We start from the raw sequence: 115,343 nt of genomic DNA, 5'->3' as shown, positions 1-115,343 counted from the left end.
AAGCCGAGCCTTTCGGGTCGTCGGCCCTGCGCATGCATGGGCCGCCGTCTTTTACTGGCTGGCCAGCGTCATGCGCGCGTGGCGCACATGGCCCAGATCCAGAACTTCGATCTGGCTGCGGGTCGCCGGTACGTTTTCGTGGGCCGGATCGGCCGCGGCGACGTTCGCGTCGGCCCGGGCGCCATGGCGAAGCATGGCGGACTGCGAGGCCGACAACGGCGTGACGTTGTCCTGATGGCTCTGGACGTTGTCGGCAGCGACGGCCGGGCCGGCAAACCCGGCGAAGGCAAGCACCGCGACGACGAACGCATTCTTGCGGTTCAGATGATGCGTGGACATGAAAGTCTCCCTTTCAAGGCAAATGAAAAAACGAAAAAATGCTTGGAAAGAGAGATTGGACCTCGCGTGCGCTTTTCAATCGCTGCGCTGCAACAATTTTACGCATGTCTATGAATCAACCACTTGCGAGATGCATTGGGTCGATTAACGCCGTCGACGATAATGCCGACCTATGCCCCTATCGGTGCCTTCTATGGCGCACGCAAGATTTCCAGCAGCTAGCGCGCGACCGCCCGAACCGGTACCCCGGCCATGCTGCGGCGAAATGCCAGCCAGGCCATCGTACCGGCCAGTGCATTGCCCAGTGCGGCGCCAAGACCCACCCAGGCCATCTCGCCTGCGAGTACGCCGAGCGCGATACACGGCAGATAACACACAAACAACCGTGCGAAGGAGATCATCATCGCGCGCAACGGCCAGCCCAGCGCGTTCGATGCGGAAACCACGAGCATGCACAGGCCCAGAAACGCGTAGCTGGGCAGCATGGCGCGCATCAGCCAGGTCAGACCGGAGCGAACGGCCTCGTCGCTGGCAAGCGCCTGCGCGACCCACGGCGCCGCCAGCGCCATCACGACACCGAGCAGCAGCTGCCAGACGATGACCGCCTGAAAGGCAATCGACATGAGCGCGCGAATACGCGGCCAGTTGCCCGCCCCGTAGCAATGACCCAGCCAGGGCGGCAAGGACATGGTCAGCCCAAGCACCAGCATGAGCGACACGGTCTCGAGCCGACTGGCCAGGCCCCAGGCGGCCACCGCCTGTTCGCCCAGCGACGCGATCAGCGCCGTGGCGGTCATGGCAGACAGCGCCGGCATGAGCTGGCTGAGCATGGCGGGCCCGGCAATCACCGCAAACGCGCCGGTCGACCGGCGCGCCTCGCCGGGTAGGCCCGTCAGGCTGAGCCAGTTTCGCTGCGACAACCGCCAGCCCACCAGCATCAAGCCGATCGTGAAGGCCAGCGTGGTCGCCCACGCCGCGCCCGGCAGCCCGAGCCCCGTCCAACCGCCGACGCCGAAGATGAGCAGCGGATCGAAGACCAGATTGAGCGCGCTGGTCACGACCATCAGCAAACCCGGTAGCCGCGTGTTGTTGTGCGCGCGAAACAGCGTGTAGCCGAAATACAGCAGCGCGGCAAACCAGTTCGCGAGCAGCTGGACCGGCCAGTACTCGCCGATCAGCTCGAGTGCCTCGCCCTCGGCGCCCAGCTGGCGAAACAGCGGCACATGGAACAGCCACAGCAGGATCGCGAGCACGCCGATGGCCGCGGCACCGCCGAAAAGCACGAGGCTGCCCAACCGGCGCGCGCGCTGCTCTTCACCGGCACCGATCGCCCGCGAAATGAGCGCGGCGATGGCGATGCCCAGACCCACCTGCACGCCGATCATGAGAAACGTGATCGGAAACGTGAACGACTGCGCCGCGAGCGCTACCGTACCCAGGCGCGCCACGAACGCCGAGTCGACGAGCTGAAACCCGAGCAGCGACATGACGCCGATCGCCATCGGCCAGGTCTGGGCGAACAGCTGGCGGCGCAGGGCGCCGGTACTGGCATGGGTTGAAGCGGAATCGATCAAGACGGAAAACGGCGCTGCGAAATGCCGCGCGATTCTACGCCATGCGGGTACGCCCGGACGCGTTGCGACGGCCGATTGCGTGCAATCGAGCCCGCGTGACCGCTACGCTTGGGGGCGGACCGGTTTCAACTACGCCCAATGCGAGGCCTCATGCACGCTATCCGTCTTTTCTGCTCTGCGGTGTTCGTCACGCTGGTGCTCGGCGCCTGCGCGGGTACGCCCGACTTCGTCCGCCTGGCCGACACCGAATGGCAGCTGGTCGAGGTCGGCCAGCAGGCGGTCGATCGTGACGCCATGCGTCGCGATGCCTACCTGCTGATGCACGGCGACAGCCAGCGGGTCGAGGGGTTTGCCGGCTGCAACCGGCTCAACGGCGCCTACAGTGGTGGCGGCGAGAATCTGCGCTTCGATTCGCTTGCCAGCACACGCCGCTACTGTGCCAACGCCATGGCACAGGAAGAAGCGCTCATGCACGCCCTGGAGCGCACGACCACCGCACGGGTCGACGACGACATGCTCACGCTGTTCGACCGCCAGGGCGACCCGCTGGCGCGGTTCGAGGCACGCCCGCAGCGCTAGAGCCGGCGTCTAGCGCGCGCTGGCCTGCTCGCTGAGCAGGCTGTCGGCGATCCAGCCCAGTCGTCCCCGGTCGGCGAGATAGATCATCGTCCAGCCGTCGCGCGTGTGTCCGAGTACCGGAAGACGTTGCGGCGCATCCACCGTCGTGATGACCTCGGCGCTGGTGTTGCCCTCACCCCGCACCCGCGCGTTGCTCGCCGCCACCTGTTTGGTCGGCAGTCCGGGCAGAAGATCGTCCAGGGCCTGTCGGGCACGTGTATTGCCCGCCTGGGCCGCACTGGCAAACCAGTAAACCGCCGCGGCGTCGCTTTGTTTCGTGCCCACACCATCGGCGCTGGCGGCGCCCATGTTGTACTGGGCCGCGATCACGCCCTGTTCGGCCGCCTTGCGCCACCAGTCGACCGCCTGGGCCATGTCGCGGGTCACGCCGCGGCCCTGGGCATACAGGGTGCCAAGGTTGTATTGCGCGCCGGCATCGCCCTGTTGTGCGGCCGCGCGAAACCAGCGTGCAGCGGTGTCGGGCTGCATGCCGACGCCCTGGCCTTGCAGATAGGCCTGGCCGAGATTGTTCTGGGCTGCGGCGTTGCCCTGTTCCGCGGCTTCGCGATACCAGCGCGCCGCCTCCTGCAGGTTCGGCGCCGCCCCGCGTCCGGCGGCCAGCAGCACGCCGAGGTTGAGCTGTGCTTCGGGATCGCCGTCTTCGGCACGCTCGCGAAGCAGTGATCGCGCCTCGCCGTAGTCGCCCGCCTGCATGGCGCGCGCCACATCGGTGCTATAGGCCGGCGCCGCGGACGCATTGATGGAATAGACCATGCTCGTCACGCCGAGCGCGAGTACGGTAGCGCGAAAAATGGCAGTCATGGCGGGGCCGTCGGTTGAGATCGGTTTCGGGAGTAGACATCGCGGCAGCGCGCGAGTGCCCGGTCTTTCGATCTTACGACAGTCGTGTATGCCCGGCGCAACGCGGCGCCGGGCATATCGCTCAGGCTCGGTGCGCCGGCGCGTCCGGTTCGGCGAACCAGCGATAGACGCTGGGCAGCACGATGAGTGTGAGCAGCGTCGAAGTCATGAGCCCGCCGATCACCACCGCCGCGAGCGGCCGCTGCACGTTGGAGCCGATGCCGTCGGCAAGCAGCAGCGGAATCAGCCCGAGGACCGCGGTCAGCGCGGTCATCAGGACCGGGCGCAGGCGATGCTCGGCGCCGATACGCACCGCGTCGGCCATAGACGTGCCCTGCTGTCGCAGCTGGTTGATATAGGACACCATCACCACGCCGTTCTGTACCGCGACACCGAACACGGCAGTAAAGACCATCGCCGCTGTAGCCATACTTCGGTTGAATAATATTTTACGAAGAGTCCAAAGACTCGAATGGCCGTCTTTGCGGCCTTCCACGCGTAGTAGTTAGATGCGAAAAACGACTATTGACCAAAGATCGGTACGTTAGACGTTGCTCGGAATAGTGTCGTTCGACACGCTTTTGATTGACGACGTAGCCGGAGTGCTGACGGTTGAGATAGATCATCTTCCCGGTCGTCCTTAAGGTAGCGCCGTGGCAGGCGCGGAATTTCGGCACGTAATCGCGCGCGGTGATCAAAGCCTGCCGGTTTCGAAGCGCGCTTGCACTCGTTGCAACGACTCATCGCAACGACGGCCAGGGAACTTCGTTCGCAACGTCCACACAAGCGAATGCACCGCACCAGCTCGTGCGTACCTTCGGCCTCGAGCATCGACTCGGCCAACGGGTGCTTAAAACGAGTGTGCTCAGATAGAGCGCCTTCATGCGCTTAGGGTGTCTGAAACCACCGAACTTGGTTCGGCATGTGTAACAGCCCATCTTAAGAAATCCGTGGGGGCCCATCCCAGATTTTATCGGATTAAAAAATCAATTTTTTCCGCTCTCGCGCTATCGCTGGCTGTCAGCTTTGCCCTTTTTAGGCAACAGCGCTTCGAGCCCCGATATTGGTTCAGTGACCGGAAAACTACGCCGGCTTTCCAGCTGAAGGTCAAATTGAGCGTTGTCGGAATTAATCTTACTCCAACGTCGAACGCGCGCTTGTGCTCGGCTCAATTGTGAAGGTGATATCAAACTCCGGAGAAGCTCGCGTTCGCGAATCGCCGCACCAAGTCCTTGTTCGGCTGCCAACGATGTCCAGACATATGCCTCGATGATGTTACCCCGTGAACTCGCACGAGCCTGAGACAGTTTGCCGAGGTTATATTGTGCGATCGCAGAATTTTGTTGCGCTGCCCGCAAAAACCATCTCCGTGCTTGCGCTTGGCTTTTCTGGACCCCTCGACCGTCGATATAGTTTACGGCTAGATTCACTTGGGCATCGACCTGCCCCTTTTTCGCAGCTTTCAAGTACCACCGCGCCGCTTTCGACTCATTCTGAGTGACCCCAACACCCTTGTCGTAGCACCAGCCCAAATAAAATTGCGCAGACGCGTGACCTTGTTTAGCGGCCATGGCGTAATACATGGCCGCGCGCTCCCGCCGTTTTTTGTGCTTAACACGGCTTTGTCGGTAAAACTCTGCGAGACGAAATTGCGCTTGAAGGACACCTTGATTGGCGGCCCTTTGTAACCATTTGACTGGGGCTTCGAGCGTATTCTCCGAATCCCTCTTCTGAGTCGACAAGAGGAATAGATTGTATTGAGCCGCAGCGTGGCCTTGTTCTGCCGCTTTGCGCAACCAACGATACGCGGCCTCATCATCCTCTACGACACCGTCGCCCATGGCAAAGGCACCGCCAACGGAATTCTGGGCGTTCGCATCGCCCTCCTCGGCGCGCTGGAGCATGGTTTTGAACTGTCTCTTATAAGCTTTGCTACTGACCGTGATTTCAGGTTCTTGAGCGCGAGATAAAACTGGGGTCAACATAAATACAAAAAGTAAGAGCGTCGATGTAGTTCTTAAAGCTTGCCTGAGCATGATGAACCGTTCCCATCAACGTTCTTGCCGCGATTTTCAAGGATGCTGCGCGAGCCAGATTCCGGCTGTAACGTGCTGTGCTGAATGCCGAAGCGCCGACCCAGCAGGGCCTGTAGTCGCGGTAGGACCGCATCCCATTCACCTATCTCATCAAGTTTGATTTGTGCCGATAAGGCGTGACGACTCGACGATAGAGACCAGACGTGAATATGGTGCGCCTCAACGACACCACTAATCTCGCCCATGGACTGCTTCAACTCGTCAATATCCACATCGCTAGGTGAGCCCTCCATAAGGACTCGCATGACGTCGCGTAAAATATTTATGCTCGCAAAACCAATCAGAAGGCTGATTAATAACGAAAGCAACGGGTCTATCGGCAGCCAGCCGGTGAGGTAAACGATGAAGCCCGCCAGCAACGCCGCTACAGAACCCGCCAAGTCACCCATTACGTGCAACAACGCGGCCCGCACGTTCATGTTTTTTTCGCCCCGCATCAGAATCCACGCGACGGCGATATTTACGAGTAAGCCGATGAAAGCGACAACCATAACGGTCGTTCCGCCAACTTCCTCTGGATTCGCAAGTCGTTCAAATGCGGCAAAAACAATCCAGACCACAATACCCAGCATGAACAGAACGTTGACGAGCGCTCCTATAACCTCAGCGCGTGCATATCCATACGTAAGGGTTTTTGAAGCGCGACGCTGACTTAGCCATGCTGCAAAAGCGCCGATTCCGAGAGATAAGGAGTCGGTGATCATATGGCCCGCATCGGCAATCAGGGCCAGTGAGTTGGCCCAAATACCACCGACTACCTCGACGCCAGCGTATGCAGTCGTAAATATCAGCGATATGATAAGCAGTTTCGTGCTACCTGCATTGCCATGGCTATGACCGCCGTGCTCATGCTTACTCATCTGGGCCTCCCGATTTCGACGAAATTTGCACCGCCCCTTCGTTACGTTGCCCGTCGCTTATACGAATGGCCTCCCGCAAATCTGATATGAAGACTTTTCCATCACCGGGGTGGCCGTCGCCTGTACGTGCGCTTGCCAATATCGCGTCTACGACGGTCGTCGCAAGCGACTCCGGCACATCAATTTCGAGCTTGGCCATTTTGACCCGCCTCAAGCTGCCGTCCTGGACGTGGCCATATTCACGTAGATGCACCACCGCGATTCCGGGTATGTCGTCAATATCAGCCAGCGCCGAAATCACCTGTTCGAGCATGACTTCACGTACGTAAGCCTTGATTTCCTTCATCGTCTGTCTCCTTTTGGTAACTTTAGTTGACAGAGGTCAGCCGTCGTCGCGAATAGTGACCGTAATTGCTCTGTCATTCGGTCATCACGTTCCAGCTCACGCGACGTCTTCGCTCTGCGCTACCCAATTTTCATCATTCTTGTGTAAAACCAACCAAAGTAATCCCAGCCCCGCCAATGCGGCGATTAAGGAGCCAGCCAAAATGCCAACGCGTGCGGCCGATGCGATCGCCGGATCTGTAAACGCAAGGCTGGTCAAGAATAAAGCGATAGTGAAACCAACGCCGGCGAGAAGCCCCAGACCGGTCAGAGCTGACCAAGAGAGACCATCCGGGAGTTTTGTTCGGGACAAGAGGGTCGCCAGACGTACGGCCGTTACAATGCCAAGAGGCTTGCCAACCACCAGACCGACACCGCTCCCGACTAGAACCCAAAGGCTGGCATTATCAGCGAGACTAATTTCGCTCAGATCAACCCCTGCATTGGCGAGCGCGAAGGCCGGCATGATCAGGAATAACACCCACGGCTCTAGCCGATGTTGCAGGATATTCAGCGGCGATAATGCGCCTCGCCTAACGCGTTCCAGTTCTTCTAGGAGTCGACGTTTTGAGGATGGGGCTTCGCGTAATAGGTGTGGAATGCGTTCAGCGGCTTGTTCATTGTATGAATGCGTATGGCGTGGCGTGGAAAGCGGCGTCAAGAACCCGAGCAGGACGCCCGCGACGGTCGGATGAACGCCAGATTTCTCCATCGCGAGCCAGATTGCGGCGCCAACCAACCAATAAACTAAAAATGCATGGACCCCGGCACGACGCATCGCGTAAACGAGAGCTAGCCCGAAAGCCACCACGAGCAATGGGATAGTGGTGATCTTCGCCGAATAGAACAGGGCTATCACGGCAACCGTGCCGACGTCATCGATAACCGCAAGTGCCAGTAGGAATGCCCGCCAGCTCGCGGGCACCCGTTTGCCTAGTAGGGTGAGAAGCGCAATAGCAAACGCAACATCTGTCGCCATTGGTACGGCCCATCCCCCGGGATCCCCCGCCGGTAGGTTAAGAATCAGAAAAACTGCGACTGGCGCTAGCATGCCGCCTAGCGCCGCAACCACTGGCAGGACCGCTTTGTCTCGGGTGGACAGAGCACCGCTGAGAAATTCGTACTTCACCTCGAGACTGACGTGAAAGAAGAACAGCGCCATCAATGCCTCATCGATCCATTCGTGGAGCGAAAGTGACAGCTCTACATCGCCCAGACGAAGAGAAAGTTCAGTGTTCCAAAAGTCTGCGTAGCCCGGTAATAACGATCCCGCAGAGTTGGCCCATAGCACCGCGAGCGCAGTAGCCATAACCAGAACAATGCCGCTGGATGGCCCATACGCCGCGAAGCGCCGTATGGGCCGTAACAGCCGCTCGGCCAGGGGATGCTGATCTGAAATCACATCAGACATGGGTGGCACTCCTAACAAACCTGCCGACCTGTCAAGGCGGTGGCGGACATGCTGCGAAGATGTCTTGTCCGGGCCGGTAGACCTGTGTCTGTACCGCGAACAGACCTAGAACCGTGTCGAACAAATTATCCTGGCTATACTCTTGATCATTCACTTGGCTCATGCACTTGCGCTCGAGTCCCCGCCCCTTCCTAAAATCAGACGAGGTCCAAACCATCAGCGGCACATGGGTTTGTTCATGCGGCGCTATTAAGTACGGTAGGCCGTGAAGGTAAATGCCGCTCTCGCCAAGCGACTCGCCATGGTCGGACATATAAATCATCGCGCTCGCATAGCGATCGGAGTTCCTTTTTAGAAACTTCACAACCCTAGAGAGCACGAAGTCGGTATATAAAATGGCGTTGTCGTAGGCGTTTATCAGCTCTTGGCGGCTACAATCCTGCGGGCGATTGCTACGGCATTCAGGCTGGAATTTGCGAAACTCAGGCGGGTACCGTTTGTAGTATTCAGGCCCGTGGTTGCCCTGTTGATGAAGCACAATGAAAGTGTCTCTCGAGGGCTCGTTTAGCGATTCATCCAGCCGATACAATAAAATTTCGTCAAAACAGCCATCTTCATTGCAATAATTAGGCACGTCCATCTGAGCTGTGTTTTGTGTTTTTACCCTGGCGCAAACGCCCTTGCAGCCGGAGTTGTTTTCACGCCATAGCACACGTACCCCGGCGTGTTTCAGGACATCTAATAAATTCTCGCTGTTATCCGACACGAACTCGTCATAACTGCTGCGGTTTTGGCGCGAGAACATACAGGGCAGAGACACTGCAGTAGCAGTGCCGCAGGAATATACGCTGTCAAACTTGACAATCTCTTCTTGGGCCATGAGCGGCATGGTCCTTCGCTCATAACCTTCCAAGGTAGCGTTATGAGCACGCACCGTTTCCCCTAGAACGAAAACCACGAGCCTTGGCTTGCCGCCGGGTGAGCTATGCTGTCGTTGGTAGGCGTCGCGGCCCAATGGCCGAAGTGCCGCCTCACCGGCACTTAACTCGGCAGCCAGCAACTTTCCAGCCGAGTAAATGGAATAACTCGGATTAATCAAATAACGTAAATTTCGATTTTCGCGCCCTACTAGTGAAAATTCTTTGTAATGGCTATAAAGTGCCGCCCCGGCTACTGCTAAAGCTAGCGCCATCGTCAATATTTGCCGACCCAATTGTCTAGGAAAAGTCGCATAGCGCACGGGAACCCACCACACAACCAACGCCGGCAAAACTCCGGCCCATAACACATGCCAAAACAAAACCGGGCTCAATAAACCGTCAACCTCCCTAGGGTCGGTTTGTATCGTGTTGCGCAGCATTCCGTCATCAATCACAACACCGTAGGTATCCATGAAATAGCTATTAACAGATGCCAGGACGAGTAACACGGAAATAAACGGCTTAAAAAGAAAACGTAAGCCAAATGGTGCGATAGCCAAAGTGAAAGCGGCGACAAGAAATACGAAGATTGCGGCGAAAAACCCAAAGTTCCCCCGCCAGGAAATATCTGCCGCACTTGCCGCCGCACTCCAAAATGAGTTATTGGCAGTAGTCACTAGAAACAGCGCCACGGCCAATGCGAGCACGGAGGTCGTCACACGCAGGCGCGAAACCCGATGGTCGAAGGATTTGGCCGCTACCATCGCGACCACCTCCAAACGTTTGCGACTTCGTTTTGTGGCTCACCCGCAAACTCTGGGTGCCTGCAGCGTGGAACACCCTGACTAACAAGTGACCTATACCCAATGGCCCCTATGATATTGGGCTTATATTTAGTTAGCGCATAGATCGCTAAACTATGCCTGTAGCTCCAAACGAGACCACCATTCACTCGGCCGATGTATTCGTGAGAATTCTTCGCAGTACTCCGCTGCGAATCAATCGAGGGCGCTTGCCCTGAAATCACCTGGTCGAGCGGGACTTGCGCCATATGGGTGGGTGTTACCTCCATGATCAGCCCCTCCTCACAGCTCGACTTCGCGCCGTGGTTCGGCGAACCAGTGGTACACGGCAGGCAATACCAATAACGTCAGGAGCGTTGAAGTCACGAGGCCGCCGATTACGACTGCGGCCAACGGCCGTTGCACGTTCGATCCGATACCGTTAGCCATGAGCAGCGGGATTAGTCCCAGGATCGCTGTCAGCGCGGTCATGAGTACGGGGCGCAGCCGATGTTCTGCGCCGGTGCTTACCGCCTCATCGAGCTCCATACCGTGATCACGCAACTGATTGATGTAGGAAACCAGCACGACCCCGTTTTGAACGGCTACGCCGAACACCGCGATAAAGCCAACAGCAGCGGGCACGGATAGATACAGTCCCGACAACCAGAGCGTGAAGATACCGCCGATGATTGCGAACGGAACGTTCAAAAAGATCAGCGCCGCATAGCGCAGACTCGAGAATGCGCTGTAGAGCAACAAAAAGATCAGCGCCATCGTGACGGGTACGACGAGATAAAGGCGCTTCATGGCCCTTTGTTGGTTCTCGAACTGGCCGCCGAAGTCAACGAAATAACCGGGCGGCATATCGATGTCGCGATCGATACCGGCACGCAGATCGTTTACGACGCCGCCCATGTCCCGCCCGCGAACGTTCATCTGCACATACAGACGTCGACTGGCGTTCGATCGTGATATCTGCTTGGGACCGGTATAGACGTCCACGTTCGCCACTCGTGACAGCGGAATCAACGCGCCGCCAGGTGTCCGAAGATTCAGGTCTCGAATCGCATCGATCCGCTCACGTTGGTTCGCCTGCAGCCGCAGGAAAATATCGAACCGCCGCACGCCGTCGAAGACCTGGCCGACGGAAGCTCCCCCGACCCCTACGGACACGGTGTTCAAAACGTCGTCCACGCTAATTCCATAACGCGACAAGGCTTCGCGGTCTGGCTTTATGACGATCTGCTGTTTGCCGCCCTGCTGCTGGACACGCACATCCACAGCACCGGTGGTATTACGCGCGAGTTCGGCGACCTGCTGGCCGACCTCAGCTAACTTGTCGAGGTCATCGCCGAAGATACTGACCACGAGCTGTGCTTGAACGCCTGAGAGCAATTCATCGGTTCTAAGCTGGATCGGCTGAGAAAAGTTATTCGCCAACCCGGGAACGCGCGCTTGAAGGCGCTCGGACATCGCGTTCTGAAGACCTTCGTAAGAACGCCCACTTCGCCAGGCATCAAGGGGTTTCAGGTTGATGGTCGTTGCGACCACATTGACCGGTTCGGGATCGCCGCCGACTTCAGCACGACCGATACGTGAATAGGCGCCGGTAACTTCGTCGAATTCTCCGACGGTATCTTGTATCCGCTTGCCGTACGCAATCGCGGAATCCAAGCTCGCCCCGGGTGGCAGTGTGGAGCGAACCATGAATGTGCCTTCCCGTAGGGTCGGAATGAACTCAGTACCCAATTGCGGAAAAACAGCGAGACTCGCAATGAATAAGATTAGCGCTGTCCCTACTACAACGATCGGTGCTTTTAGCGCGGCGTCGCGCATCGGGCGGTAACCGGCCTTCATCCACGACACAAACCGCGGCTCCCGCATCGTGGTAACACGTCGGAATGCCAGTATTGCCAGCACGGGTACGAGTGTGAGGGATAGCAACAGAGCTGCGGCCAACGCGAAGCTAATCGTGTAAGCCATGGGCGAGAAGAGTTTTCCCTCGACGCCCTGCAGGGTGAACAACGGAAGGAAGACAATGATCACGATGGCGACCGCGAAAACGATCGGTCGCCCAACTTCTCGAGCCGCGGCACCAATCAAATCCGCCATGCTCGCGGTCTTGAGGTCCTGTTCCTCAAAATGCCGGAAGATGTTTTCGATCATGACGACCGAGCCGTCGACCATCATCCCAATGCCGATTGCCAACCCGCCGAGGCTCATCAAGTTCGCCGACAAGCCGGACACGCGCATAGCAATGAATGCTACAAGTAGCGACAGCGGTACGCTCGACACGACAATGAGTGTCGATCTCAAGTTGCCCAGGAACAAGTACAGCAATATCAGGACTAGTACGGCGCCAATTAAAAGCGCTTCGACGACCGTATTGATCGCCTTGTCTACTAGCTCGGCCTGAGAGTAGTAGACTTTGGCGACCATACCGTTAGGCAACGACTTATTGATTTCCTCGAGCTTTGCATTCGTATCCTCGAGGACGCGCTGGGTATCCGTTCCGATCAGCTTGAGAACGTAACCGCCAACAGATTCTTCGCCGTTGGCGAGTTCTGCACCACGTCGAATGGCTCGCCCGTAGCTGACTTCGGCGATATCTCGGATATAAACCGGCTGATCATTGCGCGTGTCTACTCGGGTGTTGCGCAGATCAGACAAACCCTGCTCGCCCGAAGAGACCCAACCATACCCGCGGATAATGTATTCCTCGCCGCCGCGCTCGATGAATGAAGCGCCGACGTTTCGGTTGTTGCGCTGTAGCGCTTCGCGAACGTCGGCCGGCGTCAAGCCGCGGGCCGTCATCGCACTCATGTCCAGGCGGACTTGATACTGCTTTTCGTAACCACCGATCGAGAGCACGCCAGTCACACCATCGACCGTACGCAGCTGTGGTTTGATCAGCCAGTCTTGGGCTGTACGTCTTTCTGTAAGCGAATAGTCCGCGCCTCCCTCATTCTCGACTGTATACATGAGAATCCGACCAAGTCCTGTCGTGATAGGACCGAGTTGTGGCTCACCTAGGCCACTTGGGATGTTGCGACGGGCTTCCGAAAGCCGCTCGTTCACGAGCCGTCGGGCAAAATAGATATCCGTGCCGTCTTCAAAGTAGACGTCAACCCGCGATAGCCCGAAAATGGACGTGGACTGTACTTTTTCGAGACCGGGCAATCCGTACATGCTGATCTCAATCGGATAGGAGACCAACGTTTCAATGTCCACCGGCGACAGCCCCTCGCTCGCGGTATATACCTGTACGAGAGCTGGCGTCGCGTCCGGGAAAGCATCCACTGGTAGTGCACGCAGCGAGAAATAGCCGCCGATTGCCAGCGCGAAAACCGCGACGAGCACCATGAGCCGGTTCGCCATCGCCAGGCGAATAATTGCGTTAATCATGGCGCCCTCCTAGTGGCTGTGTGCGGCGCTACGGCCACCGGCGGTAAGCGCAGCTTTCAGATCGAATGCGCCGCGCACAACCAAGGTGTCGCCAGCTTGAATCCCCTGCCGGATTTCTACCTGGCCTTGATTTTCTGAGCCGGTGCTTACCGGTTGAAACGTGTAAGCGCCCTCGGGTCCAGCTGGCAGAAACACGCCTTCGCGCTCACCGATTTGTTGCACTGCATCCACGGGAACAAGCGCTATACGTGAGCGCTTACCGCTAGACGCCCCGGCGTCGATATCGGCATCGGCAAACATGCCGGCTCTAAGCAAACCATCAGGGTTTTCGACGACGGCACGCACACGCACCGTTCTGGCCTGTTCGTCGAGCTGGGGCGAGATCCAGTCGATCACCCCTATAAAGCTTTCATCCGGCAATGGTCGTACCGTGAAACTCACTTTCTGACCTTTTTTTAAGTACGGCAGCGCTTGCTCCGCAGCATCGATCATCAACCACATCCGTGTGTTATCGACGACATGGATCGGTGTTTCGTTAGCACCAAGTGTTTGGCCAGCAACCAGATCGCGTTTCGCGATAACGCCGTCGCGGGGCGCAACCAACTCAAGTCGCGACAAAGGCTCGTCCCCACCACTGCGAATTGCATCGACCGCCGCATTGTCGAGGCCGTAAAGCTTGAGTTCGGCACGCTTCGCACGTCGCTCCGCCTTTGCTTGTTCGTATGCGGCACGAGACTCAGCGAGATCCGAATCGCTCACGATCTGATCCGCAGCCAATTTGCGGTCTCTCGCGTAGGCGGCCTGGCGCGTGTTAAAGCGCGCGGCCGCTGTTAGATATGCCGCCTTTTCCTTGCCTAAGGCGACACTATCGAGTACTGCAAGTGTTTCACCACGCGATACTGCTTCACCAAGGTCCGCCGTTACTTTGACTACCTTGGCTTGCAGTCGCGGCCCCACACGAGCGACGCGGTCGGCGTCGAAATGTAGCGTCGCTGGCGCTTGGATCGACGCACTCGCTGTACCGCTTTCGGCCTGGCCAATTGCGATGTCGAGTTGCTGAAACTGCTCCGCGCTGAGCTTAACGCTGTCCGGATTTTCTTCCCCGTGCCCGTCATGGCCACTTTCGCCTTCAGCGTGGTCAGACCCAAGTTCGCCTTTTTCGACGTCATCGTGTTCATCACTGGCATGCCCGGCTTCGTCATGGCCGTTATGTTCGCCGCGTTCTGCTGGCTGTCTGGACGTTTCGCTGGTTCGTGAATTGTCGGCTCCGGCACTGAAAGAATCACAGCCCGTCAGCAAGAGCGCGGCAAAGAGCAGTAGTGTGGGAATTCGGAAATAACTCATGAGTTCATGTTTGTTCATTGCGATGCTCCGCGGCTGTCCATCACGAGCAAGCCACCCGTGGCGCGCTCGAGATCGGTACCGGCCGTAACCAGCGCTCCGAGCGCGTCGAGATAATCGCGACGCACGTCAAATAGGTTGTTCTGGGCAGACGTGATCGCGGTTGCCCCGACCTTGCCGGCTGCGAATGAGCGCCGGGTGAGTTCGAGAGAACTCTCCGCGGCCTCCAAAACCGCATCACTCAACGCATCTGCTCGTTCTCGTCCGGCGTCATATGCGCTGATGGCCGAAAGCACTTGAAGTCGAACCTCGCGCTGAAGGTTGTCCTGATCGAGCTGGGCCTGCGCTAGCTCCGCAGTCGCAATCTGGCGCTCGCCTTCATAGCGATCCAGCAGCGGCAGCTCGAAACCGATACCGCCGCCAGTAATATCCGAGCCGCCTTTGTCACGACCACCCGCTTCTTCGCGGTAAAAACCGAACACGGTGAGGTTCGGTATGATTTCGCGATTGGCTAGTGACAATTCTTTCCGTGCGGCAATCACGCGCGACGCAGCGGCCTGCAAGTCCGTGCGCCGCTCGACGGCACGCGCCAACAAGCGATCACGATTTGGCATATCGAGCAGCGCAAAACTCAGATCTCCCTGAATGGCGAGCCGACGCGTGGGATCGATCGCAAGCAGGTCCTTGAGTTCAAGTCGAGTTTGGGTCGCCGCATCCCGGGCCGCGGCGGCGAACGCACGTGCTCGCTGCAACCCAAGACGTGCCGCATTGGATTCGATTCGGGTACCCGCGCCTGCGTTAAGACGCTTCTTGGCATAAGTCTCGAGCTGCTCGTTGGTATCAACGACGCGCTCGGCGGTGTTTACTGCCTGCTCCGCGACCAAGACAGAAAGGAACGCGGCACGCACGCGTGCCGTCGTCGTGGCTGCCAGGAAATCGTAATCAGCTCGAGCGGCGCCCAACCTACTTGTCGCAGCGTCTGCGCGTAGACCGCCTTGGCCGGCTATCCAGAATTCTTGGCTGAGCTGGATACCGATGTCGGTGCTTGAGCCGTTCGGCTGATCGCGCTGGCCTGCTTCCAGTTCCAAGCGCGGATTAGATGGGACAGGGACATCCGCGTGAATAGCCTCGCCACCGAGGCGTTGAATACGCAGACGAGCCGAACGCAGCGTCGGATTATATTCGCTCGCCCAATTCAGGGCCGCGTTGAGAGTCAGAGGTTGAGGTATCTGCGTGACCGCGGAGGCGGACAGCGAAACCCATAGCATGCAAAGTCCACAGGCAGCTTTGCCCGGGAGAAAACGGGGGAAATACATTGTGAATCCTCATCGCAATAGAAGAGGCGCCTGCAATGAAGCAGCGCCCGGCGAAGAAGATTCAGGCTATGGGTGGATCGATTAAGGGGGTGTGGGCCAAGCTGCGATAGAGATCGCGATGACGCCCGTTACGCGACGACATTCCACGAAGCCCCATGTCCGGCGCGTCACTTTGTATCCCAACTAAATGAGCGGACGCATGGCTACAGTGGTCATTATGGTCCGCGCTAACGCCAGTATCGGCATTATCTACGGCGGTTGATTCTACGTGCGAGTACGTCTCACCGTCGAACGCCGGCCAATCTACATGGCTCGCCCACGCTTGGGCGCTTAAAGCCACAATGACTGTGAGCACTATCGCCACAAGTCGCTGTAGATTGGCATAGGATAACGGCATAAGTTTTTAGCGTACCACAGAACTGATAATGCGAGCCAAACATCTACCGCTGTAATTCGCCCTTCGACACGTGTGCTGCGTCCCGCGGGCCGTTTAGCTGGATTGCTAGCTGCGACGAATACCCTAGGAGGACTAAGTTACTGCGGCTTTATGAACCACACTACGTATCAGAAGGAGGCGCATTACAATGGCTCTTAATAAAGAAGAATTTCGACAACGCTATGCTCGCTTGGCACCTTTCTATGACGGTGGACTGTGGTTCTATCGCGCGTTCGGTCTTCGAATCGACCATTACCGTAGACAGGCTGTATCCCGCCTCCACTTACTAGCCGGCGAGACAGTGGTGGATCTAGGGTGTGGTACGGGTCTAAATTTCAAGCACCTTCACGAAAAGGTGGGTCCCCGCGGGCGTATCATTGGCGTAGACCTGACGCCTGAAATGCTAAGCGTCGCCAGACGGCGAGTCGAACGAGCGGGCTGGCTAAATGTTGAGCTTGTCGCGGCCGACATGACGACCTACCGGATCCATGACGCAGACGCCGTATTGGCTACGCTCGCGCTCTCAACGGTGGCCAGCTACGAAACCCTGATCGAGTGTATAGCTACCGGGCTCCCGGCGCATGGACGTATTGCTAACTTCGAACTGCAATGGCCCGATCGGTGGCCGAAATGGCTCGGGCAGTTGGGTGTTTTCTTCAATCGTCCGGCGGGCGTAACCTCCGATATTGTTCACCGGCGACCCGCTGAGGCGATCAAGCGACACTTTACGCAATTCGAATGCGAAAGCCTCTTCTGGGGGGCGGCCTATGTCTGTTCCGGCTGGCAACCGAAGCCTTGGCACATATCTAGCGCCAGCTAGCCGAATGGGATTGTGCATAACCCAACTAGGCGATTTAGTCGCGCCGCTATCAATCATATGGTCTTGTACGATAAGGCTGATCGATCCAATTGGAACGCGGCAAATAGGATGTTGTCCGCTACCAGTCTTCCGCTTAGTTATAACACTGCATAGAACTTGGTCCAGAACTACGTAACAGCTCGACGCGCGGCGCGCACGCCGGGGTTGTACTCGCCGGCCCACGACAGGGCCGCATCGAGCGTGAGTGGTTGGGGTATCTGGGTTACGGCAGCACAGGGCGCCGCAAGCCAAAGCAGGCACAGACCGATGACGGTCGTGCCTGTCGTCGTATGACGCAGGGACATGATTGATCCTCATCGCGTTGAATCCGAAAACGACGCGTCGCGGTGCGATGCGCCGGAGAACGACGGTTCAGGCGATGGGCGGATCAATCAGGGGCGGGTGCGCCAGACTGGTATAGCGGTCGCCGCACTCGGCGCGATGCGGCACCGACCCGGCGAAATCGACATCTTCGGCGTGTGAACGCAGGCCCAGCAGGTGGGCGGCACCATGCGAGCAGTGGTCGCTGTGCGTGGTCTCGGCCGAGTCGATATGCGCATCGGCGCCGTCGAGCGCGGAAACGTCGACGTGGGCATGATCGCCGGCCTGGGGCGCAGGCCAATCGACGTGGCTCGCCCACGCCTGGGCGCTGACGGCCACAAGCGTTACGAGCAGCACGGCGATGAGCTGCTGGAAACGGCCATTCCGAACGATCATGGCAGCGAGCCTAGCACAGCCATTGTCAATCGCGGTGATCGAAATAAAGCCCCGGGATTGTCCATCCAACGTGCCGAGACATTAGATTCGTTTATCGGATAACCAACAAAGATTTATTTTTACTTATTTCCTGCCTGTCTCATATTGAGATCGAAAAGAGCGGCACAGAACCGCTCGTAGCCGCGATGCGCGTCGGGCGCGCGACCCGTACAGCCAGGAGACAGCGCGATGAGATCAAGCGACCGATCCGCTCGTTCGAAAACAGCGGGCGAGCCCAGGCCGGCGGCCGCCGCGAGACCGCCCCGACGCACGCTGGCCAACGCGCTGCGCGTTCTGGCCATGGACGCCATCGAACAGGCCAACTCCGGCCACCCCGGCATGCCGATGGGCATGGCGGATATTGCCGAAGTGCTGGTTAACGATGTCATGCGTTTCAACCCGGCCAACCCGCACTGGCCGGACAGGGACCGCTTGATCGTGTCCAACGGCCACGGCTGCATGCTCCAGTACGCCCTGCTCCATCTCACCGGCTACGACCTGCCGCTGGAAGAACTGCGCAACTTTCGCCAGCTGCATTCGAAGACGCCCGGCCACCCCGAGTACGGCGTAACGCCGGGCGTTGAAACCACGACCGGGCCGCTCGGCCAGGGCCTGGCCAATGCGGTCGGCATGGCGCTGGCCGAGACCGCGCTCGCCGCGGAGTTCAACCGCGACGGCGACAATATCGTGGATCACTGGACCTGGTGCTTGGCCGGCGACGGCTGCCTCATGGAAGGCGTATCGCACGAGGCCTGTTCGCTGGCCGGGCACCTCGGCCTGGGCAAGCTGGTGGTGTTCTACGACGACAACGGCATATCGATCGACGGCGCGGTCGACGGTTGGTTCAGCGACGACACCGCCGGTCGCTTCGAGGCCTACGGTTGGCAGGTGGTACGCGATGTCGACGGCCATGATGCCGACGCGATCGCGCAGGCTATCGATACCGCACGCGCCGACACGGGCCGCCCCACCCTCATTTGCTGCCAGACCGTGATCGGCTGGGGCGCGCCGAACAAACACGGTACGGCGGGCATACACGGCGCGGCCCTGGGGCCCGACGAGATCAAGGCCAGTCGCAGGCAACTGGGCTGGACCGACCCCGTGCCTTTCGCCGTGCCCGATGAAATCTATGCCGCATGGGACAAGCGCGAGACCGGCGCGGCGCTGGAACAGGATTGGCAACGCCGCCTCGAACGCTACGCCGCCCGGCATCCCGACGCGGCGGCCGAATTCCTGCGCCGCCAGGCGGGCGACCTGCCGCGGGACTGGGCACGGGACATGATGCGCCACCTGCATCACATCCAGGTCGAAGGCCACGATACGGCCACGCGCAAATCCTCGAAGGCGATAATCGAGTTCTTCGCCCCGCGGCTGCCGGAGTTGTTCGGTGGTTCGGCCGATCTGTCCGGCTCGAACGGGACCGACTGGAGCGGCCATACCGCATTCGGCGCCCCCACACATCGCGGCAACTATCTGCACTACGGCGTGCGCGAGTTCGGTATGACCGCGATTGCCAACGGCCTTGCGCTGCACGGCGGTCATATTCCGTTCACGGCCACCTTTCTCACCTTTTCCGACTACGCCCGCAATGCCGTGCGCATGGCCGCCTTGATGCGCGCCCGCACCGTGCTGGTCTATACCCACGATTCGATCGGGCTCGGCGAAGACGGCCCGACACACCAGGCGGTGGAACATCTGTCGAGCCTGCGGCTAATTCCCAACCTGCATGTCTGGCGACCGGCCGACGACGTGGAAACCGTGGCGGCGTGGAAGGCGGCCATCGAGCGCGCCGATGGCCCCACCGCTCTCGCCCTGTCCCGCCAGGATCTGCCCCATCTGCAACGCGATGTGCCCACGGTCGAGAACGTTCTTCGCGGTGGGTATGTCCTGCATGACCCGCCGCAGCCTCCCGAGGCGCTGATCATCGCCACCGGCTCCGAGGTCGCGATCGCGGTTGCGGCCGCCCGAACGCTGGCAGCCGACGGGCGGGCGATTCGCGTGGTTTCCATGCCCTGCCTGGATCTGTTCGAAAACCAGGATGCCGCCTACCGCGAATCGGTGCTCCCGGCGGGCATCGGAGCACGGGTGGCCATCGAGGCGGGGACCCCGGCGCTGTGGCGCTATTACGTCGGTCCGCGCGGGCGCGTGCTGGGCGTCGACCGCTTCGGCGAGTCGGCGCCGGCGGCCGATCTGTATCGCCATTTCGGCCTGACCGAAGCCCACCTCACCGCCGCCGTGCTGGAGCTGATCGGCGAGCCCGAAATCGCATAAGACCCATACAACGAACGCGAGGAGAGCATCATGGATACACAGGCACTCGAGGACATCGCCCGGCGACTGCTCGCCGACGGCAAGGGCCTGCTGGCGATCGACGAAAGCACCCCCACCTGCGGCAAGCGGTTCGAGGATTACGGCATCGACAACACCGAGGACAACCGCCGCGACTATCGCGCGTTACTGTTGTCGGCGCCCGGCCTCGGCGAAAGCGTGAGCGGCGCGATTCTCTACGACGAAACGCTGCGCATGAAGACCGCGGACGGCACGCCCTTCGCCACCATGATGAACGACAACGGCGTCATCCCGGGCATCAAGGTCGATACCGGCGCCAAGGATCTGGCCGGTCATCCGGGCGAGAAGGTCACCGAAGGCCTCGACGGGCTGCGTGATCGCCTGGCCGAATACCACGCCATGGGGGCACGGTTCGCAAAATGGCGAGCGGTGATCACCATCGGCGACGGCATCCCGAGCGCGGCCTGCTACGCCGCCAATGCCCATGCCTTGGCCCGCTATGCCGCGCTTTGTCAGGAAGCCGGCATCGTGCCCATCGTCGAGCCCGAGGTGTTGCTCGACGGCGATCACGATATCGATCGCTGCCATGACGTGACCGAAAAAACGCTCACGCGGCTGTTCGCCGAACTGCGCGAACAGCACGTGCATCTGCCGGGCCTCATCCTCAAGGCCAGCATGGTTCTGCCCGGCAAGCATGCCGCGCGACAGGCCGATGTGCGCGAGGTTGCCCAGGCTACCCTGCGCTGCCTGTACGCGAGCGTGCCGGCGTCGGTCCCCGGCGTGGCGTTTCTGTCCGGCGGCCAGAGCAACGAAAGCGCCACGGCCCATCTCGATGCCATGAACCGGATCGATAATGGCGCGGCGCCCTGGACGCTGACCTTCTCCTACGCCCGCGCATTGCAGCAGCCCGCGCTCGACGCCTGGCGCGGCGATGCCGCGAATGTGGAATCCGCACAGCGCGCGCTGCTGCACCGCGCACGCTGCAACAGCGCGGCCGCACGCGGCCAGTACGATCCGGCGCAGGAACGCCAGGTCGCCTGAAGCGCGGCCAAAAGTCCCTGCACGCCCCCTCGAAGAACCGACTCAGCGCGATTGCCCAACGGGAGGAGCCCCATGTCGATCAAGCATCCCGTGTTTGCGGTCACCGGTTCGTCCGGTGCCGGCACGTCGACCGTGCGCGAGGCCATGGAGCACATCTTCCGCCGTGACGGCTTCAAGGCCGCCACGGTGGAAGGCGACTGCTTTCACAAGTACGAGCGCACGGAGATGAAGCGCCAGGTCAGACAGGCTGAGGAAGAAGGCCGGCCGTTCAGCCATTTTGGCCCCGAGGCCAATCATTTCGACAAGCTCGAGGAACTCTTTCGTGTGCATGGCGAGACCGGCGGCGGTCAACGGCGCCACTACCTGCACAACGAGGAGGAAGCCGAACCCTGGGGGCAGGCACCCGGCACCTTCACGCCCTGGGAGGAAGTACCCGAAGGCTGCGACCTGTTGTTCTACGAGGGGCTGCACGGCGGCGTGACTTCCGACGAGGTCGACGTCGCGAAGCATGTCGATCTACTCGTCGGCGTGGTGCCGATCATCAACCTGGAATGGATCCAGAAGCTGCATCGCGACAAGCTCGCCCGCGGCTACAGCACCGAAGCCGTCATGGAGACCATCCTGCGGCGCATGCACGACTATGTGCACTACATCACGCCGCAGTTCTCACGCACGCATATCAACTTCCAGCGCGTACCGACGGTGGATACGTCCAACCCGTTCATCAGCCGCTACATCCCCACGCTGGACGAGAGCCTGATCGTGATCCGGTTCCGGGATCCGAAGAAGATCAACGTGGATTTTCAGTACCTGCTGTCGATGATCCACGACTCGTTCATGTCTCGCCGCAATACGCTGGTCGTACCCGGCGGAAAGATGGCGTTCGCCATGGAGATCATCATGCAGCCACTGATCGAGTCGATGGTAACCACCGGCGTCGTGCGTTACCGCTGAAGCATCCGCATCAGTCACTTTCCCCGGCCACCGCGCCGGCGGCCTTCGTGGCTGTCGGCCAGACCGTGTCCGCATGGTCTACGAGAAACTGCTTGAAGGCCTCGGCCGCCGGCGACAGGCGCTTGCCCTCGCGATTGACCACATACCACTCGCGCATGATCGGAAAATGCGCGACGTCGAGAATCTGCAGCCGCTCGGCATACAGATCCAGCTCGAGCGTGTGTGCCGACACGAGCCCCAGCCCCAGACCCGCGCCGACGGCCTGTTTGATGGCCTCATTGCTGGTCATGACCATCGCCGGCGTGAAGGCGATCTGGTGCCGGCGCGCGAAGCGCGTCATCGCCGCGCGCGTACCCGAACCTTCCTCGCGCACCACGAACGGTTGCTTCGCAATCGTCTTCAGCGGAATACGCTTGCGCTGTCCGAGCGGGTGATCCGGCGGCGCGACGACCACCAGCGGATTGTCCATGAACGCGGTGCCGGCCAGCCCCTGATCCGGCGGCGGCTCGCCCATGACGACCAGATCGACCCGGTTTTCCGCCAGCTGCGTGAGCAATGCCTGGCGATTGGTCACCGACAGGTTGATCGAGACTTCCGGAAACTCGCGATGAAATGCGGCCAGCAGATGGGTGATGAAGTAGTTGGCCGTGGTGGCCACGGCGACATAGAGACTGCCCCGGGAGACGCCCTTCAGCCGAGCGACCACGTCCCCGATCTCGTCGATCTGCGCGGCGATGCCGCGGCTATAGCGCAGGATTTCCTCGCCCGCGGTCGTGAGATAGATCTGCTTGCCGAACTGCTCGAACAACGCCAGCCCGACCGCCTCTTCCAGGCTCTTTACCTGAATCGAAACCGCGGGCTGGGTGAGGTGCAGCTCCTCGGCCGCGCGGGTGTAGCTGGCGTGTCGTGCGACCGCCTCGAAAACCTTGAGTTGACGCAGGGTTATGTTCATCCATCGCACCGTATTGGAGCCCTCTTTTCAGCGCATGGATACCATGCCCGGGACTCTCATATTTTCTTATGAAAACAATAATAACTATTTACTTTTATTTATCAATAGCCGGTCCTAGTCTGGCTCTGTCGCGAGGACACCGTCAGAAGCCAAATTCGGAGAATCGACATGGCCGACACAATCCAGAACAACAAGCGCTACGAAGCCGGGGTGATCCCCTACAAGAAAATGGGGTACTGGGAACCGGACTATCAGCCGCTCGATACCGACGTCATCGCCCTGTTCCGCATCACCCCGCAGGACGGCGTGGACCCCGAGGAAGCCGCCGCGGCGGTGGCCGGCGAATCCTCGACCGCGACCTGGACGGTGGTCTGGACCGACCGCCTGACCGCCTGCGACAAATACCGCGCCAAGGCCTACCGCGTCGATCAGGTGCCGGGCAGCGAGGACCAGTACTTCGCCTATATCGCCTACGACATCCAGCTGTTCGAGCCGGGCTCGATCGCCAACCTCACCGCTTCGATCATCGGCAACGTGTTCGGCTTCAAGGCGATTCGCGCGCTGCGCCTGGAAGACATGCGCATTCCCACCGCCTACATGACGACCTACAAGGGCCCGCCCACCGGCATCGTCGTGGAGCGAGAGCGCCTGGACAAGTTCGGCCGCCCGCTGCTGGGCGCGACCACCAAGCCGAAGCTCGGCCTGTCGGGCCGCAACTACGGCCGCGTCGTCTACGAAGCCCTCAAGGGCGGGCTCGACTTCGTCAAGGACGACGAGAACATCAACTCGCAGCCCTTCATGCACTGGCGCGATCGCTACCTCTACGTGATGGAAGCCGTGAACAAGGCCAGTGCCGCGACCGGCGAGGTCAAGGGCCACTATCTGAACGTCACTGCCGCGACCATGGAAGACATGTATGAGCGCGCCGAATTCGCCAAGGAACTGGGCTCGACGATCGTGATGATCGACCTGGTCATCGGCTACACGGCGATCCAGTCGATGTCGAACTGGGCGCGCAAGAACGACATGATTCTGCATCTGCATCGCGCCGGTCACTCGACCTACACCCGCCAGAAGAACCACGGCGTGTCGTTCCGGGTGATTTCCAAGTGGATGCGCATGGCCGGCGTCGACCATATCCACGCAGGCACCGTGGTCGGCAAGCTCGAGGGCGACCCGAACCAGATCGCCGGCTTCTACGACGTGCTGCGCGAGCCGTTCAACGAAACCAATCTCGAACACGGCATCTTCTTCGACCAGGACTGGGCCGGCCTGAACAAGTGCATGCCGGTGGCCTCCGGCGGCATTCACGCCGGCCAGATGCACCAGCTGCTGCACTATCTCGGCGAAGACTGCGTGCTGCAGTTCGGCGGCGGCACCATCGGCCACCCGGACGGCATCCAGGCGGGGGCGACCGCCAACCGCGTCGCGCTCGAGGCCATGATCATGGCCCGCAACGAAGGCCGGGACTACCTGGCCGAAGGTCCGGACATCCTCAACAAGGCCGCCAAGGACTGCAAACCGCTGCAGCACGCGCTGGATACCTGGAAGGACATCACCTTCAACTACAGCTCCACCGACACGCCGGACTTCGTGCCGACCGCCACGGCGTCGGCCTGATCACCGCCCGCCAGGAGAACAATCATGCGTATTACCCAGGGCACCTTCTCGTTCCTGCCGGAACTGACCGACGACCAGATCAAGAAACAGGTGAAGTACTGTCTCGACAACGGCTGGGCGGTGAATCTCGAATACACCGACGATCCGCATCCCCGCAACACTTACTGGGAGATGTACGGCCAGCCGATGTTCGACCTCAAGGATCCGGCCGGTCTGATGATGGATCTCGAGGAATGTCGCAAGACATTCCCGAACCACTATATCCGCGTGACCGCGTTCGACAGCACCCATCAGTGGGAAACACCGCGCCTGTCGTTCATCGTGAACCGTCCGCCCAGCGAGCCCGGTTTTCAGGTCACGCGCCAGGAATGCGAGGGCCGCAAGATCCGCTACACCGTGCACAGCTACGCCACGGATCAGCCCGAAAGCCAGCGCTACCGGAACTAGTCGCTACCGGCGGGCGCCGCTTCAGGGCGCGGCGTCCGCGTGGTTTATCGACAAACGCGATTCAGCAGGAGACGGCGATGAGCAGTGCAGAAGACGCCACGAACCGCGACGACGGACAGCCGCTGGCCGACGATGCCCGTGTGGATCTCGACGCGGTCTTCGAGGAATCGCGGATCCAGGAAGTCTTCGATCAGCTCGATCGCGAGCTGATCGGCCTCCGGCCGGTGAAGACACGCATTCGCGAGATCGCCGCCCTGCTGCTCGTCGACCACGTGCGGCGCCAGTTCAACCTCGCCTCCGACACACCCACGCTGCATATGTGCTTTACCGGCAACCCGGGGACCGGCAAGACGACGGTCGCCGAACGCATGGCGCAGATACTGCACAAGCTGGATTACGTGCGCGAGGGGCACCTCGTATCCGTGACCCGCGACGATCTCGTCGGCCAGTACATCGGTCATACCGCGCCCAAGACCAAGGAAGTGATCAAGCGCGCCATGGGCGGCGTGCTGTTCATCGACGAGGCCTATTATCTCTACCGGCCGGAAAACGAACGCGACTATGGCCAGGAGTCGATCGAGATCCTGCTGCAGGTCATGGAGAACAACCGCGACGATCTCGTGGTGATCCTCGCCGGCTACAAGGACCGCATGGACACCTTCTTCGAGTCCAATCCCGGCTTTCGTTCACGTATCGCCCATCACATCGACTTCCCCGATTATTCGCCGGACGAGCTGGGCGCAATTAGCCAGCTCATGCTGGCCGACGAGAATTACCGGTTCAGCGACGAGGCCCGCGTTGCCTTCGACGAGTACATCGAGCGGCGCATGCAGCAGCCCCACTTCGCCAATGCCCGTTCGATTCGAAACGCCCTCGATCGCATGCGCCTGCGTCAGGCCAAGCGATTGTTCGAGGCACGCGGTTCGGTGACGCGAAAGGACCTGACCACGCTCGAAGCCGATGACGTACGCGCGAGCCGCGTCTTCGCCGAGCCGCTGCAGACCAGCGACTGACCGGCAACATTCGGGTTCGCGACGCGGCGGGTATACGCCGGGCCAGACCTGTGCCGCGTGGCCGCCCTGCCGGGCGCTTGTATTCGGTTGCGCGCGACCGTATTGTCTGGCCCATACATCCTTCGCCTGCCTCGCCGCCTCTGCGGCGGCGTTCATGCGCCAGGCACCGACTTTCGGTGCAGTTGGCAGTGGTCGATGCAGGCGCTAATGTCGGCTGGAACATGGCAGACAAGATCACCCCTTTCACCGAGCGCGCGGGCGTACGGGACGACGTCGAGCCGGCCCGCGCGGACTGGCCGGCCTGGCCGACCTACGGACTCGTCGACGACCTGCTGCCCGTGCTGCAAACATGGCAATCCCAAGGCCGACGCATCGCGCTCGCGACGCTCGTGCACGTCAGCGGCTCGTCGCCCCGCCCCGTCGGCAGCGAAATGGCCATCAACGACCGCGGGGAAGTCGCGGGCTATGTCTCCGGCGGCTGCGTGGAAGCCGCGGTCGCCGCCGAGGCACTTCAGGTGTTGGACACCGGCACGCCGGTCATGCTCGATTACGGCGCAGGCAGCCCCGTGCTCGACGTACAGCTGACCTGCGGCGGGCGTATCGGTATCTTCGTGCGTGCCCTCGATGACCCGTCGGACTACATCGCGCGCTGGACGCATGCGCGCACGCACCGACAGCCGTTCGACGTGCGCGTGGATCTTGCCGACGGCAGCCACCGTTACGGCGTGATGGACGGCGATACGGGCCGCCGCGTGTTTCATCAACGTTATCTGCCGCGGCCGCGGCTGGTGATCGCCGGGGGTGACCCGGTAACGCTGGCGCTCGCACAACTTGCGCCGACATTCGGCTACGAGGTCGTTTTGTTGCGGCCCTACGGGCCCGCCGCGCCGCCGCCGGACACCACGCTCGCACACTACGACACGCGACCGCTGGGCCGTGCGCTGGACGGCCTCGAGCTCGACGCCTCGAGCGCCGTGTACACACTCACGCACGATATCGACGACGACCATGCGATGCTCGCCAAGGCACTTGCCTCGCCGGCCTTCAGCGTCGGCGCGCTGGGCAGTCGCCGCAAGGCGGCCGAGCGTCTCCAGCGCCTGCGTAGCGACGGTTTCGAAGAACAGGCGCTGGCCCGCCTGCATACGCCGGCAGGGCTTGATATCAACGCCCGCCAGCCGCGCGAAATAGCGCTGTCCGTGCTGGCCGAACTGGTGGCGCTGCGCCCGCGCGAGCGCGCCGCCCAGGCTTGATCGGCGCCGTCGTTCTTGCAGCCGGCTCATCGCGCCGCTACGGCGCGCGGCCCAAGCTGCTCGCCCGTCTGGCCGGCCGAACCGTGATCGAGCACAGCCTGGACGCCCTCCATGGCCTGCCGGTCCGGCCCTTGGTCGTCGTCACCGGTCGGGCGCGGCGACGGATCGAGCCGGTGATTCGAAACGCCCGCGGCGGCCAGCCCGGCCTTCGCCTCGTGCACAACCCGGCCTACCGCCAGGGCATGGCGAGCAGCCTGCAATGCGGCCTGGCCGCATTGCCACGCCACTGTCACGGCGCATTGATATGTCTGGGCGACATGCCGGATATCGAGCCGCGTCTCGTTGCGCGGCTATGTGCCACCTGGCATGCCGGGCTCGACTACGTCCGCCCGGTCGGCCGGGGGCTGCCCGGGCACCCGGTGATCGTCTCGCGGCGGCTGTTCCCGGCGATCGCCGCACTCGAGGGCGATCGGGGTGCCAAAACCGTACTCGATGCGGTGCCACGCGCGCGCTACCGGCTGATCGCGGCACGCAAAGCGCATGGGCGGGACATCGATACGCCGGCTGCCTTGCGACGGGCCGCCATGGCACATCGACGACGCCAGACGCGGGAATCCATCGCTAAATCGTCGCGATAGGTAAAAGCAAAGAGAAGGTGGCGCATGATCGTTTATGGTGGAGGAGTATTGTAATTACCATGCAGCCAGAACGACCGCTCCCGTAGCGAGTCCAACAAACCAACAACACATCCGACAAAAACAGGATCGGTACACGATCCATAAAAGTCAGTTCCACCGAGCAGCGCGCCGAGCGTTGCCCCGACCCGGAGTACATCATGAGCAATCGTGACCAGAGCCGTGCCGCCCGCGGCGCGACCGATCAGCCACGCAAGGGCCAGCCGGCGCATTCCGCATCCCGGCGCCGTTTCCTCAAAAGCGCGGGCATGTCAAGCATCGCCGCAGCCACCTCGGGTGCCGGTCTGGGCCAGGCATTCGCCGACGAGGGCACGCCCGCGGCGGCGACCAACGACGCACCCGCCGAAGGCAAGAGCCGGGTGACGTTCAAGATCAACGGCCGGATGAAGCAGATCGACGTGGCGCCGAACGTCATCCTGCTTGACGCGTTGCGCGACGATCTGAAGCTCACCGGCACCAAGAAAGGCTGTGACCACGGCCAGTGCGGTGCCTGCACGGTTCATGTGAACGGCGTGGCGATCAATTCGTGCCTGAGCCTGGCGGTGATGCACGAAGGCGACGAAATCACCACCGTCGAAGGCCTCGCCGATGGCGACGCGCTGCACCCGATCCAGCAGGCCTTCCTCGACGAGGACGCCTATCAGTGCGGCTACTGCACTTCGGGCCAGATGATGACCGCGACCTCGATCCTGGCCGACGAACGCGTCGGCGCCAGCGACAACGATGTCCGCGAAGCCATGAGCGGCAATATCTGCCGCTGCGGCGCCTACAAGAACATTCTTGCCGCGGTCCAGTCGACCCGCGGCAAGGTCTAGGGAGCAACCAATGAGAAACTTTGCCTACCAACGCGCGGACAGCGTCGACACGGCCGTATCGGCCCACGCCGGGCAGCCGTCGTCGTTCATCGCGGGCGGCACCACCCTGCTCGACCTAGTCAAGCTGGACGTGATGCAGCCGGAGCGGATCGTCGACGTCAACGACCTGCCGCTCTACGACATCGAAGAACTCGACGACGGCCGTCTGAAGATCGGCGCCATGGTCACCAATACCGATCTCGCCTATCACGAGCGCGTGAAAAGCGACTACGCCGTGCTGTCGGAGGCCCTGCTGTCGGGCGCGTCGACCCAGCTGCGCAACAAGGCCACGACCGGCGGCAACGTCATGCAGCGGGTGCGCTGCGCCTATTTCCGGGACGGCGTCTCACCCTGCAACAAGCGCGAGCCGGGCACGGGCTGTTCGGCAATCGGCGGAGATAACCGCAGCGTGCACGCGGTACTGGGCACCAGCGAACAGTGTATCGCCAGCCACCCGTCCGACATGTGCGTGGCCATGGCCGCCATCGGCGCTACGGTGACCGTCAATGGCCCCAACGGCGAACGCGAGATCGATTTTCTCGATTTCCATCTGCTGCCCGGCGATACGCCGGAAAAAGAGCACGCACTCGAAGCGGACGAGCTGATCACCCATGTCACCCTCGACGCACCGGTCAAGGGCAACAAGTCGCACTATCTCAAGCTGCGCGACCGTGCCTCCTATCAGTTCGCGCTGGCTTCGGCCGGCGTGATCGTGGCCACCGAGGGCGAAACGATCCGCGAGGCCCGTATCGCCATGGGCGGCGTCGGCACCAAGCCCTGGCGCGCGCGCAAGGCCGAACAGGCGCTGGTCGGCCAGCCGGCCAACGAGGCCAGCTTCAAGAAGGCCGCCGAAATCGCCTTCGAAGGCGCGACGCCCTACGAGCACAACGCGTTCAAGATTCCGCTCGGTCAGCAGGCCGTTGTACGCAGCCTCAGAAACGCCACGAGCGCCTGAACTCACAGGATAAGCAACCATGACTGACAAGATTCAAGCCAAGATCATCGGTGCGTCCAAGCCGCGTATCGACGGTCCGCAGAAGCTCAGCGGCCAGGCCATGTATGCCGCCGACCACCACCTGCCGAACATGGCTTATGCCTACGGTGTGTTCAGCACCGTGGCCAGCGGCACGATCGACGATATCGATGTTGCGCAGGCCAAGCAGATGGCGGGCGTCATCGATATCTTCCATCACGATCACTTTCCCGATCTGTATCGCACGCCGAGCAGCTTCGCGCAGGAAAACAAGGTCGACGAAACCCGCCTGCCGTTCGAGGACAACCGGGTCTACTACCCGGGACAGTTCGTGGCCCTCGTCGTGGCCGATACCTTTGCCAACGCACGTGCCGCGGCCTACGCGGTAAAAGTGAAATACAGCGCGGATGCCGAACCGGTCGCCACGCTGAGCCAGGCCCTGGCGCGCGGCGACGAGCCGAAGACCGACGATTCGAGCGGCCACAGCCGTGGCAATCCCGACACGGCTTTCGATTCGTCGTCGAATCAGATCGACGTGACCTACATCACGCCGATGGAAACCCACAACCCGATGGAGATGCACGCCAGCACGGCGAGTTGGGAGAACGGCGACCTCGTACTCTACGAAGCGTCCCAGGGCGTGATTTTCGCGCGCAACGTGATGTCCAAGGTGTTCGGCCTGCCGCCCGAACGCGTCGAGGTGCGCTCGCCGTTCATCGGTTCCGGCTTCGGCAGCAAGCTGTGGATCTGGCCGCATGCGATTGCCGCCGCCGCGGCATCGCGAGAGGTCGGCCGCCCGGTACAGCTCATGGTGCCGCGCCACGCGATGTTCACGACGACCGGCCATCGCCCGCCGACCCGTCAGCAGATACGGATCGGCGCCGACGACAACGGCAAGCTCACCGCGCTGACCCACGATTCGGTCAATACCACATCGATGACCGACAACTACGTGGAAACAACCGGCAGCTGCACCAAGAGCCTGTACGACTGCGCCGATCTGCGGGTGAGTCACGCCACGATCGGCGCCCATCACGGCACACCCACGTCGATGCGTGCGCCGGGTGCGGCCCCCGGCCTGTTCGCCCTCGAATCGGCCATGGACGAAATGGCCGAAAAGCTGAACATGGACCCGCTCGAATTCCGGAAGGCCAACTACACCGAGCGCGACCAGAGCATGGATCTGCCGTTTTCGAGCATCCATCTGATGGAAGCGTTCGACCGGGGCGCGGAGAAGTTCGGCTGGTCGAAACGCAACCCTGCGGTCGGCTCGATGCGCGATGGCGATGAGGTCATCGGCTGGGGCATGGCCGCCTGCAACTGGGAAGCACTGAAGATGAACTGCGATGCGCGGGTCTCGCTGCGTGCCGACGGCACCGCCTTCGCGTCCTGTGCGACCCAGGATATCGGCACCGGCACGTACACGATCGTCGCCCAGGCGGTGTCCTCGATCACCGGTATTCCCATCGACAAGATCGAGGTCGAGCTGGGTGATTCGAGCTACCCGAGCGGCCCGGTTTCCGGCGGCTCGTGGGCTACGGCGACCACGCTTCCCGCGATTGCGGGCGCAACGCGCAAGGCCGTCGACGCACTCAAGACCTACGCAGTGGGCGACGGCGGCGCGTTTGCGGGCGCCAAGGCCGACGATCTGAGCTTCGACGACGGCAAACTGGCGGACAGCAACGGCAAGTCGGTCGCTTATACCGACGTGCTCAAGCAGCTCAAGCTGGCCAACGCCGACGGCGAAGCCCACACGCCGGGTGCGCCGCAAGGCGAATACTCCTTCCGCTCTTTCGGCGCGCATTTCGTGGAAGTGCGCTGGGACGCGGGCATTTCCCGGCTGCGGGTCTCGCGCGTGGTCAGCGCCATCGACGTGGGCCAGATCATCAACGAAAAGACATCGGCCAATCAGGTCGAGGGCGCGATCGCCATGGGCATCGGCATGGCGTTGTTCGAAGCCACCGACTACGACGAGCGCTCGGGGCTGCCGATCAACAACAACTATGCCGAGTACCTGGTGCCCGTGCACGCCGATCAACCCGACGATGTGGATGTCATCCTGCTCGACCATCCGGACTACGAATTCAACGAGTTCGGCGCGCGCGGGATTGGCGAGATCGGCGTGACCGGCATGGCGGCCGCGGTGGCCAATGCGGTCCATCACGCGACCGGCAAGCGCATTCGTGAATTGCCCATTCGTCTGGAAGACCTGATGAGCGCCTAGCGAATCGACAGGCGTCGCCAGGCATCGCGACAAGGGGCGGCTCGGACCGCCCCTTTTTTTGTGCCGTGCCCGTCGCGGATTAATCGCCGACCGATTAAACCTTTGCCGCCCGTAACTGTCTGATCCGATGTTGCGCTGGCGCATTCTGGAAAAGGCGAATCGGAGCGATGGACGTTCTCATCATCGAAGCTGACGATCAGCGAGCGATCGATATCGGCGACTACCTCTCGCAGCACGGGCACGAACCGGACTTCGCATCCGACGGCCGCCTCGCCGTACGGTTGTGCGAGATGCACCGGTACGATGCGGTCATTCTCGACCCGGCGCCGCCCCGGGTGGACGACACGACGCTCTGTGCGCGCTTGCGCGCCGATCTCGGGACGCAGCCACCGATCCTGGTGCTGTGCCACGGACCGGACGTCCCCGTCGTGGAGCACGAGCTGGCGATCAACTGCGTTCTGGCGCCCGCCGCCATCCCCGATCTCTATCAGCGCCTGGAATCGGCGGTGTATCACAAGCGCCGCAAGGCCCAGGCGATCTGCAGCGCGTCACTGCAACTCGATCCCGACAGCATCTGCGCCCACTGCGCCGGTGAGGTGGTGCCGCTGGCCCCGACCAGTTATCGGATTCTCGAGCTGCTCGTTCGCTGGCATCCCCGCGTGGTTACGCGCGACGAGATCGAAAGCGCGGTGTGGCCGGAAACGCCGCCCGCTTCAGAGGCAGCGCTGCGCGGTCATATCCATCGGTTACGCCATCTGCTGGCCGAGGTCGGCGGTGAATCGTTGATCCGTACCGTGCACGGCGTGGGCTATCAGCTTGCCGACCCGTCGTCGATGACCTGATCTCTACACGAAATAAAAATCAGCCGTTTATCGATTGTTTTTCGGTTTTTGCATCAGGTTCCGTAACCACATCTCGACAGGCTATTCGAGATGTCTAAGCGCGTTAAACATCGGTTTTAGTTTACTGTTTTTAATTGCGTTTTATTGTGTCGATATGTTTTGCGTGGCAATGTCCTGTTGGCTGGCGGCGCTTAACCTGCATGGCGCCACTTACGGCGCCATTTAACGGCCACGTATCGGGGGCGGCAACGGTGCGCGCGGAAACGACCACGGCTGCACATACCCGCGTTGCGCGCAAAGCCACCCTGGGTGCACTGTGGTTCCTGAACCTAACAAGAACCGCCCGGAGGAGACCCGATGCGATATTCCCTGCCCGTTGTGTGTGCCGGCCTGATGCTGCCCCTGGCGGCTACCGCTGCCGACAAGCCGGCGCATAACTATCCGACCCAGGCCCGGGTCGAGTATGTGTTCGACTGCATGAATCAGTTGGGCGGCAAGAACTACGACACGCTGTATAAATGCGCCTGCAGCATCGACTACATCGCCGATGAACTGCCCTATGACGAGTACGTCACGCTGGATACGTATCAACGCGGCCAGAACGCCGCTGGCGAGCGCCCCGAAGTGCTGCGCGAAGGCAGCATCGCACGCGAGAGCCGTTCGCAGCTCGCGAGCATCAAGGCAAAAGCTGCCGATAGCTGTCTGATCGATACCAGCCGGGTTGGCCAGAGTAGCCAGAGCAGCCAGACCGGCAGCTAGCGCGTTCCGGAAAAGCCCGTTCGCCTACAACCAATAGCGCATTGGCCAACCCGTCGCTATCGGCTAGCGGGCAGGCCGTCGTTGTTGCAATGCAGCGCGCGAAATCTCGTCGTATTAGGGCCGTTGAGCGATAAATTCCCATCTCGATTGGCATATGGCTTCGGCCCCAAGCGCGACACGTAAAGAACAATGAAAACGCATGGTTGCTTGTCTTGGCGCCTTCGCTGTGGTGCGCATGGTTCTGCACACTTTGATTCGTTGCCGCAAACTCGGCATCCGCGCGTCGAAGCAAGCCGTAATCCAATTGACGGTAGTACGAACGCGTGCTATCGAAACGGTGAGGGGTTGACCGGACGCAGGTTCGCCAAGCCCGAGCACGGTTGCGGCCATGCGTGAACAAGAAAAATGGCCAAGGCCAAATAAACACGAGACGGAGGAGAAACGTCGTGAAATCTATACAAGCCAAGGGGGCACTCCGCCTGGCTACGGCAGCGGTTGCCGTATCCACGCTGATGGCTTCCGGTATCGTTCTCGCCCAGGACAGCAGCGCCAAGAGCTCTGACCTGGTCGAGATGCAGAAGGATCCGGGCAACTGGATCATGTGGGGTGGCCAGTACAACGGCCAGCGCTACAGCGAACTCGACCAGATCAATACCGAAAACGCAGGCCAGCTTTCACCGGCATGGACGTTCTCCACCGGCGTACTGCGTGGCCATGAAGGTGGTCCGCTCGTACTGGGCGACACCATGTACATCTCCACGCCGTTCCCGAACAAGGTTTTTGCGATCGATCTCGAATCCCACGCCATCAAGTGGAAGTACGAGCCGACGCAGAACCCGCAGGTCATTCCGGTCATGTGCTGTGACACGGTCAACCGCGGCCTGGCCTACGGCGACGGCAAAATCTTCCTGCAGCAGGCCGACACCACCCTCGTCGCCCTCGACCAGAAAACCGGCAAGGTGGCCTGGAAGTCCGTGAACGGTGACCCGAGCAAGGGACAGACGGCGACCAACGCGCCGCTGGTCATCAAGGACAAGGTCATCACCGGCATTTCCGGTGGCGAGTTCGGCGTCCGCGGCTACCTCACCGCGTACAACATCGACGACGGCAAGATGGCTTGGCGCGCCTACAGCACCGGCCCCGACGATACGATGCTGATCGATCCCGAAAAGACCATCGACGCCGTGACCCAGAAGCCGGTCGGCAAGGACAGCAGTCTCAAGAGCTGGGAAGGCGACCAGTGGAAGATCGGTGGCGGCACGACCTGGGGCTGGTTCACCTACGATCCAGAACTCGATCTGCTGTACTACGGCACGGGTAACCCGGGCACCTGGAACCCGACCCAGCGCCCGGGCGACAACAAGTACTCGATGACCATCTTCGCCCGTAACCCGGACACCGGTGAGGCCAAGTGGCTCTATCAGATGACGCCCCATGACGAATGGGATTACGACGGCGTCAACGAGAAGATCCTGGTCGACCAGGAAATCGACGGCAAGGAGCGCAAGCTGGTCGTGCATTTCGACCGTAACGGCTTTGCCTACACGCAGGATCGCACCAATGGCGAACTGCTCGTGGCCGAGAAGTACGATCCGTCCGTCAACTGGGCGACCAAGATCGACATGAAGACCGGCCGTCCGCAGATGGTTTCGGAGTACTCCACCGAGGGCAAGGTCGACCAGAACGTCACCGACATCTGCCCGGCCGCACTCGGCTCCAAGGACCAGCAGCCGGCGTCCTACTCGCCGAAGACCGGTCTGTTCTACGTCCCTACCAACCACGTCTGCATGGACTACGAGCCGACCAAGGTCGATTACACCGCCGGCCAGCCCTATGTGGGCGCCACGCTTGCGATGTACCCCGGCCCGGACGAGATCACCAACCCGGTCAAGAAGTTCGAAGGCAAGCGCATGGGCACGTTCATCGCCTATGACGCGACCACCGGCGAGATCAAGTGGTCGATTCCGGAGCGCTTCTCGGTATGGAGTGGCGCCCTGGCCACCGCGGGCGACGTCGTGTTCTACGGCACGCTCGAAGGCTACCTCAAGGCGGTCGACTCCAAGACGGGCGAGGAGCTGTACAGCTTCAAGACGCCGTCCGGCATCATCGGCAACGTCAACACCTGGAAGTACAACGGCAAGCAGTATGTCGGCGTGCTCTCGGGTATCGGTGGCTGGGCCGGTATCGGCATGGCCGCCGGCCTGACCGACCCGAACGCCGGCCTCGGCGCCGTGGGCGGCTACAAGGACCTCAAGAACTACACCCAGCTGGGTGGCGTTCTGACGGTCTTCACCCTGCCCGACTCCGTCGCCCAGAAGGCGGACGCCAGCAGCAAGGTCGCGTCGAAGTAACGCACCGATAGTATGACTCAATAGTCGTACGAAGCCCGTATCCGTTGCGCCACAGGTTCGGCGGATACGGGCTTTTTCATGGCCGTCATCCGGCGGTCACCGTGCAACCGAGGAGATGAAAATGACAAGAACCCGTCAGACGATCACCGCCGTGCTGTTCGCCGTGGCAACCGCGTCGCTCGCCGGCGCTGCGTTCGCCGCCGATGGCGACGAACCGATCGTCAACGATTACAGCAGCATGGGTGCCGAATACGGCAGCAGCGATAGCGACAAGGCAGACGAAAGCAAAGCGTCCGTGAGCAACGACAGCTCGGCTTCGAGCAGTACCTCGGCTGCCGTCGAAGGCGATGACGAGGGCAACCCCTACAAGGTCGATTGCGATGGCGAGGGTAGCTGCAAGGTCAGTGAAGCCGTGATGATCGGCTACGAGAAGTTCGGCAACCATTGTGCGCAGTGCCACGCCCAGAATGCGGAAGGCAGCACGTTTGCGCCCAGTCTGGTGCAGCGTCTCAAGGGCATGGGCCAGGGTCGCTTCACGGCAGCTGTGGCCGGCGGTGTGACACGCCTTGATTCCACGACCGGCCAGTACAGCGTGATGCCCGCCTGGTCCGAGAACGAAGACGTCATGAGCCACATGCAGCAGCTTTGGGCTTTTCTGAAGGCCCGCTCGGATGGTGCCCTGCCCGCGGGCCGGCCGCAGCGCATGGATAACAACGGCTAGGACATGAGCGCGCCATGCGTCGCACGCAATGGCTTGTTTGTCTAGTCATGTTGCACGGATTGTCGTCGGCGTTCGCCGGCGACGCGCCCGCACCGCTGCCGGTCACGCAAGTGGCCGACGGTGTGTTCGTTCACACCGGAGCGCAAGCCGAGGCCAATCGTGACAACAAGGGCGACATCGCCAATATCGGTTTCATTGTCGGTACCGACTGCGTCACAGTCGTCGATACGGGCGGCTCGCCACGCATCGGCGCGGCGTTGCGCAGGGCCATCGCAGCGCGCACCGCTACGCCGGTGTGTTACGTGATCAATACCCACATGCACCCCGACCACGTTCTGGGCAACCGCGCCTTTGTGAACGAGGGAACACGTTTTGTGGCGGCAGCCGGGTTCGATCAGGCGTTGGCTGCCCGCGGCGCGAGCTATCTCGATCGCCTGCCGGACACCATCGGAATGGACGCAGACAATTCGTGGCTCGTAATGCCGGACCAACAGGTGGACCAGAAGACGACGCTCGATCTCGGTGAGCGCGAGATCGTGCTCGAACACGGGCCGACCGCCCATACCGACAACGACCTCACCGTGTTCGATCGCAGGACCCGAACACTCTGGACCGGCGATCTGCTGTTCGTCGATCGCATACCGTCGATCGACGGCAGCATCACCGGCTGGCTCGAGACGATGGACGACTTCGCGGCAAACCGCATAGTGGCAACCGTCATTCCCGGCCACGGCCCGGTCAGCAACGATCTGGCGGCAGCGATGGCGCCGCAGCAACGGTATCTCGAAACGGTACGGGACGACGTGCGCGAAGCCATTGCCGAGGGTTACAGCCTGCAGCACACCGCAACCCACGCGACACAGACGGAGCGTGATCGATGGCTTCTCTTCGACGATTACCATCCGCGCAACATCACCGCGGCCTACACCGAACTGGAATGGGAATGACAGCCCGCAGCGCCGCTTGCGCCCGCTGGCAACGCCAGCTCGCCATGGGCTTTATGGTCGTGCTCGCAGCCGTATTCACGCTGCCCGCCGAAGCCGATGTGCAGCGACGGGATCAGGACGAAGCGGCCTGGAAGAGCCTGCGCGCCGAACACTTCCCCGACCGGTCGATTGCTGACGGCGAGGATGTGATCACGCTCGATGCGCCCTACCGCGCCGAGGATCCATCCGTCGTGCCGATCACCATCACCGACGAACGCGCCGGCACAGACGCGCCGCCCATACGCCGCCTGTGGCTGGTCATCGACAACAATCCCGTGCCGATGTCGGCCCGTTTCGATTTCGGCCCGGCGGCCGAATCCGCGACGCTCGCGACCCGGGTGCGGGTCAATTCCTATACCTATATGCGCGTGATCGCGGAAACCGCCGATCAGAAGCTGTATATGGTCAAGAAATACGTCAAGGCCAGCGGCGGCTGTTCGGCGCCGATCGGGCGCGACCTCGATGCCGCGCGCGAGAACATGGGGCAGATGCGCCTGCGCCAGATACGCGTGGGCGAAGGCGACGACCGGCGCACGCAGCTGTTGATCCGCCACCCGAACATCACCGGCCTGCAGATGGACCAGCTCACGCGGCTTGTCGAACCCGCCCATTTCGTCGATGCGATCAACGTACGCAAGGGCGACGCCCTGGTGCTGGATTCACAGATGACATTTTCGCTGAGCGCCAACCCGAGCCTGCAATTCAACGTGCGAGACGACGCGCGCGGCGCGCTTTCGGTGCACGTTCACGACAACAAGGACCAACAGTTCAAACAGACCTGGCCGGACAAACAGGCCGGGCTGTCTCAATCCAACGGAACCTCGTCATGATCTTCAACATGCATCCGATTCGTCGCGCACGACCGGCGCTGGCCCTGATGGCCGGCGCCACGGCGCTCTGGTTCGCAGCCGCCGGTCCGGCGGCAGGCGCCGACCGCCGCGTCGAAAATCCCGCGAGCGAAGCGCTACGCGTATGCGCAGACCCGAGCAACATGCCGTTTTCGAACGACAAGCGTGAAGGCTTCGAAAACAAGATCGCCGCGCTGTTCGGGGAAAAGCTCGGCGTGCCGGTGGAATACACCTGGATGCCCGAGCAGATGGGGTTCGGGCGCAATACCCTCAAGCGGTGGTTGCCGGAAGAAAACCGCTATGCCTGCGATTTGATCATCAGCGTCGGCAGCGGGTTCGAAGTCGGCAAGAGCACGTTGCCCTACTACCGCTCGACCTACGCGCTGGCTTATATCAAGGGTCACGACCTCGACGCGGTCGAGCGACCCGAAGACCTCACCACCCTGCCCGACGACACCAAACGTGACCTGCGTATTGGTGTGTTTACCGGCTCGCCGGCGGGCGACTGGGTGATCCAGAATGGATTCATCGGCCAGATCGTGAGTTATCGGGCCCAGTCGGGCGGCTACGACGTTGACCCCGCCGACATGGTCACCAAGGACCTCGCCGACGGCGATATCGACGTGGCCGTGGTCTGGGGGCCGATCGCGGGTTATTACTCCCGGCAGGTGGACAATGAAAACATCAAGGTCGTTCCCTTCTCGCGCGAGGACGGCCCGATGTTCGATTTCCCCGTCTCGATGGGCGTGCGTTACGGCAACGACGCCTGGCTGCACACCGTTCAGGGATTGATCGACGACAACCGCGACGAGATTCTCGCCATTCTCGAGGATTACGGGGTACCGATCGTGCCCCTGCGTGAAGAGGATCGCCAGGTACAGGAGGACGACGATGATTGATACCCGCACTGCAATGCGCCGCCAGACGACCGGACTATTGGTCGCGCTCGTGGCGGCGTGCGCCGTCGTCTCGTCGAGCCATGCGGCCGAGGACCAGGCGGCGCGTTCGGACGAGTTCTCGCAGGCCAATCGTCTGCTGTTCATGACCGATCACATGCGCAACGTCGACGTGCCGGCGAAGCTGAGCTACAGCTTCACGCGATCCGGCGACGCGAACGACAGCTACCAGGATCACGTCGATCTCGATGTGGCCGAGGGCGAGCGCGACGGCAAGCGCGTGAAGGTCGACTTCCTCACCGGCGATCGGCATCGCTATGTTCCCGACGTCGGCAATGCGCATGGCAACCCCGTCATCATGATGTTTCTTCAGAACGAGGTGTCGACGCTCGCCGAGCGCACCGGTGGCAGTTGGCGCTATTTCCAGCGGCGCATGAAGTTTGCGCTCGAGGACGATGCCACGGTCGACGAGGACAAGGCCCGCTACGACGGCCACGAAATCAAGGTGCAGCGCGTATCGATGCAGCCTTTCATCGCGGAAAAGGCGCATCGCAACGCGCTCGGCAAGGCAACCGAAAAGCGCTATGTCTTCACGCTGTCCAATGAAGTACCCGGCGGCGTGCTCGAGATGCGTAGCGAAACCCCGGCCCAGGACGAAACGCATGAAGCGACCGTGGAACGCCTCGCGCTGGAATCCGTAAAACGCGCCACGCATGACCCGTCCACCGGCAGTTGAGCGGCCTCGCGACAGCCGATTGCGCTACGTCGCGCTCGCTCTGGCCCTGCTGATCGGCAGTCACGCCACGGCTGTGTCCGCACAGCATGCGAAACGTCTTCTGATCCTGCCTTTCGATATGGTCGACAGCAGCCTGCAGGGTGATATGAACCACGGCCCGCTCGAGGCGGATGTCGCCCGGCTACAGCGAACCGAGGCCGTGGTCCACCGCGCGCTGGATGATCAGCCCGATTTCAACGTGATTCGTGACGCGCCGGTCGCAGACCGGATTCACGATGCGCAGCGCACGTATCGCTACCTCTATGCCTGCAACGGCTGCGAGACGGACCTCGGCAAGGCAGCCGACGCCGATCTCGTGATGACGGGCTGGGTACAGAAAGTCAGCAATCTCATCATCAACATCAACGCTGCGCTCTACGATGTCGAAACCGGCGAGACGGTAGGCGGCGCCTCGGTAGACATGCGCGGCAACACGGACACGGCATGGCGCGACGCGGCCCTCTACCTCGTGCAACACAGCCTGCTCGACAATTATCACGCGCGCCGCAAGAAGTCCGGGCACGGGCCGCAATAGATACCGGCACTGGCAGCGCGCGCTAAGTACCGGCGTTCGCCGCAGCAGCTTTACAGTCTTAGCGCTTCTCGGCCGCCGGCGGCACGACCGGTGTGATCGCGTAATCGATGATTTCCCGAATCTGGGCGTTAACCTCGACAGCCATCGTGTTGAACGCGTCGTGAGCCGTATGAGTCGGCAACAGGAGGCTGGCGACGTGAACACCATCGCCCTCTTCGAACACAGCGATACGACACGGCATGTAGAGGATCAGCGACGGGTCGATCTCGATTGCGCGCCGGGCGTACTCGAGATTGCAGAAATGCAGGATGGCGGCGTCGCCAAACGCCGGGTGGCCACGATCGCGCACGGCCTGGCCGATCTCGTGACGGCCTACCAGGGCAAAATTGTGCTGGCCGATGGCCTGCTCGAGGTCCAGCACGACATCGACGAACGCCTTGTCCGCCGGCGCAACCTGATCGTAGCGCGCGCGCTCGGCAGCCGCCGCGCCCGTGCCGATCAGAGCGCAGAGCAGGACAACCAGAACACGGAACCGGTTCGAATACCCCATCGCTCGAATGTAGCAGAACAGACGACACCCGGTGCCTGCGATGCACCTGAGGCGCTCTAGCGCATCATCTATAACCAGAACGTTCCGGTTCGTGGCATGGCGAGCGACGTCAGGCCGATGTCCCCGAAGATGCGACGACTGCAATGGTGACTCAGCGCTGCGCTGTCGATATCCGGCGCATCGCGGATCGGTGTGCGACGCAGGTTGGTACGCGAACGAAGCATGTCGTCGAGCACGCTCTCGAGCTGCTCGGCAAGCACCTCGTCGTCGGTCTCCATGAACGCTTCGAGCAATACCTGCCGGGTCTTGCGACGGCTACCCACCGTACTCAAAGCCTGGAGAATTTCGAGATATCGACGCCGGGATGCCATTGCTAGGCCCTGTAGCTGACGGAGTTGAAAATAACACCACTTCGCAAACGGAGCGGTTCGTGGAAATAAATACCCCGCTCGCCTGCTGTATCCGCAACAGAACAATTTTCTTTACCGTTGCCGCATCCGAAATGCCGCTTTTGAAGCGTTTAAAACGGAGTTTCACGGCGCATCGTGTCGGTGGGCGCAGCCACGATGACAGAAGGGATGGATGGTGCCGTCGGAGGGACTTGAACCCCCACAGCCTCTCGGCTACTAGGACCTAAACCTAGCGTGTCTACCAATTCCACCACGACGGCAGCGGCCGCTATCGTAACCGAAGAGACGACGCCACGCAGCACTTTCTACGGCTGACGCGAGCGCACGCCCCGAGCGCGTGCGAGCTGTTCGGCGCGCATCGGTGCGCCGACGTGAAAACCCTGCACGAAATCGACATCCCGGCGCGCCAGCCAGGCGTACTGGCTGCGGGTTTCCACACCCTCTGCCACGACTTTCAGCCCCAGATCGTGGCCGAGCTGGATAATCGCGAGAATCGTGCGCTCGTCCCGCGTGTCGGTGCCGATACCACGCACGAAATCACGATCGATCTTGAGCACGTCGACCGGCAGATCCTTTAGATAAGCCAGCGAGGAGAACCCGGTACCGAAATCGTCGAGCGCGATATAGACACCCAGGTCATGCAGGCGACGGAGTACCGATGCGGCGAGGCTGCGATCGCGCATTACGGCGGTTTCGGTGACCTCCAGACACAGCTGCGATGCCTCGATATGCGTCGTGCGGATCGCCTCTTCCACGAGATCGAGCATCTGCGGATGCATGAGCGTGACCGCCGATATGTTCACCGATACGCGCAAACCGCGCAGCCGCTTCTGCCAGCCTGCGGCAGCCGTACAGGCCTCGTTGAGCGTGCGGCGATCGAGATCGAGTATGAGTTCGCTGTCTTCGGCGAGCGGCACGAAATCGGTCGGCGCCACTTCGCCCAGCTGCGGATGGTGCCAGCGTAGCAACACCTCGACGGCGCTCCAGGCGCCCTGCCGCGCGATCGACCGCACCGGCTGGTAACGCAGACTCAGCTGGTCGCTCTGAAGAGCCTCGCGCAGGTCCTCTTCCAGCAACCGCTCATCCTGGATGCGGCTGGAATGGGTCGGGTCGTAGCGACAATGCGCCATGCTGTGCAGATGGGCATGGCGCAAGGCCAGCCCGGCACGCTTGGTCAGATCCTTGAAATTGACCGCATCGCGGGGCGCCTGCGCCATGCCGGTTCGGACGCGCAGATGAATCGGCTCCGCGTCGGCCATGAACGGCGGTTCGAACGCCTCGCGTGCGATTTCCACCATCCGCTCGGGATCTTCGCGTTCGTCGAACAACAGGCCGAGTTCTCCGCCACCCAGCACGCGCGCGAGCGTGGCGTCATGGCCATTGAACGCGTCCTGTAGCCGCGTACCGATCTGCTGTATCAGCGATTCGGCGATACGGTAGCCCTGGATATCGAAGACCCGCTCCCAGCGCACGATCTGGAGCAGCATAAAGTGCACCGTGCGCTCGCCGGCAAGACTCTGCTCCAGCATGCCGTCGGCCCGCTCGCGCAGCAGGTTGCTGTTGGCGAGGCCGGTGAGCGGATCGAAATACGCCAGCTGTTCGATGTCGCGGCGACGCTGCACCAGTTCGGCGATGTCCCGCAACCGAACGGAAATCGCGGTGGTTTCCTGCCACTCGGTACGCAGCATCGACATCTCGACATCCATCCAGCCGCCGCGTGCATGCAGCAGGCGTCGTTCGCCGCAGAGCACATGGCCATCGCGCAGCGCCCGGGCGATGCGGGCCTCGACTTCGCTGACCGCCTCCTCGCTGATTTCGTGCAGCGTCACGAGTGCTTGTTGGCTTGCGCTGTAGCCAAGCAGTTCGCGAAACGACGCGTCCGAGTCGAGAATGCGCGCGGATACCGGATCGATGAGAAATACGCTGTCGCCGGTTTGGGCGAAGGCGCTCTCGTAACGACTGCGGACCTCGTTGACGCGGCGTTCGAGCTCGAGATTGCGTGCGAGATCCCCGATCGTGCAGCTTATGTATTCGACCGCACCCGCGCTATCCCGGTGCACATCGATGGTGATCGTGGCGTCGAAGCGCTCGCGTTGTCGCGTGCGCATACGCAGCGGGCCCGTCCAGTGCCCGTTGCGCCGCGCGGTCGGGAATATCGTTGCCCTGACGTGTTCACGGCTGTCCGGCTGGATGAAGTCCATCAGCCGGAATTCGGCGATGGGCTCGTCGGGTGCCAGGCCCAGTATTTCCCGCGCCGACGGGTTGAGATATTCCAGGCCGCCATCCGGCCGGGCCATGCCGATGGCATCCACGCTCGCTTCGACGATGCGGCGAAATCGCTCACCGTACGATACCGACTGATGCGCACGCGTCTGCACGATCGCGCGCCCGACGACCGCGCCTAGGCGAATGGCGCGGTCGCGCTCTGTGGTCGACCACTGCCGGGGCCGGCTGTCCTCGTGACAGAGCACCCCGGTGAGCACGCCGTCGACATAAACCGCCGCGTCGAGCAGGGACACAATGCCGAACGACGACAGATAGGCGGAAAACGCATCCCCGGAGCGCGGCGACATTTCCGCGGCATCGCTCAAGCGAAAGACCGCGTCGCTGTCGAGTGCCTGCAGGTACTCGGGCCGCAGCGAGATGTCGAGCGTGAGGCCGGCTTCATCATCCGGCACGGCGGGCCAGCAGCACACGCGATTGATGCGCCGCCGGTCCCGCGAAAACAGCCAGACCGACACCCGGCTGACATCGAGCACCGCGGCCGCCGTCTCGACGATGTCGCCCAGCGCCGTGTCGAGGTGTTCGAACCGGCGAGCGAACAGCGCCCGGATCTGGGCTGGCTCGTCCGCGTTGGGCGCATTCATGGGGTGGTCTCCGTCGCTTACTGCCGGATCTCAACCGCTGCCATCAAGGATCGATTTCGGGACGTGATGGGCATTGTCCAGGTCCTGGTTGGCCCGGTAGTCGATCGGACAATCGACCAGTACCACACCGCCCTGCGCATACGCGCGCTCGAGTACCTCGCCGAGCCGGTCGCCCTCCTCGACACGCAGGCCGGTTGCGCCGTAGGCCTGCGCATAGGCCACGAAATCGGGGTTGCCGAAGGACATGCCGAAATCCTGGAACCCTTCCCCAGACTGCTTCCAGCGAATGAAGCCGTAGCCGTCGTCACGCACGAGCAGAATCACCAGGTCCAGCCCCAGCCGTACGGCAGTCTCGAGATCCTGGCTGTTCATCATGAACCCGCCGTCCCCGCAGACCGCGAGCACGCGCCGGTTTGCGTGCACGATCTTGGCCGCCATGGCGGCCGCCAGGCCCGCGCCCATGCTGGCCAGGGCGTTGTCGAGCAATACGGTGTTGTGGCCGTAGGCGGGATACATGCGCGCGAACCAGATCTTGTAGATGCCGTTGTCCAGGCTGATGACGTCCGTACGGTCCATGACCGTGCGAACCTGCTGGACGATGCGCTGGGGCGTAAGTGGATAGCTGTACGCCGGTTCGCTCAGATGAAGCGTGTCGTTGACGTAGTCGCGCAGCCGGGCCAGACGCGTACGGTCGAACGTCGTGCCCTGAAGCCGGGCGCGCAGATTTTCCAGCGTGTTGGATATGTCGCCGATCACCTCGTGTGCCGGGCTGTAGTACTCGTCCGGATCCGCGGTGACGAAATCGATGTGGACGATCCGCTTGTCCTTGTCGACATTCCATACCGCAGGTGGGTACTCGACAACATCGTAACCCAGCGTGATGACGAGATCGGCTTCGTCGATCGCCGAATGCACGTAGTCGTGCTTGTGAATGCCCATGCAGAACAGGCTCTGCGGATGGTCGTCCGCCAGTACGCCCTTGCCCATCTGCGTGCCGATCGCAAACAGGCCGGTGGCCTCGACAAACGCTTCGAGCTGTTCGGTGATGCGCTTGCGGTTGGCCCCGGCCGAATAGATGATGATCGGCTGGCGTGCCGCGCGGATCATGTCGGCGGCCTGCTGGGTCGCCTGATCGTCCGCATTGGGCCGGCGCAGCGTGATGCGTCGTTGCGGCACGCTCGGCGCGATGTCCTCGCCGGCAATATCTTCGGGCAGTTCCAAATGGACCGCACCCGGACGCTCGCTCTCGGCCAGCTTGAACGCATGACGCACACAGCGCGGAATGACGCCGCTGTCGGTGATCGAGTAGGCCCACTTCGTGACCGGCTGGAAAGTGTCGACCACGTCGATCAACTGGAACTTGCCCTGGCGATTGTCGCGAATCGCCTTCTGGCCGGTGATTGCCAGCAGTGGCATACCACCGAGTTGCGCATAGGCAACGCCCGTCAGGAGATTCGTGGCGCCGGGTCCGAGCGTGGACAGACACACGCCCGCGCGCCCTGTCAGACGCCCGTAGGTCGCGGCCATGAATGCAGCGTGCTGTTCGTGTCGGGTGACAACAAGCTGGACACGGCTCTCGCGCAGCGACTCCAGCAGGTCGAGGTTTTCCTCGCCCGGCACGCCAAACACATACTCGACGCCCTCTTCCTCCAGGCATCGAACAAACAGGTCGGATGCTTTCAATCTGAATCCTTGTGTGATCTTTGCCGTTCGAATATAGCGTATCGCTGGCCGACAGGCCGCGCGCTGCTAACCCTCGGGCGCCGGGACCACCGCCACCGTCAGCCGCGACACGCACAGATGGCGCTGCTGGTCGTCGTAGAGATCCGTCTGCCAGACATGGGTGCTTCGGCCGACGCGTATCGGCGTACAGCGTGCGGTCACCCGGCCCGCCGATGCGCCGCGCAGATGGCTCGCGTTGATGTCGATCCCGACACAGGCGAAGCGCTTGCGGTCCACGCACAGATTCGCGGCGATGCTGCCCATGGACTCCGACACGGCGCAGGACACACCGCCATGCAGAAGACCGAAGGGCTGACGGGTGCGCTCGTCAATCTCAAACTCGGCCTCCAGCGTGCCGTCGCCGATGTCGGTATAGACAAGGCCCAGACGCGAGATCATGTCGCGGGCGTTCAACGTATTGAGTCGTTCCAGATCGACGGGTTCAAACCAGTAGCTCGACATGGGCAGTCCTGTTCACGCATGTGTATGGCTCAGGCATAGTACAACGCACTCATTCATCGCTCTCGAAAGAACCCGATATGGCTTTCAACACCGAGGACGCGCCGGGCGTACACGCCGATGTGCCGGCCGAGACGAACGGCTTCATCTTCAACCACACGATGGTGCGCATCGTCGACCCAGAAGCGTCGCTGGCGTTCTACACCAAGGTTTTCGGCATGCGCCTGCTGCGCAAGGTCGATATGCCGGAAGGCGAGTTCACGCTCTATTTTCTGGCCTGCGTGGGCGACGACGACGTACCCGACGATAAGGACGCGCGCGCCAAGTACGTCAATGGGCGTGAAGGCGTGCTCGAACTGACCCACAACTGGGGTACGGAAAAAGACCCGAACGCCCGTTATCACAACGGCAACGAGGAGCCGCAGGGCTATGGCCACATCTGCTTCACGGTGCCGGACCTGCAAGCGGCATGCGAGTGGATGGACAAGAACGATGTCGCGTTCAAGAAGCGGCCCGAGGACGGGCGCATGAGTCACATCGCCTTCGTGCTCGACCCGGACCGTTATTGGATCGAACTGGTCGCTCGCAAATAGCGACTGCTAATCCGAGCATTACCGGCATTCGACTTGGGTAATGCCTGTGCGAGATAACGGGCGCCGGGTTGGCCGATACGGACCCGGCGCCTTGTCGGCCCAGCCTTTTGCGCTAGTCATTGCGACGCGAATACGCATTGCCCCACGTGCCGACCGAACAGCCGGTTCGGTCATGCGCACTCCACAAGCCTGGCTCGTATCAGGCTGTCGCTTCCGTCGTGCTTATCAAATAGCGCCGCAGCGTGCGCGCATCGCGCCGGGAGCACCGCAGAGTGGTTCCGGCGCTATCCGGCACCAGCCGTGCGTTCGCGTGGTCGACAGAAAAGGAGCGCTCGGCACCGATTGTTTGCTCATAGGGCCCGACCGTGACAATCGCGGTCACCTCGAACGCGCGAATTTGCCGCCATAACGCGTCGTCGCGCTCCGACTCCGCGGACGCATCAAACCCCGCCTTGCGAGCCGCTTCACGGACAAGCCGGTAAAACGGGCCCAGCGCCACCTGCTGGCTGGATTCGACCGGCCCCTGGCCGATCTCTTCGGCGGTACAGCCGGCGCCATCGGTGTCCCATTCTTTTTCGACCAGTTCGCAGAACTGATCGCCGTCCTGCGTGTGAAGATTGACGAAAACGCCACGCAGATAGACGAATTCCTTCCCCATATTGCTGAACAGGCACATCGAGTCCAGGCCCGTGCCATCGCCCTGCTTGATGAAAAGCCGTGGTTTCTGTTGGCGCTTCTGGTTCGCCGACATGAGCTGGCCATACACCGTCCAAACGATGAGTGTCAGCCCGGTCACGATGACCGTCAGTGCCGCGGCATGCTCGATAACGAATTGCCACATGACACTGTTTCCTTACATTGGATTGGCCGCGAAATATAAAGCGATGCCGAATAGCGGGATATCGGGGGTTTTTCGCTGGGAAAATTTACGGGTGGCGTCGCGCGCGGCGTGTCTGCTAGACCACCCTTGCGCGCGAAGGGCCGCAGGAGCACCGTCAGGCTCACGCCAGTCAGCCGTTCAGCTTCTGGGCCCTGTCGCCGCATCGACATGGCCGGCGATATCGTCGAACGGCGGCAGACTGTCGTAGTGCTCGGTGAGGCACGCCATCTTGGTGAGTGTCGCGACCGAACCGATATGCAGCTTGCCCATGATGTTCGCGCGATGGCTCTCCGCGGTGCGCCGGCTGATGCCCAGTGCCGCCGCGACCTGGCGCGTGGAAAGCCCCTGCACCATGCCGCTGGCGATCTCTGCCTCGCGGGGCGTGAGTCGCTTGAGTTGCTGGACATACATGCGCGTGTCGTCACGCTGTGCATGCGTATGGGCGCCGCTTTTCACGCAGTGCGCGATCTCGGCCAGAAGGCACTCGGGCGCAACCGGCTTGCGCAGGAATCCGGCCGCACCGAGTCGCATCGCTTCCACGGCCAGTGGAACCGAGGCATGGCCGGTCATGAACAGCGTGCGAACGCGTAAACCTCGTCCGCTGATCGCTTGTTGAAGCGCGAGGCCATCCATTCCGGGCAGGCGAATATCAATGACCGCACAACGATCGCTAGTGGCTTCGGAATGATCCAGAAACCGCTCGGCGCTACTGAAGCACCGCGCCCGATAGCCGGCGCCCGCGACCAGACCTTTTACGGACTCGCGTACCGCGTCGTCGTCGTCGATGATCGAAATATAATCACTCACTGTTATCTCCTGGGATTACTTGATCCATGACAAGCATGTATTGACGGGAACCCAGTTCTTCAGTGACGCAGAAGTGCCTCTTTCTGCATGGGGCCTAGCCCCGAGTTGTATTGAAACGGATAAAGATTCGATGCCGCGCTGATGTGTTGTTCGGACATACAGCAGCGCCGCCGCAGTGAAGTTTATTTACGGACTGCTCCGCGGTTTTCAAGAGTCGTGTTTCGTAATGCAGAACGCCGGAAGCATTGCTGTCTGGTATGAGGGCACGGTTCACGACGTTCTAGGGCGTTTATCGCAAACCTGCCCCGTAGCGCCGGGTATTTCCGTGTTTTTGCCTACCCGGCCTTGGGCTATTCCCTCGGCAGATGTCGAAGTTATATAGGCTGAACTACCGGTATCGGTGCCGATCAGTCTGCTTGCGTTTATCCGGACGCACTCAGAAACCACCATGCAGGCGAATCGCCTCGCGTAGCCCGCAGTAGGCCATTTCGAGGCGCTGATCGAATCGATCACCCTCGAAAACACAAGCCTTGACATGGATATACGAGCGTCCGCCGTTCCGAAGCCCCCAGCCCAGGACCGCGCGGCCGCATGGCGAGGCGCCATCGGCAGCGTGGGTTTCGATGTTGGTGTTCACGATGACGAGGTGGGCAGCGCTGGACTTGAGGATCTGCTGAACCATCGCGACGACAACCACATCACTTGTTGCCCCATGCGCTCGGCGCAGATCATCGCCGACACCAATAAGCCGATCCTTCGCTTCGAGCGATTGCGCAAAGACGCCATACTCAACCACCGCATGGCCGCGATCGGCTCGCAACAACTCGGACACGATCAGCCCCCCCGTCCCGCATTCCGCGGTCGCGATCTTGAGTTCGTGTTCCGTCAGGTAGTCGACAATGGCGTCTATCGGCCGCATCTGCCCGCATTCCGAGGATCAAAGACGCGCAGAATAATCAGCGTCGATGCGCCAATCTCTCCGTTTCTTTGCGGATACTGCAGCGGTGTGGCTTCGCGGTGACTCGCTTTCCTGCCGATCGCATTCCATACCGCCCAGGCGCTCGCGCGTGAGTCACCCGGTTCGCGATTGAGCAGCGACCACAGCCATTCGATCGATGACAGCATGGGCTTCGCGGATATGTCCTACGCGCCATATATCATGGGTTCTGCCTTGAGCATCGAACATCGGGTTGAGTACACGATGCCGCGCCGCACGCGCACTAAGCGCCCGCACATCGGGAAGCGACACCGGATACGCGTCGTATCGGCGGATCGCGCGCTTGAGGGTGGCCGCGAGGCACGCACCACCTGCAGCCAGCGCTGCAGGCAACAGACTCTCGATATGAGCGGCCGTCGTGCCGCCGCCAACGAATGCCGTAAGCCAGACGAGGCCATACCCGATCGCGAGCATCCAGAGCACTCGTGTCGGGATGAAGCGCGCAAGGAGCACCACGGCTGTCACCTTGTTTGGTCGATAGTCGCCAAATACGAACGGCGCCTGGTTCTCGCCGTTCGCCACCGTCGCGCCCGCCAGCGGCGGCGCGAGGTCGGCGGTAAGTACACGTTCGCTATACATTTTTCTTCCAGAATTCGTTTGGCACCCGAGAAGGCACCCTTTGATTGGCCGGCAATTCTGGAGATCGGCGATGCGTGAGGCTATCCGTAGTTCACGCCATTTGCGGGTTGGACCCGATAGCGCGAGCTTTTGAAAGTCTGCGATGCGGCATGGCGCTCTGCACGGCGCTAAAAACAGCGGACGAGGCCGCTACGCGTCGGTACCCGCAGGAAGAAGGCGCGGACAACGCACGGCGGCGGATCAGGGCTGGTTCGCTGTCCAATTCGGACGCGGTTGCCAGCAAACAAGAAGAATGGTGGGCCGTGCAGGATTCGAACCTGCGACCAATTGATTAAAAGTCAACTGCTCTACCGACTGAGCTAACGGCCCCGCTGTTGCGGCGCGCATCATACCCGATTCTTACACGAAAATCAGCGCCGAGATGATGTTTTAGTTGCGATATCGTGTCGGGTCCGAAACGCCAGCCTCTTCGAAGCCGGCCCGCCTGAGCCGACACGCATCGCACACGCCACAAGCCCGTCCTTCCGTGTCTGCCTGATAACAGGAAACCGTTTCCGCATAGTCGACGCCGAGCGACGTGCCAAGGCGGATGATTTCGCCCTTGCTCAGCTGCATCAGCGGCGTGCGTACTTGAATACGCACGCCGTCCTGGACGGCCGCCTTGGTAGCCACACCCGCAAGCCGCTCGAACGCCGCGATGAATTCGGGCCGGCAATCGGGGTATCCGGAGTAGTCGACCGCGTTCACGCCGATGTAGATGGCGTCGGCAGCCAGTACTTCGGCCCATCCCAGCGCTACGGACAGAAACAACGTGTTCCGGGCGGGCACATAGGTATCGGGAATACCCTCGCTCGGCGTCTCGGGCACATCGATTTCGGCGTCGGTCAACGCGGACCCCCCCATGCCGTCGAAATCGATACGCACGCATTTATGGTCCACGATCCAGTCGCGCGCCGCGGTGTAGGCCATCGCCGCATTCAGCTCCGCGGTATGGCGCTGACCGTAGTCGAAACTGAGCGCATGGCAGACATAGCCGTCCGCCCTCGCCTGTGACAGGCACGTGGTTGAATCCAGGCCGCCGGAGAAAAGCACGACAGCACGCGGCGCGCGGTGGCGTTCGGTCATGGGGGTCACCCGGGTTGGGTTAGCGTCCGGGTTCGTCGCCCCATAGCTGTTTGTGCAGTTGCAGCTGAAGCCTCACGGGCAGGCGATCCGCGATGATCCACTCGCCCAGCGCACGCGCATCCACCGCGCCGAAGGCTGGCGAGAACCAGATGGTGCAGCCCTGGGGAACCGTCAGCTCAGCCACGCGATCGCGGGACCATTCATAATCCGCACGCGAGCAGATCACGAACTTGAGCTGATCGTGGTCGGTCAGCCGATCGATATTCTTCCAGAGATTGCGTGCCGCCTCGCCGGAATCGGGCGTCTTGATGTCCACCACGCGCGATGCGCGTGTGTCGACATCGCTGATATCCAGCGCGCCTGCCGTCTCGACACTGACCGCATAGCCGGCATCGCACAACCGGCGCACGAGCACGGAGGCATTCGGCTGCGCCAGAGGCTCACCGCCGGTGACACACACGTGATGCGCCCCAAGCGCGTCGACTTGCGCGACGATCGAATCGATATCCTGCCATTCACCGCCCGAGAAGGCATAAGCGGTATCGCAGTAATGGCACCGCAACGGACAGCCGGTCAGCCGTATGAACGTACAGACCGCCCCCGCATCGCGCGCCTCGCCCTGCAACGAACAGAATATCTCGGTCAGACGCAGCGCGTTGACGCGCTCCGGCCAGCGGCTGTGTGTGACGCCTTCGGCGCGAGACCGTTGCGCAGTCTCGATTACGCTGGGCAACCCTAGCCGTCCAGGCCCTGCAGCCGCTTACGCGCCATCTCGGCCACGTTGCTGTCGGGGTACTGGTCGACCACACGCTTGAGGGTGCCGTAGGCGTTGTCCACTTCACCCCGCTCGTCCTGGATCACACCGATCTTGTAGAGCGATCCCGGCACCTTGTCGCTGGCGCGAAAACGGTTCACCACGGTCTGGAACGCTTCGAGCGATGCGTCGTAGTTGCGCTTGACGTAGTTGGCTTCGCCCAACCAGTACCAGGCGTTGTCGCTGAAGCTGCTTTCCGGGTTCTGCTGGAGAAAGCCCTTGAACGCGCCGATGGCGGCGTCGTAATTGCCGTTCTTCAGCTGATCGAAGGCCGCCGAATACTGCTTCTCGACTTCCGGATCCTGGGAGGTGCTGTAATCGTTGCTTTGCTGGCCCGACGAAGCATCGCCCCCGTCGTAGGATCCCGATCCGGCACCCTGGCCCGACGACATGCCGCCGCCGTTCTCCAGCTGGTTCAGACGCTTGTCGAGATTCTCGTAGAGGTCACGCTGACCCTGCTCGTTCTGGCGCAGCTGATACTGCAGCGTATCCACCTGCCCCTGCAGATCCCGGACCTCGGATTGGAGCCGCTGAATATCCTGGAACAACGAGAACAGGTTCGGCCCGCCGCTGTTGTTCTGCGCAAGCATGACGGGCTGATCGTTCGCCGGAGCGGCCGACGCCGGCCGGGACTGGGTCCCGGCCGCCGTGGCCACGGCAAACGTCACGAGTGCGATAGGTAGAGCGTGACGCATGACGGGTACTTACTTGGTGTAAATGAACTCGACGCGGCGGTTCTGCGAATACGCAGATTCGGTCGAGCCGAGCTCGGCCGGACGCTCTTCGCCGAACGAAAGCGTGGAAAGCTGGCTGGCACTGGCACCCGAGAGCACGAGCGCCTGCTGTACCGACTCGGCACGACGCTCGCCCAGGGCGACGTTGTATTCACGCGTGCCGCGCTCGTCGGTGTGACCTTCCAGACGCAGCTTCACGTTCGGGTGCTCGCTCAGATAGCGACCGTGGGCCTGAATGGCCTGGGAGAACCGCGACGGAATCGCGCTCTGATCGAGATCGAAGTAGATGATGCGCGTGGACAGCGGGTTGTTCGGGTCGGTGAACATGCTGCGATCGGCCGGGTCGATGCCTTCGAGGCCGCGCACGTCGATGTCGCGACCCGAATTCATGCCCATGCCCTGATCGCCCTGCTCACCCATGCCAGCGGCCGGCATGTCTTCGCCATCACGCAGGTTCTTGTTGCCCCCGCACGCCGCCAGCGCCACTGCCGCGGCCATCAGCAACGCCACCAGCGAAAAACGCTGGCCCTTGTTAATCGTCATGTTTTTCATCCTTGTGAAAACTCCTATGGACTGTTCGGCGTCTCGCCGTTTTTATCTCAAGAACAACCCGACCGGTGTTCAGTAACCCAGCGGTCCCCAAGCCGGCTCGCGGACTTCGCCACTCTGCGACAGACGCGAGCGCGTCTGACCATCCGTGGAGACCGTAGCCAGTTCGTTGTTGCGTCCCTGGCGGGCGTAGATGATCGCCTGGCCGTTGGGCGCGAAATCCGGACCATCATCGAGCGGACCCTCGCTGACAATGCGGATATTATTGGTCTGCGTGTCCATTACGGCAATACGGAAACCGTTGCCGCTTTTCTGGACCATCGTGATTTGCTCGCCATCGGGCGAATAACTGGCGCGCTGGTTGCTCTCGCCCTCGAACGTCAGCCGTTCCACCTGGCTGCCGTTGCTGCGCATGCGATAGACCTGCGGCTTGCCGCCACGGTCCGAGGTGAACGCAATGTAATTGCCGTCGGGCGACCAGTTGGCCTCCGTATCGATGGCGCCGTTGTTGGTGAGCTGCGTGAGCTGGTTGGTACCCAGGTCGTAGCTGTAAATGTCCGGATTGCCGCGGTACGACAACGTCATCGCCAGACGACGGCCGTCCGGCGACCACGACGGCGCCCCGTTGATGCCCTCACGCGAGGAAATTTCGCGGATATTACCGGTGGCCAGATCCTGTACCCGAAGGCTGCTGCGGCCACGATTGATATCGAAGGCCACGTACGCGATCTTGCTGCCGTCGGGCGACCAGGACGGCGACATGATCGGGTCGCGCGAGGAATAGACCGTCGCCGGGTTGTTGCCGTCGTAATCGGACACGATCAGCCGATAGCGCAGCCCGCCATTTTCCTTGGCCATCGTGATGTAGGCGATGCGCGACAAAAAATAGCCCTTCTCGCCAACGAATTTTTCGTAGATTAGGTTCGCGACCGTGTGCGCCGCGTCGCGCAGCTCGTTACGCCCGGCGTTGATCTGGAAGCTCGCAATCGAACGGCCCTGATACACGTCGAGCAGGTCGAAAGTGATGCGATAGCCGCCCTGACCATTCGGCGCCGCGGAACCCACGACCAGGTTGTCGACCGAGGACGTACGCCAGTTGTCGTAGTTCACCTGATCGGCGCGCGTGGGCTTGGCGACCATGTTCCGGCGCTCGAAGACATCGAAAAGGCCGGTGGATTCAAGATCGTCGCTGGCCACCTGTGCCACGTCGACCGGCAGCTGCCCCCCATCGCTGCCAAAGGGCGCGATCGCGATCGGGATCGCGCTCTGGGAGCTGTCGGTGATATCGACCTGCAATGCTGCCTGGGCCGGTGCCGCTGCAGTCAGCACGAGTCCGACCAGGGCCGTGAAGGCCACATAAGTTCTGGCTAGAGATTTCTTCATTGATCCGGCTCGAAATTGAACTCGATTTCAGGTGAAAACACGCTGTCCGACGGCGCACGTGGCAACGGGTCCGACTTGCGAATCGCCTGCTCCACGGACCGATCGACCGCTGCGTTGCCGCAGGAGCCCAACAGGCGAAATCCGGTAATCTGGCCGCCCGGCAGCTGGTTTACCCGTACTTTACAGGAAATATTGCGTGCACCCGGCGGGCGCAGCCAGTTCGACTCGACGCGGTCCTTGATCGCCTGCACGTATGCGCCCAAGGCCTGGGAATTGCGTGCGTTCGTGCGTCCGGCCGCTTCGCGCTGCATGGCTTCGCGCATGGCCGATTCCCGGGCCGCCTGCTCCGCGGCGGCACGGCGCTGTGCTTCCTCGCGCGCTTTTCGGGCCGCTTCCTCGCGGGCACGTTTTTCGGCTTCGGCCTTGCGCTGCGCTTCTTCGCGCGCCTTGCGTTCCGCCTCGGCCTTGGCTTTGCGCTCGGCCTCGGCTTTCTTGCGCGCGGCCTCAGCCTTCGCTTCGGCTTCGGCCTTGCGTTTCGCTTCGGCCTGGGCTTTTTCCCGCGCTGCCTGTTCTTTTGCCTTGCGCTCGGCTTCCGCCTTGGCCTTGCGCTGCGCTTCGGCTTTCGCCTGACGTTCAGCCTCGGCCTTGCGTTCGGCCTCGGCTTTGCGCTGCGCTTCAGCTTGCGCCTGTTTCTCGGCTTCGGCCTTCTCGCGGGCGGCTTCGGCTTTCGCTGCCGCGGCCTTCTCCGCCTGCGCCTTTTCCCGGGCTGCCTGCTCCTGCGCCTGTTTCTGCTCGGCCTTTTCCGCTGCCTTGTCAGGCTCGGGTTCTTCCTCGGGCTCGGGTTTCGTCTCCGACGCGGGCGATACCGGCTCCGGCATCGCCGGCATGTCCGTATTCACGGCATCCGGATTGACAACCGACGCCTTGACGATCTTCTGCCCGTGATTGCCGCGCGAGGACGAATCGCTCACGAAGTTCACGCCCACCACGAGGACGACCGCGATGAGCACGTGCAGCCCGACCGCGAGCAGTACCGACCGCCAGTTGTCAGCGAGCTTTCGAAACATTCAGCGTTCGGTCTCCGAGTCGTCAATACCGTCGGTGAGCAACCCGACCTGCTCGGCACCCGCGCGCTGCAGCATCACCATGCCGCGCACGACATTGCCGTAGGATCCCGCGCCATCGCCACGAACGGCCACCGGGGCATCCGGACGCGCGCGGATCACGCGGCTGGCGATATCGGTCACTTCGTCGGGTGACAGCGCCGTATCCGGGCTTTCGCCCACGTTGAGGTATAGGCCTCCGTCGCTGGTTACCGACAGCACGATCGGCTCGTTTTCCTGGCTGAAATCGATCGTTTCGGCCGGCGCCTGCGGCAGCTCGACCTCCACACCGGTGGTCAGCAGCGGCGCCGTCACCATGAAAATGATCAGCAGCACGAGCATCACGTCGATATACGGTACGACGTTGATCTCGCTCGCCAGCCGGCGTTTTCCTCGAATACCCATCTGAGTTGTCCCGTGGAAAGCCTAGAGTTCCGGCGGGGTGCGAACCGGTTCCGGGTTCGCGGCCGGTCGCGGTTTTTCGCTGGCCGTGCGGGTGGCCGGGCTGGCAGCGTTCATGCCGCGCTCCACGATGCCCGACATCTCTTCCATGAATGTCTGGAAGCGGTTCTCGATGAAGTCGACCTTGTTGCTGAAGAAGTTATAGGCCACGACCGCCGGAATGGCGGCGAACAGGCCCATGGCCGTCGCGATGAGGGCTTCGGCGATACCCGGCGCCACCATCGACAGGCTCGCCTGCTTGACGTTACCGAGGGCGATAAATGCACTCATGATGCCCCAGACGGTACCGAACAGGCCGACATAGGGGCTGATCGAGCCAATCGTGGCAAGCATCGCCAGGCCGCGCTCCAGGCGCTCGAGCTCGCGCGAAAGCGCGACGCGCATGGCGCGCTGGACCGACGGTACGGTTTCCTGCGGTGTGGCGTGCCCCCCGCTGCGTTGGCGCTTGAGTTCTTCGTAGCCGCCGCGGAATATCGATGGCATGCCGCGGCTGGTGTCGGCCTGCTGCTGGGTTTCGGCGTAGATGTCCTTGAGGTTGCCGCCGGACCAGAAGCGGTCCTCGAACCACTCCATGTCGTTCTGCGTCTGCTTGAGCAGCCGACGCTTGGAGAAGATGACGATCCACGATGCGACGGACGCCAACAGCAACGAGAGCATGACGAGCTTGACCAGCAGGCTCGCCTGCATGACCAGTCCCCACAGGGACATGTCGGTCGCAACGTTCATTCCATCTCCTTCTGAGAAAATTCGGGCAGCGCGCAAGGCCGGAAGTCGCGAATTCTGACACAGGCGACCGTGAATAGTGCCTTAATGAGCAGCCGATTCTTACAATGAATCTCCTGCTCGAAGACAATGCGTGCGCGCCGTCGTTCCGCAACGCGCGTGCGCACGTCGAGCGTGTCGTCCAGACGGGCCGGCGCCTTGAACTGCATGGCGACATCGGCAAGCGTGAAGGCCACGCCATGGTCGTCGGCTAGTACACGATGGCTATGGCCGTGCGCCTCCAGCCAGAGTGTCCGGGCCCGCTCGAGATACTTGAGATAATTGGCGTGATAGACCACGCCGCTGGCGTCCGTGTCTTCGTAGAAGACACGGATGCGCGTCTCGAATGCGGGTTCGATGTGCGCGCGTTCAGACGCCATCGTCGCCATCCTCGAACAGGTCCGCGCCCGGCACCTCGCGTCGGGCGGGTTGCGGCAGGCCGAAATGTCGATAGGTGGCATGCGTGGCCAGCCGCCCGCGCGGCGTGCGCATCATGAACCCCTGCTGGATGAGGTACGGCTCGATCACGTCCTCGATCGTTTCGCGCGCTTCACCTATCGCGGCGGCGAGACTCTCCACGCCCACCGGGCCGCCGTCGAACTTCTCCACCAGCGCGCCCAGCAGCTTGCGGTCCATGATGTCGAAACCGTTGTCGTCGACCTTGAGCATGTCCATGGCCTGCTGCGCGACCGCTTCGCTGACGCGACCATCCGCACGCACTTCCGCGTAGTCGCGTACACGGCGAAGCAGCCGATTCGCGACTCGCGGCGTGCCGCGCGCGCGACGGGCGATCTCGCCGGCGCCGGCATCCGCCATCTCGACGCCGAGAATCTGGGCGGAGCGCTCGACGATACGGGCGAGGTCCGCGTGGGAATAGAATTCGAGCCGCTGCGCGATCCCGAAGCGATCGCGTAGTGGCGACGTCAGCGCGCCGGCACGCGTCGTGGCGCCAACCAGGGTGAACGGCGGCAGGTCGAGCTTGATCGAACGCGCCGCCGGCCCCTCGCCGATGACAATATCGATCTGATAATCCTCGAGCGCCGGGTAGAGCACTTCCTCGACAACGGGCGACAGGCGATGGATCTCGTCGATGAACAAGACATCGTTGGGTTCGAGATTGGTGAGGAGCGCGGCCAGATCGCCCGGGCGCTCGAGTACCGGACCCGAGGTCTGGCGAAACCCGACCTGCATTTCGTTCGCGATCACGTGGGCCAGTGTGGTCTTGCCCAGCCCCGGCGGGCCGAAGATCAGCACATGGTCGAGCGCCTCGCCGCGTGCACGCGCGGCGCTCACGAAGATCTCCATCTGCTCGCGAACGCTGGCCTGGCCAATGTATTCAGCCAGGCCGCGCGGGCGCAGTGCCCGATCGATGCGGCTGTCGTCGCCCTGCTCGGTTGCGCCGATGAGACGTTCCGGCTCTTCCATGGTCAACGTACCGCCCGGCGCAGCGCTTCGCGGATCAGCGTTTCGCTATCCATGCCCTCGGCCTCGATACCGCCCAGCAAACGTTCCGACTCGGCCGGCTTGTAGCCCAGCGACATGAGCGCCTGGCGCGCGACCGCCTTGGCGTCGCCAGCGCCGCTCGCGCCGTCGCCACCCGGCGCCGCGGGCGCCAACGCCGGCGCGATCGCGCTGCCGGAGAGCTTGTCGCGCATCTCGACCAGCAGGCGGGCCGCCGTTTTCTTGCCCACGCCGGGCAGCCCCGTCAGACGGGCGGCGTCGTCGGCTTCGATAGTGGCGACGAAATCGGCCACGCTCATGCCCGAGAGCACGGTAAGCGCCAGTTTCGCGCCGACGCCCGACACCTTGATCAGTTCGCGGAAAAGGCTGCGCTCGTCGTTCGTGGCAAACCCGTAGAGCAGCATGGCGTCTTCACGTACGACCATCTGCGTAAGCAAGGTCACCTCGCCGTTGCCGGCCCCCGCGTTCTGTCCGAGCGTGAAAAACGTGGACAGCGGCGCCTCGACTTCATAGCCGACGCCCCCGACATCGATGACCAGCCGGGGCGGCTGTTTCTCGATGATCCGACCGCGCAGCTGGCCGATCATGCCCGACGCCCCGTGGTATTCGCGGCAACCCGCATACGCGAAGCCGTGCGCGCGTGGTGGATATGACAGATCGCCACGCCCGCCGCGTCGGCGGCATCGGCCTGGAGCGCGTCCTTCACGCCAAGCAGTACTTTCACCATGTGCTGAATCTGGGTCTTGTCGGCATGCCCACGCCCGACGATTGCCTGCTTGATCTGGGTGGGCGTGTATTCGGACACCGGCAGCCCGCGCGCCGCCCCGGCACAGATGGCCGCCCCGCGCGCCTGGCCGAGCTTGAGTGCGCTTGCCGCATTGCGCGAGACGAACACGTCTTCGATGGCCATTTCGTCGGGCTGGTATCGTTCGATCACCTCGCGCAAGCCCTCGAAGATGAGGCCCAGGCGGCTCGGGAAATCGGTGCGCGGCAGACGAATGCAGTCGATGACGATGGCGTGAGGCTGGGCCCCGGATTCGATAACGGCGAAGCCGGTGATCGTCGAGCCGGGGTCGATCCCGAGTATCCGGGGCATCCTAGGCGGGCGCGCCGGAAAGCGTTTCTTCATCGAGCTCGGCGTTGCTGTAGACGTTCTGGACGTCGTCCAGGTCCTCGAGCGCGTCGAGCAGTTTCAGGCAGCTCTGGGCATCCTCGCCCTGCAGATCGACGGTGGTCGCCGGGCGCATGGTCACGTCCGCCGCATCGGGCGCGAAACCCGCGGCTTCGACCGCGGCCTTGACGGTGTTGTACTCGTCGGGCGAGGTCAGCACGTCGAACGAGCCGTCCTCGTACTCGACCAGATCCTCGGCGCCGGCATCGAGCGCGGGCGCGAGTACGTCCTCGTCGTCGTTTTCCGGCCCGTAGGTGAGCACGCCCTTGCGATCGAACAGATAGGCCACGGAGCCGTCCGCGCCCAGATTGCCGCCATTGCGATTGAACGTGTAGCGAACCTCGGACACCGTGCGGTTCTTGTTGTCGGTCATGCAGTCGACCATGATCGCCACACCGTTCGGGCCGTAGCCTTCGTAGCGGATCTCTTCGTAGTTGTCGGCCTGACCGTCGCCGGTACCGCGCTTGACCGCGCGTTCGATATTGTCCTTGGGCATGTTGGCGGCCAGCGCCTTGTCCCAGGCCAGCCGCAGGCGCGGGTTGTCGTTCGGGTCGCCCCCGCCCATGCGCGCCGCGACCGTGATCTCGCGGATGAGCTTGGTGAAGATCTTACCGCGCTTCTTGTCCTGGGCGTTCTTGCGGTGCTGAATATTCGCCCATTTACTGTGGCCTGCCATGATGCCTCGTGGTTGCGCTGCAAACCGTGCGCTGATTCTAACAGCCGCGCGCCGTTCGAATACGGCCGCACACGGTGTGAAAACGGACGTTGCGATCAGATCTCGATCTGGATGCCGAGCTCCACGACCCGATCCGGCGGAATATGATAATAGGCGGTCGCCCGCGTGGCGTTGAGCGCCATGAACGCGAACATGTGCTCGCGCCATACCATCATGCCCGGAACCTCACTGGTGGGAATCAGCGATTCACGCCCGACGTAGAAGGTTGTCTCGTCCAGATCGACGTCGAGATCGAACTCGCCGGCGAAACGCAGCGCCACCGGCACGTTGCTCGCCTGCATGAAGCCGTAATAGACCTGCAGCCGATAGACGCCCTTGCCCAGGTTCTCGATCTTGAGCCGATCCGCGGCGGCCACGCGCGGCACGTCCAGCGTATGCACCGTGAGCAGGATCACCTGTTCGTGCAGCACCCGGTTGTGGCGCAGATGATGCAGCAGCATGGGCGGCGTCTTCTTGCCCGCGTCGGTCATGAACACCGCGGTGCCCTCGATACGCTTCGAGGTGTCCGCCTCGATGGATTCGATGAAGTCTTCGAGCGGCTCGGTATCGCCACGCAGCTGACGCCCGACGAGCTCACGCCCACGCCGCCAGGTGCCCATGATGAAGAAGATGGCCCCGGCCACGACCAGCGGGTACCAGCCGCCTTCGGGCACCTTGAACAGGTTCGCGCCGAAAAACGCCAGGTCCACGACCAGAAGCAGTACGGCTATGACCGCCGCGACACGCGGGAACCAGTCCCAGCGATAGGCCACGAAGAACGCGAGAATGGTGGTGATCACCATGTCCATCGACACCGCCACGCCATAGGCCGCGGCGAGGTTGCTTGACGACTGGAAGCCGAGCACCAGACCGATGGTCGCGGCCATGAGGATCCAGTTCATGAACGGGATATAGACCTGGCCGTAGGACTCGTGCGAAGTCTGCACGATATTCAGGCGCGGCAGCTGACCGAGCTGCACCGCCTGGCGCGTAAGCGAGAACACACCCGAAATCACCGCCTGCGACGCGATTACGGTCGCCAGCGTGGCGAGCCCCACCACCGGATAGAGCGCCCACCCGGGTGCCATCTGGTAGAACGGCTGCGTAATCTCCGGATTCTCGAGCATCATCGCGCCCTGACCGAAGTAATTCAGCACCAGCGCCGGCAGGACCAGAAAGAACCAGGCCAGGCGAATCGGCGCGAGGCCGAAATGGCCCATATCCGCGTACAGGGCTTCGCCGCCGGTGACCACCAGAAACACGGTACCCAGCACGAGAAAGCCCGCGAGCCCGTTGGACTGGAAAAAGCCGATGGCGTGGAGTGGGTTGAGCGCCGCAAAGACGCCGGGGTGCTGGATAATGCCGTTGATGCCGAGCAACCCCAGCACGACGAACCAGGTCAGCATCACCGGGCCGAACATCGACCCGACCGCGGCCGTGCCGCGCTTCTGGATGAGAAAAAGGCCGATGAGAATGGCGATCGTGATGGGCACCACGTAGGGCTTGAATGCCGGCGTGGCGACTTCCAGACCCTCGATCGCGCTGAGCACCGAGATCGCCGGCGTGATGGTGCCGTCGCCATAGAGTAGCGCCGCGCCGAAAAGGCCTAGCAGCATGAGCAGATATCGGCGGCTTTTCTTCTCGGTCTTCCAGGGATTGAGCAGCGCAACCAGGGCGATAATGCCGCCCTCACCGTTGTTGCTGGCGCGCATGACCACCGCGAGATACTTGATCGAGATCACGATGATCAACGACCAGAAGATCAGCGACAGCACACCGAAGATATTGGCTGGCGCGACGGCTATGCCGTCGTGAGCGAAAAACGCCTCGCGCAGGGCATAGATCGGGCTGGTGCCGATATCGCCATAGACGATGCCCAGCGCGGCAAGACAGAGGAAGGGCAGCGACTGCCCTTCCCCGTGTTCTTCGTCTTTCGTATGACCGCCGCCGTCGCCGTTACCGGACGCATTGGCGCGGGCGTTGTCGCCATCCTTCTTGCCCGCGCCGTTCTTGCTGCCCTTGGCTAACGATCGATCCGCTTCTTCGGCGGTCATCCGCGCCTACTTCTTGCCGCGCTTGGGCGGGAAGTGGATCGGGCGGCCGTCGACGGCGAGCGCCGTCTCGTGGACCGTCTCGCCAAGCGTCGGGTGGCCATGGATGATGCGCGCAATATCCTCGCTCGACGCCTTGTATTCCATGGCGACGACCATTTCCTGCACCAGCTCGGACACGTACGGGCCAATCATGTGCACGCCGAGAATTTCGTCGGTGTTGGCATCGGCGATCATTTTGATGAAACCGCCCTGCTGGCCGAGTGCCTTCGCGCGGCCGTTGGCGGCGAACGGGACCTGCCCGACGCGGTAATCCGTGCCCGCGGATTTCACCTGTGCTTCGCTCTTGCCGACCCAGGCCATCTCGGGATGGGTATAGACCACGGACGGGATCACGTCGTAGTTGAGATGCGGTTTCTGGCCGGCCAGGATTTCGGCGACCGCCACGCCCTCTTCCATGCCCTTGTGCGCGAGCATCGGGTTGCCGATCACATCGCCCACGGCATATACGCCCGGCAGACTGGTACGGAAGCTGTCGTTCACATCCACGAAGCCCTTGTCGTCGAGCTCGACGCGCGCGCCCTTGGCGCACAGATCCTTCGTGTGCGGCCGACGCCCCACGGCAACGATCAGACGATCGAACGTCGCCGACTTGGATTCGTCACCCTGGGTGTAGTCGACCTTGACCGACTGCTTGTTCACCTTGGTCGCGGTGACGCGCGCACCGAGCTGGATATCCAGACCTTGCTTCTTGAATGCCTTGAGGCCTTCCTTGGCGACGTCGCGATCGGCGATCGGCATGAAGTCATCCACCGCTTCCAGCAGCGTCACTTCGCTGCCCAGACGCGACCACACGCTGCCGAGTTCCACGCCGATATAGCCGGCACCGATCACGCCGAGTTTCTTCGGCACTTCGTCCAGCTCGAGCGCACCCCAGGAATCCACGATGCGATCGCCGTCGAACTTCGCGATATCGAGTTCGACCGGCTCCGAGCCTGCGGCGATGATGATGTTTTCGGTGGTGAAGGTCTCTTCCTTGCCGTCGTGACCGACGAACAGCACTTCACCGGAGTCGACCACCTGCCCGCTGCCGGCAAACGACGTCACGCCGTTGGCCTTGAACAGGCTGCCGATGCCGCCGGTCAGCTGTGACACCACGCCAGCCTTGCGCTTCTGCATCTGGCCCAGATCGAGTTCCACACCGCTGGTCTTGATGCCGTGATCCGCGAATTCGGAGTTGGCACGGTCGTACAGCTCGCTGGATTCCAGCAGTGCTTTCGAGGGGATGCAGCCGGCGTTGAGACAGGTGCCGCCCAGCGAAGGCTTGTCGTTGAGATCCAGCCATTTATCGATACAGGCGACGTCCATGCCGAGCTGCGCGGCGCGAATGGCGGCGACGTAGCCTGCCGGGCCAGCGCCGATGACGACGACGTCGAATTTCTTGCTCATGCTCTTCCTTGCAATAACGTGTAGCGGGCGCGACGTGCGGCTCTAGACCTGCAGCAGCAGGCGGGCCGGGTCCTCGATCAGTTCTTTGATCGTGCGCAGGAACAGCACCGCGTCACGGCCGTCGATCAGACGGTGATCGTAGGACAGGGCCAGCATCATCATCGGCCGCACCACGATCTCGCCATCGACGACCACCGGGCGTTCCTTCGTGGCGTGCATGCCCAGGATCGCCGCCTGCGGCGGGTTGATGATCGGGGTCGACAGATAGGAGCCGAACACGCCGCCATTGGTGATGGTGAACGTGCCGCCGGTCATCTCGTCCATCGTGACCTTGCCTTCCTGGGCGCGCTTGCCGAGGTCGCGGATCGTGGATTCGACGTTGGCATAGGACATCTGGTCGGCGTCACGCAGCACGGGCACCAGCAGGCCACGCGGCGAGGACACGGCAACACCCACGTCGTAATAGCCGTGGTAGACGATGTCGCCCTCGTCGATCGAGGCGTTGACGATCGGAAAGCGCTTGAGCGACTCGACCGCAGCCTTGACGAAGAAGGACATGAAGCCGAGGCGGACATCGTGGTCCTTCTCGAACTTGTCCTTGTACTGGTTGCGCAGATCCATGACCTGCTGCATGTCGACCTCGTTGAAGGTCGTGAGCATGGCCGTGTTCTGGCTCGCGTCGAGCAGACGTTCGGCAATACGCTGACGAATGCGGGTCATCGGCACCCGCTGTTCGGTGCGCTCGTTGGGCGCGTCGGCGAGCGCCTGACGATCGGCTTGCTCGGACACCGCCTGGGCTTCGCGTTCGGACTGGGCACCGTCGCCCTTGCCTTCGGACTTGGCTGCGCTCTGCTGCGACGCCTTGCCGCTGCTCTTGTCGTCGATCGCCTTTTGGACGTCGGCCTTGGTGATCCGGCCATCCTTGCCGGAACCCTCGACATTGCGCGCGGCGATGTCGTTTTCATCCATCAGCTTCTTGGCCGCCGGGCTGGCGACCGGTTCGTCGGCGTCGGCCTGATCGGCGTCCTGGTCGTCGGACTTCGACTCGGACGCGTCGCCCTTTGTCTTGCTGTTGTCCGAATCCTGCTGGTCGTCGCCGTCATCGTCGCTGCTGGCGGCGCCCTCGCCTTCTTCGACGATCGCCAGCACGTCGCCGGCCTTGACGGTATCGCCGGCCGACACCTTGATTTCGGTCAGCACACCGGCCGAGGTGGACGGAACCTCAAGCACGACCTTGTCGGTTTCCAGATCGACGAGATTCTCGTCGCGGCCGACCTTGTCGCCCTTGTTCTTCTGCCATTCACCCACGGTGGCTTCACTGACGGATTCCGGAAGCTCCGGGACTTTGACTTCTGTGGCCATGCTTGTCGTTCCTAACTTGTCGAGATCTTTGAGTACGCAGACGTCGTGTTACGTGTTCGCGTCACTTCTTCTTTGAGCGGGGTTTGCGTGTCTGGGCCTTGCCCTTGTCGACGAGGCGTTCGCCACCGAGCAGCGCCGCTTCGATGACCGCTTCCTGCTGTTTCACATGCAGCTTGTGGTAACCCACGGCCGTGGTCGCCGCCCCCGGGCGCGTGGCATAGAGCAGTTCATGACGCTCGGCCAGCGGCACCTGCAGACGGTGCTTGATCTGATACCACGCACCCTGGTTCTCGGGCTCTTCCTGGCACCACACGACCTCGTCGGCGTTCTTGTAGCGCTCCAGGACCGCGGCATAGTCGTTGGCCGGGAACGGATACAGCTGCTCGATACGCACCAGCGCCACGTTGTCGAGTTCGCGCTCCTCACGGGCCTGGTAGAGATCGTAGTAGACCTTGCCGCTACAGAAGACGACACGCTCGATCGCGTCGTCGTCGACGCTGTCCGGCTCGTCGATGATGAAGTTGAACTGCCCTTCGGCCAGGTCTTCCAGCGTCGAGGTGGACAGCCGATGACGCAGCAGACTCTTCGGCGTGAGCACCACCAGCGGCATGCGCAGGTCGCGCACCATCTGCTGGCGCAGCAGATGAAACCATTGCGCCGGCGTGGAGGGGACACAGACCAGCATGTGCCGCTCCGCGCACAGCTGCAGGAAGCGTTCGAGGCGTGCCGACGAGTGCTCCGGCCCCTGGCCTTCGTAACCGTGGGGCAAAAACATCACCAGCCCGCACAGCCGGCCCCACTTGGCCTGACCGCTGGAAATGAACTGGTCGATGATCACCTGGGCACCGTTGACGAAGTCGCCGAACTGCGCCTCCCAGATGGTCAGCGTCGCCGGATCGGCGGTCGCGTAGCCGTATTCGAAACCGAGCACACCGGCTTCGGACAGCAATGTGTCGTTGACCGTGAATACCGCGTTGTCGCGCCCCACATGGCGCAGCGGAATGAATTCCTGGCCGTCCTTCTGGTTGTACAGAACCGAGTGCCGATGGAAGAAGGTGCCGCGACCAGAGTCCTGGCCGGACAGACGCACATTGAAGCCGTCGTCCAGCAGGCTGGCATAAGCCATGTGCTCGGCGAAGCCCCAGTCGATCCGTGAGGCGCCGGCGGCCATCTTGCCGCGGTCGTCGATGATGCGCTGTGCGCGCTTGTGCAGTTCGAAGCTGTCGGGCAGCTCGTGGAGCTTCGCGGCGAGCCGCTGCAACGTCTCGACCGGCACCGACGTGTCGACCACATGCGACCAGTGATCACGGCTGTAGCGTGCCCAGTCCACCGTGTGCTCGTTGCCGACCAGGCCGAGCGTCGTACGCGAGATGTTCTTGCCTTCATCGAGGCCGTCGCGATAGGCCTGCGCCAGCTTCTCGGCCTCGTCGTCGTCGATCACGCCCTCGGCAGCCAACCGGCCCGCATACAGTTTGCGGGTGGTCTCCATCTGCTTGACCTTCTGATACATCAGCGGCTGCGTGACCGCTGGCTCATCGGCCTCGTTGTGGCCGTGGCGCCGGTAACAGATCATGTCGATGATCACGTCCTTGCCGAACGTCTCGCGATAGTCCATCGCCAGACGAGTGACGAACACCACCGCTTCGGGATCGTCGCCGTTGACGTGAAACACCGGCGCTTCGAGCATCTTGGCGATGTCCGTGCAGTACTGCGAGGTACGCGAGAACTCGCCGAGCTTTGCGGTGATCGGGTTCTGCATCGTGAAACCGAGCTGGTTGTTCACGATGATGTGCACGGTGCCGCCGGTGGCATAGCCTTCGGCCTGCGACAGCTGCAGCGTCTCCATGACGATGCCCTGGCCGGCGAACGACGCGTCGCCGTGGATCAGGACCGGCAGGATGGTGTCGCCGTCGTCGTCGTGACGGCGCTCCTGGCGCGCCTTTACCGAGCCCTGCACCACCGGGTTCACCGCTTCGAGATGCGAGGGGTTGAAAGCCAGCACGAGATGCACGCGCTCGTCCTCGATCTCGATATCGGTCGAAAAACCGAGGTGATATTTGACGTCACCCGACATTTCGAGATCGTCGAGATCGTAGTCGCCCTCGAACTCGGCGAAGAGTTCCTGCGGCGACTTGCCGAGAATGTTCACTAGCACGTTCAGACGCCCGCGGTGGGCCATGCCGATCACGATCTCGTCGACATGACTGCGCGCCGCCGAGCGCACCACTTCATCGAGTGCCGGAATCATGCTGTCGGCACCTTCCAGCGAAAAACGCTTCTGGCCGACGTATTTCGTATGCAGATAGCGCTCGATGCCTTCGGCCGCGGTCAGCTGCCGCAGCACTTCGCGCTTTTCCTTGTCTTCCAGGCGACGCTGGTCGACGCTGGCTTCCAGGCGGCGCTGGATCCACCGTTTCTGGCGCGTGTCGGTGATGTACATGTACTCGGTGCCGATCGTGCCCGTGTACACGCGCTTGCAGATATCGATGATGTCGCGAAGCGGCAATTCGTCGGCTTCGGTAAACAGCGAGCCGGTGTTGAACACCGTGTCCATGTCGGCTTCGCCGAGACCGTGAAAGGCCGGGTCGAGATCGGGTACCGCCGGGGGCTGATAAAGACCGAGCGGGTCGAGATCCGCCGCCTGATGGCCGCGCACACGATAATAGTTGATCAGGCGCAGCACGCCGGCCTGCTTCTGCGCGGCCTGTTGGGACATGCTGGCCCGGGGGCGAGCGCCCTGGCCCGCGGATGCCGCAGTATCGACAAACGAGTCGCGAATGGGGCTATGCGGAATATCTTCCGCGCCATCGCCATTCAGACTCTTGAAATATTCGCGCCAGCTGGGCTCGACTGAATCCGGATCCTTGAGATACTGCTCGTAGTAGGCCTCGACGTAGGCCGCATTGCCACCGAAGAGCGGCGAATTGGAGATGAACTTCTCGTTAAGTTCGCTTTTCATAAAGAAGGCTCGTGGCCGCATGGAGGCGCCGGGGTCGCCTCGTTCAAACCGTGCCGCTTGGGCGCCTGCCGGTAGGCGTTGTCGCGGCTCATGATAACAAACCAGGGAACGCGCCGTTGTGTTTTACAACGGTCGATCAGGCGCTTTTCTCGGTGCTGTCCTCGTCGTCCCAGCCGGAGGTCAGGTTCTTGAGGTAATCGCGGAACTCGTCGCCGATCTCGTGATGCTGCAGGCCCATCTCGACGTTGGCCTTCAGATAGCCGAACTTGCTGCCGCAGTCATAACGCGTGCCTTCGAATTCGTAAGCCAGCACGGTCTGCTCGCCCATCAATGCCTCGATGGCATCGGTAAGCTGAATCTCGCCGCCTGCGCCCGGCTTGGTCTTGTCCAGCAGCCTGAAGATTCGCGGCGTGAGAATGTAACGGCCGACCACGGCCAGGTTGGACGGCGCCTTGTCCGGGTCCGGCTTCTCGACAATGCCGCGAATTTCCGACAGCCCGGGGCCGATCGGCTCGGCTTCCACGATGCCGTACTTATAGGTTTCTTCCCAGGGCACTCGCTGGACCGCGAGCACGCTCGTGCCGTACTCCTGATAGACGCGCTGCATCTGTGCCATGCACGGCTGGAACGAGCCCGCGATCAGGTCGTCGGCGAGAATGACGGCAAAATCCTGGTCACCGACGGCGGGCAGCGCGCAGTTGATCGCGTGACCCAGGCCCATCTGCTCGGGCTGGCGGATATAGACGCAGCTGATTCCGGGCGGCAACACATCCTTGACGGCCTGCAGCAGCTCTTCCTTGCCCTTGGCCTCGAGCGTGGCCTCCAGCTCATAGTCCCGATCGAAGTGATCCATGATCGAGTTCTTGGTGTGGCTGGTGATGAAGACCATTTCCTCGGCGCCGGCGGCGATCGCCTCCTTGACGGCGTACTGAATCAGCGGCTTGTCGACGACCGGCAGGATTTCCTTGGCGCTGGCCTTGGTGGCGGGCAGGAAACGCGTCCCCAGTCCGGCGACCGGGAAGACGGCTTTACGAATACGCATAAACGATTCCTTTGGCTCGAAGGCCCTACAAAACGAAATAGTCGTCAGATATAGCGAACATCGCCCAAAAGATGGAGGATGTCGCCTTTCTGGTTGGTTAATGCAAAATTGGCGCCGCTATCCGTGAGGCTGTAGGCGAAGCGTGCCTTGCTGGGCAGAAAGACCGGTTTCTTGAACCCCAGCGACAACGTATAGGCCGCCTGCTCGAGCTGCGGTTCGAGTTCGGCCGCGGCGCGCGCCTTGGTCCACATGCCCGTGGCGATCGCGCGCGGAAAGCCGAACAGCTTCGCGCTCAGCGAGTGCAGATGAATGGGGTTGTAGTCACCGGCTGCACCGGCGTAGCGCCGCCCGATATCCGCGGGCACGTCCCACTCGCTGTGCTCCGCCGGCTCGAACGGCAGCCCTTCCTCTTGTGTCTTGCGTGGCTTCGACGACCCGCCGGACACGCTGGTCTTCTGACGCGACAACATGGTGCCGGTGGATTCCCACACCAGATCCCCGGCTCGATCCCGCACCCGGGTCACCAGCCCGAATTCGACGCCTTTGGCAACTTCGGTATGGCCACCGACGCTGACTTCGAGCTGCAGCTTTTCCGCCGCTTCGATGGGGCGATACTGGGTGATCTCGTTACGCACGTGGATCAGCCCCAGCAATTTCAGCGGGAAATCCTTGTGCGTCATCACGGCCATATGCAAGGGAAAAGCGAGCACGTGCGGATAGGTCACGGGCAGATGTGGCGTATGCCGAAAGCCACAGACCTTTCTGTATTTGGCGAGTTCCTCGGCCCGTACTTCCAGGTCCGGCACCTCGGCGACGATGTCGGGGATCGTCTCGCCCTTGGACAGACCGCCGGACAGCGTCGTCGCGGCTTTCAGGTACGACGGCGCGACCGCCGGCAGGGATTCGTATTCGAGCCGTGTCTCGTTGGCCATGCGTTATATCGTAGATAAGCGTTGGTCGGGACGGTAACCCCTTTGTCGGGGCGAGACAATACGATCAACCCCCCTGCAGTGCGGGTTTGTCGCCCGCGAGTTCGGCGCGACGATTGCGCACCATCTCGGCAAACTCCTGCGGAATGTCCTGCGCGAGCAGCCGGTCCCAGTAGTCGATCGCTTGAGCCGACTCGCCGCGTTCGGCAGCGGCCAGCCCCAGATACCACAAGGCCTCGCTGCTCTCGGCATCGAGTTCGAGCACACGGCGGTAAAGCTCGGCGGTACGCCCCTGCAGATCATCGGTCGCCTGCAATGTGGCCGCCGCCTCGGCCGCCAGAATCGGCGCGCGGGGCTGCGGCATCGCCGCGTTGATCTCGCGGTAGTTGCGGGCCGCGGCGGCAAAGTCGCCGGTCGCCTGCTGGGCGCGGGCAAGCATGGCGCGAGCCTGAATATCGTCCGGGTTATCCGCCACGCGCTGCTCGAGTTCACCGATCATGGTCGCGATGTCCGGCATCTGTTCGCCGGTCATGGCCTGATAGTCGCCCAGATACCAGTAGGTCGCGCCACTGCCGCCCACCAGCAGCCCCGCGATCAGAAGCGTGGCCAGCCAGGGCCGTGACGCGCTGCGCGGCTGCGCGATCAGCGCCGGTGTTTCGTCGACGTCTGCCAGCAGGCGCGCGCCCAGTTCGTCCTTTTCACGCTCGGCTTCGACGCGGTTCATGCGACCCGCGCCGACCTCGCGCTCGATCTCGTCGTAACGTTGGTGATAGATCGCGATATTGGCCTCGCGACGCTTGTCTGGCGAAGGCGTGCCCGCACGCCAGAGCGGCACGAGTACGAACACAAGGCTCGCGACGACCAGCAGCGCCGCGAATACGAGAAACTCGGTCATGAATGCTCTCGAGAGGAATCGTCGTCGTCCGCGGCGCCGCGTTGCGCCTCGGCGTCAAGAAGGCGTGACAGGCGTTCGCGATCCACGGCCGGCGCGGTGTCGGCGCTGTCGCGGCGCCGGCGCATGATCACGAACACGACCAGCAGGCCGAGCGCGAGCAGAACGAACGGCCCGGCCCAGAGGATGATCGTGTTCGCGTTCAACGGCGGATCGTAGAGCACCCACTCACCGTAGCGATCGACGAGGTATTGCTTGATCTCGGCGTCGCTGCGCCCCGCCGCGATCTGGCCTGCGACCACGGCCCGCAGATCCTGGGCGAGCGGGGCGTCGGATTCGGCGATGCTGCGGTTCTGGCAGATCAGGCAGCGCAGCTCGGCGTTGAGTTCGTGATAGCGCGCCAGCGCCTCACCTTCAAGATCCACCGCCGAAGCGCCCGTCGCCCAGCCGATCGCCAACAGCAGAACAATCAGCCAGCGCATCACGATCCAGAGGCCTTGAGCCGTTCGAGGGTGGGCACAAGCGTGTCGTTCATTTCGTCACGCGTGATGGCGCCGACCACCTTGTAACGAATGGTGCCCTGGCGATCGACGACGAAGGTCTCCGGCACCGCCGCCACACCCCAGTCGATCCCGACCTCGCCGCTGCGATCAAAGGCGACCACGGCGAACGGGTTGCCGTACCGCCCCAGCCAGCGCAAGGCGCCCTCTTTGGTGTCCTTATAGTTGAGTCCAACCACCGGCACGCCGGTACGACGCGAGATTTCGGTGATCAAAGCATGTTCGGCGCGACAGGCCACGCACCAACTCGCCCAGACGTTGACCAGTGTGACCTTGCCCTTGAGATCGGCCGTACGAATGCGCTCGCGATCCGAGGCGAGCGTGGGCAAATCGAATTGGGGTGCCGGCTTGTCGATCAGCGCGGATGGGAGAACATCCGGTCGCCGGGTCAGCCCGTAACCGAGCAGCACGATCAGCATCAGCACGACGACGACCGGAATGACGAGCCGCCAGCGCATCACGCGTAGGCCGTCTTTCGCGGGCGATCACTGGCCACCGCCTTGCCGGCGCGCGCGCGACGCCGGTAACGCTTGTCCGACAGGGCCAGCAGCCCGCCGAAGGCCGACAGGAACGCGCCGCCCCAGATCCAGCGAATGAACGGTCGATGATAGATGCGCACGCTCCAGGCATCGCCCGATAACGGCTCGCCCAGCGAGACGTAGAGATCACGCCAGAAGCCGACATCGATACCCGATTCCGTCATCGTCTGGCCGCTGGCGTTGTAGCGACGCTTCGACGGGTAGAGCTCGGCGATCTGCTCGCCATCCTTGCGAACCACGAAATCACCGACCTCGGCCACGAAATTGGGGCCCTCGACATGGCGCGTGCCCAGGAAGGTGAAATCGTAACCCGCCATCGATGCACTTTCGCCCGGCGCGAGACGCACATCATGCTCGCCGCCGAAGCCGCTCACCAGACTGATGCCGATCACGAACACGCCCACGCCGACATGCGCAAGCGCCATGCCGAGCACGTTGCGCGGCAGCATGATGCGGCGTCCGCGGCAACGTCGGACGACATCCTCGAGTGCCGTGGCAATGGCCCAGCACCCGAGTACACAGCCTGCGATCGCGGCCAGCGCGCCCGCGCCGACAGTCAGCAGCGGCATGGCGACCCCCAGGCCGATCGCGATCAATAGCGGCACCCAGAGCCGCGACCGAAGCACTTCAGCACGCGTACGCTTCCACGCCATCACGGCAGCCGCCCCCATCAGAAGCACCAGCGGCGCGGTCAGCGGGATGAAGACCTTGTTGAAATACGGCGGGCCTACCGAGATACGCCCCATACCCAGCGAATCCGCGAGAATGGGATACAACGTGCCCAGCAGCACGCCGGCCGCGGCCACGACCAGGAAGATGTTGTTCAGCAGCAACAAGCCCTCGCGCGACAGCGCAGCCACGGGCTCGGTGCCGGCCTCGAACTGCGGCGCGCGTATTGCATAAAGCAGCAGCGAGCCGCCGATCACGATCGCGAAGAAGGCGAGAATATAAACACCGCGTGCGGGATCGGTGGCAAACGCGTGCACCGAGATCAGCACGCCCGAACGCACCAGGAATGTCCCGAGCAGCGACAGCGCGAAGGCGCTGATCGCCAGCAGTACGGTCCAGCTCTTGAAGATGCCGCGTTTCTCGGTCACCGCCAGCGAATGGATCAGGGCGGTGCCGACCAGCCACGGCATGAAGGACGCGTTCTCGACCGGGTCCCAGAACCACCAGCCGCCCCAACCGAGCTCGTTGTAGGCCCACCAGCTGCCCAGGGTCACGCCAATGGTCAGAAACACCCATGCTGCGGTCGTCCAAGGGCGCGTCCAGCGGGTCCAGGCACTATCGACACGCCCCGTCAGCAATGCCGTGATCGCGAACGCGAACGCCACGCAGAAACCCACATAGCCCATGTAGAGCATCGGCGGATGGATCACGAGGCCGGGATCCTGCAGCAGCGGATTCAGATCGCGCCCTTCGGCCGGCGGCGGGAACTGACGCGTGAACGGGTTGGAGGTGAATAGCGTGAACAGCAGAAAGCCGACACTCACCGCGCCCATCACGGCGAGCACGCAGCTCGCCACTTCACGCGGCAGTGTCCGGCTGGCCGCAGCCACGGCGAGGCTCCAGCACGACAGCAGCGTCATCCACAGCAGCAGCGAGCCCTCGTGGGCGCCCCATACCGCGGCGATGCGATAGAACCACGGCAGATGCGTATTCGAGTTCGCCGCAACGTAGGCCACCGAGAAATCGTTGCCGTAGAAGGCGAACGCGAGCGCGGCAAAGGCGATGCCGAGCATTGCGAACTGGCCGATCGCCGCGGGTGCCGCCACCGCGAGGCAATCCGTGCGCGAGCGCGCGAACCCGTACAGCGGCACGACGGTCTGAATCGTCGCCAGGCCCAAGGCCAGGATCAGCGCGAAATGGCCGATCTCCGGAATCATCGCTTGGCCTGCATATTGGTCGGCATGCAGCTTTCGCCTTGCTGGTTCTTCATCGCTTCTGCCACGTCCGGCGACATGTAGTTCTCGTCGTGCTTGGCCAGCACTTCATCGGCAACGAACTGACCGGATTCGTTCAACGCGCCATAGGCCACGATACCCTGCCCCTCGCGGAACAGATCCGGCAACGTGCCCTTGAACTGGACCGGCACGCTGGCCTCGCAGTCCGCGAGCGTGAAACGCACCAGCAGATCGTCGTTGTTGCGTTCGACCGAGCCATTCTCGACCAGACCGCCGATACGAAAACGCGTGTGGGTCGGCACCTCGCCTGCCGCGATCTCGCTCGGCTGGTAAAAGTAGAGAATATTTTCGCTGAATGCGGTCAGCGCGAGCGCGACCGCGGCGGCCAGTCCGACGAACAGGCCACCCACCAGCATCAGCCGACGGCGTCGGGTCCTAGTCATCGAATTCCTCGTTCTTGATACGCCGCGCGATGCGCCGGTGCGCGATCAGCGGGCCGAAGACATTGCCCAGCAGCACCACGGCGGCAATACCGTAGCTGCTCCAGACATATGCGGCATAGCCGCCCATTGCCCAGAAATCATCCATCGGAGAAAAGCCTTTTCACCCAGCGACTACGCCGCTCGCGCCAGAGCAGTTGCGCGCGCATGCCCCAGAGCGTGAGCCAGCCGAAGATGAGCGTGAAACCGAGCGCGGCACACAATAGCGGCACGAGCATGTCCATTTCCATGGCCGGACGGCCGAACCGCGTGACCGTCGGCCCCTGATGCAGCGTATTCCACCACTCCACCGAGTAGTGGATGATCGGCACGTTGATCACGCCGACCAGCGCCAGCAGCGAACAGGCGCGCGCTGCGGTGCGCGGCGACTCGATCGCGTTATGCAGGGCAATCACGCCGAGATAGAGAAAAAGCAGGATCAGCTCGGACGTCAGGCGCGCATCCCACACCCACCAGGTGCCCCACATCGGCTTGCCCCAGATCGAGCCGGTGACCAGTGCGAGGAACGTGAAGCTTGCGCCTACCGGGGCGGCCGCCACGAGGAATATCTCGGCCAGCTTGAGCCGCCAGACCAGTGCGACGAACCCCGCCACCGCCATGCTCGTATAACCGAACAGCGACAGCCAGGCGCTCGGTACGTGAATATACAGAATGCGAAACGCATCGCCCTGCTGATAATCGACCGGCGCTTCCACCAGGCCGCCATAGACGCCATAAGCGGCGAGCAGCACGCCAGGCACGGCAAGCGCCAGCGCGATCGGCCGGCTGATGCGATAGAAATACGGCAGCGACCCGAAGCGGTGCAGCCAGAGCATGAACGCGGACTTTGCCAAAACGCCTAGCCCGTCTCGTTGCCTGAGAGTTCTGTTGCCTGTCGACGCATATGCTTAGCGCGCGATGCGCGTTCTCCTGTCTATTGTTTTCACTGCGATCCGCACAGCGCCTCGGGTTTCGACAGCGCGAGCGGCGTTGCGCTCCCTACTCGAGGCTGATTTTCAGCGCCGCCGCTATCGCGATAGGCGCCGTCGTGATACCCAGCGCCAGCAACGCCCCGAGCAGATACAGCGCGCCGGCCGCCGGCAACCCGGCGATCGCTGCCCGCATCGCCCCGGCACCGAAAATCAGCACCGGCACATAAAGCGGGAAGATCAACAGGCTGAGCAGCAGCCCCGCACGCGGCAGACTCAACGTCAGAGCGGTACCGATGGCACCGACCAGCCCGAGCGTGGGCGTACCCAGCAGCAGGCTGGCCATGATAACGGGTACGGCGTGCGCAGGCACCCCGAGCAGCAACACCAGCAACGGCGAAGCCATAACGAACACCAGGCCGCTCGCCAGCCAGTACGCCGCGACCTTGGCCAACGCGATCAGCGCCAGCGGCTCCGGCGACAGGACATACTGTTCCAGGGTGCCGTCCTCGTAGTCCGGCCGGAACAGGCGCTGCAGTGAAAGCAGCGCCGCAAGCAGCACCGCCATCCAGATCAGGGCCGGCGATACGGTTACGAGAATGCGCGCATCCGCTCCGGTGCCCAGCGGAAACAGGGCGACCACAAGCACGAAGAACAGCAGGTGATGTACCAGCACGCCCCGCTGACGAAACGCCAACAGCAGATCGCGCCGCAATACCGCCCAGAACACACTCAGCATGGCGTCAGTTCGATGGCACGAACCCGGGTATGGGTAAGCGTGAGCTCTTCATGGGTCGTGAACACGACGATCCCGCCACCGGCGACGTGTGCATCGATACGCGCACACAGCACCGCGCGGGATTCCACGTCGAGCGCCGACGCGGGCTCGTCCAGCAACCATAGCGGCGCCTCGCTAAGCCAGAGCCGCGCAAGCGACACGCGCCGCTTCTGCCCTGCGGAAAGTCGTTCACAGGGCCTCTCGGCGACCCGATCGAGCCCGAGCTCGGCAAGCACCTGACGGATGGCGCGCACCGAAACGCGGCGCGCCGCCAGGCGCATGAGTACGTCGAGATTCTCGGACGGCGTCAACGCGCCGTTGAGCGCGTTTTCGTGGCCGACAAAACACAGGTCGTCCTGAAGCAAAACCGGCTCGCCGTCACGCGCGGGTGTCGCGCTTTGCCAGTGCACAGTCCCTGCATGCGGCGCCTGCAGCCCAGCGAGCGTTCGCAGCAGCGTGGTCTTGCCGCAGCCATTCTCGCCGCGCACGCGCGCGGCCTCCCCGCCTCGCAGTTCGAAGTCGAGATCATGGAACAGCGCCCGCTCGCCACGGCCGCAGCTCAGATTCCGGACAAGCAGGCGCGGCTGCGTCATAGAAGGCGTTCTGGGTGGCCCAAGACCAAGTGGCTGGTGCCCGGAGCCGGACTCGAACCGGCACGTCCCGAAGGACAAGGGATTTTAAGTCCCATGCGTCTACCAATTTCGCCATCCGGGCGCGAGCGCTGGATTTTAGCAGCTATAACGTAGCGCGCGTCGGCAATCTGCGTACAAGTTAGGCAGGCAGTGTAGTTAGAACATAATTTAATTCAGGGGTTTTAGGCGCGGCCGCTGACTTTGCAGGTCGTCCAGATGCGATCTTTCAGTTGGTCGTTCATCTGGGCCGCGATCCCGAAGCCGACGGCTGTTCAAAGTCCGGCAGTCCGAGGAGCAACCCAGATGAAAACGCACAAGAATTCGCGTCTGAGCGTTCACGGTCGAATCCACCTCGGTCAGTAGGTCGGCGATGACGGCATGCTGCTTATCGAGGCAGGTCAGGCGATCGGAGTGATCTCGCGAACAGCGACAACCGGCTGCAACATTATCAGGCAAACGCTCTTCGGGATTCGCCTGGCACAGGCTTTTCCCGACGCATTTTCGTATCAGCTGATCCCAGTCGAACGCAATCGGATCATCGCATTGCGTCGAGCGCGCCCGATTTATCAAGAAATCGCCGAGACCGTCGACATGCCTATACCGGCAATGGCCTGCATTGCGAAAGGCCTGCCCGAATTGGCTGGCCGCGCTGAAGCCAACCACGCCAATTCTCCGCTAGGAACACTACGCACCGGTCGATCCAACATATCGGCACATCACTGTCTAGGCATTTGCAACACCGGACAAGAGATTTTTGGCCGCGCAACAACGGTCAGGTCGAGCGACTGATCCAGCCGGCGGTGCGAATGGGCGTACGCACGATCCGACGGGTACTTAGCTCAGAGCGCGGTCAGTCTGCGAAATTGGCTGCATGACTGCATCAGGCAAAGCCGGCACGCCGGCCTCGGTTACCAGCCACCGGTCGGCCGGCTCCGCTTGTTCACGAACGGCCGGGTGGTTAAACGTCTCGACCGCAAGCACGAGTTCTCAATCGCGCATTCGAGCCGGCATCGAGGCTACCCATCCAACTTTAGCGTTCCCGTTCCGGAACGCACATCTAGCCGGCCGGGGATGAGTCGTCCGAGGCACTTTCCTTGAGCCAGTTGCCGCGCAGAGTTGCGCGTCATTTCCCGTGGATTGCGTATCCCGTGAAATATGCAATTTGCCACCTCTATCCTCGAAAACATGCCGCGAAACATGGGTCGTTAAACAAAGTGCCGTAGACGAACTTTAGATATGGGTTAATATCTTCTACACGGGTACTAAAGGGGGGGATAATTGCCGTGCTGACTGATTATCGGATCGTTCTGACGGTCGCGGGACTCTCTATCCTGCTCGCCGCTTGCGCTGGATCACCGGCCCCGAACCAAACGGCCGAATCGATAGCTCCTGCACCACCGTCCGTGAATCCGTCAAACCTGCCGATACCGTCGGATCAACCGGCCGACTCATCCGCGACAAGTTCGGAGGGCGTCATCATTGGCGCAGGCGATATTGTTCAAATGAGCATGTTCGGTCAGGCCGACATGAACATCCAGGGGTTTGTGTCCGACACCGGACAGATATCACTGCCCCTGCTGGGCATTGTCAATATCGGCGATCTGACACCCAATGCGGCTCAGACCCGTATCGAGACAGCATATCGAGAAGGCGGTTATTTTCGTGATCCTCAAATCAGCCTGACGTTAGTGGAACACCGTAGCCAACAGGTCTCAGTCCTCGGTGCGGTGAATCAACCCGGACGGTTCTCGTTAACCAGTCGCACGACGCTTCTCGATGTGCTGGCCGAGGCGGGCGGCATTACGGCACGGGGCGCGCGTTCAGTCGTGCTGATTCACGCCGGTAAAGACGCCGAGATGAGAGAGCGTATTGATATCGATGCATTGGTCGCTGGCGACAGCACTGCCAGCGTCTTACGCGCCGGCGACACGGTCTACGTGCCTGAGGCGCCGCTATTCTACATCTACGGTCAGGTTCAGCGCCCTGACGCCTACGCGATCCGGCCCGGGATGACCGTCATTCAGGCTATTTCCACCGGCGGCGGCCTCACCGATCGTGGCTCCAACTCTCGTTTTGCCATTCATCGTCGTGCACCCGACGGCACGGTGAAAACGCTCGATGGGTCGCCTACCACGCGCGTACAGGCTGGTGACGTGATTTTCGTGAAGGAGCGTTTCTTTTGAGCGCCCAAGTCGATCGGCCACTGATCCCCGGCATGCAGGCCACGCCGACCGTCGGCCAGCTCTGGCGCGCGGTTCGCGCCCATTGGCGCACTGTCGCGATTACGGTGGCCTTGTTTACCGCTCTGGCAATCATGGCATCACTGTTTTCGACGAGCTATGAGGCGCGCGCGTCGCTTGTAATCGAGTTCCCAACAGTGGACCCACTCACCGGTCAGGCGCGTTCCTCGGCATTGGCCGAGAGCTATCGTGCGACGCAGATCGACCTGTTAACTAGCCAGAACGTCATGCTGGGCGTGGTCGATCAACTAGGCCTGGCAGACGACCCGCAAGCACTGGCTGATTTCGAAACCGAAGACAACGGCGAGGGGTCCTTTCGGCAGAGGCTGGCGGCTCAGCTGGGTGATGGTCTTCAGATTCGCGCCGGCGAGATCAGTCAATTGCTCGTGGTCTCTTTTCGAGGCGAGAACGCCAAACAAAGCGCCGCCATCGTCAACGCAGTGATCGACCAGTATATGAAGGCCAGCGCGAACATGGCCTCCGATCCGGCGCGCCAGCGTCTCGGTCAATACGCGGATTTTCTCGACGGTCTACGCGGCAAGGTTGACCAGGCGCAGGAGGAATTGACCGCAGCGCGTCAACGCCTTGATGTGATTGATGCAGCGGGCGCAACTACCGTCGATACTGACCGTCTGACCGATCTCGGCACACGCCTAAATGCCGCGCAGGCCCGGATGCAGAGTGCTCAGTCTGAAGTCGATCAGATCAACGCCGCACGTTCAAACCGGAAACCGGTCACCGCTCAGGCGGACATTCTCGACAGCAACGTGGTCCAGGACTTGAAGGATCGCCTAGTCGGATTTTTGGCCCAACGCGCTGACATTGCCCAATCACTAGGCCCCAATCATCCGCGTATTCGCGCCATCGATGGGCAGATCGACACCGTAAGAGCGCGCCTGAGCGCCGAGATCGATGCCTATCTCGCGGCCGCACGCCAAAGTGCAAAGGCCGCGCGCGGCGAGGTCGACGCCTTACAGAACAATTACGATGCGGCCCGGGCAGACGTCATGGACAAGCAAAGCAAGCGGGGTCAGCTGGCCAGTTACCAGCGGCGGCTCGAAAGCGCGTTACAGGTCTACGAAGCGGCGCTGTCGAACTACGACCAAGTGCTCGGCGGCAGCGAGCTTAGCCCGCAGAATGTGTCTGTAGTCACGCGTGCAACGCCGCCGACGAAAAGAGCCGGCCTGGGCCTCAAGCGCAAGTTGTTATTGAGCCTCGTGCTGGGCGGAATCGTTGGCGTCATGATCGCCCTGCTCCAGGAACTGCTCGACCGGCGCGTACGTGCGCCCGAGGATATCGAGCGCGAGCTGGCATTGCCGGTGTTCGGCGTACTCAAACGCGGAGCAACGGCATGAACATGGATCGACGACCGGCACACGCGGACATACATCGCGACGTATTCGCGTTTCATGTACCGCGAGGGCAATCTGCCGATACATTGCGCGCTGCGCTGGCACGCATCGAACTCAACGATACGCCTGTCCGGCGTTTGGCGGTGGTCGGCTGCATGGCCGGCTCAGGTCGCAGTTTCGTGGCGGCAAACCTCGCCGTCCTGCTAGCGCAGTCCGGCCAACGTACGGCATTGATCGACGCGGCACGCGAGAGACCGCGGCAACATCTGCTTTTCGGACTCTCTTCAATCGACACTGCTAGCACAGCAACCACTGTGCCAAGATTGACCGTCGTAACCGGCACTGAGACCCAGCCGTCGCTGGCCGACACACTGATCGAAGCGCCGGCACAGTTTGCCCAGGCCATGACGGAACTAGGCCGCAAATATGAATACATCTTAATCGATACGTCGGCCCATCCGAGCGATCTGGACGCGATTTCTGCCGGCAACCTCAGTGACGGCGCGTTGCTCATCGTGCAGCGAGGTATCACCCCTGTTCACAGGCTACGCACCCTGACCGATCGATTACGCGAGAGCGGCACTCGCGTATTGGGCACCTTGCTCATCGAGGAATAAGACCAGTGCCTCTTCCGGTCGAACACGATACGCGTTTCCACCGGCTGCTCGTTGTGCTGTTCTGGGTCACCCTGGCGTTCGCGCTGCTTCCCGATGGTCTCGATTGGGCCAGCAATGCGGCGTCCAATGATGCGCAGGGCGGCTCCGTGATCCGGCGTCTGCAATGGATGACACCTTTTTTGTTCTGTGCATTGGTGATCTGGCTACGCCGCGGCGTAGCCCTGCGCATTGCCCGCCAGATCGACCCATTTCTGTGGCTGTTCCTCGGCTGGGCCGTGCTCAGTGTCGGCTGGTCGGATTATCCGATGGTGACTGTTCGCAAGCTCGTGCTGCTTGTCGGCACAGGGCTGATCGCCCTGTCATTCCAGGTTGCCGCCTGGCGACCGGATCGGCTGCGCCGCCACACACGCGCCTGCCTAACGACACTGATCGTGTTTTCAATCATCGTGGTTTTCGCCCTGCCCAACATCGGACATGTCGCGGGCTACGAGAATGCCTGGACCGGCATCACCCGCAGCAAGAACCACCTTGGCATGGCTGCGAGCCTGGTAATGGTGCTGTGGATGCACGGACTGGCGATCGGCGAAGTACGCCCGCTGCCGGCCATCGGCTGGACTGCGGTGGCCGCGGTCACCCTCATCATGGCGCGCAACGCCACGGCGCTGCTTTGCGTGATGGCGGTGCTGCCGCCGATGTGGTTGATGTTGCGTCCGGTTATATCGTTGCGGGGCCTTCTGTTCGGCAGCGCGCTCGCGCTCGGCGCAGTTGTGCTCAGCATATTTTTCGTCGTGCTCATTACCCACGGCGTGCCAGGCTGGCGCGAAATCGTCGCCCCGGTCGCAAACGCCGTCGGCCGCGACGTGACCTTCACCGGGCGTCTCGAGATCTGGCGTCTAGTGTATGCGGAAGTCCTCAAGCACCCGTTGTTCGGCACCGGCTTCCAGGCGTTCTGGCTCGGTATCGGCGGCCCCGCGCCCTGGGTCACCCAGAACCTTTACGGCGTCCTCTGGCAGGCCCACAACGGCTATCTAGACTTGGCTAACGAGCTGGGCGTGCCGGGCCTGCTGCTGGGGATCGGATTTCTCGCCAATACGATCCGCCGCGGTGTGCTGCTGCTGCCGGGATGGCGGGCCGAGGCGGCCTGGGTGCTCGGCTTCATTGCTTTTCTCAGCCTTGCCAACCTGGCGGAATCCAGCCTGTTCCGCCCGATCCATTTCATGTTTCTGCTGTCTGTTCACGCCAGTCTGGCGCTCGCACGTCTGCGTGCGATCGATTCGCCGAATCAGGAAAGTTGATGCGTATGCGCAACGCCTTATTCAGCCGTAGCCTGGCAGCACGCGCCGCCCCGGCCGCAGCGCTATGCATGGCTGCTGGTTCAGCTATGGCAGAGGTCACGGCAGAGGTCGTGCTACCGCCGATCGCCGTCGCTCAAGCCAACGCCAGTGTGTTTGCGACACCCTTGGCTGTGTCCGCGCAGGCAGTTTATACGGTCAACGTCGAACCGGGCGCTCGGCCGGTGCCGATTCATAGTTTCGGCCTCTACACCGTCATACGAAAAGGCGTACGCAGCGATAACGGTAGCTGGGCGTGGCAGACTTATCGGCTCGACGTGGATACGGCTAACGACCCGTATCACACCGCCGCCTCCATCGGACTCGATCGGAGCGGCTTCGTGCACGTTGCCTATGATATGCATAATCTGCCCTGGCAATATTCGGTCTCGTCGCAGCCCGAGACGATTGATACATTCGTTTTTCGAGGCCAGCGTGTAACCGCCAAGGCGCGTTGGGGGAGCCAGAATCGGCGCGTCGAATTCCCCGCGCCTGGTACCGCGTCGATCCCGGGTACACAGGTCACATACCCCGCGTTCTTCAACGATCGCGACGGACGCCTCTACGTGACCTACCGCTATGCCGTGCGCCCAGCCCGCACGTGGTCGGAGCGACTTTTCTCGGGCGGCCTCGCACGCTATGACGAGCAGACGCGCCGTTGGAGCGCGATCGGCGGTGACGTTACCGTCGGTCGGAACGATGTCCAGCTGCCGCCGGGGCAGACTGAATATACCAGCCGACCGTTCATCAGCCAGCCCGGCTGGTGGGTCTACCAGATGCGCCTAGCATTCGACGCATCCAACGGCATGCACGTGGCTTGGCTGTGGCGGCGCGGCGACTCGGGTGTGGATCAGAATTTCGCCAGCTACGCCTATCTGCCGCCCGGCAGCGATACGGCCTATGATGCCACCGGTGAACGCTACGAGCTGCCGATCGACCTCGCGTCGGCGAGTCGCGTCGCGCCGGCGCGTATCGCGCGGCTGGCCCCGGACGGTCTGTATAGCCCGGCCCGAATCAGCGTGAGCGCCGGCGGCCACCCCGTGGTCGCGCTGCAGTCGGTGCACGGGCCGCGCTATAGAACGCGGCTCGCGGACAAGCACTGGTCCGATCCGGTTCCAGTGCCGGAACAGGCTTTTGAACAACATTACGATGACAGCGGCCACGAGTGGGCGTTTGCCTCCGGCCTCAGGGTGCTGCGCCGGTCAGTCGACACACACGGCATACCGACCGGCGACTGGCAAACGGTCTACACAGGCAACGCGAGTGATGGCACCGCACTGTGTCATACCCGGGCAATGCCCGCACCGTCCGAAAGCGGTGCCCTGTTCTATGTGCACGCCAATGTTCTGGACGACGGTCGCTGTCGCGACGATCGCGTCACAATCATTCGTCTGAGCAAAGGATAGGCCTTTCATGCGGGTACTCATGCATGCGCCGTGGCCGGCCGAATATGTGACGGAACTTGCCGCGGCATTGGCCGCGCGCGAGAACATCACGCGTCTGTGCGTCATTGTGCGTGCGGATTTTGCGTACGCCGACGCGGTAGGCGCCGCGCTCTTGGCCCGCTGTTATCCCGCAGCCCATAGCGAACGCAGTCGCTGGCAACAGCTGGCGGGGCATTTGGTCGCCCTGGCCCGTAGCGCCGCGTGTATATGGCGGGAACGTCCGGATGTCTTTCATGTCCAGGCGCTGCACCGACCAATACTTGACTGGCCGCTGCTGCTGGTCGCCCGGCTGCGCGGCGCCAGCCTGATCTGGACGGCGCATAACAGCCTGCCGCATGAGAATCGCAGCACTGATAAAGCGCTGTTCCGCCAGATCTATCGTCGTGTCGATGCCGTCATCGCCCACACCCGTCATACCGCTGACACATTAATCAGGCAATTGGACGTATCAGCCACGCGTGTTCACGTCATCGCCCATGGCCCACTCTCGCTCAGCGCCCGTCCGGCCCCGACACGCGCTGCCGCACGCGCCTCGCTCGGTATCGATGACAGCACTTTCGTGCTCCTGCTGTTCGGACGCCTACGGCCGTACAAGGGTCTGGATATGCTGGTCGCGGCACTCGACCGTCTTGCCGATCCCAATATCCAGCTTATTGTTGCCGGTGAAGACATGTTTGGCGACGCTGCCCGGGATATCAAAGGCCGTAGCGATGTAATGGCCGACCTGCGTCGCGTCGATGCCGAAGCGACTGCCCGCTATTTCGCAGCCGCCGATCTGGTGGTCCTGCCCTATCGCCGAATCGATCAATCCGGTGTGCTAATGCTGGCGCTGACTTATCAAAGCGCGGTGCTGGCGAGCGGTATCGGCGGTCTGTCGGAAGTGATCGACAACGAGCGCACGGGATTTCTGTTGAACCCAGTGGACGTCGATACGTTGGCCGCGCGTTTAACAGAGCTCAAGAGCCGCCCCGATGCGCTAGAAACAGTTCGGCGCAACGTCGCAGTCGAGGGTGACGGCGAACGTGGCTGGCCACGCCTGGCAGAGTACACCGCAGCAGTTTATTGCAGCGCAGCAACACAGGCCGGCCAACGGCGCGAACCGAGTGCCGATCAGTGACCACGGGGATGCACGCATGAACGATCGACGGCCGCTCGATAACGGGTCGGCAAGTGCGCATGTGCTGATCATTGTCGAGAATCTGCCCCTGCCCTTCGATCGCCGAGTCTGGCAACAGGCCTGTGCGCTGCGGGATGCCGGCTATGCGGTATCGATCATCTGCCCGCAGGCCGAGGGCTACGACGCGCGCTATGTCCAACTGGAAGGTATCGCCATTCACAGGCACCCACTGCCTGTGGAAGCTAAAGGCGCCTGGGCCTATCCGCTGGAATATGCCACCGCACTATTCTGGCAACTAGTGTTGACGGTGCGTATCGCCCGCAAGCGGCGCATCCAGGTCATTCATGCCTGCAATCCCCCCGATACGATCTTTCTTGTCGCCGCGCTGGCGCGACCGTTCGGTGTGCGATTCCTGTTCGATCACCACGATCTCTGCCCGGAATTGTTTGTGGCCAAATTCGGCCGTCGCGGTGTGATGTATCGGTTGATGCGGATATTGGAGCGCACGACCTTCGCATTGGCGAAAGTGTCGATTGCCACAAACGATTCGTTCAAGCGCATCGCCTGTGCTCGCGGCGGGATGGCCGAAGACGATGTATTCGTGGTGCGCAGCGGCCCGAATCTCGAGCGAATCAGACCCCTGCTTACTGACCCATCGCTACGCCGAGGCCGCGAGTATCTCGTTGGCTATGTGGGTGTCATGGGCGAACAGGAAGGCCTCGAGGATCTACTCCATATGGTGGCGAATATCGTGCATGAGCGTGGTCGCACCGATATTCAATTCTGCCTGGTTGGCTTCGGGCCGTCGCTGGCGGGGCTCCGCACGCTCGCGGACACGCTAAAAATTGGTAATTACGTGGATTTCCCCGGCCGTCTCGACGGTGACGAGCTGCTGCGCGTGCTGTCTTCTGCCGATATTTGTGTTAGCCCCGATCCGAAAAACGACATGAACGACCAGTCGACGATGAACAAGATTCTGGAATACATGGCGTTGGGCAAAGCGCTCGTGCAGTACGATCTGACCGAAGGTCGCGCGTCGGCCGGCGATGCTGCCCTGTATGCGCGTCCGGGGGATCGTGGCGATTTCGTCGACCAGATACTCACCCTCATCGATGATCGGCAGATGCGAGAAACAATGGGCGCATACGGTAAGCGTCGTATAGAGGACGTGCTCGCCTGGAACCACGAGGTGCCCAAGCTGCTTGCGGCCTACGAGCGGGTGCTGTCGTGACTGATAGCAAATTTCAGGGCGCGGCGCGGCCGTCGATTCTGGTGATCTCGCCGGTTCGCGACGAAGCTCGTTTCATCGACGCCGCGATAGACAGCATGGCCGCGCAAACGGTTCGTCCCACGGCTTGGGTGATCGTCAATGACGGTTCGACCGACCACACTGCTGCCATGGCACGAACCCGCGCCGCCGAACTCGACTTCATAACCGTCGTGGACAAGCCCGATCGCGGCCACCGCCATGTCGGCTCTGGCGTGATCGAAGCCTTCAACTTCGGGCTCTCGGCTTCACCCATCGCGGATTGGGACTACATCATCAAACTCGATGCGGATATCACCTACGGACCGCGCTATATCGAACTGATGCTGGCCGAGTTCACCCGTGAACACCGGCTCGCTGCGGTGTCGGGACGTGTCTTTAGGCCCGAGCCGGGTGGGGACGTCGAGGAACGCAAGAGCGCCGACATGGTGTGCGGGCCGTTCAAGTTTTACCGGCGGGCCGCCTTCGAAGCGATCGGCGGGTTCGAGCAGACTCTCCAGTGGGACGGTATCGATATTCACCGGGCGCGCATGACGGGTTGGCGCACCTATAATATCGCCAATCTCGAAGCACGCATCCATCACCATCGGTTAATGGGGTCATCTCAGGTCAGCATCGTGCACGGGCGGATGCGGTGGGGGCGCGGCATTCATTTCATGGGTTATCACCCGGCTTATGCGGTGGCCTCCGGTCTTTATCGGATGCGCGACTGGCCTTATGTGGTCGGTGGTCTTCTGATCATCGCCGGTTATTTCCGCGCAGCAGCTCAGGGCGCCAAGCGCTATCCAGATCCCGAATTTCGTGCGAATCTGCGCCGCTGGCAGCTTCGCCAACTTGCGGCATTACCGCGTTCAGCATTCAGCGCAGCCCGGCGTCATCTTGTCGGCGTGCGGCACTCGCCATGAAGTTCAACGGCCGCACCTTCTCGGCGCCGTTGTTCAACGGGCTGACTTACGGGGCACTAAGCACGGCGCTGTTGCTGCTGATCTCCGCTTTTTCCGATCAGGGCACCAGTGAACACGACCGCCAACTAGCGGTCATCGCGCTGATTGTGATCGGCATCGTATTCGGCCGTTACAGCCTGCTCTGGCGCTGGCATGTGGGCCGCTCTGGTTCGATCGGCACCGGCGTGATGATGAGCTGGGCGATGTGCGCGACCGGTTTCGTCTTCCTGGGTTTCATCACGCGCCAGACCGGGGAGTTCGAGCGGGGCGTAATCCTCCTTTGGCTAGCGTTGACGCCGATTCTGTTCATCTGCGCGCATCACGTCATCCGTTATCTGTTCTTCCGATATTTCCCCAGCTCGATGAAATCGAGAACCGCGGTCATCGTTTTCGTGAGTGCCGATTCGCAGCGTCTCGCCCATGTATTGAGCGATCTCGAGGTGCCGAAGTTCAGCCTGCTGGGGTATTTTGAAGATCGCAGTTCAGAACGTGTCGGTCATACCGAAAATGATGAACCGGTACTCGGCGGCACCGATGAGGTGGTGGATTACGTGAATGCTCATCGCGTGAATGTCGTTTTTATTGTGTTGCCTCTGGACGGTGCGGACCGTGCGGCCGAAATCGTGCGCCAATTGGGTAATACCACCGCCTCGATCTATTTCATGCCCGCTTCGCCCTTGTTCCGGACCGACCATCTGCAGTTCGCGGAAGTCGGTGGCGTGCCGGTGTTCTCTTTCAGCGAAACACCCTTTTTCGGCGCCGACGGTGTTCTCAAGCGGCTCATGGATATTCTTTTATCCTGCGGCGTACTGATTACGTTGGCGCCGTTATTCCTTGTAATCGCGCTCCTGATCTGGCTGACATCCGGGCGGCCCGTGATGTTCGCGCAGCAGCGTTATGGCCTGGATGGCCAGCGTATAGTTGTGCACAAGTTCCGCACCATGCACGTCGATGAATCCGACGACACCGTAGCCCAGGCCACCCGGGACGATGCGCGCGTGACGCCTATCGGACGCCTGCTGCGCCGCACCTCGATCGATGAACTGCCGCAATTCTGGAATGTGCTGCGAGGCGACATGAGCGTGGTCGGTCCGCGCCCACATGCCATCGAGCACAACGAAGCGTATCGCGGGCTGATCGAACGCTACATGCTGCGCCACAAGGTACGCCCCGGTCTGACCGGACTGGCCCAGATCAACGGCCTGCGCGGCGAAGTCCGGATGCTCGAATGCATGCAGCGGCGCGTCGAATTCGATCTCCGCTATATTCGGACCTGGTCTCCCGGACTCGATGTCTACATCATATTGCGCACCGTCGCGCTGATATTCCGCGATCGTGCGGCTTATTGAGTTCCGATATATCCTCGCTGCCACGGTCGTTGCGCTTCCCTGGAGTGCACGCTCGGGCGAGTTGCGTTTGTCACCGTATGTGGAAACGGGCGTCAGCCGCGACACCAATCTGTACGCAGCCCGCGAGGCCTCACGCGCCGCCGATACGCGCCGTCATGCCACCATCGGCGTCGATGCCCGCTGGGGCATGTCGCGTCAGTCGCTGTCGCTGCATATCGATCTCAGTCGTATCAGCTACGCCACAAACACGCGGCTCAATCACAACGCCTATCACGGCAATTTCGTCTGGAACTATGCCGTTGGCAACGCGCTGAGAGGACAGCTGTACTACAACAGGTCGCGCGAGCTCACCGGGTTCGAGAACCGCAGCAATCGCGTCGAGGATTTCATCCAGGTCCGTAATCCGGGGTTCGAAACCGCGCTCGCTATGACGCCGCATTGGCAGGTGGGCGCCGGTGTCGATTATCTGGAACGTCGACACACGCTCGACACCGAGCGCCGCTTCAATCGCAACGAAGTCCAGTCACGCCTCACACTCCAATATATCGGCGCGCCGGGCGCCATACTGACCGCGGGCGTCGAGCGTATCGACGGCGAATACCCAGAACGCGACGTGGACGATCCACTGGCGCGACGCTTCGTTCAGCACGAGCCCTTCGGACGTCTGGACTGGCGTTTTTCCGGCCTGTCACGCGTACAGCTCCGGGCCGGCTACGCCAGCCGGAACAACCGGGGCGGCCAGTCCGAAGACTACGCCTCGCCGACCGGCCGTCTTGCTTATATCCGTGATATCTCCGCGAAGACCCAGCTCAGCGTTGCCGTATCGCAAGATATCTATTCCGCCGACAATGTCGACGCCAACGCCTTACGCAATCGCGGCGCGCGCATCGAGCTCAATTGGGAATACAGCCCGGCAATCAACGTCACCGGGCACTTGGCCTGGGATCGTCGCGACTACCAGCGGACCTCGACCGCCATTGACGGCCGTAATGACAAGGTCCGGGACTACGGGCTCGATCTGACTTGGCGGCCCCGGCGCCAACTGTCGATCATCGCCAGTGCCCAACGGGTCGTGCGTGAGTCGAACCAGCCGGAATTCGGCTATCGCGAATGGGTCGGTGGCCTGGCGGTGCGGATCACCCTTGATCCTGAGCCGCGCTGAATACGGACGTGGACGCCTTTGATTTGCGCCTGCGCAGCACATCCAGAATGGAATACAGCAGCGCGCGCTGAAAAGCCAGCGCCAAGCCGCCATACACCATAACACCCGCGGCGACCTGTGCGATCAGACGTAGCACAGACGAATCGGCCAATAGCGTCAGTTCACCGACCCCGAAAACAGCGACCGCCATGATCGACGCGTTGATCAAGGACGGCACCACCGAGCGCACAAAACTTAGGCGATCGATGCCGAGTACGGGGCGCGCAACGGCGAGATAGAAACCGCCTAGCGCGCAAGCGGACACGATCCGCGCGATGCCGATGGCCGGCCAACTCAACGGATGCAGTGCGATCAGCGCAACGGCCATCCAGATCAGTTCCCACGTGAGGGCCAGACAGCACAGACGTGCCTGTCCACGTGATGCCAGTGCTGTCATCAAGAAATGCGTGGTCGCACCGATGACACAGGCCAGCGCCAGACCGGCTGCGATGGGCCCGGCGGCGGTCCATTTCGCACCGCCCAACAGCGCGATCAGCGTGGGCGCACACACCGCGAGCCCAAGAAACACCGGCATCAACACCAGCGCCGTATGCGACACCGTACTCGCCACGGCCGCACGCAGGCGTTCCGGCGCGTGCTGTGCACGGACGAAAAACGACATCGCGATATTGTGACTGACCGACGCTGTCGGCCCCCGTACCGGCTCAATGATACGCAGCGCCATATTCAGATAACCCGCCCCTTCGAGCCCGAACAGACGTGCCACCAAACCTTGGAAAACAGCATCGCTTGCCTTGTCCACGCAGCGCGCTACGAAAAACCAACCGGCGACGTCCGAGAGTTCGCCAAGTCGTCCGGGCGACCAGCCGGGCGCGATGCGCACAGGGCTGTCTACCACGAGCCATATCAACGTGACGAAACGCGATACCAGGCGCACCGCGAGCAGAGACCATACCCCTACACCCGAGAACACCAGCAGCAGGCCGGCAATCGTGCCGGTCACGTCTCCGACGAGATTCGACCAGGCGATACGCGCAAACGCCTGATGGCGGCGTGCCATCGCGGTAAAGATCGCGACACCGGCGTGGGCGAGCAGAATCGGGCTGAATCCCGCGACAAGCCATGCCAGGGTCACGGTCTCGCTACCCGGCGGGCAGACTTCGGTGATCCAGACGGCAGCCACGCCAGTCGCGGCCATCAGCGCCACCGAGACCGCAAGGACGACCGCCAGCGCCCCCGAGAAATGAACGCGCGAGATGAGCCGCCTCTGGACCAGCGATTCCTCGAACGGGGCGGTGACGAAGATCGCGAGCAGGCTTACGATCACGATCGTCAGTGAGGCGCGTCCGAATACCATCGGCGACAGCCAATGCGCGAACACGACCGTCGTGGCCACCTTGAGCAGTATGCGGCCCAGCGCATCGGCCAAAGAAGACGACAACCACTTCAGCATGAAACCCGCTGCCTTTCGAGACGTAGACCGGCGACAATACGCATATGACACGCGATCGCGCTCTGGAAGACATCATTCTTGGCCTGCTGCCACCCGGCGTGATCGTGCGCGCGGGGCCTATCGTAGCGGCCGGGCCGCTGCCGACGATCGAAGCCCGCCTGATAACTCGCGCGGTCGAGACGCGTCGGGCCGAATTTGCCAGCGGCCGGGTGCTTGCGCGTAACGCATTGGCCGCCCTCGGCCGACCCGTGCAGGCGCTGGGCGCCACGCCCGGTGCAGGGCCGGACTGGCCCGACGGCGTAGTCGGCAGCTTGACGCACGCGCACGGCGTGGTCGCCGCGGCTGTCGCACGCAAGACAGCGCTCGCCGGACTGGGTATCGATATCGAAGGCCCACGCACGCTGAGCCTGTCGACGTGGGGCAGCGTATTCACACAGGCCGAGTGTGCGGCATTGACCGACAGCCATGCTGCCGCCCGCCTGTTTTCGGCCAAGGAAGCCGCCTACAAATGCCTCGCCGGACTCGGCCAACCGCCGGCCGAGTTCAGCGATTTCGAAATGCAGCCGCAAGTATGGGGATATCGCCTGCGGATGAGTCGCGGCGCACCGCCGGTCCCAGAAATTCTCGTCCGTCATTGTCTGATTGGCGAACGGGGAGTCTGCACGGCCTATTGTCATGCGTCGACCGGCCAGCCGGCTTGAAGCCAGGCGATGACCGCTTCGATCAGCATCATGCGCTCGGCGTTGCGTGAAAACGTGTGATCGGCCGAGGGGATGAAATGCTCTTCGAGCCGGGTGCCCAGATCGACATCCGTGAGAGCGCGGCGTAGTTGTCCTGCGTAGTTGTAGTAGCTGTGGGTAGCGCCCGAATAGGCATAGAACAGGCGCACATTTCGATCGACCAGCGTCGACAAATCTCGCGCTAACGTATCGCGGTCGGGCATCTGAAAGAAGTCAACGCCCTCGATCACGGCGTGATCACTGTCGTCAGCGGCTGAAAATACGCGCCGAAACCAGTTCTGCCAGCGTCGCGGTGACGCCAGGCGGTGGCCTAAATAGCGCATCTTGAAGCCGGCCGTGATCGCCGCGTGGCCATCCACCTGTACCATTCCTTCAATTCCGGCATCGGCCAGCGCGACACGATGGGCATCGTCGGCCCCGCTGCACAGCCCGAAAAGCACGACGCCGCGACAGCCGGAACGGTCGCGTAACAATTCAGCCGCCGCCGCGCATTCTGCAATCAGTTCGGCCGCGCGATCAGCGGCCAACGGGCGCCGGGGCTTACGGCTCTCGCCCGTGCCCGCATAATCGAAACGCAGACTGGCAAATCCCGCGTTGGCCAACGCCCGGGCCACCGCGACGGACAACCCGCGCGGGCCCACCCGGTGCTCGAGCCCGGCGTTGAGAAAAAGCACGCCGGGCCGTTCGGAACGGTTATCGGCGTTCGGCGCGCAGAGCACGCCAACCAGATGCGACTCGTGACCAAAGACCTGCGGCGTTTCGTGCATGTCAGGCCAGCAACAGATTGAGCACATCGTGGGTAGACCGCGGCAACGCAACGCGCCGGTACTGGGCGCGTATATCGGCCCAGTCCATTGTTTCTGGCAAATCGAGGACATGCCCGCCACGCGCGGTGATCGACTCCGCCAGTGCCGGCGCCTGCTCGCCGTCGCTCAATACCAAGTGCCAATCATCGATACGAGACGCGGCGTAGGCCATCAGGTCTGCGTCTCGAATTCCGGCGACCACCGCCTCGGGCCAATGGAAACCGAGATATTCGTCGGCGCCCCGTTCTGCATGATGATGTCTACGCGGGCGATAGCGATTCATATTTCGCGTCTGACTTTCGTGCATGTCGGCGATGTCGCCCAGATAAGCCTCGCCGTTGACCACCGGATCCCAGAACAGCACGCGCTGACGCTCCGAATCCCTTGCGGCGGCGGCTGCCGCGATCAGGGCGCCCGCGCGCATACCTAGAACTCGGATATGCGTCAGGGCGGTCGTCTCGCGCAACCACGCCATGGCTGCAACCGTGCTATCGATCCAGGCGGACCAGCTGGCATCGTGCTGGCGGCCATGGCTGTCGCCCGTACCGCGGTAATCGAAGCGCAGCACGTGCGCATTGCGTGCCGCCGCGGCTTCTGCGATCTGCCAGCAAGCACGATAGGCACGCATGTATTCGTGGCCGATGCCCTGGCAAATCACCAATGCGGTTTCCGGGCCCGAGGCGCCCTCGGGCGGTCGATGATACGACCCGTAGAGCGACGCGCGTTCCCCAAAGAAAAAAGGAACCATCGTCACGTCAGGAGCGCCGCGAAAAACCCATGCGCGCGATTAGGCCGCCGCGCGCATCCCTGCGCCCAGCCGGCGTACTCGCCTGATCGTCGCCGGTCGTTTCTGCTGATACCTGGGCGTCGACAAGGCGAGAATTGTGTTCGGTCTCGGACGATACGACGGCGGGCTCGGCGGCGTCCTGGAAGGCAGTCGCCAGTCGCATGGCCAGTTGCCCGAGACTATCGAGCATCATGGCGCGTACCGGCACCTCAACACCATAACGTTCACGCGCCGCAGCCACCGCGCGAACAGCAAGTAGAGAATGCCCGCCGATATCGATGAACGTGTCCTCCGGCGCCGGCGATACCGCGTGACCCAGCGCGTCCGCCCAGAGCGCGGTGACGTCAGCCAATGCCTGTGTGCCCGGCGCATCCACAACGGCTTCGGCCGCGCCGTTTTCGAACGGATCGACAAGCGTCTTGCGATCGATCTTGCCATTCGACAAGCGTGGCCATTCGTTCTGGACGACGAACTGCTGGGCCACCATGTGCAGCGGCAGGCGTTCGCGCAGATAACGCCGAAGCACGGCCGATTCAATCCCGGCATGACCGCTCGCAGGCTGCCACCAAGCCACGAGCTGATCATCGCCCTCACTCGCTGCCCGCACCGACACCACGGCCTCTTCCACCGCCGGATGCTCGGTGAGTGCGGCCTCGACTTCGCCGAGTTCAATACGAAAACCGCGGAGCTTGACCTGCGTATCGGCACGGCCGACAAACTCGATCTGCCCATCGCTGCGCCACCGGGCCATATCTCCGGTTCGATAACGCGTCGCGCCATCGCCACCTTCGGGATCCGGTACAAAGCGCTCGGCGGTCAATTCAGGGCGGCCGACATAGCCCGCCGCGACACCGGCTCCGCCGACCAGCAGCTCGCCCAACTCACCCACGGGGACGGGCCGGTCTTGCTCGTCCACGATCTGAACCCGCCATCCGGAAATCGGGGCGCCGATCGTGTCGGGCCCGTCGACGTGGCGTTCGCTCACGGTCGTGAACACCGTTGCCTCCGTCGGGCCATAACATTCCATCACGCGGGTCACACCCGGTTGGTCTGCAAGCCGTGCCACCAGTTCGCGGCGTACCGGCTCTCCGCCTGCCATGACGCTACGAACCGATGCGGGCAGTTCCACATGACGCAGCAAGGTCGAGAGCACCGAAGGCACTCCGCTGATCATGGTCGGAGGCGTCGGCAACGGGGCAACCAGGGCCAGTAGATCCTCTACCAGCACAACGGTCGCGCCGCGGTACAACGGCACAAACAACTCGAACACCGAGAAATCGAAACAGATGGAGGCAGCCGCGAGCATGCGGGCAATCTCGTCGTCTGCCAGCGCGCTTTCCGACCAGGCCAAAAGCGCCAGCACATTGCGATGGCGCACCGACACGCCCTTGGGCCGACCGGTCGAGCCCGAGGTGTAAATCACATAGGCCTCGCGCTCGATATCGACGGCAGGCTTCGGTAACTGAGCAGTTACCGCCATCGCGGTATCGAGCGTCAGCGTGGCAACATCACTTAGCGCTATCTCCGTGTCGTCGACAAGAATCAACTTAATACCGCTGTCCTCGGATATGAAAGCCAGTCGCTCGATCGGATACGCAGGATCCATCGGCACATAAGCCGCGCCGGCTTTCAGGATCCCGATCATCCCGGCGATCAACGCCGGTGTACGGCGCGCGCACAGCCCGACCCGATCGCCGGGGGATACTCCGCGCTCGTCGAGTGCTGCGGCAATGCAGTCCGATGCGCTGTCCAACCTGGCGTAATTCCAGTCGCCCGTCTCATGCGCCACTGCAACGGCGTCGTGCCTTTCTGACGCGACCTTGCGTAATCCGGCCACTAAATCCACGTCCGGATCAATAATTGACGGTGCCGAATTGAAGCGCGCGCCCGGATCGTCGCGCACGCCCGTGCGCACCGGCAATGTCGCGACTGGAATCTCGACATCATCTGCGACAGCCGACAGCACGGCCGCGTAGTCGCTCAGCCAATCCGCGATCATGTCGGCATCGAAGAGAGCCGTTGCGTAATCGCAGTCGATAACCCACCCGTCGGCGCCGATTTGTAGGTCGAAATGCAGATCAAACTGGGTCGCGGTCTTCACCGGATTATCGACCGCGCTTTCCAGGCCGGGCAGAACGGGCGGGCCATCATCCGGCGCGCAGTTGAATACGATTTCGGCCAACGGCAGACGCGATGGATCGCGCTTGGCTGCGACTTCGCGCACGATCTGGCCGTAAGTCGCCCCGGCATGATCGCTGGCTGCGCTGATCACGCGCCGCACGGTCGCAAGCAGATCGACGAACCGCGCGTCTTCGAGGGCCGTCAATCGCAGCGGCAGAGTCTGTACACAATGACCAAACAACTCGGTTTCGCCTTCGAGCACCTGACCGGCGACCGGCATGGCCACGACAATATCGTTCTGCCCGGACAGCCGCATTATGAGTGCGACAAACGCGGTGAATGTAAGCGCATACCGCGTCGTAGAACACTCAACTGCAAGGGAGGCAATCCGCGCAGCCAGTTCGTCCGCAAGCGCATGTCTTGCGGTGTGCCCCGCCGCCAGTCGGTACGCTGGGCGCGCGGCCCGTGTCGGCAGGGTCAGTGCCGGCGGTGCGGTGGCATAGAGGGCCCGCCACCAGGCCAGATCAGGTGCCACATCGCGCGCCAACAGCCGTGCGACATGCTGCGAGAAAGCCGCCGGCTCGGGCAGGTTCGCACTCTGACTTTCCACGTATGCGCCGTACAGCGTGCCCAGGTCACGGAAGAACAGCATCGACGACCAGCCGTCGCACACCAGATGATGCGAGATCACGCCGATAACATGACGGTCTGCCGCGACGCGGTGCACGGTGACGCCGAGCAGCGCTGTATCGGCATCCGTGATGTCCGGCACGCGATTGCTCATGGCCTCGATAGCCGCGTTGGCCGCTGCCTGCGGCTGCGCGTGCTCTCGTTGATCGATCCAGTCGAGCTGCACGACACGCGCGTCGGCCCGATACTGAGATTCGCCGTCCGCCGCGAAGCGCAACGACAGCGCTTCGTAGCGATCCGCTGCCGCGTGGACTGCCTCGGAGAACGCATCGTGATCCAGCGGCCCGTCCAGCGTAAGTCGCGAGACATCGTTGTAGGCGGGTGCGACCGCCGGATCCACCTGTAGCGCCAGCCAAATTTCGCGTTGCGCCTCGATCAGCGGTATGGATTCTCCGACCTCCAGGCGCGCAGAACCTGACCCGAACGGCAGTGCAGTAGGCGTTGCTGTGGCTTGGATCGTACCGGGCAGTGCGCCCGCCGTCACGAGTGCGTTCACGCCGGCTAATATCGCGTTTTCGACGATCGCGATGTCCTGCGCGGTATGTGCAATCGAGAAGAAACAGTTCTGCGCGCCATCGCGCACGTAGACGCCATGCGCGACCAGCCAAGGAAACAGCAGTGCCGCAAGTGGCTGATCGGCAGGCACATCAAACCGAAACCAGGAGGAGAAATGCAGGATTCGAAGCGGCACCCCGCGCGCTTCCATGGCCGTGTTGACACGTGCGGCGAACGCGCCCGTCGCAGTATCTAGCGCGCGTTGTGCCGCACCCGCGTCCGTCTCGATCCATTCGAGCACGACCTCCGCGGCGGACATGGCAAGTGGATGGCGTACATGCGTGCCGGCGAAAAAAGTCATCGTCGCTTCGGGCATGGAGTCGTCATCAAAGGCCCAACTGCCGCCGTCGATCGCATCCAGCCAGCGGGCGCCGCCGGCAATCGCACCGATCGGCAGGCCGCCGCCGAGGATCTTGCCGTAGGTGCACATATCCGCGCGCACCCCCCAGAGGGCATTGAGTCCGCCCGGCGCACAGCGAAAGCCTGTGATCATCTCATCGAGGATGAGTGCCGCACCGGCCTGCTCCGTGATGCGCCGCAATTCCTTGACGAAGGCCGCCGACTGTCGGTTCGGGTGGCGACTTTGTACCGGCTCCACCAGTACCGCAGCAATCTGATCGGCCTGTTCCTGCAGGATCGCGAGTGAATCGGGCGCGTCGTAGTCGAGCACCATCACGTCGTCGACCGACGCCGACGTGATCCCGGGCGCCACCGGGCGCGTGCTAAGCGTGTCGTCGGCCACGTGCGCGCGGCCGAGCACGCCGTCGAACGTCCCGTGATAATCACCCGTGAAGTACACCACTTTGTGACGGCCGGTGACGGTACGGGCACACCGTAGTGCTGCCATGACCGCTTCGGAGCCGGTGGTTGTAAAAGTAGCGCGTTCGTGTCCGGTCAAACGACATAGCCGTTCGGCCACGCGCGCGGCCGCGGGAGCCTGTGGCCCCAGTTCCATGCCGCGGTCGAGCTGCGCATGCACTGCTTTGCGAACGGCCGGATGGCCATGTCCGAGAAACGCCACACCGAGGCTCATCGTCAGGTCGACATAGTCATTGCCGTCGATATCGGTGACGTGCGCGCCGTCGCTGGCACGCATCGCGATCTGGTAGGCCAGGCCTTTCCAATCACGATGAAAACCCACGATATGCCGCGGATCCGCCAAGTGCCGGCGACCGCTCTCGGCGAGCGCGCGCGAGGACGGTGTCCGTTCGTTCAGGCGGAGGGTCAATGTGTCGATGAAGTCTCGTTGGGTCGCAGTCAACGCCCCAGCGGCGCCCGTTGCGACAGCGGTGTATGGCCCGAAGCGGCCGTTGGCGGCGGTTGTCCGCCCGCCCTGTTGCCGGTCATGCAGGCGTGCCTGCACCGCGGGCCCTGTCGGTCCGACGACCGCGGGTGCTGGGGCTTGCAGCGCGGCATAGCTTGCCGCCGGTGACGGGAGCGGCGTGGGCGCTGCCGGCAAAGACCCCGCCCCGAGCAGTGCGAGTTGCTGCTGCATCACAGCGAGCTGTTGCTCAATAAGTTGATGGGTCTGACTGCTGGCCGGCGCGGCCGACGACAGCGACGGTGATGTGTTCGCGGGCATGTCGGCCTGCGATGCGGCCGCAGACTGTGCCATCGTCGGCGGTTGTGCTTGCTCGGGTCGCTCCTGCGTCGGCGGCGCTACTGGCGCAGCCGCCGGCATTTCGTTGTCCAGATGTGCCGCCAACGCGCCCAGCGTGTCGACACGTTCTAGCAGGTCGCGAAATCTCACGCGTACGCCAAATGTGCGCGAAATTTCGGCGGCGACTTGGGTCAGGAACATCGAGTCCATGCCGAGTGCGGCGAATGTTCGCGATGCCGCGTCCCCCGATATATCGATACCCGATAGATCCTCGAACAGCACTCTCAGCTGCTCGCGCAGTTCCGGCAGACGATCGGGTACAGGCATGGCGGTCTCGGGAGGCGGGCTGGCGGACATAGCCGATTCCATGGCAGACGCGACATCGGGCGACACGCGATTCGGCGGGTCGATCCAGTAGCGCTGGCGTTCAAAGGGATAGGTCGGCAGATGCAAGCGCAGGCGCGGCGCCTGCTCGCAGCCGAACACCCCGCGCCAGTCGGGCATTACGCCCACCTGCCAGAGCGCGCCCAGTGCGCTAAGTAACGCCACGTCGGCCGGCGTGTCATCGCGCGCGCCTGGTTGGCTGGCGATGGCGACCGGCGGCGAATCGGCGGCGTGCTGCTGGCTGATGGCAGCCGTGAGTTGCCCACCGGGCCCGCATTCGAGAAAGACCGGGCGAAGGCTTTCGTGCGCGGCCTCGATGGCCGGCGCGAAACGCACGGCCTCGCGCATCTGGCGCGACCAGTAGTCAGGCGCGCTCATGTCGTCGGCTGTCAACGCGGCGCCAGTGAGCGTGGATATGATCGGGCGTTGCGCCGGCGCGCGAGACACCGCCGCCACGGCCTCTTCCAGCGCGGTCATCGCAGGCGCCATGGCGCGGCTATGAAAGGCGTGCGACGTGGCAAGCCGGGTGGTTCGGAGACCTGCCGTCAGCAAACGATCGTCGAGCGCATCGATCGCCGTGTGATCGCCGGAAACCACACATAATTCCGGCGCGTTGATCGCACTGATCTCTACGCTGTCATCCAGATGCGCTTGAACCTGTGTGGGCGCGGCGTGTATCGCCAGCATCGCACCGCTGGGCTGTGCCGCCATGAGGCGTGCGCGGGTCACAATCAGCCGACATGCGTCGGCCTCGGTAAATACGCCCGCGAGCACGGCCGCGGCAAACTCGCCAAGACTATGCCCGATCAGCGTCTGTGCCTCGATCCCCCATGCGCGCCATTGATAGGCCAGCGCCAGTTCAATCACGAGGACTGCAGGCTGGGTGATGGCGGTATCGGCCAGCCGGTCCGCTGCTACGGCCTGCGCGGCAGGTGCCGGAAAAATCAGCTCCCGCAGGTCGAGCCCAAGCGGTTCCGCTAGGTATCCGGCGAGACGATCCACTGTATCCCGGAAGACGCCGGGCACGTCATAGAGCGCGCGCCCCATCCCCGGATGCTGGGCACCCTGGCCTGGCATTACAAAAAGTATCGGCGGTGCGTCGGATTCGGTCGCGGGCCGCGTCGCAGCTCGGCGTGCGGCACGAGCCAAGGCTTCGGCAGCCTCGGCCGGCGTCGCCGCTACCAAACTGATGCGATAACGCATCTGTGCGCGCCCGACTGCCAGCGTCCACGCTACGTCAGCTAGCACTGCGTCCGGGTGCGCGTTCAGCCACTCGGCCAGCGTCGTGCAACGCGCCGCAAGTGCGGTCGGCGTCTTCGCGGACAAGATAAGCAGCTGCGGCGCCCGAGGGGGTACGCTGCTCACAGGCCGGGGCGGCGGCTCGGACACAATAATATGCGCGTTGGTGCCGCCTACGCCGAATGAGGACACGCCGGCAATACGCGGACGATCAGGCTGGGCCGGCCACGGCGTGAGCGCGCCGACGATCGTGAACGGCGTCGCTGAAAAATCGATGCGCGGATTGGGACGCCTGTAATGCAGGGTTGCGGGCAGCTGCCCTTCGCGTACCGCATGCACCACCTTGACCAGACCCGCTGCGCCAGCCGCCGAGTCGAGATGGCCGATGTTGGGTTTGACCGAACCCAGCCATACCGGCGCGCCCGTGGCACCGCCCTCGCGCCACGCCATCGCCAAACCTTCGACCTCGATCGGATCCCCGAGCGGCGTCCCAGTGCCGTGCGCTTCGATATAGCCGACCTCGTCGGGCGTCACCCCCGCGGCTTTTTGCGCGGCGTGGATCACGGCCGCCTGCCCCGCCGGGCTGGGCGCGGTGAAACTCATCTTGGATGCGCCGTCGTTGTTGATGGCGCTGCCACGGATTACCGCAAGAATGTCATCGCCATCGGCGATTGCATCGTCATAGCATTTGAGAACGAACGCTCCCAAGCCACTGGAGAACACCGTGCCGCAGGCATCTGCATCGAACGTTCTTACATGGCCGTCTTGGGACGCCATGCCGCCTTCTTGGGCGAAATACCCGAGCTCTTGGGGCAAGCCGATGGAGACGCCGCCTGCAATCGCCAGCCGTGATTCGCCTGCAAGCAGACTCAGGCAGGCCTGATGCACCGCGACGAGGCTCGTGGAACATGCCGTCTGAACGTTGATTGCCGGGCCGGTGAGGCCAAACTTGTAGGCTGTTCGGGTCGGCAGATAGTCCTTGTCGTTCGAGACCATGGCGGCGAAACTTTCGACGCCACGCAAGCGTACTTGATCGTCGATCTGGGCGCGATCGTGCAATATATTGTAGAGAAGATAAGGCTCCAAGTAGCCTGCGCCGGCGAACACACCCACGTCCGCACCCTGGCGTGCAGGGTCCACGCCGGCCTGTTCGAGCGCCGACCAGGCGGTTTCCAGCCATAGCCGCTGCTGCGGATCGAGCAATGCCGCCTCCCGCGGCGTAAAGCCAAAGAACGACGCGTCGAAATACTCGATATCATCAAGTATACCGCGGGCGGCCACAAAATCCGGGTGCGCCATGAGCGTGTCGATATCGAGCTCGTGGGCGCGCAATGCATCTGCATCAAAATGGGTGATGGATTCGACACCCGCGACCAGATTGACCCAAAAAGCAGACACATCGCCCGCGCCCGGAAAACGCCCGGCCATGCCGATGATCGCGATCCGTCGATCTTGGGCCTGGCGACGTCTTTCGCGCCGGTCGTCCGTTTCCGCTGAAGCGGGTGAAGAACTATCGGCTCGGCCGTCCAGCCGCTCAGCCAATTTCCGAATCGTGGCGTATTGAAAGAGCTCTGCGATCGAGGGCGCGTCGCCAAAATACTCAGCGATTTGCCCGCGTGCGGTCACCAGCGACAACGAGTCCCCGCCGATATCGAAGAAACTGTCGTCGATTCCCGGACGGACTGCGCCAGTCACCTGAGTCCAGATTGTTGCGAGGGTCTTTTCGGTTTCGCTACGGGGGGCAACGAAGCGCAGGCTACCGGCCAGCTCGCCCGCAGAATCCGGCAACGGCAAACTTCGCCGATCAATTTTGCCGTTCGCTGTGAGCGGAAATGTGTCAACCGGCATATACACGCTCGGACACATGATCGCCGGCAGCCGCTCGCTCGCGTGCGCGCGCAGGGCATACTCGTCGAACGCACTGTTCAGGCGCAAGTAGATGACCAGCCGCGGCGGTTCGTGGCCCACGAGTTTCACGACCGCCTGCTCGACGCTCGCATGCGCCGTCATGGCGGTCTCGATCTCGCCGGGTTCGATCCGATGGCCGCGCAATTTGATCTGGTCATCGCTACGCCCGAGACACATCAGCCGGCCACCGCCATCCGATCCAGCCTGCCAACGCGCCAGATCGCCGGTGCGATAAGTACGCTCCGGCGCAACCCCGTGGCCCGGCGACCAATCAATGAATGCCGCCGCGGTACGCTCGGCGTCGTTCAGATAACCGGCGGCGACACCGGCGCCCGAGATATAGAGTTCCCCCACCACGCCGGGTGCCACGAGCGCGCCGTCCGAATCGACCACATAGCAGCGAGTGTTGGCAATGGGTGTTCCGATCCCGATATCGTCGCTCGCAACGATCTGCTCGCACGTGGACCAGACCGTGGTTTCGGTCGGACCGTACATGTTCCACAAAGCAAAGCCGTCCGCTGCCGAGCCGAGCAGATCGGCTGCCAGCGCTGCGTCCAGCGGCTCACCGCCGACTAATCCGACGAAACCCGCAGGCGGACTCCAGCCCGCCATACGCAATAGCCGCCAGGCGGACGGGGTGGCCTGCAAATGATCGACGCCGGCCGAGTCGATCAGGCGCGCGAGACGCATACCATCGACTACGTCGTCGTCTTGGGCAATCACCGCGCGAGCGCCCGTCATGAGCGGGCCAAACAGCTCGAGTACGGCGATGTCGAAAGACAGCGTGGTGACGGCGAGCCAGCGGTCTGCCTTGCCGATACCCGGGCGCTGCACCATGCCGTGCAGAAAATTCATCACGTTGGCGTGTGTCAGGACCACGCCCTTGGGCAGCCCGCTCGACCCCGACGTGAAAATCACATAGGCCGCATCACTGGCGGATACGACAGCCCGCTCTGGCCGGGCAAAGTGCTCTGCATCATCGGTAGAGCTGACCGCTCCGTCCAACTCGACTATCGATGGCGCGTTGTCAGGCAGCCGGTCCACGACCGAACGCATTGCGATGACACACACCGGTTTGGCCACCTCGAACACACGCGCCAACCGGGATACAGGATGTGTCGGATCACAAGGCACGTAGGCCGCACCCACACGCTGCACCGCAAGTGCTGCGATAACCAGTTGCTCCGAACGCGGCAGCACGATGGCGACACGGTCACGTGGGTGAACCGAGGCCGCGGCCAGACGCGCAGCCAATCGGTCGATGGCCGCATCGAGTCCCGCATAACTCAGTTCGCGACCACTGCAGCACAAGGCGACGGCATCGGGCTGCGCTTGTGCGTGTGCAGCCACGACCTCGTCAATCATGCGCGCTTGCGGCGACGGCGTGGGTTGCGGCTGCCATCGTTCGACAAGCCGCACGCGATCAGCCGGCGCCAGCCATTCGAGCGCACTTAGCGGCACATCCGCGCCCTGGCAACTCACCGATTCAGCGAGCGCGACGAGACGGTCTACCAGCGTGTTGGCTGTCGACTCGTCGAACCGCTGCGGATCGTATTCCATTTCCAGCATCATCTGATCGCCGCCGTAAGCAAACAGCGTCAGCGGATAACCGGTATGGCCACGAAAATGAAAGTCCCAGGCGTGGCCGCGTTTGTGAGGGGTCAAGGCGGCATCGACCGTTCGATGCTCGTAGAGAACAAGCGAATCCAGCAATCCCCGGCCAGTGGCAGCCGCGCGCTGAATTTCCAGCAAGCCGAGATGCTGATGCGGATGCGTGCGCCGCTGGTCTTGGCGCCGCGCGTGCAGGAATGTTCTTAAGGACATCTCGGGCGAGACCTTCACGCGACACGGCGTTGTGGTGATAAAAAGCCCCCGCACACTCCCCGCATCACGCACGCCACCCGTACGGCCCGTGCGGGTCACACCGAACACCACATCGGCCTCGCCGGTATGCCGCCAGAGCAAAATGGCCCATAGCCCCTCGACCAGCGCCGACCCGCCAATACCCCGTTCGTCTGCCAGTTGCGCGAGTTGCGCGCTCACGTTGGGCGCCATCCGGCGTATCACCCGCGCCGTCCCGGGCGCTGAAAACTGCTCAGCGCTGCCGGCAGCAAATGCGCCCGGCAACGGCGGCATACGATTCACGCCACGCAGATATTCGCTCCAGAACTGGCGATCAGGCTCTGCATCGCGCGCTTGGTGCCATTCGGAAAACTCACGCGGCGATCGCGGCGGCGCCAGCTCGGGCGCACTATGGCCGGTCGCAAACGCTTCGTAATGCTCGAAGAACTCATCGACCAGCAGAACGAATCCGCGGCTGTCCATCAGCACATGATGAAATGACCAAACCACGCACCATTGCCGGTTGCCAAGTTCCAAACCCGCGAACCGAAACGCCGGCGCTACAGATAAATCTATAGGTGACTCAAAGTCGGCTTCGACGAAGGCATCGACTTCGGCCTGCGACCAATTTCTCGCGTCATGCCATTGCAGTGGCAACTCGACGCTGTCCTGTACGAGCTGACGTGCGCTGCCGCGAGCTCGGTAGATGAAACGTGTCCGGAGCGCCTCGTGGCGGACGATTAACGACTTCCATGCGGCTGCAAAAGCCGATTGGTCAAGGGGCTCGTCGACCCGAATGACGAACTGCGCGACATTGACTGGGGAATCCGGTGCCGCGTGCGCCTGGAGAATCATTCCCTCCTGCGCGGGCGTCGGCGCGTATTCCGCTATAACCCTCGAGCCGCTCACGACCGTGCCCGCATCAGCTGGGTAGCCCAGAGTCGCAACGCGAAAGCTATCCGCGCGTCATACGCGATGTGGGTCATCGTCATCCATCAGCCCCCCTACGTGCCGATAAGGCATTATCTGCCAAAAACACGTTTGGGTGAAATACCAACCGAGGGAGTCGAATCGTCTTTGGTATTGTTCCATCGACGCCGTGCTCAAGATGCAAGATCAGGCCAATATCGCCGACCAGTAAAAAGTCGAAGCATTGGCGGCGAGCACAGCACGCTCAATTGAAGCTTTGATTACAGAGTTTAAGTCGTCAGACTGGCAGAAGCGCACTTGGCGAGAGGTGATGGTCACGCCGATCGATTGGATAGGGGATAGGCGTTTCTATCGAGGCATTTGAGCCGTTAAGGACAGTGTAAACAAATCTATAAAGCGTGCCATAAAAGACTCGGCGTGGCGCGTATTAAATTTAACACCCTCGTCGAAAGAGTGATACGCGCGTCTTCACCCGATTTTTGAATTGCTACGACTTACTTCACACCGTTTGTAGCATTCCCCGAGAGAGGCTGTCGCGGCATGCTATATATCCGCTGAGATGACTTTCAGCGCTTTGACTCGCCGCAGACGCGACTTTGCAGATCACGTCCTACCAGTACGTTAAACGTGCCATCGCTCTTGCGGCGCGAACGCAAATCAAATGGAGGCCAGGCCCGGAATCGAACCGAGGTACGCGGCTTTGCAGGCCGCTGCATCACCACTCTGCCACCTGGCCGGTCGCATACATCCGAAGAACCGGATGCCGATAAAGAAAAACCCCGACCGCCGGGCCGAGGTTTTTCGGCAATGTCTATTTGGAGCGGGAAACGAGATTCGAACTCGCGACCCCAACCTTGGCAAGGTTGTGCTCTACCACTGAGCTATTCCCGCGCCGTTGAGAGTGCGTATTCTAGGGCTAAACGAACGGGTGTCAACCCATATCGTGCAACGTTTTCGACAGGTCAGCGTTCCATGCTGAGCCGGGGCCACGCCTGGCGCAGATAGACGCCCATCGACCACAGCGTGAGCGCGGCGGCGATGACCAGCAGCACGACGCCGAGCAGATAGATTCCCGTGCGCTGCACGAGATCGAACAGCATCAGCGAAATGGCGGTCATCTGGATCGCGGTCTTGTACTTGCCGAGCGAGCCAACAGCGACGACACCGCGCTCGCCCAGCTCCGCCATCCACTCCCGAAGCGCCGATACGGTGAGCTCGCGCCCGACGATGATCGTGGCCGGCAGCGCAATGTAGTAATGCGGGTCGCGGTAGACGAGCATCACCAGCACCGCACAGACGATGAGCTTGTCGGCGACCGGGTCGAGAAAGGCGCCGAACGCCGAAGTCTGATTCCAGCGTCGGGCGAGATGGCCATCGAGCCAGTCGGTGGCGAGCGCGATGCCGAACAGCACCGCCGCCAGGATGTTGGCGCTGGGCAACGGCACGAACATCAGACCCACCACGAATGGGATGAGAATCAGACGAAACAGGGTCAGCCAGATGGGCAGGTTCAAGCGGGTCTCCTCGCGGTCCGGCTCGGATCGGATGGCACCGTCTTCAGGCCGTGTTATGAAAATAATCGTAAATCCGTTGTGCCATGGTCGCACTGATCCCTTCCACCCGGGCAAGTTCGGCCACGCCGGCACGGGCGATCTGCTTTGGGCCACCAAAGGTTTGCAGCAGTTTCTTGCGCCGTTTCGGGCCGAGTCCGTCGACCCCGTCGAGCATCGAACCCTGGCGCGCCTTGCCGCGCTGACCGCGATGGCCGGCGATGGCGAAACGGTGCGCCTCGTCGCGTATCTGCTGGATGAGATGCAGGCCCGGCGAGTCTGCCGGAAGTATAAGTGGCGACTTCTCGGCCGGCAAAAAGATCTGCTCCAGCCCCGGTTTGCGGGTTGAGCCCTTGGCGACGCCGATGATCTGCACACCCGTCACGCCCAGTTCGTCGAGCGCTTCGACCGCCACCGCGAGCTGGCCCTTGCCGCCGTCGATGAGCAACAGATCGGGCATGTTTTCCTCGCCCGCCTGCACGCGCTTGAAACGGCGTGTGAGGGCCTGACGCATGGCCGCGTAGTCGTCGCCGGGTTCGATGCCGTCGATATTGAAGCGCCGATACTTCGACTTGTTGGGCGTGCCGGCCTCGAACACCACACAGGACGCCACCGTGCGTTCGCCGGAGGTGTGGCTGATATCGAAACAGGCCATGTGCATGGGCGGCGCCGACAGGCCCAGCCCCTGCGCAAGCGACGATAGCCGTTTCTCCACCCCGGCACGGCTGGCCAGCTGCGCGGAAAGCGTCTGCGCCAGCGTGGCGCGCGTGTTGTCGAGCCAGCGTTTACGCTCGGCGCGCACGTTGGTCTTGAAGGCGACCTTGCGTTGCGCGCGACGGCCCAGGCTTTCCGCGAGCCACTTGTCGTCGGCCGGCAGCGGGTCGACGAGCAGCTCCGGCGGCGGCCGGCGTTCGAGATAATACTGGCTCATGAACGCGGCGGTGAGATCGCCCACATCGGTTCCCGGCGGCGCATGCGGAAAAAAGCTCCGGTGTCCGAGATTGATGCCGCCGCGCACCGTGACCACCACCACGGCGCCGATTCCGCCATCGATCGCGGCACAGACGATGTCGAAATCGCCCTGCCCGCCGACCTTCTGGCTCTGAGACTGCAGCCGACGCAGCGCCGCGATCTTCTCGCGCAGCCGCGCCGCGGTCTCGAAATCCAGCGCCTTGGCCGCCGCCTCCATCTCGCCGACCAGCCGGTCGATGAGCTTCTCGTTGCGGCCTTCGAGCAGTTCCACCGCATCCTTCACGTCGCGCGCATAGTCCGCCTTGTTGATGAAGCCGACACAGGGCGCCGTGCATCGCTTGATCTGGTACTGCAGGCAGGGCCGCGAGCGGTTCTCGAAGAAGCTGTCGCGACAGTTGCGCAGCTTGAACAGACGCATGAGCGTGTCCTGCGTCTGCTTGACCGCGCCGGAACTGGGGAACGGGCCGAAATAATGCCCTTTCCGCTTCTGAGCGCCGCGGTGATATACCACCCGCGGGTAGTCGTTATCGCCGGTGATCATGAGGTAGGGATAACTCTTGTCATCCCGCAGGTAGACGTTGTAACGCGGCCGGTGACGCTTGATCAGCGTGGATTCGAGCAGCAGCGCCTCGTCTTCCGTATGCGTGATCGTGACTTCGATATCCGCCACCTGGTCGAGCATGGCCTCGGTCTTGGCATTGCCCGACGCGCGCAGGAAATAGCTGGACACCCGCTTCTTCAGGTTCTTGGCCTTGCCGACATAGAGCACGTCGCCCTTGGCGTCGTACATGCGGTACACGCCGGGCGCCTGAGTCAGCTGACGCAAGTAGGTACGGGGATCGAAACCGGTATCGCTCATGCGCTCATGATGGCGACAAAGTCGGTTCAGGCAAGCCGATCGCGCGCGGCCGAGAACACATCGGCGAACATGGCAGCGGTCAGTCGCCGCGTGTTCGTGTTGTACCGGCTGCAGTGATAGGAGTCGATCAACGTCTGGCGCGCATTCAGCGCGTGCGCCGCGCCATGCCCGAATACATGCGCCTTCTGGCGCAGGCCAAAGGCACGAACCACAGCCTTATGCGCCACGCCGCCGAGGGCGACCAGTACCGTCGGCGTCTCGAGCTCCGTGGCGAGAAAGCGGTTGCAGGCGTTCACTTCCGCCGCGACAGGCTTGTTCTGCGGCGGCAGGCATTTGACCACGTTCGTGATCCGGCAATCGATCAACCGAAGCCCGTCCTCGGCCGATTCCGAGACCGGCGACGAGGCAAACCCAAAGTCATGCAGCGTCCGATAAAGCAGCCCGCCCGCGTGGTCGCCCGTGAACGGCCGCCCGGTCGCGTTTGCCCCATGCATGCCCGGCGCGAGCCCCACGACCAGCAGCCGCGCATCGGTGGGGCCGAATGCGGGCACGGGCCCCGCGTGATAATCGGGATGATCGACCCGCACCTGCCGACGCAGCGCGACGAGACGCGGGCAAAGCGCGCAATCCGTGGGCGGCTGGGTCACGGGTTCATGCCATTTCTGGCTTTAACTTTGTTTCGCAAATATCTGATAAATAGATTTATAAGTGATTCTTGGATTAGCGGCCTCGCAATAGAAAGCCCCGAGCGATCGGGATCGCTCGGGGCCGCGTAGACCTATCGTGGTGGCGGGCTAGAGTTCCAGTTCGGAAGCGCTCACCACCACACCGTCGAGATCGGCATAGATCCAGTCGCCGGGCATGAACGATACGCCCGCGAAGCGCACCGGGACGTCCCGCTCGCCCTGGTTTTTCTTGTTCGACTTCTTCGGATGCGTGTTCAGTGCTTTGACGGCCACACCCATCTGCGAGATCTCGGCAGAATCGCGAATGCAGCCGTATACGAGGATGCCGGCCCAGTCGTTGTCGATCGCGAGCTGGGCAAGATTGTCGCCCAGCAGTGCGCAACGATCGGAGGCGCCGCCGTCGACGACCAGCACCCGGCCTTCGCCCGGTTCTTCGAGCGCCTGGCGCACCAGCGAGTTGTCCTCGAAGCACTTCACCGTGCTGATCGGCCCGGCGAAATCGAGGGTGCCGCCGAAATCGGTGAAGATCGGTTCGGCGATCTGCAGTTTGTCGCTGAATTCGTCACAGAGGTCGGTTACGGGCGTGGTCATGGCTTGTCCTTTCTCGAAAGTTGATGAGCGTTATACAGCGGGCTTGCCAAGCGCGCGGCGGCCGAATACACCGGCCAGCGCACCGAAGGCCAGCAGCAGGAAATAGATGCCGGTCCATGCGGGCAGGCTGATGCCCAGGAAGGCGCCCTTGACTTCCGCACAGCTGGCGTCGCCGCGCAATACGGTGGACAGCACCTCCGTCAACGGCATCACGTCGACCAGGTAGTCCAGGCCGGGCCCACAGGCCGGCACCTGATCGGCCGGCAGATGCATCAACCACACATGGCGCGCGGCAATCGCCGCACCGATGACCGCGCTGAGTGCGGCAAGCGCCGAATACACGCGGCGCCCGGCCACGTCGGGGCCGTGCACGACGCCGATCAGGCAAAACAGCCCGACCCCGGCCATCGCGACACGCTGGAATATGCACAGCGGGCACGGATCCAGGCCCTGGCCATACTGCAGATAATAGGCAAACGCCAAGGCGCCCGCGGACGCGAGAAAGCCCGCGAGAAAATAGCTGCGTGTGGTCATGGCGCGATCATCCCATAGCGCCCCAGGCCGAACAATGCGCGGCGAACGCCGATGACGTCACGGGGCGCGGCGACGCGCTCATTCAATCGCGCCGACGCACCACGCCATCGTCGAGCATCTGCTGAAAGTGCTCGACCACGGTTTCGCGCGCCGGACGAAAGTCCATGGCGAGGTCACGTCGGGTATAGCTGTTATCGAAGGCGAGCGGATATCCGACATTGCGCGCCACGAACTTGCGCGCCAGCCCCTGGAACGGCCCGACCAGCCATAGCAGCGTCTTCGGCAGTTCACGGCGGGGAAACGGGTAGCGATCGCCGAAGGCGCGCCGCAGTGCGGCGCCCATATCGAGCATGCTGAGCGTTTCGCTACAGGTGATGTGACGGCCGCTCGCCTCGGGCTCGCTGGCCGCCTTGATATGCGCAAGGGCCACATCGCGCACGTCGACGATGCCGAAATACAGCTCCGGGGCGCCCATCTTGAGCGTGCCGTCGGCGAACTGTTTCATCGTCGCCAGACTCGTGGATGCACTGGCCTGGGTCAGCGACGGCCCGAGCACGAAGCCGGGGTTGATCGTGACCAGCTGCCAGCGCGCCTGTTGTTCGTTGATCTCCCACGCCCGGCGTTCTGCGCACACCTTGGAGTAATTGTAGGGCTGGTGATCGACGCTGCTGGTGGTATTCCAGTGCGCTTCGGTGAAGGCATCGACGCCCTCGTCGGCCATGTCCGCCGCGTCGCCGTAGATGGCCACCACGCTCGAGGTGAGTACCACACGCTTGACGCTTTCGACGCGGTTCACGGCGTTGAGCACGTTCTCGGTGCCCTTCAACGCCGGGTCGACCAGCTCCGCCTGCGGATCGTCGATACCGGATATGACAAATGGCGAAGCCGTATGAAACACCACCTCGCAGCCCTGCATCGGCGCGTCGAAGGCGTTTTCATCGAACAGGTCGGCGGCATGCAGCGTCAGCGTGCCGGGTGCGTCGGCCGCGATCGCTTCGAGATGTCCGACCTTTTTCTTGTTCGCCGGATCGCGAACCGTCGCATGGACATCGACGCCGTCCTCGAGGAGATATTTCACCAGCCAGGAAGCGACATAACCGTTGCCACCGGTCACCAGAACCGGCTTGCTCTTGTCCAATGTCATACGAACGCCGTCGAAAGAATTTGTACGCATACTATACAAAAGTCGTATACCGCCGCGGGTTCAGCGGCGCACGGCCTGTTCCACGCGGCTTTCCAGCAGTTTCATGACGGCCCGCTCCTGCCGGCCGGTCAGATCCCCTTCGGCCAGCTCGGCCTCGATCAGCGTCTGGAAATGGCTCAGCGTGCGCCCGTCCAGATAACTTTCGATCACGCGCGGATCGATATAGCTCGCCCGCGCAATGCTTGGCGTATTGCCCAGACGCTCGGCCACCCGCTCGACCACATCGCGCACGTTCTTTTCGCTCACCTTCTCGTCATCGCCGGGGCCGATCTCGTCCAGCGCCAGCGCGGCCAGCGACGTGCCCGCCCAGGTGCGAAAATCCTTGGCGCTGTACGCATCGCCCATGATTTCGTGGATGTAGTCGTTGAGGTCGCGGCTGTCGACGTCGACACGACGCCCGCGCTCGTCGTAGTACTTGAATATCTCGTAGCCGGGCCGGTCGTCGAGCTCGGCGACGATTCGCGCTAGTCGTTCATCCTCGACGACCCGGTGCTGAGCCTGCCCGCTCTTGCCGTTGTAATCGAAGATCAGGGCATCGCCTTCGATGGTGAGATGCTTCGAGCGCATGGTCGTCAGCCCGTACGCGTCGTTTTCACGCGCGTAGTGCTCGCTGCCGGGCCGGAAGTAGGCACCGTCGATCAGCCGAACCATGCAGGCCAGCACTTTCTCCCGGCACATCGTCTTGCGGCGCAGATGCTGGCCAGTGGCGCGTCGCATGGTCGACAGCTGCCGCGCGAACGCGAGTATGCGGTCGAACTTGGCCTGCTCGCGCGCCTCGCGCCAGGCGGCGTTGTAGACATACTGCTTGCGCCCCGCCGCGTCTCGCCCTGTCGCATGCACGCGGGCGTGCGGATCGAGCGAGATTTCCACGTCCTGCCAGGCCGGCGGCACCGCCAAAGACTTAATCCACGCGCGACGCTTGCGGTCGCGCAGCGTACGCCCGTCGGCATAGCGGTAGGTGAAGCCCTTGCCGTGACGGTGGCGCGTGACAACGGGCGCGCCTTCGGTCTGTTCGTCTTCGTTCTGGGCCATGACTGTCCGTTCGGTGCGTGTTGCCGCGGGTGAGATCAGCGCGCTTACGTGGCGCGTGGCGGTTGCGATGCGCGAGCGGGGACGGCGCGAAAGCATTGCCCAGCCTTGCGCCGCCGGCAATCCGGATATTTGCGCAGCCGGCCGCCCGCCGCATCCATCCCCGGGGCTTCTGCTAGGGTTCTAGCGAGGATTCGGCACGAGGGACATATGCACCGATTCATCACCCGCGCGCTGCTTGCGGGCTGTCTTGGGCTGCTTGCGGCGGCCTGTTCACAAAACGGCGCGGACAACGGCGATGCCGGCCAGCTCGAGCATATTCGCGAGACGGGCACGCTGCGTGTGGTCACCCGCAACGCACCGACCAGCTACTACCTGAACCGCCACAAGCAGGCCGCCGGCCCCGAACAGGCGCTCACCAGCGCGTTTGCCGCGCACCTGGGCGTCGACGTTCAATACATCGTCAAGGACTCGATTCGCGGCGTGCTGGCCGCGCTCGAAGCGGGCAAGGCCGATATGGCCGCCGCGGGCCTGACCGTCACCGAATCACGGCAGACGCGTTTTCGTTTCGCGGCGCCCTACCGGCAGGTCCGCCAGCAGGTGGTCTGCAACAAAAAGAGCGCCCGGCCCGAGAACGTGGCCGAACTCGACGGTGTGTCGCTGACCGTAATCGCGGACAGCAGCTACGCGGAGCGTCTGCAGGCCCTCAAGGCCGAGCATCCGGTCCTCACCTGGAAGGAAGACGAAAAGCGCGGTACCGAACAACTGTTGCATCGCGTGTGGGAGAACAAGCTCGACTGCACGGTGGCGGACACCAACATCGTCGATATCAACCGGCGCTATTACCCGCAGCTCGAAGTCATGTTCGATCTGCACGAGACCGAATCCCTGGCCTGGGCCCTGCCGAAAGGCGCCGAGGCGCTGGCAACACAGGCGTCCGACTGGCTGACAAGCAAGGCTGGAAAACAGGCACGCGCTGCAATCGAACGCCGCTACTACGCCTATCTGCCCGAGTTCGATTTCGTCGATCGCCGCGCGCTGGTGCGGCGAATCGATAGTGTGCTGCCCCGCTACGGCCCTCTGTTCGAGCGCGCCGGCGAACAGCATGCCCTGCCGCCGTTGCTGCTCGCCGCCCAGGCGTACCAGGAATCGAAATGGGACCCGAAGGCAAAAAGCCCGACCGGTGTGCGCGGGCTGATGATGCTCACCGGGCGGACCGCCAAGGCCATGGGTGTGGACAACCGGCTTGACCCGGCCCAGAGCGTGCGCGGCGGCGCGAAGTATCTGGATCGGATGCGTGCACGCATCGACGACGCGGTGCCGATGCCGGACCGGCTGTTCATGGCTCTCGCGGCCTACAACATCGGCCTGGCGCATCTGCGTGACGCACAGAAACTGGCCAGGCGACTCGGCAAGAACGCGAAATCCTGGGCCGATCTCAAGAGCGTGCTGCCGTTACTGGCCGACAAGCGCTACTACCCGTCGCTGAAATACGGCTATGCCCGCGGTACCGAGCCGGTGCGTTATATCCACCGTATCCGCGACTACGAGGACGTGATTCGCCGCCACGCCGAGTAGCCACGCTAGTCGGCGATATCGAGAAACGACTGCAATTCGGCGTAGAGCGCGTCGGGCGCTTCCTCGGGCACGAAATGGCCACAGTCCAGTGCGCGGCCTTCCACCCGCTGCGCATAGTCGCGCCAGACCGAAAGCACGTCGTAAGTCTTGTGCACAAAACCGTGCGCGCCCCAGAGCACGAGCAGCGGGCATTCGATACGCTGACCCTGCGCACGATCGGCGCGGTCGTGGGCCAGATCGATGCCGGCGGTCGCGCGGTAGTCTTCACAGGTTGCGTGGATACAGGCCGGATCGCGAAAACACCGTTCGTATTCGGCCACCGCAGCCGCGTCGAAACGTGCGTTCGGCGCGGCCCAGCGGGCCAGTTTCTCGTTGAGGAAATACGCCGGGTCGGCGCCGATCATGCGCTCCGGCAGGCCGTCCGGCTGGATCAGAAAGAACCAGTGGTAGTAGCCATTGGCGAAATGCCGGTCCGCGGTTTCGAACATATGCAGCGTAGGCGCGATATCCAGCACGCACAGCCTCGAAAGTGCATGCGGATAATCGAGCGCCAGCCGGTGGCCGACCCGTGCACCGCGATCGTGGCCGACCATATCGAACCGGGCATGACCGAAATGACGCATAAGCGCCACGCAGTCACGCGCCATCGCGCGTTTGCTGTAGGCGGCGTGATCCGCACCGCCCGACGGCTTGTCGCTGTCGCCATAACCGCGCAGATCCGGACAGATCACGTGAAAATGCTGCGCGAGACGCCCCGCCAGTCGATGCCACATCACATGCGTCTGCGGGTACCCGTGCAGCAGCAAGACAGGCGGCCCGCTACCGCC

General features: G+C 62.4%; 100 protein-coding genes and 5 tRNA genes (1 of these 105 cut by a window edge). 36 read left to right on the top strand and 69 right to left on the bottom strand.

Going from position 1 to position 115,343, the window contains the following annotated elements:
• Positions 1–51: 51 nt before the first annotated feature.
• Entirely contained in the window at positions 52–339 is a 288-nt protein-coding gene (locus tag J7355_RS03530; RefSeq protein ID WP_209059983.1) for a hypothetical protein, read from the bottom strand.
• A 218-nt stretch (positions 340–557) separates the two neighbouring features.
• Positions 558–1,841 (bottom strand): MATE family efflux transporter, encoded by a 1,284-nt coding sequence (locus tag J7355_RS03525; RefSeq protein ID WP_209060169.1) that lies wholly within the window; start codon positions 1,839–1,841, stop codon positions 558–560.
• A gap of 222 nt (positions 1,842–2,063) precedes the next feature.
• Between J7355_RS03525 and J7355_RS03520 the strand changes: the two genes are divergently transcribed.
• Positions 2,064–2,492, top strand: coding sequence for an META domain-containing protein (locus J7355_RS03520; RefSeq protein ID WP_209059982.1), 429 nt, complete (start codon positions 2,064–2,066; stop codon positions 2,490–2,492).
• A 9-nt stretch (positions 2,493–2,501) separates the two neighbouring features.
• Here J7355_RS03520 and J7355_RS03515 read toward each other — a convergent pair whose 3' ends face one another.
• The 10 genes from J7355_RS03515 to J7355_RS03470 all read right to left on the bottom strand — a co-directional run bounded on the left by J7355_RS03515 (position 2,502) and on the right by J7355_RS03470 (position 15,862).
• Positions 2,502–3,353, bottom strand: coding sequence for an SH3 domain-containing protein (locus J7355_RS03515; protein WP_209059981.1), 852 nt, complete (start codon positions 3,351–3,353; stop codon positions 2,502–2,504).
• A 121-nt stretch (positions 3,354–3,474) separates the two neighbouring features.
• Positions 3,475–3,822: an efflux RND transporter permease subunit gene (locus J7355_RS03510; protein WP_209059980.1), complete on the bottom strand. Its 348-nt coding sequence runs from the start codon at positions 3,820–3,822 to the stop codon at positions 3,475–3,477.
• 577 nt (positions 3,823–4,399) lie between these two features.
• Entirely contained in the window at positions 4,400–5,428 is a 1,029-nt protein-coding gene (locus tag J7355_RS03505) for a tetratricopeptide repeat protein (protein WP_021031956.1), read from the bottom strand.
• Positions 5,410–6,348 carry a cation diffusion facilitator family transporter gene (locus tag J7355_RS03500; protein WP_209059979.1) on the bottom strand — a complete coding sequence of 313 codons (939 nt, stop codon included), beginning with the start codon at positions 6,346–6,348 and terminating at the stop codon, positions 5,410–5,412. The genes J7355_RS03505 and J7355_RS03500 overlap by 19 nt, the downstream gene beginning before the upstream one ends.
• Positions 6,341–6,694, bottom strand: a complete 354-nt coding sequence (locus tag J7355_RS03495) for a P-II family nitrogen regulator (RefSeq protein ID WP_209059978.1) — start codon at positions 6,692–6,694, stop codon at positions 6,341–6,343. The genes J7355_RS03500 and J7355_RS03495 overlap by 8 nt, the downstream gene beginning before the upstream one ends.
• Before the next feature lie 96 nt (positions 6,695–6,790).
• Positions 6,791–8,143 carry a Na+/H+ antiporter NhaA gene (gene nhaA, locus J7355_RS03490; protein ID WP_209059976.1) on the bottom strand — a complete coding sequence of 451 codons (1,353 nt, stop codon included), beginning with the start codon at positions 8,141–8,143 and terminating at the stop codon, positions 6,791–6,793.
• Between the two features lie 31 nt (positions 8,144–8,174).
• The gene (locus J7355_RS03485) at positions 8,175–9,827 is read right to left on the bottom strand and encodes a phosphoethanolamine--lipid A transferase (RefSeq protein ID WP_209059974.1); all 1,653 of its coding nucleotides are present in this window, start codon (positions 9,825–9,827) and stop codon (positions 8,175–8,177) included.
• Between the two features lie 321 nt (positions 9,828–10,148).
• Entirely contained in the window at positions 10,149–13,253 is a 3,105-nt protein-coding gene (locus J7355_RS03480) for a CusA/CzcA family heavy metal efflux RND transporter (protein WP_209059972.1), read from the bottom strand.
• 9 nt (positions 13,254–13,262) lie between these two features.
• A complete protein-coding gene (locus J7355_RS03475; protein WP_209059970.1) occupies positions 13,263–14,615 on the bottom strand; it encodes an efflux RND transporter periplasmic adaptor subunit in 1,353 nt (450 codons plus the stop codon).
• Positions 14,612–15,862 carry a TolC family protein gene (locus J7355_RS03470; protein WP_247739762.1) on the bottom strand — a complete coding sequence of 417 codons (1,251 nt, stop codon included), beginning with the start codon at positions 15,860–15,862 and terminating at the stop codon, positions 14,612–14,614. The genes J7355_RS03475 and J7355_RS03470 overlap by 4 nt, the downstream gene beginning before the upstream one ends.
• Positions 15,863–16,494: 632 nt before the next feature.
• On the opposite strand from J7355_RS03470, the gene J7355_RS03465 reads away from it, so the two are divergent.
• Entirely contained in the window at positions 16,495–17,166 is a 672-nt protein-coding gene (locus tag J7355_RS03465; protein WP_209059967.1) for a class I SAM-dependent methyltransferase, read from the top strand.
• 167 nt (positions 17,167–17,333) lie between these two features.
• Here the strand turns inward: J7355_RS03465 and J7355_RS03460 are convergent, their stop codons facing one another.
• Positions 17,334–17,510 (bottom strand): hypothetical protein, encoded by a 177-nt coding sequence (locus J7355_RS03460; RefSeq protein WP_209059965.1) that lies wholly within the window; start codon positions 17,508–17,510, stop codon positions 17,334–17,336.
• 67 nt (positions 17,511–17,577) lie between these two features.
• The gene (locus tag J7355_RS03455; protein ID WP_209059963.1) at positions 17,578–17,922 is read right to left on the bottom strand and encodes a hypothetical protein; all 345 of its coding nucleotides are present in this window, start codon (positions 17,920–17,922) and stop codon (positions 17,578–17,580) included.
• 228 nt (positions 17,923–18,150) lie between these two features.
• On the opposite strand from J7355_RS03455, the gene tkt reads away from it, so the two are divergent.
• From tkt to J7355_RS03440, 3 genes are all read left to right on the top strand, one after another.
• Positions 18,151–20,232, top strand: coding sequence for a transketolase (gene tkt, locus J7355_RS03450; protein WP_209059961.1), 2,082 nt, complete (start codon positions 18,151–18,153; stop codon positions 20,230–20,232).
• A gap of 30 nt (positions 20,233–20,262) precedes the next feature.
• Positions 20,263–21,291, top strand: coding sequence for a class I fructose-bisphosphate aldolase (locus J7355_RS03445; RefSeq protein ID WP_209059959.1), 1,029 nt, complete (start codon positions 20,263–20,265; stop codon positions 21,289–21,291).
• 72 nt (positions 21,292–21,363) lie between these two features.
• The gene (locus J7355_RS03440; RefSeq protein WP_209059957.1) at positions 21,364–22,245 is read left to right on the top strand and encodes a phosphoribulokinase; all 882 of its coding nucleotides are present in this window, start codon (positions 21,364–21,366) and stop codon (positions 22,243–22,245) included.
• Between the two features lie 10 nt (positions 22,246–22,255).
• Here J7355_RS03440 and J7355_RS03435 read toward each other — a convergent pair whose 3' ends face one another.
• On the bottom strand, positions 22,256–23,197 hold the full coding sequence (locus tag J7355_RS03435; protein ID WP_209059955.1) for a LysR family transcriptional regulator: 942 nt from the start codon (positions 23,195–23,197) through the stop codon (positions 22,256–22,258).
• 168 nt (positions 23,198–23,365) lie between these two features.
• On the opposite strand from J7355_RS03435, the gene J7355_RS03430 reads away from it, so the two are divergent.
• The 17 genes from J7355_RS03430 (at position 23,366) to J7355_RS03350 (ending at position 40,986) form a co-directional block, all read left to right on the top strand.
• Positions 23,366–24,817: a ribulose-bisphosphate carboxylase large subunit gene (locus J7355_RS03430; protein ID WP_209059952.1), complete on the top strand. Its 1,452-nt coding sequence runs from the start codon at positions 23,366–23,368 to the stop codon at positions 24,815–24,817.
• Between the two features lie 24 nt (positions 24,818–24,841).
• On the top strand, positions 24,842–25,264 hold the full coding sequence (locus J7355_RS03425) for a ribulose bisphosphate carboxylase small subunit (RefSeq protein ID WP_209059949.1): 423 nt from the start codon (positions 24,842–24,844) through the stop codon (positions 25,262–25,264).
• Positions 25,265–25,341: 77 nt separating this feature from the next.
• Positions 25,342–26,277: a CbbX protein gene (gene cbbX, locus J7355_RS03420; protein ID WP_209059948.1), complete on the top strand. Its 936-nt coding sequence runs from the start codon at positions 25,342–25,344 to the stop codon at positions 26,275–26,277.
• Positions 26,278–26,498: 221 nt separating this feature from the next.
• The gene (locus J7355_RS03415) at positions 26,499–27,527 is read left to right on the top strand and encodes an XdhC family protein (RefSeq protein ID WP_209059947.1); all 1,029 of its coding nucleotides are present in this window, start codon (positions 26,499–26,501) and stop codon (positions 27,525–27,527) included.
• The gene (locus J7355_RS03410) at positions 27,524–28,165 is read left to right on the top strand and encodes a nucleotidyltransferase family protein (RefSeq protein ID WP_209059946.1); all 642 of its coding nucleotides are present in this window, start codon (positions 27,524–27,526) and stop codon (positions 28,163–28,165) included. Before J7355_RS03415 ends, J7355_RS03410 begins: the two co-directional genes overlap by 4 nt.
• A gap of 197 nt (positions 28,166–28,362) precedes the next feature.
• Complete coding sequence (locus tag J7355_RS03405; RefSeq protein ID WP_247739737.1) at positions 28,363–29,037, top strand: (2Fe-2S)-binding protein; 675 nt, start codon at positions 28,363–28,365, stop codon at positions 29,035–29,037.
• Positions 29,038–29,047: 10 nt separating this feature from the next.
• Entirely contained in the window at positions 29,048–30,031 is a 984-nt protein-coding gene (locus J7355_RS03400; protein ID WP_209059945.1) for a xanthine dehydrogenase family protein subunit M, read from the top strand.
• Positions 30,032–30,050: 19 nt separating this feature from the next.
• A complete protein-coding gene (locus tag J7355_RS03395; protein WP_209059944.1) occupies positions 30,051–32,273 on the top strand; it encodes a xanthine dehydrogenase family protein molybdopterin-binding subunit in 2,223 nt (740 codons plus the stop codon).
• Positions 32,274–32,440: 167 nt separating this feature from the next.
• Positions 32,441–33,115 carry a response regulator transcription factor gene (locus J7355_RS03390; protein ID WP_209059943.1) on the top strand — a complete coding sequence of 225 codons (675 nt, stop codon included), beginning with the start codon at positions 32,441–32,443 and terminating at the stop codon, positions 33,113–33,115.
• Between the two features lie 357 nt (positions 33,116–33,472).
• Positions 33,473–33,874, top strand: coding sequence for a hypothetical protein (locus tag J7355_RS03385; RefSeq protein ID WP_209059941.1), 402 nt, complete (start codon positions 33,473–33,475; stop codon positions 33,872–33,874).
• A gap of 446 nt (positions 33,875–34,320) precedes the next feature.
• Complete coding sequence (locus tag J7355_RS03380; RefSeq protein WP_293620746.1) at positions 34,321–36,225, top strand: methanol/ethanol family PQQ-dependent dehydrogenase; 1,905 nt, start codon at positions 34,321–34,323, stop codon at positions 36,223–36,225.
• Positions 36,226–36,346: 121 nt separating this feature from the next.
• Positions 36,347–36,946, top strand: a complete 600-nt coding sequence (locus J7355_RS03375; RefSeq protein ID WP_209059939.1) for a cytochrome C — start codon at positions 36,347–36,349, stop codon at positions 36,944–36,946.
• Between the two features lie 14 nt (positions 36,947–36,960).
• Positions 36,961–37,893 (top strand): quinoprotein relay system zinc metallohydrolase 2, encoded by a 933-nt coding sequence (locus J7355_RS03370; RefSeq protein WP_209059938.1) that lies wholly within the window; start codon positions 36,961–36,963, stop codon positions 37,891–37,893.
• Positions 37,890–38,762: a quinoprotein dehydrogenase-associated SoxYZ-like carrier gene (locus J7355_RS03365; RefSeq protein WP_209059937.1), complete on the top strand. Its 873-nt coding sequence runs from the start codon at positions 37,890–37,892 to the stop codon at positions 38,760–38,762. Before J7355_RS03370 ends, J7355_RS03365 begins: the two co-directional genes overlap by 4 nt.
• Positions 38,759–39,679, top strand: coding sequence for a quinoprotein dehydrogenase-associated putative ABC transporter substrate-binding protein (locus tag J7355_RS03360; RefSeq protein ID WP_247739736.1), 921 nt, complete (start codon positions 38,759–38,761; stop codon positions 39,677–39,679). Before J7355_RS03365 ends, J7355_RS03360 begins: the two co-directional genes overlap by 4 nt.
• Positions 39,672–40,412 carry a hypothetical protein gene (locus tag J7355_RS03355; protein ID WP_209059936.1) on the top strand — a complete coding sequence of 247 codons (741 nt, stop codon included), beginning with the start codon at positions 39,672–39,674 and terminating at the stop codon, positions 40,410–40,412. Before J7355_RS03360 ends, J7355_RS03355 begins: the two co-directional genes overlap by 8 nt.
• Positions 40,390–40,986, top strand: a complete 597-nt coding sequence (locus J7355_RS03350) for a DUF3280 domain-containing protein (protein WP_209059935.1) — start codon at positions 40,390–40,392, stop codon at positions 40,984–40,986. Before J7355_RS03355 ends, J7355_RS03350 begins: the two co-directional genes overlap by 23 nt.
• Before the next feature lie 58 nt (positions 40,987–41,044).
• Here J7355_RS03350 and J7355_RS03345 read toward each other — a convergent pair whose 3' ends face one another.
• From J7355_RS03345 to J7355_RS03320, 6 genes are all read right to left on the bottom strand, one after another.
• Positions 41,045–41,536, bottom strand: coding sequence for a DUF302 domain-containing protein (locus J7355_RS03345; protein ID WP_209059933.1), 492 nt, complete (start codon positions 41,534–41,536; stop codon positions 41,045–41,047).
• A 68-nt stretch (positions 41,537–41,604) separates the two neighbouring features.
• Positions 41,605–41,907, bottom strand: a complete 303-nt coding sequence (locus tag J7355_RS03340) for a hypothetical protein (RefSeq protein WP_209059931.1) — start codon at positions 41,905–41,907, stop codon at positions 41,605–41,607.
• A 212-nt stretch (positions 41,908–42,119) separates the two neighbouring features.
• Positions 42,120–42,206, bottom strand: a tRNA-Leu gene (locus J7355_RS03335).
• A gap of 45 nt (positions 42,207–42,251) precedes the next feature.
• Positions 42,252–44,813 carry an EAL domain-containing protein gene (locus tag J7355_RS03330; RefSeq protein WP_209059928.1) on the bottom strand — a complete coding sequence of 854 codons (2,562 nt, stop codon included), beginning with the start codon at positions 44,811–44,813 and terminating at the stop codon, positions 42,252–42,254.
• A 30-nt stretch (positions 44,814–44,843) separates the two neighbouring features.
• Positions 44,844–46,496, bottom strand: a complete 1,653-nt coding sequence (locus tag J7355_RS03325; protein ID WP_209059925.1) for an acetolactate synthase large subunit — start codon at positions 46,494–46,496, stop codon at positions 44,844–44,846.
• Between the two features lie 66 nt (positions 46,497–46,562).
• Positions 46,563–46,997, bottom strand: a complete 435-nt coding sequence (locus tag J7355_RS03320; protein ID WP_209059922.1) for a hotdog fold thioesterase — start codon at positions 46,995–46,997, stop codon at positions 46,563–46,565.
• A gap of 77 nt (positions 46,998–47,074) precedes the next feature.
• On the opposite strand from J7355_RS03320, the gene gloA reads away from it, so the two are divergent.
• On the top strand, positions 47,075–47,587 hold the full coding sequence (gloA, locus tag J7355_RS03315) for a lactoylglutathione lyase (protein ID WP_209059919.1): 513 nt from the start codon (positions 47,075–47,077) through the stop codon (positions 47,585–47,587).
• A 199-nt stretch (positions 47,588–47,786) separates the two neighbouring features.
• Here the strand turns inward: gloA and J7355_RS03310 are convergent, their stop codons facing one another.
• The 34 genes from J7355_RS03310 to J7355_RS03145 all read right to left on the bottom strand — a co-directional run bounded on the left by J7355_RS03310 (position 47,787) and on the right by J7355_RS03145 (position 77,716).
• Positions 47,787–48,428 (bottom strand): hypothetical protein, encoded by a 642-nt coding sequence (locus J7355_RS03310; RefSeq protein ID WP_209059917.1) that lies wholly within the window; start codon positions 48,426–48,428, stop codon positions 47,787–47,789.
• A gap of 177 nt (positions 48,429–48,605) precedes the next feature.
• A complete protein-coding gene (locus tag J7355_RS17985) occupies positions 48,606–49,274 on the bottom strand; it encodes a response regulator (RefSeq protein ID WP_209059915.1) in 669 nt (222 codons plus the stop codon).
• Between the two features lie 436 nt (positions 49,275–49,710).
• Positions 49,711–50,193: a CinA family protein gene (locus tag J7355_RS03300; RefSeq protein ID WP_209059912.1), complete on the bottom strand. Its 483-nt coding sequence runs from the start codon at positions 50,191–50,193 to the stop codon at positions 49,711–49,713.
• A gap of 153 nt (positions 50,194–50,346) precedes the next feature.
• Entirely contained in the window at positions 50,347–50,850 is a 504-nt protein-coding gene (locus J7355_RS03295; protein WP_209059909.1) for a hypothetical protein, read from the bottom strand.
• A gap of 293 nt (positions 50,851–51,143) precedes the next feature.
• Positions 51,144–51,219, bottom strand: a tRNA-Lys gene (locus J7355_RS03290).
• Positions 51,220–51,279: 60 nt separating this feature from the next.
• Positions 51,280–51,975, bottom strand: coding sequence for a 7-cyano-7-deazaguanine synthase QueC (queC, locus tag J7355_RS03285; protein ID WP_209059908.1), 696 nt, complete (start codon positions 51,973–51,975; stop codon positions 51,280–51,282).
• Positions 51,976–51,994: 19 nt separating this feature from the next.
• Positions 51,995–52,627, bottom strand: a complete 633-nt coding sequence (gene queE, locus J7355_RS03280; RefSeq protein WP_348522994.1) for a 7-carboxy-7-deazaguanine synthase QueE — start codon at positions 52,625–52,627, stop codon at positions 51,995–51,997.
• Between the two features lie 83 nt (positions 52,628–52,710).
• Positions 52,711–53,484, bottom strand: a complete 774-nt coding sequence (ybgF, locus tag J7355_RS03275; RefSeq protein WP_209059907.1) for a tol-pal system protein YbgF — start codon at positions 53,482–53,484, stop codon at positions 52,711–52,713.
• 9 nt (positions 53,485–53,493) lie between these two features.
• The gene (pal, locus tag J7355_RS03270) at positions 53,494–54,066 is read right to left on the bottom strand and encodes a peptidoglycan-associated lipoprotein Pal (protein ID WP_247739734.1); all 573 of its coding nucleotides are present in this window, start codon (positions 54,064–54,066) and stop codon (positions 53,494–53,496) included.
• A 78-nt stretch (positions 54,067–54,144) separates the two neighbouring features.
• The gene (gene tolB / locus J7355_RS03265) at positions 54,145–55,455 is read right to left on the bottom strand and encodes a Tol-Pal system beta propeller repeat protein TolB (RefSeq protein WP_209059906.1); all 1,311 of its coding nucleotides are present in this window, start codon (positions 55,453–55,455) and stop codon (positions 54,145–54,147) included.
• Positions 55,452–56,522: a cell envelope integrity protein TolA gene (gene tolA, locus J7355_RS03260; RefSeq protein ID WP_209059905.1), complete on the bottom strand. Its 1,071-nt coding sequence runs from the start codon at positions 56,520–56,522 to the stop codon at positions 55,452–55,454. Before tolA ends, tolB begins: the two co-directional genes overlap by 4 nt.
• On the bottom strand, positions 56,523–56,963 hold the full coding sequence (gene tolR / locus J7355_RS03255; RefSeq protein WP_209059904.1) for a protein TolR: 441 nt from the start codon (positions 56,961–56,963) through the stop codon (positions 56,523–56,525).
• A 21-nt stretch (positions 56,964–56,984) separates the two neighbouring features.
• The gene (gene tolQ / locus J7355_RS03250; protein ID WP_247739733.1) at positions 56,985–57,746 is read right to left on the bottom strand and encodes a protein TolQ; all 762 of its coding nucleotides are present in this window, start codon (positions 57,744–57,746) and stop codon (positions 56,985–56,987) included.
• Complete coding sequence (gene ybgC / locus J7355_RS03245; RefSeq protein ID WP_209059902.1) at positions 57,743–58,162, bottom strand: tol-pal system-associated acyl-CoA thioesterase; 420 nt, start codon at positions 58,160–58,162, stop codon at positions 57,743–57,745. The genes tolQ and ybgC overlap by 4 nt, the downstream gene beginning before the upstream one ends.
• Positions 58,152–59,207: a Holliday junction branch migration DNA helicase RuvB gene (gene ruvB / locus J7355_RS03240; RefSeq protein WP_209059899.1), complete on the bottom strand. Its 1,056-nt coding sequence runs from the start codon at positions 59,205–59,207 to the stop codon at positions 58,152–58,154. The genes ybgC and ruvB overlap by 11 nt, the downstream gene beginning before the upstream one ends.
• A gap of 2 nt (positions 59,208–59,209) precedes the next feature.
• Positions 59,210–59,830, bottom strand: coding sequence for a Holliday junction branch migration protein RuvA (gene ruvA / locus J7355_RS03235; RefSeq protein WP_209059897.1), 621 nt, complete (start codon positions 59,828–59,830; stop codon positions 59,210–59,212).
• The gene (ruvC, locus tag J7355_RS03230; protein ID WP_209059895.1) at positions 59,827–60,339 is read right to left on the bottom strand and encodes a crossover junction endodeoxyribonuclease RuvC; all 513 of its coding nucleotides are present in this window, start codon (positions 60,337–60,339) and stop codon (positions 59,827–59,829) included. Before ruvC ends, ruvA begins: the two co-directional genes overlap by 4 nt.
• Before the next feature lies 1 nt (position 60,340).
• Positions 60,341–61,090, bottom strand: coding sequence for a YebC/PmpR family DNA-binding transcriptional regulator (locus J7355_RS03225; RefSeq protein ID WP_209059892.1), 750 nt, complete (start codon positions 61,088–61,090; stop codon positions 60,341–60,343).
• Positions 61,091–61,185: 95 nt separating this feature from the next.
• Positions 61,186–63,183: a KUP/HAK/KT family potassium transporter gene (locus J7355_RS03220; protein ID WP_209059890.1), complete on the bottom strand. Its 1,998-nt coding sequence runs from the start codon at positions 63,181–63,183 to the stop codon at positions 61,186–61,188.
• A gap of 6 nt (positions 63,184–63,189) precedes the next feature.
• The gene (gene lpdA / locus J7355_RS03215) at positions 63,190–64,629 is read right to left on the bottom strand and encodes a dihydrolipoyl dehydrogenase (protein ID WP_209059889.1); all 1,440 of its coding nucleotides are present in this window, start codon (positions 64,627–64,629) and stop codon (positions 63,190–63,192) included.
• A gap of 42 nt (positions 64,630–64,671) precedes the next feature.
• The gene (gene odhB, locus J7355_RS03210; protein ID WP_209059888.1) at positions 64,672–65,991 is read right to left on the bottom strand and encodes a 2-oxoglutarate dehydrogenase complex dihydrolipoyllysine-residue succinyltransferase; all 1,320 of its coding nucleotides are present in this window, start codon (positions 65,989–65,991) and stop codon (positions 64,672–64,674) included.
• A gap of 61 nt (positions 65,992–66,052) precedes the next feature.
• Positions 66,053–68,950 (bottom strand): 2-oxoglutarate dehydrogenase E1 component, encoded by a 2,898-nt coding sequence (locus tag J7355_RS03205; RefSeq protein ID WP_209059887.1) that lies wholly within the window; start codon positions 68,948–68,950, stop codon positions 66,053–66,055.
• 136 nt (positions 68,951–69,086) lie between these two features.
• Complete coding sequence (galU, locus tag J7355_RS03200; RefSeq protein ID WP_209059886.1) at positions 69,087–69,992, bottom strand: UTP--glucose-1-phosphate uridylyltransferase GalU; 906 nt, start codon at positions 69,990–69,992, stop codon at positions 69,087–69,089.
• A 44-nt stretch (positions 69,993–70,036) separates the two neighbouring features.
• Positions 70,037–70,924 carry a MaoC/PaaZ C-terminal domain-containing protein gene (locus tag J7355_RS03195; RefSeq protein ID WP_209059885.1) on the bottom strand — a complete coding sequence of 296 codons (888 nt, stop codon included), beginning with the start codon at positions 70,922–70,924 and terminating at the stop codon, positions 70,037–70,039.
• Between the two features lie 64 nt (positions 70,925–70,988).
• Positions 70,989–71,816, bottom strand: coding sequence for a c-type cytochrome biogenesis protein CcmI (ccmI, locus tag J7355_RS03190; RefSeq protein WP_209059884.1), 828 nt, complete (start codon positions 71,814–71,816; stop codon positions 70,989–70,991).
• Positions 71,813–72,295 (bottom strand): cytochrome c-type biogenesis protein, encoded by a 483-nt coding sequence (locus J7355_RS03185; protein ID WP_209059882.1) that lies wholly within the window; start codon positions 72,293–72,295, stop codon positions 71,813–71,815. The genes ccmI and J7355_RS03185 overlap by 4 nt, the downstream gene beginning before the upstream one ends.
• Complete coding sequence (locus tag J7355_RS03180; protein ID WP_209059879.1) at positions 72,295–72,831, bottom strand: DsbE family thiol:disulfide interchange protein; 537 nt, start codon at positions 72,829–72,831, stop codon at positions 72,295–72,297. The genes J7355_RS03185 and J7355_RS03180 overlap by 1 nt, the downstream gene beginning before the upstream one ends.
• A complete protein-coding gene (locus tag J7355_RS03175; RefSeq protein WP_209059876.1) occupies positions 72,831–74,798 on the bottom strand; it encodes a heme lyase CcmF/NrfE family subunit in 1,968 nt (655 codons plus the stop codon). The genes J7355_RS03180 and J7355_RS03175 overlap by 1 nt, the downstream gene beginning before the upstream one ends.
• Complete coding sequence (gene ccmE / locus J7355_RS03170) at positions 74,795–75,259, bottom strand: cytochrome c maturation protein CcmE (protein WP_209059873.1); 465 nt, start codon at positions 75,257–75,259, stop codon at positions 74,795–74,797. Before ccmE ends, J7355_RS03175 begins: the two co-directional genes overlap by 4 nt.
• A complete protein-coding gene (gene ccmD / locus J7355_RS03165; RefSeq protein ID WP_209059871.1) occupies positions 75,252–75,404 on the bottom strand; it encodes a heme exporter protein CcmD in 153 nt (50 codons plus the stop codon). Before ccmD ends, ccmE begins: the two co-directional genes overlap by 8 nt.
• Positions 75,397–76,149 carry a heme ABC transporter permease gene (locus tag J7355_RS03160; RefSeq protein WP_247739732.1) on the bottom strand — a complete coding sequence of 251 codons (753 nt, stop codon included), beginning with the start codon at positions 76,147–76,149 and terminating at the stop codon, positions 75,397–75,399. Before J7355_RS03160 ends, ccmD begins: the two co-directional genes overlap by 8 nt.
• Positions 76,150–76,294: 145 nt before the next feature.
• The gene (gene ccmB / locus J7355_RS03155) at positions 76,295–76,960 is read right to left on the bottom strand and encodes a heme exporter protein CcmB (RefSeq protein ID WP_209060156.1); all 666 of its coding nucleotides are present in this window, start codon (positions 76,958–76,960) and stop codon (positions 76,295–76,297) included.
• Entirely contained in the window at positions 76,957–77,595 is a 639-nt protein-coding gene (gene ccmA / locus J7355_RS03150) for a cytochrome c biogenesis heme-transporting ATPase CcmA (RefSeq protein ID WP_209059869.1), read from the bottom strand. The genes ccmB and ccmA overlap by 4 nt, the downstream gene beginning before the upstream one ends.
• A gap of 34 nt (positions 77,596–77,629) precedes the next feature.
• A tRNA-Leu gene (locus J7355_RS03145) sits at positions 77,630–77,716 on the bottom strand.
• 296 nt (positions 77,717–78,012) lie between these two features.
• On the opposite strand from J7355_RS03145, the gene J7355_RS03140 reads away from it, so the two are divergent.
• The 11 genes from J7355_RS03140 to J7355_RS03095 all read left to right on the top strand — a co-directional run bounded on the left by J7355_RS03140 (position 78,013) and on the right by J7355_RS03095 (position 90,458).
• Positions 78,013–78,423 carry a hypothetical protein gene (locus tag J7355_RS03140; protein WP_209059868.1) on the top strand — a complete coding sequence of 137 codons (411 nt, stop codon included), beginning with the start codon at positions 78,013–78,015 and terminating at the stop codon, positions 78,421–78,423.
• Positions 78,424–78,917: 494 nt separating this feature from the next.
• Complete coding sequence (locus tag J7355_RS03135; RefSeq protein ID WP_209059867.1) at positions 78,918–79,817, top strand: SLBB domain-containing protein; 900 nt, start codon at positions 78,918–78,920, stop codon at positions 79,815–79,817.
• The gene (locus J7355_RS03130; RefSeq protein WP_209059866.1) at positions 79,814–81,229 is read left to right on the top strand and encodes a GumC family protein; all 1,416 of its coding nucleotides are present in this window, start codon (positions 79,814–79,816) and stop codon (positions 81,227–81,229) included. The genes J7355_RS03135 and J7355_RS03130 overlap by 4 nt, the downstream gene beginning before the upstream one ends.
• Positions 81,226–81,843 (top strand): division plane positioning ATPase MipZ, encoded by a 618-nt coding sequence (locus tag J7355_RS03125; protein WP_209059865.1) that lies wholly within the window; start codon positions 81,226–81,228, stop codon positions 81,841–81,843. Before J7355_RS03130 ends, J7355_RS03125 begins: the two co-directional genes overlap by 4 nt.
• A 53-nt stretch (positions 81,844–81,896) precedes the next feature.
• The gene (locus J7355_RS17635; protein ID WP_348522991.1) at positions 81,897–83,138 is read left to right on the top strand and encodes an O-antigen ligase family protein; all 1,242 of its coding nucleotides are present in this window, start codon (positions 81,897–81,899) and stop codon (positions 83,136–83,138) included.
• Positions 83,138–84,580, top strand: coding sequence for a BNR-4 repeat-containing protein (locus J7355_RS03120; protein WP_348522993.1), 1,443 nt, complete (start codon positions 83,138–83,140; stop codon positions 84,578–84,580). The genes J7355_RS17635 and J7355_RS03120 overlap by 1 nt, the downstream gene beginning before the upstream one ends.
• A gap of 7 nt (positions 84,581–84,587) precedes the next feature.
• Positions 84,588–85,736: a glycosyltransferase family 4 protein gene (locus tag J7355_RS03115; protein WP_209059861.1), complete on the top strand. Its 1,149-nt coding sequence runs from the start codon at positions 84,588–84,590 to the stop codon at positions 85,734–85,736.
• A 16-nt stretch (positions 85,737–85,752) separates the two neighbouring features.
• Complete coding sequence (locus J7355_RS03110; protein WP_209059859.1) at positions 85,753–86,967, top strand: glycosyltransferase family 4 protein; 1,215 nt, start codon at positions 85,753–85,755, stop codon at positions 86,965–86,967.
• A 41-nt stretch (positions 86,968–87,008) separates the two neighbouring features.
• Positions 87,009–87,908, top strand: a complete 900-nt coding sequence (locus tag J7355_RS03105) for a glycosyltransferase family A protein (RefSeq protein WP_209059857.1) — start codon at positions 87,009–87,011, stop codon at positions 87,906–87,908.
• Positions 87,905–89,296 carry an undecaprenyl-phosphate glucose phosphotransferase gene (locus J7355_RS03100; protein WP_209059855.1) on the top strand — a complete coding sequence of 464 codons (1,392 nt, stop codon included), beginning with the start codon at positions 87,905–87,907 and terminating at the stop codon, positions 89,294–89,296. Before J7355_RS03105 ends, J7355_RS03100 begins: the two co-directional genes overlap by 4 nt.
• Before the next feature lie 61 nt (positions 89,297–89,357).
• Positions 89,358–90,458 (top strand): outer membrane beta-barrel protein, encoded by a 1,101-nt coding sequence (locus J7355_RS03095; protein WP_209059854.1) that lies wholly within the window; start codon positions 89,358–89,360, stop codon positions 90,456–90,458.
• Here J7355_RS03095 and J7355_RS03090 read toward each other — a convergent pair.
• Entirely contained in the window at positions 90,433–91,911 is a 1,479-nt protein-coding gene (locus J7355_RS03090; protein WP_209059853.1) for an oligosaccharide flippase family protein, read from the bottom strand. The genes J7355_RS03095 and J7355_RS03090 overlap by 26 nt on opposite strands.
• Before the next feature lie 44 nt (positions 91,912–91,955).
• Here J7355_RS03090 and J7355_RS03085 point away from each other — a divergent pair, with 44 nt between their 5' ends.
• Positions 91,956–92,612 carry a 4'-phosphopantetheinyl transferase superfamily protein gene (locus J7355_RS03085; RefSeq protein WP_209059852.1) on the top strand — a complete coding sequence of 219 codons (657 nt, stop codon included), beginning with the start codon at positions 91,956–91,958 and terminating at the stop codon, positions 92,610–92,612.
• Here J7355_RS03085 and J7355_RS03080 read toward each other — a convergent pair.
• The 12 genes from J7355_RS03080 to J7355_RS03025 form a co-directional block, all read right to left on the bottom strand.
• On the bottom strand, positions 92,585–93,418 hold the full coding sequence (locus tag J7355_RS03080; protein ID WP_209059851.1) for an alpha/beta fold hydrolase: 834 nt from the start codon (positions 93,416–93,418) through the stop codon (positions 92,585–92,587). The genes J7355_RS03085 and J7355_RS03080 overlap by 28 nt on opposite strands.
• Before the next feature lies 1 nt (position 93,419).
• Positions 93,420–94,205 (bottom strand): alpha/beta fold hydrolase, encoded by a 786-nt coding sequence (locus tag J7355_RS03075; protein WP_247739755.1) that lies wholly within the window; start codon positions 94,203–94,205, stop codon positions 93,420–93,422.
• A gap of 7 nt (positions 94,206–94,212) precedes the next feature.
• Positions 94,213–105,492: an amino acid adenylation domain-containing protein gene (locus J7355_RS03070; RefSeq protein ID WP_348522990.1), complete on the bottom strand. Its 11,280-nt coding sequence runs from the start codon at positions 105,490–105,492 to the stop codon at positions 94,213–94,215.
• A gap of 683 nt (positions 105,493–106,175) precedes the next feature.
• Positions 106,176–106,249 (bottom strand) — tRNA-Cys (locus J7355_RS03065).
• A gap of 80 nt (positions 106,250–106,329) precedes the next feature.
• Positions 106,330–106,404 (bottom strand) — tRNA-Gly (locus J7355_RS03060).
• A 71-nt stretch (positions 106,405–106,475) separates the two neighbouring features.
• Positions 106,476–107,027 (bottom strand): CDP-diacylglycerol--glycerol-3-phosphate 3-phosphatidyltransferase, encoded by a 552-nt coding sequence (gene pgsA / locus J7355_RS03055; RefSeq protein ID WP_209059847.1) that lies wholly within the window; start codon positions 107,025–107,027, stop codon positions 106,476–106,478.
• A gap of 43 nt (positions 107,028–107,070) precedes the next feature.
• Positions 107,071–108,894, bottom strand: coding sequence for an excinuclease ABC subunit UvrC (gene uvrC, locus J7355_RS03050; RefSeq protein ID WP_209059845.1), 1,824 nt, complete (start codon positions 108,892–108,894; stop codon positions 107,071–107,073).
• A gap of 26 nt (positions 108,895–108,920) precedes the next feature.
• Complete coding sequence (locus tag J7355_RS03045; protein ID WP_209059843.1) at positions 108,921–109,541, bottom strand: uracil-DNA glycosylase; 621 nt, start codon at positions 109,539–109,541, stop codon at positions 108,921–108,923.
• 147 nt (positions 109,542–109,688) lie between these two features.
• The gene (gene rraA / locus J7355_RS03040; protein WP_209059839.1) at positions 109,689–110,171 is read right to left on the bottom strand and encodes a ribonuclease E activity regulator RraA; all 483 of its coding nucleotides are present in this window, start codon (positions 110,169–110,171) and stop codon (positions 109,689–109,691) included.
• A gap of 30 nt (positions 110,172–110,201) precedes the next feature.
• Positions 110,202–110,705: a disulfide bond formation protein B gene (locus J7355_RS03035; RefSeq protein ID WP_209059838.1), complete on the bottom strand. Its 504-nt coding sequence runs from the start codon at positions 110,703–110,705 to the stop codon at positions 110,202–110,204.
• Positions 110,706–110,787: 82 nt separating this feature from the next.
• A complete protein-coding gene (locus tag J7355_RS03030; protein ID WP_209059837.1) occupies positions 110,788–111,849 on the bottom strand; it encodes an NAD-dependent epimerase/dehydratase family protein in 1,062 nt (353 codons plus the stop codon).
• Positions 111,850–111,909: 60 nt separating this feature from the next.
• Entirely contained in the window at positions 111,910–112,941 is a 1,032-nt protein-coding gene (locus tag J7355_RS03025) for a DNA topoisomerase IB (protein ID WP_209059835.1), read from the bottom strand.
• 207 nt (positions 112,942–113,148) lie between these two features.
• Between J7355_RS03025 and mltF the strand changes: the two genes are divergently transcribed.
• A complete protein-coding gene (gene mltF / locus J7355_RS03020; RefSeq protein ID WP_209059833.1) occupies positions 113,149–114,516 on the top strand; it encodes a membrane-bound lytic murein transglycosylase MltF in 1,368 nt (455 codons plus the stop codon).
• A 5-nt stretch (positions 114,517–114,521) separates the two neighbouring features.
• On the opposite strand, the gene J7355_RS03015 is transcribed toward mltF, so the two are convergent.
• A protein-coding gene (locus J7355_RS03015; RefSeq protein WP_247739731.1) for an alpha/beta hydrolase crosses the window boundary here: on the bottom strand, positions 114,522–115,343 show its 3' portion. The gene runs 69 nt beyond the window's last position; the window shows 822 of its 891 coding nt (coding positions 70–891); the start codon falls outside the window, past its right edge; it ends in the stop codon at positions 114,522–114,524.

The organism is Endozoicomonas sp. G2_2 (genome assembly GCF_017744135.1).
Taxonomy (GTDB): Bacteria; Pseudomonadota; Gammaproteobacteria; order Nevskiales; family Salinisphaeraceae; genus Salinisphaera.
The sequence above is the reverse complement of the archived record's forward strand: the minus strand, read 5'-3'. Positions and strand labels throughout refer to the sequence as shown.

Excerpts from the sequence above, each read along its gene's own strand:
- J7355_RS03530 (WP_209059983.1), bottom strand. The coding sequence starts at position 339 with ATGTCCACGCATCATCTGAACCGCAAGAATGCGTTCGTCGTCGCGGTG.
- J7355_RS03525 (WP_209060169.1), bottom strand. The coding sequence starts at position 1,841 with ATGGCGATCGGCGTCATGTCGCTGCTCGGGTTTCAGCTCGTCGACTCG.
- J7355_RS03520 (WP_209059982.1), top strand. The coding sequence starts at position 2,064 with ATGCACGCTATCCGTCTTTTCTGCTCTGCGGTGTTCGTCACGCTGGTG.
- J7355_RS03515 (WP_209059981.1), bottom strand. The coding sequence starts at position 3,353 with ATGACTGCCATTTTTCGCGCTACCGTACTCGCGCTCGGCGTGACGAGC.
- J7355_RS03510 (WP_209059980.1), bottom strand. The coding sequence starts at position 3,822 with ATGGCTACAGCGGCGATGGTCTTTACTGCCGTGTTCGGTGTCGCGGTA.
- J7355_RS03505 (WP_021031956.1), bottom strand. The coding sequence starts at position 5,428 with ATGCTCAGGCAAGCTTTAAGAACTACATCGACGCTCTTACTTTTTGTA.
- J7355_RS03500 (WP_209059979.1), bottom strand. The coding sequence starts at position 6,348 with ATGAGTAAGCATGAGCACGGCGGTCATAGCCATGGCAATGCAGGTAGC.
- J7355_RS03495 (WP_209059978.1), bottom strand. The coding sequence starts at position 6,694 with ATGAAGGAAATCAAGGCTTACGTACGTGAAGTCATGCTCGAACAGGTG.
- nhaA (WP_209059976.1), bottom strand. The coding sequence starts at position 8,143 with ATGTCTGATGTGATTTCAGATCAGCATCCCCTGGCCGAGCGGCTGTTA.
- J7355_RS03485 (WP_209059974.1), bottom strand. The coding sequence starts at position 9,827 with ATGGTAGCGGCCAAATCCTTCGACCATCGGGTTTCGCGCCTGCGTGTG.
- J7355_RS03480 (WP_209059972.1), bottom strand. The coding sequence starts at position 13,253 with ATGATTAACGCAATTATTCGCCTGGCGATGGCGAACCGGCTCATGGTG.
- J7355_RS03475 (WP_209059970.1), bottom strand. The coding sequence starts at position 14,615 with ATGAACAAACATGAACTCATGAGTTATTTCCGAATTCCCACACTACTG.
- J7355_RS03470 (WP_247739762.1), bottom strand. The coding sequence starts at position 15,862 with ATGCTATGGGTTTCGCTGTCCGCCTCCGCGGTCACGCAGATACCTCAA.
- J7355_RS03465 (WP_209059967.1), top strand. The coding sequence starts at position 16,495 with ATGGCTCTTAATAAAGAAGAATTTCGACAACGCTATGCTCGCTTGGCA.
- J7355_RS03460 (WP_209059965.1), bottom strand. The coding sequence starts at position 17,510 with ATGTCCCTGCGTCATACGACGACAGGCACGACCGTCATCGGTCTGTGC.
- J7355_RS03455 (WP_209059963.1), bottom strand. The coding sequence starts at position 17,922 with ATGATCGTTCGGAATGGCCGTTTCCAGCAGCTCATCGCCGTGCTGCTC.
- tkt (WP_209059961.1), top strand. The coding sequence starts at position 18,151 with ATGAGATCAAGCGACCGATCCGCTCGTTCGAAAACAGCGGGCGAGCCC.
- J7355_RS03445 (WP_209059959.1), top strand. The coding sequence starts at position 20,263 with ATGGATACACAGGCACTCGAGGACATCGCCCGGCGACTGCTCGCCGAC.
- J7355_RS03440 (WP_209059957.1), top strand. The coding sequence starts at position 21,364 with ATGTCGATCAAGCATCCCGTGTTTGCGGTCACCGGTTCGTCCGGTGCC.
- J7355_RS03435 (WP_209059955.1), bottom strand. The coding sequence starts at position 23,197 with ATGAACATAACCCTGCGTCAACTCAAGGTTTTCGAGGCGGTCGCACGA.
- J7355_RS03430 (WP_209059952.1), top strand. The coding sequence starts at position 23,366 with ATGGCCGACACAATCCAGAACAACAAGCGCTACGAAGCCGGGGTGATC.
- J7355_RS03425 (WP_209059949.1), top strand. The coding sequence starts at position 24,842 with ATGCGTATTACCCAGGGCACCTTCTCGTTCCTGCCGGAACTGACCGAC.
- cbbX (WP_209059948.1), top strand. The coding sequence starts at position 25,342 with ATGAGCAGTGCAGAAGACGCCACGAACCGCGACGACGGACAGCCGCTG.
- J7355_RS03415 (WP_209059947.1), top strand. The coding sequence starts at position 26,499 with ATGGCAGACAAGATCACCCCTTTCACCGAGCGCGCGGGCGTACGGGAC.
- J7355_RS03405 (WP_247739737.1), top strand. The coding sequence starts at position 28,363 with ATGAGCAATCGTGACCAGAGCCGTGCCGCCCGCGGCGCGACCGATCAG.
- J7355_RS03400 (WP_209059945.1), top strand. The coding sequence starts at position 29,048 with ATGAGAAACTTTGCCTACCAACGCGCGGACAGCGTCGACACGGCCGTA.
- J7355_RS03395 (WP_209059944.1), top strand. The coding sequence starts at position 30,051 with ATGACTGACAAGATTCAAGCCAAGATCATCGGTGCGTCCAAGCCGCGT.
- J7355_RS03390 (WP_209059943.1), top strand. The coding sequence starts at position 32,441 with ATGGACGTTCTCATCATCGAAGCTGACGATCAGCGAGCGATCGATATC.
- J7355_RS03385 (WP_209059941.1), top strand. The coding sequence starts at position 33,473 with ATGCGATATTCCCTGCCCGTTGTGTGTGCCGGCCTGATGCTGCCCCTG.
- J7355_RS03375 (WP_209059939.1), top strand. The coding sequence starts at position 36,347 with ATGACAAGAACCCGTCAGACGATCACCGCCGTGCTGTTCGCCGTGGCA.
- J7355_RS03370 (WP_209059938.1), top strand. The coding sequence starts at position 36,961 with ATGCGTCGCACGCAATGGCTTGTTTGTCTAGTCATGTTGCACGGATTG.
- J7355_RS03365 (WP_209059937.1), top strand. The coding sequence starts at position 37,890 with ATGACAGCCCGCAGCGCCGCTTGCGCCCGCTGGCAACGCCAGCTCGCC.
- J7355_RS03360 (WP_247739736.1), top strand. The coding sequence starts at position 38,759 with ATGATCTTCAACATGCATCCGATTCGTCGCGCACGACCGGCGCTGGCC.
- J7355_RS03355 (WP_209059936.1), top strand. The coding sequence starts at position 39,672 with ATGATTGATACCCGCACTGCAATGCGCCGCCAGACGACCGGACTATTG.
- J7355_RS03350 (WP_209059935.1), top strand. The coding sequence starts at position 40,390 with ATGACCCGTCCACCGGCAGTTGAGCGGCCTCGCGACAGCCGATTGCGC.
- J7355_RS03345 (WP_209059933.1), bottom strand. The coding sequence starts at position 41,536 with ATGGGGTATTCGAACCGGTTCCGTGTTCTGGTTGTCCTGCTCTGCGCT.
- J7355_RS03340 (WP_209059931.1), bottom strand. The coding sequence starts at position 41,907 with ATGGCATCCCGGCGTCGATATCTCGAAATTCTCCAGGCTTTGAGTACG.
- J7355_RS03330 (WP_209059928.1), bottom strand. The coding sequence starts at position 44,813 with ATGAATGCGCCCAACGCGGACGAGCCAGCCCAGATCCGGGCGCTGTTC.
- J7355_RS03320 (WP_209059922.1), bottom strand. The coding sequence starts at position 46,997 with ATGTCGAGCTACTGGTTTGAACCCGTCGATCTGGAACGACTCAATACG.
- gloA (WP_209059919.1), top strand. The coding sequence starts at position 47,075 with ATGGCTTTCAACACCGAGGACGCGCCGGGCGTACACGCCGATGTGCCG.
- J7355_RS03310 (WP_209059917.1), bottom strand. The coding sequence starts at position 48,428 with ATGTGGCAATTCGTTATCGAGCATGCCGCGGCACTGACGGTCATCGTG.
- J7355_RS03300 (WP_209059912.1), bottom strand. The coding sequence starts at position 50,193 with ATGCGGCCGATAGACGCCATTGTCGACTACCTGACGGAACACGAACTC.
- J7355_RS03295 (WP_209059909.1), bottom strand. The coding sequence starts at position 50,850 with ATGTATAGCGAACGTGTACTTACCGCCGACCTCGCGCCGCCGCTGGCG.
- queC (WP_209059908.1), bottom strand. The coding sequence starts at position 51,975 with ATGACCGAACGCCACCGCGCGCCGCGTGCTGTCGTGCTTTTCTCCGGC.
- ybgF (WP_209059907.1), bottom strand. The coding sequence starts at position 53,484 with ATGCGTCACGCTCTACCTATCGCACTCGTGACGTTTGCCGTGGCCACG.
- pal (WP_247739734.1), bottom strand. The coding sequence starts at position 54,066 with ATGACGATTAACAAGGGCCAGCGTTTTTCGCTGGTGGCGTTGCTGATG.
- tolB (WP_209059906.1), bottom strand. The coding sequence starts at position 55,455 with ATGAAGAAATCTCTAGCCAGAACTTATGTGGCCTTCACGGCCCTGGTC.
- tolA (WP_209059905.1), bottom strand. The coding sequence starts at position 56,522 with ATGTTTCGAAAGCTCGCTGACAACTGGCGGTCGGTACTGCTCGCGGTC.
- tolR (WP_209059904.1), bottom strand. The coding sequence starts at position 56,963 with ATGGGTATTCGAGGAAAACGCCGGCTGGCGAGCGAGATCAACGTCGTA.
- tolQ (WP_247739733.1), bottom strand. The coding sequence starts at position 57,746 with ATGAACGTTGCGACCGACATGTCCCTGTGGGGACTGGTCATGCAGGCG.
- ybgC (WP_209059902.1), bottom strand. The coding sequence starts at position 58,162 with ATGGCGTCTGAACGCGCGCACATCGAACCCGCATTCGAGACGCGCATC.
- ruvB (WP_209059899.1), bottom strand. The coding sequence starts at position 59,207 with ATGGAAGAGCCGGAACGTCTCATCGGCGCAACCGAGCAGGGCGACGAC.
- ruvA (WP_209059897.1), bottom strand. The coding sequence starts at position 59,830 with ATGATCGGCCAGCTGCGCGGTCGGATCATCGAGAAACAGCCGCCCCGG.
- ruvC (WP_209059895.1), bottom strand. The coding sequence starts at position 60,339 with ATGCCCCGGATACTCGGGATCGACCCCGGCTCGACGATCACCGGCTTC.
- J7355_RS03225 (WP_209059892.1), bottom strand. The coding sequence starts at position 61,090 with ATGGCAGGCCACAGTAAATGGGCGAATATTCAGCACCGCAAGAACGCC.
- J7355_RS03220 (WP_209059890.1), bottom strand. The coding sequence starts at position 63,183 with ATGACCGCCGAAGAAGCGGATCGATCGTTAGCCAAGGGCAGCAAGAAC.
- lpdA (WP_209059889.1), bottom strand. The coding sequence starts at position 64,629 with ATGAGCAAGAAATTCGACGTCGTCGTCATCGGCGCTGGCCCGGCAGGC.
- odhB (WP_209059888.1), bottom strand. The coding sequence starts at position 65,991 with ATGGCCACAGAAGTCAAAGTCCCGGAGCTTCCGGAATCCGTCAGTGAA.
- J7355_RS03205 (WP_209059887.1), bottom strand. The coding sequence starts at position 68,950 with ATGAAAAGCGAACTTAACGAGAAGTTCATCTCCAATTCGCCGCTCTTC.
- galU (WP_209059886.1), bottom strand. The coding sequence starts at position 69,992 with ATGCGTATTCGTAAAGCCGTCTTCCCGGTCGCCGGACTGGGGACGCGT.
- J7355_RS03195 (WP_209059885.1), bottom strand. The coding sequence starts at position 70,924 with ATGGCCAACGAGACACGGCTCGAATACGAATCCCTGCCGGCGGTCGCG.
- ccmI (WP_209059884.1), bottom strand. The coding sequence starts at position 71,816 with ATGACCGAGTTTCTCGTATTCGCGGCGCTGCTGGTCGTCGCGAGCCTT.
- J7355_RS03185 (WP_209059882.1), bottom strand. The coding sequence starts at position 72,295 with ATGCGCTGGCTGATTGTTCTGCTGTTGGCGATCGGCTGGGCGACGGGC.
- J7355_RS03180 (WP_209059879.1), bottom strand. The coding sequence starts at position 72,831 with ATGCGCTGGCGGCTCGTCATTCCGGTCGTCGTCGTGCTGATGCTGATC.
- J7355_RS03175 (WP_209059876.1), bottom strand. The coding sequence starts at position 74,798 with ATGATTCCGGAGATCGGCCATTTCGCGCTGATCCTGGCCTTGGGCCTG.
- ccmE (WP_209059873.1), bottom strand. The coding sequence starts at position 75,259 with ATGACTAGGACCCGACGCCGTCGGCTGATGCTGGTGGGTGGCCTGTTC.
- ccmD (WP_209059871.1), bottom strand. The coding sequence starts at position 75,404 with ATGGATGATTTCTGGGCAATGGGCGGCTATGCCGCATATGTCTGGAGC.
- ccmA (WP_209059869.1), bottom strand. The coding sequence starts at position 77,595 with ATGACGCAGCCGCGCCTGCTTGTCCGGAATCTGAGCTGCGGCCGTGGC.
- J7355_RS03140 (WP_209059868.1), top strand. The coding sequence starts at position 78,013 with ATGCTGCTTATCGAGGCAGGTCAGGCGATCGGAGTGATCTCGCGAACA.
- J7355_RS03125 (WP_209059865.1), top strand. The coding sequence starts at position 81,226 with ATGAACATGGATCGACGACCGGCACACGCGGACATACATCGCGACGTA.
- J7355_RS03120 (WP_348522993.1), top strand. The coding sequence starts at position 83,138 with ATGCGTATGCGCAACGCCTTATTCAGCCGTAGCCTGGCAGCACGCGCC.
- J7355_RS03115 (WP_209059861.1), top strand. The coding sequence starts at position 84,588 with ATGCGGGTACTCATGCATGCGCCGTGGCCGGCCGAATATGTGACGGAA.
- J7355_RS03110 (WP_209059859.1), top strand. The coding sequence starts at position 85,753 with ATGAACGATCGACGGCCGCTCGATAACGGGTCGGCAAGTGCGCATGTG.
- J7355_RS03100 (WP_209059855.1), top strand. The coding sequence starts at position 87,905 with ATGAAGTTCAACGGCCGCACCTTCTCGGCGCCGTTGTTCAACGGGCTG.
- J7355_RS03090 (WP_209059853.1), bottom strand. The coding sequence starts at position 91,911 with ATGCTGAAGTGGTTGTCGTCTTCTTTGGCCGATGCGCTGGGCCGCATA.
- J7355_RS03085 (WP_209059852.1), top strand. The coding sequence starts at position 91,956 with ATGACACGCGATCGCGCTCTGGAAGACATCATTCTTGGCCTGCTGCCA.
- J7355_RS03080 (WP_209059851.1), bottom strand. The coding sequence starts at position 93,418 with ATGCACGAAACGCCGCAGGTCTTTGGTCACGAGTCGCATCTGGTTGGC.
- J7355_RS03075 (WP_247739755.1), bottom strand. The coding sequence starts at position 94,205 with ATGGTTCCTTTTTTCTTTGGGGAACGCGCGTCGCTCTACGGGTCGTAT.
- uvrC (WP_209059845.1), bottom strand. The coding sequence starts at position 108,894 with ATGAGCGATACCGGTTTCGATCCCCGTACCTACTTGCGTCAGCTGACT.
- rraA (WP_209059839.1), bottom strand. The coding sequence starts at position 110,171 with ATGACCACGCCCGTAACCGACCTCTGTGACGAATTCAGCGACAAACTG.
- J7355_RS03035 (WP_209059838.1), bottom strand. The coding sequence starts at position 110,705 with ATGACCACACGCAGCTATTTTCTCGCGGGCTTTCTCGCGTCCGCGGGC.
- J7355_RS03030 (WP_209059837.1), bottom strand. The coding sequence starts at position 111,849 with ATGACATTGGACAAGAGCAAGCCGGTTCTGGTGACCGGTGGCAACGGT.
- J7355_RS03025 (WP_209059835.1), bottom strand. The coding sequence starts at position 112,941 with ATGGCCCAGAACGAAGACGAACAGACCGAAGGCGCGCCCGTTGTCACG.
- mltF (WP_209059833.1), top strand. The coding sequence starts at position 113,149 with ATGCACCGATTCATCACCCGCGCGCTGCTTGCGGGCTGTCTTGGGCTG.